General features: G+C 67.6%; 119 protein-coding genes and 4 pseudogenes (1 of these 123 running past the window's edge). 44 read left to right on the top strand and 79 right to left on the bottom strand.

The window, feature by feature from the left end:
• The 5 genes from RA210_RS08740 to bacA all read right to left on the bottom strand — a co-directional run.
• Positions 1-1421, bottom strand: partial view of a DNA repair ATPase gene (locus RA210_RS08740; protein WP_201486134.1) — the start only. It extends 3811 nt beyond the left edge of the window; only the first 1421 of its 5232 coding nucleotides appear in the window; the start codon lies at positions 1419-1421; its stop codon lies beyond the left edge, outside the window.
• A gap of 98 nt (positions 1422-1519) precedes the next feature.
• Positions 1520-3565, bottom strand: a complete 2046-nt coding sequence (locus RA210_RS08735; RefSeq protein WP_201486133.1) for a flotillin family protein — start codon at positions 3563-3565, stop codon at positions 1520-1522.
• A 27-nt stretch (positions 3566-3592) separates the two neighbouring features.
• Entirely contained in the window at positions 3593-4231 is a 639-nt protein-coding gene (locus RA210_RS08730) for an OB-fold-containig protein (protein ID WP_201486132.1), read from the bottom strand.
• Between the two features lie 72 nt (positions 4232-4303).
• The gene (locus RA210_RS08725; RefSeq protein ID WP_201486131.1) at positions 4304-5005 is read right to left on the bottom strand and encodes a PspA/IM30 family protein; all 702 of its coding nucleotides are present in this window, start codon (positions 5003-5005) and stop codon (positions 4304-4306) included.
• Positions 5002-5634 carry a biofilm formation regulator BacA gene (gene bacA, locus RA210_RS08720; RefSeq protein WP_201486130.1) on the bottom strand — a complete coding sequence of 211 codons (633 nt, stop codon included), beginning with the start codon at positions 5632-5634 and terminating at the stop codon, positions 5002-5004. The genes RA210_RS08725 and bacA overlap by 4 nt, the downstream gene beginning before the upstream one ends.
• A gap of 154 nt (positions 5635-5788) precedes the next feature.
• Between bacA and RA210_RS08715 the strand changes: the two genes are divergently transcribed.
• Positions 5789-6988 carry a CaiB/BaiF CoA transferase family protein gene (locus RA210_RS08715; RefSeq protein WP_201486129.1) on the top strand — a complete coding sequence of 400 codons (1200 nt, stop codon included), beginning with the start codon at positions 5789-5791 and terminating at the stop codon, positions 6986-6988.
• Here RA210_RS08715 and RA210_RS08710 read toward each other — a convergent pair.
• Genes RA210_RS08710 through ihfB form a run of 3 tightly spaced genes read right to left on the bottom strand, consistent with a single transcriptional unit; the run spans position 6985 to position 8785 of the window.
• Positions 6985-8148 carry a tetratricopeptide repeat protein gene (locus tag RA210_RS08710; RefSeq protein ID WP_136489119.1) on the bottom strand — a complete coding sequence of 388 codons (1164 nt, stop codon included), beginning with the start codon at positions 8146-8148 and terminating at the stop codon, positions 6985-6987. The genes RA210_RS08715 and RA210_RS08710 overlap by 4 nt on opposite strands.
• A 3-nt stretch (positions 8149-8151) precedes the next feature.
• On the bottom strand, positions 8152-8457 hold the full coding sequence (locus RA210_RS08705; protein WP_168772487.1) for a lipopolysaccharide assembly protein LapA domain-containing protein: 306 nt from the start codon (positions 8455-8457) through the stop codon (positions 8152-8154).
• A 43-nt stretch (positions 8458-8500) separates the two neighbouring features.
• Positions 8501-8785: an integration host factor subunit beta gene (gene ihfB / locus RA210_RS08700; RefSeq protein WP_136489117.1), complete on the bottom strand. Its 285-nt coding sequence runs from the start codon at positions 8783-8785 to the stop codon at positions 8501-8503.
• Between the two features lie 189 nt (positions 8786-8974).
• Between ihfB and RA210_RS08695 the strand changes: the two genes are divergently transcribed.
• The gene (locus RA210_RS08695; RefSeq protein ID WP_201486128.1) at positions 8975-9637 is read left to right on the top strand and encodes a COG3650 family protein; all 663 of its coding nucleotides are present in this window, start codon (positions 8975-8977) and stop codon (positions 9635-9637) included.
• Between the two features lie 101 nt (positions 9638-9738).
• Here RA210_RS08695 and RA210_RS08690 read toward each other — a convergent pair whose 3' ends face one another.
• Positions 9739-10200 (bottom strand): glycine zipper domain-containing protein, encoded by a 462-nt coding sequence (locus tag RA210_RS08690; protein ID WP_136489115.1) that lies wholly within the window; start codon positions 10198-10200, stop codon positions 9739-9741.
• A gap of 99 nt (positions 10201-10299) precedes the next feature.
• Between RA210_RS08690 and RA210_RS08685 the strand changes: the two genes are divergently transcribed.
• Positions 10300-10539 (top strand): hypothetical protein, encoded by a 240-nt coding sequence (locus RA210_RS08685; RefSeq protein ID WP_136489114.1) that lies wholly within the window; start codon positions 10300-10302, stop codon positions 10537-10539.
• 9 nt (positions 10540-10548) lie between these two features.
• On the opposite strand, the gene pdxH is transcribed toward RA210_RS08685, so the two are convergent.
• The 25 genes from pdxH to rpsB all read right to left on the bottom strand — a co-directional run bounded on the left by pdxH (position 10549) and on the right by rpsB (position 37875).
• A complete protein-coding gene (pdxH, locus tag RA210_RS08680; RefSeq protein WP_136489113.1) occupies positions 10549-11196 on the bottom strand; it encodes a pyridoxamine 5'-phosphate oxidase in 648 nt (215 codons plus the stop codon).
• An 87-nt stretch (positions 11197-11283) separates the two neighbouring features.
• Positions 11284-12126, bottom strand: coding sequence for an OmpA family protein (locus RA210_RS08675; RefSeq protein ID WP_201486127.1), 843 nt, complete (start codon positions 12124-12126; stop codon positions 11284-11286).
• Positions 12127-12314: 188 nt separating this feature from the next.
• Positions 12315-13022: a 2-C-methyl-D-erythritol 4-phosphate cytidylyltransferase gene (gene ispD / locus RA210_RS08670; protein ID WP_201486126.1), complete on the bottom strand. Its 708-nt coding sequence runs from the start codon at positions 13020-13022 to the stop codon at positions 12315-12317.
• Entirely contained in the window at positions 13019-13297 is a 279-nt protein-coding gene (locus RA210_RS08665; protein ID WP_136489110.1) for a septum formation initiator family protein, read from the bottom strand. The genes ispD and RA210_RS08665 overlap by 4 nt, the downstream gene beginning before the upstream one ends.
• A 74-nt stretch (positions 13298-13371) precedes the next feature.
• Positions 13372-14661: a phosphopyruvate hydratase gene (gene eno, locus RA210_RS08660; protein ID WP_136489109.1), complete on the bottom strand. Its 1290-nt coding sequence runs from the start codon at positions 14659-14661 to the stop codon at positions 13372-13374.
• A gap of 133 nt (positions 14662-14794) precedes the next feature.
• Positions 14795-15640 carry a 3-deoxy-8-phosphooctulonate synthase gene (gene kdsA, locus RA210_RS08655; protein ID WP_201486125.1) on the bottom strand — a complete coding sequence of 282 codons (846 nt, stop codon included), beginning with the start codon at positions 15638-15640 and terminating at the stop codon, positions 14795-14797.
• A 2-nt stretch (positions 15641-15642) separates the two neighbouring features.
• Positions 15643-17277 carry a CTP synthase gene (locus RA210_RS08650; RefSeq protein WP_136489107.1) on the bottom strand — a complete coding sequence of 545 codons (1635 nt, stop codon included), beginning with the start codon at positions 17275-17277 and terminating at the stop codon, positions 15643-15645.
• Between the two features lie 106 nt (positions 17278-17383).
• Positions 17384-18700, bottom strand: coding sequence for a tRNA lysidine(34) synthetase TilS (tilS, locus tag RA210_RS08645; protein WP_201486124.1), 1317 nt, complete (start codon positions 18698-18700; stop codon positions 17384-17386).
• 127 nt (positions 18701-18827) lie between these two features.
• Complete coding sequence (gene accA, locus RA210_RS08640; protein WP_136489105.1) at positions 18828-19778, bottom strand: acetyl-CoA carboxylase carboxyl transferase subunit alpha; 951 nt, start codon at positions 19776-19778, stop codon at positions 18828-18830.
• Between the two features lie 108 nt (positions 19779-19886).
• A complete protein-coding gene (gene dnaE, locus RA210_RS08635; protein WP_201486123.1) occupies positions 19887-23405 on the bottom strand; it encodes a DNA polymerase III subunit alpha in 3519 nt (1172 codons plus the stop codon).
• 73 nt (positions 23406-23478) lie between these two features.
• Positions 23479-24078 (bottom strand): ribonuclease HII, encoded by a 600-nt coding sequence (gene rnhB, locus RA210_RS08630; protein WP_136489103.1) that lies wholly within the window; start codon positions 24076-24078, stop codon positions 23479-23481.
• Positions 24078-25211, bottom strand: coding sequence for a lipid-A-disaccharide synthase (lpxB, locus tag RA210_RS08625; RefSeq protein ID WP_201486122.1), 1134 nt, complete (start codon positions 25209-25211; stop codon positions 24078-24080). Before lpxB ends, rnhB begins: the two co-directional genes overlap by 1 nt.
• 4 nt (positions 25212-25215) lie before the next feature.
• The gene (gene lpxA / locus RA210_RS08620; RefSeq protein ID WP_201486121.1) at positions 25216-25992 is read right to left on the bottom strand and encodes an acyl-ACP--UDP-N-acetylglucosamine O-acyltransferase; all 777 of its coding nucleotides are present in this window, start codon (positions 25990-25992) and stop codon (positions 25216-25218) included.
• On the bottom strand, positions 25989-26429 hold the full coding sequence (fabZ, locus tag RA210_RS08615) for a 3-hydroxyacyl-ACP dehydratase FabZ (protein WP_136489100.1): 441 nt from the start codon (positions 26427-26429) through the stop codon (positions 25989-25991). The genes lpxA and fabZ overlap by 4 nt, the downstream gene beginning before the upstream one ends.
• 45 nt (positions 26430-26474) lie before the next feature.
• Positions 26475-27533 carry a UDP-3-O-(3-hydroxymyristoyl)glucosamine N-acyltransferase gene (gene lpxD / locus RA210_RS08610; protein WP_136489099.1) on the bottom strand — a complete coding sequence of 353 codons (1059 nt, stop codon included), beginning with the start codon at positions 27531-27533 and terminating at the stop codon, positions 26475-26477.
• Between the two features lie 5 nt (positions 27534-27538).
• On the bottom strand, positions 27539-28042 hold the full coding sequence (locus RA210_RS08605) for an OmpH family outer membrane protein (RefSeq protein WP_136489098.1): 504 nt from the start codon (positions 28040-28042) through the stop codon (positions 27539-27541).
• Positions 28043-28088: 46 nt separating this feature from the next.
• Complete coding sequence (gene bamA / locus RA210_RS08600) at positions 28089-30434, bottom strand: outer membrane protein assembly factor BamA (RefSeq protein WP_136489097.1); 2346 nt, start codon at positions 30432-30434, stop codon at positions 28089-28091.
• A 76-nt stretch (positions 30435-30510) separates the two neighbouring features.
• Positions 30511-31863, bottom strand: coding sequence for a sigma E protease regulator RseP (gene rseP, locus RA210_RS08595; protein WP_201486120.1), 1353 nt, complete (start codon positions 31861-31863; stop codon positions 30511-30513).
• A 16-nt stretch (positions 31864-31879) separates the two neighbouring features.
• Positions 31880-33061 (bottom strand): 1-deoxy-D-xylulose-5-phosphate reductoisomerase, encoded by a 1182-nt coding sequence (gene ispC, locus RA210_RS08590; protein WP_442963391.1) that lies wholly within the window; start codon positions 33059-33061, stop codon positions 31880-31882.
• Positions 33058-33873: a phosphatidate cytidylyltransferase gene (locus tag RA210_RS08585; protein ID WP_201486119.1), complete on the bottom strand. Its 816-nt coding sequence runs from the start codon at positions 33871-33873 to the stop codon at positions 33058-33060. The genes ispC and RA210_RS08585 overlap by 4 nt, the downstream gene beginning before the upstream one ends.
• Entirely contained in the window at positions 33867-34628 is a 762-nt protein-coding gene (gene uppS, locus RA210_RS08580) for a polyprenyl diphosphate synthase (RefSeq protein ID WP_201486118.1), read from the bottom strand. Before uppS ends, RA210_RS08585 begins: the two co-directional genes overlap by 7 nt.
• A 16-nt stretch (positions 34629-34644) precedes the next feature.
• Positions 34645-35202 (bottom strand): ribosome recycling factor, encoded by a 558-nt coding sequence (gene frr, locus RA210_RS08575; RefSeq protein ID WP_136489092.1) that lies wholly within the window; start codon positions 35200-35202, stop codon positions 34645-34647.
• Between the two features lie 2 nt (positions 35203-35204).
• A complete protein-coding gene (gene pyrH / locus RA210_RS08570; protein ID WP_201486117.1) occupies positions 35205-35939 on the bottom strand; it encodes a UMP kinase in 735 nt (244 codons plus the stop codon).
• Positions 35940-36143: 204 nt separating this feature from the next.
• Entirely contained in the window at positions 36144-37013 is an 870-nt protein-coding gene (gene tsf / locus RA210_RS08565) for a translation elongation factor Ts (protein WP_201486116.1), read from the bottom strand.
• A 124-nt stretch (positions 37014-37137) separates the two neighbouring features.
• Entirely contained in the window at positions 37138-37875 is a 738-nt protein-coding gene (gene rpsB / locus RA210_RS08560) for a 30S ribosomal protein S2 (protein WP_201486115.1), read from the bottom strand.
• Between the two features lie 254 nt (positions 37876-38129).
• Between rpsB and map the strand changes: the two genes are divergently transcribed.
• The 5 genes from map to RA210_RS08535 all read left to right on the top strand — a co-directional run bounded on the left by map (position 38130) and on the right by RA210_RS08535 (position 43584).
• Positions 38130-38912: a type I methionyl aminopeptidase gene (gene map / locus RA210_RS08555; RefSeq protein ID WP_136489088.1), complete on the top strand. Its 783-nt coding sequence runs from the start codon at positions 38130-38132 to the stop codon at positions 38910-38912.
• A 35-nt stretch (positions 38913-38947) separates the two neighbouring features.
• Positions 38948-41659, top strand: a complete 2712-nt coding sequence (locus RA210_RS08550; RefSeq protein WP_201486114.1) for a [protein-PII] uridylyltransferase — start codon at positions 38948-38950, stop codon at positions 41657-41659.
• A 13-nt stretch (positions 41660-41672) separates the two neighbouring features.
• Complete coding sequence (dapC, locus tag RA210_RS08545) at positions 41673-42875, top strand: succinyldiaminopimelate transaminase (protein ID WP_201486113.1); 1203 nt, start codon at positions 41673-41675, stop codon at positions 42873-42875.
• Positions 42872-43042 (top strand): hypothetical protein, encoded by a 171-nt coding sequence (locus RA210_RS08540; protein WP_168772485.1) that lies wholly within the window; start codon positions 42872-42874, stop codon positions 43040-43042. The genes dapC and RA210_RS08540 overlap by 4 nt, the downstream gene beginning before the upstream one ends.
• A 440-nt stretch (positions 43043-43482) precedes the next feature.
• Positions 43483-43584, top strand: coding sequence for an excalibur calcium-binding domain-containing protein (locus RA210_RS08535; RefSeq protein WP_201486112.1), 102 nt, complete (start codon positions 43483-43485; stop codon positions 43582-43584).
• Between the two features lie 54 nt (positions 43585-43638).
• Here RA210_RS08535 and RA210_RS08530 read toward each other — a convergent pair whose 3' ends face one another.
• From RA210_RS08530 to RA210_RS08375, 35 genes and pseudogenes are all read right to left on the bottom strand, one after another.
• The gene (locus RA210_RS08530; RefSeq protein WP_201486111.1) at positions 43639-44553 is read right to left on the bottom strand and encodes a hypothetical protein; all 915 of its coding nucleotides are present in this window, start codon (positions 44551-44553) and stop codon (positions 43639-43641) included.
• A 127-nt stretch (positions 44554-44680) separates the two neighbouring features.
• Positions 44681-44785 (bottom strand): annotated as a pseudogene (locus tag RA210_RS21775) (DUF4113 domain-containing protein); the annotation flags it as partial.
• 53 nt (positions 44786-44838) lie between these two features.
• Positions 44839-45486: a hypothetical protein gene (locus tag RA210_RS08525; RefSeq protein WP_201486110.1), complete on the bottom strand. Its 648-nt coding sequence runs from the start codon at positions 45484-45486 to the stop codon at positions 44839-44841.
• A gap of 216 nt (positions 45487-45702) precedes the next feature.
• Positions 45703-45885: pseudogene (locus RA210_RS21770) on the bottom strand (hypothetical protein); the annotation flags it as partial.
• Positions 45806-46267 (bottom strand): hypothetical protein, encoded by a 462-nt coding sequence (locus RA210_RS22190; RefSeq protein WP_201486109.1) that lies wholly within the window; start codon positions 46265-46267, stop codon positions 45806-45808. The pseudogene RA210_RS21770 and the gene RA210_RS22190, both read right to left, overlap by 80 nt.
• The gene (locus RA210_RS08515) at positions 46264-46806 is read right to left on the bottom strand and encodes a glycoside hydrolase family 19 protein (RefSeq protein WP_201486108.1); all 543 of its coding nucleotides are present in this window, start codon (positions 46804-46806) and stop codon (positions 46264-46266) included. The genes RA210_RS22190 and RA210_RS08515 overlap by 4 nt, the downstream gene beginning before the upstream one ends.
• A 57-nt stretch (positions 46807-46863) precedes the next feature.
• Positions 46864-47532, bottom strand: a complete 669-nt coding sequence (locus RA210_RS08510; RefSeq protein WP_201486107.1) for a hypothetical protein — start codon at positions 47530-47532, stop codon at positions 46864-46866.
• A 299-nt stretch (positions 47533-47831) separates the two neighbouring features.
• Positions 47832-49100, bottom strand: a complete 1269-nt coding sequence (locus tag RA210_RS08505) for a hypothetical protein (protein WP_201486106.1) — start codon at positions 49098-49100, stop codon at positions 47832-47834.
• Positions 49101-49109: 9 nt separating this feature from the next.
• On the bottom strand, positions 49110-50858 hold the full coding sequence (locus tag RA210_RS08500; protein WP_201486105.1) for a hypothetical protein: 1749 nt from the start codon (positions 50856-50858) through the stop codon (positions 49110-49112).
• Positions 50855-51304 (bottom strand): hypothetical protein, encoded by a 450-nt coding sequence (locus tag RA210_RS08495; protein WP_201486104.1) that lies wholly within the window; start codon positions 51302-51304, stop codon positions 50855-50857. The genes RA210_RS08500 and RA210_RS08495 overlap by 4 nt, the downstream gene beginning before the upstream one ends.
• A gap of 1 nt (position 51305) precedes the next feature.
• On the bottom strand, positions 51306-53027 hold the full coding sequence (locus RA210_RS08490; protein ID WP_201486103.1) for a hypothetical protein: 1722 nt from the start codon (positions 53025-53027) through the stop codon (positions 51306-51308).
• Entirely contained in the window at positions 53027-53530 is a 504-nt protein-coding gene (locus RA210_RS08485; RefSeq protein WP_201486102.1) for a hypothetical protein, read from the bottom strand. Before RA210_RS08485 ends, RA210_RS08490 begins: the two co-directional genes overlap by 1 nt.
• Positions 53531-53593: 63 nt before the next feature.
• Positions 53594-56881 (bottom strand): phage tail tape measure protein, encoded by a 3288-nt coding sequence (locus RA210_RS08480; protein WP_201486101.1) that lies wholly within the window; start codon positions 56879-56881, stop codon positions 53594-53596.
• On the bottom strand, positions 56874-57002 hold the full coding sequence (locus tag RA210_RS21985; protein ID WP_268932777.1) for a hypothetical protein: 129 nt from the start codon (positions 57000-57002) through the stop codon (positions 56874-56876). Before RA210_RS21985 ends, RA210_RS08480 begins: the two co-directional genes overlap by 8 nt.
• Positions 56990-57304 (bottom strand): hypothetical protein, encoded by a 315-nt coding sequence (locus RA210_RS08475; RefSeq protein WP_201486100.1) that lies wholly within the window; start codon positions 57302-57304, stop codon positions 56990-56992. The genes RA210_RS21985 and RA210_RS08475 overlap by 13 nt, the downstream gene beginning before the upstream one ends.
• A gap of 59 nt (positions 57305-57363) precedes the next feature.
• Entirely contained in the window at positions 57364-57654 is a 291-nt protein-coding gene (locus RA210_RS08470) for a hypothetical protein (RefSeq protein ID WP_201486099.1), read from the bottom strand.
• A 5-nt stretch (positions 57655-57659) separates the two neighbouring features.
• Positions 57660-58400: a hypothetical protein gene (locus RA210_RS08465; protein WP_201486098.1), complete on the bottom strand. Its 741-nt coding sequence runs from the start codon at positions 58398-58400 to the stop codon at positions 57660-57662.
• Complete coding sequence (locus tag RA210_RS08460; protein WP_201486097.1) at positions 58393-58572, bottom strand: DUF7210 family protein; 180 nt, start codon at positions 58570-58572, stop codon at positions 58393-58395. Before RA210_RS08460 ends, RA210_RS08465 begins: the two co-directional genes overlap by 8 nt.
• A 2-nt stretch (positions 58573-58574) precedes the next feature.
• Complete coding sequence (locus RA210_RS08455) at positions 58575-59039, bottom strand: hypothetical protein (protein ID WP_201486096.1); 465 nt, start codon at positions 59037-59039, stop codon at positions 58575-58577.
• A complete protein-coding gene (locus RA210_RS08450) occupies positions 59036-59605 on the bottom strand; it encodes a phage tail protein (protein ID WP_201486095.1) in 570 nt (189 codons plus the stop codon). The genes RA210_RS08455 and RA210_RS08450 overlap by 4 nt, the downstream gene beginning before the upstream one ends.
• A 3-nt stretch (positions 59606-59608) precedes the next feature.
• Positions 59609-59932, bottom strand: a complete 324-nt coding sequence (locus RA210_RS08445) for a head-tail joining protein (RefSeq protein ID WP_201486094.1) — start codon at positions 59930-59932, stop codon at positions 59609-59611.
• Between the two features lie 3 nt (positions 59933-59935).
• On the bottom strand, positions 59936-60187 hold the full coding sequence (locus RA210_RS08440) for a hypothetical protein (protein ID WP_201486093.1): 252 nt from the start codon (positions 60185-60187) through the stop codon (positions 59936-59938).
• An 18-nt stretch (positions 60188-60205) separates the two neighbouring features.
• Complete coding sequence (locus tag RA210_RS08435; RefSeq protein ID WP_201486092.1) at positions 60206-61231, bottom strand: major capsid protein; 1026 nt, start codon at positions 61229-61231, stop codon at positions 60206-60208.
• Positions 61232-61289: 58 nt separating this feature from the next.
• On the bottom strand, positions 61290-61640 hold the full coding sequence (locus tag RA210_RS08430; RefSeq protein WP_201486091.1) for a head decoration protein: 351 nt from the start codon (positions 61638-61640) through the stop codon (positions 61290-61292).
• Entirely contained in the window at positions 61637-62977 is a 1341-nt protein-coding gene (locus tag RA210_RS08425) for a S49 family peptidase (protein WP_201486090.1), read from the bottom strand. The genes RA210_RS08430 and RA210_RS08425 overlap by 4 nt, the downstream gene beginning before the upstream one ends.
• Positions 62978-62982: 5 nt before the next feature.
• Entirely contained in the window at positions 62983-64566 is a 1584-nt protein-coding gene (locus RA210_RS08420; RefSeq protein ID WP_201486089.1) for a phage portal protein, read from the bottom strand.
• On the bottom strand, positions 64563-64772 hold the full coding sequence (gpW, locus tag RA210_RS08415; protein WP_201486088.1) for a gpW family head-tail joining protein: 210 nt from the start codon (positions 64770-64772) through the stop codon (positions 64563-64565). Before gpW ends, RA210_RS08420 begins: the two co-directional genes overlap by 4 nt.
• Positions 64772-66787 carry a phage terminase large subunit family protein gene (locus RA210_RS08410; RefSeq protein WP_201486087.1) on the bottom strand — a complete coding sequence of 672 codons (2016 nt, stop codon included), beginning with the start codon at positions 66785-66787 and terminating at the stop codon, positions 64772-64774. The genes gpW and RA210_RS08410 overlap by 1 nt, the downstream gene beginning before the upstream one ends.
• Complete coding sequence (locus RA210_RS08405; RefSeq protein WP_201486086.1) at positions 66708-67232, bottom strand: hypothetical protein; 525 nt, start codon at positions 67230-67232, stop codon at positions 66708-66710. Before RA210_RS08405 ends, RA210_RS08410 begins: the two co-directional genes overlap by 80 nt.
• Before the next feature lie 140 nt (positions 67233-67372).
• Positions 67373-67705 (bottom strand): phage holin family protein, encoded by a 333-nt coding sequence (locus RA210_RS08400; protein ID WP_201486085.1) that lies wholly within the window; start codon positions 67703-67705, stop codon positions 67373-67375.
• Between the two features lie 245 nt (positions 67706-67950).
• Positions 67951-68475 carry a hypothetical protein gene (locus tag RA210_RS08395; RefSeq protein ID WP_201486084.1) on the bottom strand — a complete coding sequence of 175 codons (525 nt, stop codon included), beginning with the start codon at positions 68473-68475 and terminating at the stop codon, positions 67951-67953.
• Between the two features lie 330 nt (positions 68476-68805).
• Positions 68806-71511, bottom strand: coding sequence for a bifunctional DNA primase/polymerase (locus RA210_RS08390; protein ID WP_201486083.1), 2706 nt, complete (start codon positions 71509-71511; stop codon positions 68806-68808).
• On the bottom strand, positions 71508-71711 hold the full coding sequence (locus RA210_RS08385) for a TraR/DksA C4-type zinc finger protein (RefSeq protein WP_201486082.1): 204 nt from the start codon (positions 71709-71711) through the stop codon (positions 71508-71510). The genes RA210_RS08390 and RA210_RS08385 overlap by 4 nt, the downstream gene beginning before the upstream one ends.
• Positions 71704-72192 carry a phage regulatory CII family protein gene (locus tag RA210_RS08380; RefSeq protein WP_201486081.1) on the bottom strand — a complete coding sequence of 163 codons (489 nt, stop codon included), beginning with the start codon at positions 72190-72192 and terminating at the stop codon, positions 71704-71706. Before RA210_RS08380 ends, RA210_RS08385 begins: the two co-directional genes overlap by 8 nt.
• Before the next feature lie 346 nt (positions 72193-72538).
• Complete coding sequence (locus RA210_RS08375; protein ID WP_201486080.1) at positions 72539-72778, bottom strand: hypothetical protein; 240 nt, start codon at positions 72776-72778, stop codon at positions 72539-72541.
• Here RA210_RS08375 and RA210_RS08370 point away from each other — a divergent pair, their 5' ends adjacent.
• The 25 genes from RA210_RS08370 to RA210_RS08250 all read left to right on the top strand — a co-directional run bounded on the left by RA210_RS08370 (position 72779) and on the right by RA210_RS08250 (position 88896).
• Entirely contained in the window at positions 72779-73624 is an 846-nt protein-coding gene (locus RA210_RS08370; protein ID WP_236574681.1) for a LexA family transcriptional regulator, read from the top strand. It begins immediately after the preceding gene.
• A 166-nt stretch (positions 73625-73790) separates the two neighbouring features.
• Complete coding sequence (locus RA210_RS08365) at positions 73791-74297, top strand: hypothetical protein (RefSeq protein ID WP_201486079.1); 507 nt, start codon at positions 73791-73793, stop codon at positions 74295-74297.
• Positions 74298-74305: 8 nt separating this feature from the next.
• The gene (locus tag RA210_RS08360) at positions 74306-74746 is read left to right on the top strand and encodes a type II toxin-antitoxin system YafO family toxin (protein WP_201486078.1); all 441 of its coding nucleotides are present in this window, start codon (positions 74306-74308) and stop codon (positions 74744-74746) included.
• Positions 74747-74802: 56 nt separating this feature from the next.
• Entirely contained in the window at positions 74803-75441 is a 639-nt protein-coding gene (locus tag RA210_RS08355; protein WP_201486077.1) for a BRCT domain-containing protein, read from the top strand.
• Between the two features lie 155 nt (positions 75442-75596).
• Positions 75597-75788, top strand: coding sequence for a hypothetical protein (locus RA210_RS08350; protein ID WP_201486076.1), 192 nt, complete (start codon positions 75597-75599; stop codon positions 75786-75788).
• Positions 75785-76072 carry a hypothetical protein gene (locus RA210_RS08345; RefSeq protein ID WP_201486075.1) on the top strand — a complete coding sequence of 96 codons (288 nt, stop codon included), beginning with the start codon at positions 75785-75787 and terminating at the stop codon, positions 76070-76072. Before RA210_RS08350 ends, RA210_RS08345 begins: the two co-directional genes overlap by 4 nt.
• Positions 76073-76074: 2 nt before the next feature.
• Positions 76075-76647: a deoxynucleotide monophosphate kinase family protein gene (locus RA210_RS08340; RefSeq protein WP_201486074.1), complete on the top strand. Its 573-nt coding sequence runs from the start codon at positions 76075-76077 to the stop codon at positions 76645-76647.
• A gap of 8 nt (positions 76648-76655) precedes the next feature.
• Entirely contained in the window at positions 76656-76940 is a 285-nt protein-coding gene (locus RA210_RS08335; RefSeq protein WP_201486073.1) for a hypothetical protein, read from the top strand.
• Positions 76937-77341, top strand: a complete 405-nt coding sequence (locus tag RA210_RS08330; RefSeq protein WP_201486072.1) for a pyocin activator PrtN family protein — start codon at positions 76937-76939, stop codon at positions 77339-77341. The genes RA210_RS08335 and RA210_RS08330 overlap by 4 nt, the downstream gene beginning before the upstream one ends.
• A gap of 27 nt (positions 77342-77368) precedes the next feature.
• Positions 77369-77716 (top strand): hypothetical protein, encoded by a 348-nt coding sequence (locus tag RA210_RS08325; RefSeq protein ID WP_201486071.1) that lies wholly within the window; start codon positions 77369-77371, stop codon positions 77714-77716.
• Between the two features lie 27 nt (positions 77717-77743).
• Complete coding sequence (locus RA210_RS08320; protein WP_201486070.1) at positions 77744-78565, top strand: YfdQ family protein; 822 nt, start codon at positions 77744-77746, stop codon at positions 78563-78565.
• A gap of 64 nt (positions 78566-78629) precedes the next feature.
• A complete protein-coding gene (locus tag RA210_RS08315; protein ID WP_201486069.1) occupies positions 78630-79139 on the top strand; it encodes a hypothetical protein in 510 nt (169 codons plus the stop codon).
• A complete protein-coding gene (locus RA210_RS08310) occupies positions 79136-80080 on the top strand; it encodes a hypothetical protein (RefSeq protein ID WP_201486068.1) in 945 nt (314 codons plus the stop codon). Before RA210_RS08315 ends, RA210_RS08310 begins: the two co-directional genes overlap by 4 nt.
• 10 nt (positions 80081-80090) lie before the next feature.
• A complete protein-coding gene (locus RA210_RS08305; RefSeq protein ID WP_201486067.1) occupies positions 80091-80813 on the top strand; it encodes a 3'-5' exonuclease in 723 nt (240 codons plus the stop codon).
• Entirely contained in the window at positions 80806-81672 is an 867-nt protein-coding gene (locus tag RA210_RS08300; protein WP_201486066.1) for a hypothetical protein, read from the top strand. Before RA210_RS08305 ends, RA210_RS08300 begins: the two co-directional genes overlap by 8 nt.
• Positions 81665-81925 carry a hypothetical protein gene (locus RA210_RS08295; protein WP_201486065.1) on the top strand — a complete coding sequence of 87 codons (261 nt, stop codon included), beginning with the start codon at positions 81665-81667 and terminating at the stop codon, positions 81923-81925. Before RA210_RS08300 ends, RA210_RS08295 begins: the two co-directional genes overlap by 8 nt.
• A complete protein-coding gene (locus tag RA210_RS08290; RefSeq protein WP_201486064.1) occupies positions 81922-83337 on the top strand; it encodes a DNA cytosine methyltransferase in 1416 nt (471 codons plus the stop codon). Before RA210_RS08295 ends, RA210_RS08290 begins: the two co-directional genes overlap by 4 nt.
• Positions 83334-84083 (top strand): hypothetical protein, encoded by a 750-nt coding sequence (locus RA210_RS08285; protein ID WP_201486063.1) that lies wholly within the window; start codon positions 83334-83336, stop codon positions 84081-84083. Before RA210_RS08290 ends, RA210_RS08285 begins: the two co-directional genes overlap by 4 nt.
• Positions 84080-84400 carry a hypothetical protein gene (locus RA210_RS08280; RefSeq protein ID WP_201486062.1) on the top strand — a complete coding sequence of 107 codons (321 nt, stop codon included), beginning with the start codon at positions 84080-84082 and terminating at the stop codon, positions 84398-84400. Before RA210_RS08285 ends, RA210_RS08280 begins: the two co-directional genes overlap by 4 nt.
• Positions 84397-84627 (top strand): excisionase, encoded by a 231-nt coding sequence (locus tag RA210_RS08275; RefSeq protein WP_201486061.1) that lies wholly within the window; start codon positions 84397-84399, stop codon positions 84625-84627. Before RA210_RS08280 ends, RA210_RS08275 begins: the two co-directional genes overlap by 4 nt.
• A complete protein-coding gene (locus RA210_RS08270) occupies positions 84608-85711 on the top strand; it encodes a phage integrase Arm DNA-binding domain-containing protein (protein ID WP_201486060.1) in 1104 nt (367 codons plus the stop codon). Before RA210_RS08275 ends, RA210_RS08270 begins: the two co-directional genes overlap by 20 nt.
• A gap of 42 nt (positions 85712-85753) precedes the next feature.
• Positions 85754-86125, top strand: coding sequence for an ArsC family reductase (locus RA210_RS08265; RefSeq protein WP_201486059.1), 372 nt, complete (start codon positions 85754-85756; stop codon positions 86123-86125).
• Between the two features lie 36 nt (positions 86126-86161).
• On the top strand, positions 86162-87196 hold the full coding sequence (dapD, locus tag RA210_RS08260) for a 2,3,4,5-tetrahydropyridine-2,6-dicarboxylate N-succinyltransferase (RefSeq protein WP_136489084.1): 1035 nt from the start codon (positions 86162-86164) through the stop codon (positions 87194-87196).
• Positions 87197-87292: 96 nt separating this feature from the next.
• Entirely contained in the window at positions 87293-88498 is a 1206-nt protein-coding gene (locus RA210_RS08255; protein ID WP_201486058.1) for an aminotransferase class V-fold PLP-dependent enzyme, read from the top strand.
• Entirely contained in the window at positions 88495-88896 is a 402-nt protein-coding gene (locus RA210_RS08250) for a SufE family protein (RefSeq protein WP_201486057.1), read from the top strand. Before RA210_RS08255 ends, RA210_RS08250 begins: the two co-directional genes overlap by 4 nt.
• Before the next feature lie 53 nt (positions 88897-88949).
• Here the strand turns inward: RA210_RS08250 and tcdA are convergent.
• Positions 88950-89763: pseudogene (tcdA, locus tag RA210_RS08245) on the bottom strand (tRNA cyclic N6-threonylcarbamoyladenosine(37) synthase TcdA); the annotation flags it as partial.
• Positions 89764-89964: 201 nt separating this feature from the next.
• Here tcdA and RA210_RS08240 point away from each other — a divergent pair.
• The 6 genes from RA210_RS08240 to RA210_RS08215 all read left to right on the top strand — a co-directional run bounded on the left by RA210_RS08240 (position 89965) and on the right by RA210_RS08215 (position 96243).
• The gene (locus RA210_RS08240; RefSeq protein ID WP_201486055.1) at positions 89965-92553 is read left to right on the top strand and encodes a glycosyltransferase; all 2589 of its coding nucleotides are present in this window, start codon (positions 89965-89967) and stop codon (positions 92551-92553) included.
• A 162-nt stretch (positions 92554-92715) separates the two neighbouring features.
• On the top strand, positions 92716-93858 hold the full coding sequence (gene dapE, locus RA210_RS08235) for a succinyl-diaminopimelate desuccinylase (protein ID WP_201486054.1): 1143 nt from the start codon (positions 92716-92718) through the stop codon (positions 93856-93858).
• Positions 93859-93860: 2 nt separating this feature from the next.
• Positions 93861-94664 (top strand): putative RNA methyltransferase, encoded by an 804-nt coding sequence (locus tag RA210_RS08230; RefSeq protein ID WP_201486053.1) that lies wholly within the window; start codon positions 93861-93863, stop codon positions 94662-94664.
• Positions 94665-94735: 71 nt separating this feature from the next.
• Positions 94736-95107, top strand: a complete 372-nt coding sequence (locus RA210_RS08225) for a hypothetical protein (protein ID WP_201486052.1) — start codon at positions 94736-94738, stop codon at positions 95105-95107.
• Between the two features lie 36 nt (positions 95108-95143).
• Positions 95144-95815: a ribonuclease domain-containing protein gene (locus RA210_RS08220; protein ID WP_236574679.1), complete on the top strand. Its 672-nt coding sequence runs from the start codon at positions 95144-95146 to the stop codon at positions 95813-95815.
• The gene (locus tag RA210_RS08215) at positions 95812-96243 is read left to right on the top strand and encodes a barstar family protein (protein WP_201486051.1); all 432 of its coding nucleotides are present in this window, start codon (positions 95812-95814) and stop codon (positions 96241-96243) included. The genes RA210_RS08220 and RA210_RS08215 overlap by 4 nt, the downstream gene beginning before the upstream one ends.
• Positions 96244-96307: 64 nt before the next feature.
• Here RA210_RS08215 and RA210_RS08210 read toward each other — a convergent pair whose 3' ends face one another.
• From RA210_RS08210 to RA210_RS08180, 7 genes are all read right to left on the bottom strand, one after another.
• Positions 96308-96517 carry a cold-shock protein gene (locus RA210_RS08210; RefSeq protein ID WP_136489074.1) on the bottom strand — a complete coding sequence of 70 codons (210 nt, stop codon included), beginning with the start codon at positions 96515-96517 and terminating at the stop codon, positions 96308-96310.
• A 233-nt stretch (positions 96518-96750) separates the two neighbouring features.
• The gene (locus RA210_RS08205) at positions 96751-97728 is read right to left on the bottom strand and encodes a DUF4340 domain-containing protein (protein ID WP_201486050.1); all 978 of its coding nucleotides are present in this window, start codon (positions 97726-97728) and stop codon (positions 96751-96753) included.
• 161 nt (positions 97729-97889) lie between these two features.
• A complete protein-coding gene (locus RA210_RS08200) occupies positions 97890-99713 on the bottom strand; it encodes a GldG family protein (RefSeq protein WP_201486049.1) in 1824 nt (607 codons plus the stop codon).
• Between the two features lie 10 nt (positions 99714-99723).
• The gene (locus tag RA210_RS08195; protein ID WP_201486048.1) at positions 99724-100458 is read right to left on the bottom strand and encodes an ABC transporter permease subunit; all 735 of its coding nucleotides are present in this window, start codon (positions 100456-100458) and stop codon (positions 99724-99726) included.
• A complete protein-coding gene (locus RA210_RS08190) occupies positions 100455-101378 on the bottom strand; it encodes an ABC transporter ATP-binding protein (RefSeq protein ID WP_201486047.1) in 924 nt (307 codons plus the stop codon). The genes RA210_RS08195 and RA210_RS08190 overlap by 4 nt, the downstream gene beginning before the upstream one ends.
• 184 nt (positions 101379-101562) lie before the next feature.
• Positions 101563-102039, bottom strand: coding sequence for a cytochrome P460 family protein (locus RA210_RS08185; protein WP_201486046.1), 477 nt, complete (start codon positions 102037-102039; stop codon positions 101563-101565).
• Between the two features lie 210 nt (positions 102040-102249).
• Positions 102250-103092, bottom strand: a complete 843-nt coding sequence (locus RA210_RS08180) for a mechanosensitive ion channel family protein (protein WP_442963394.1) — start codon at positions 103090-103092, stop codon at positions 102250-102252.
• Positions 103093-103258: 166 nt separating this feature from the next.
• On the opposite strand from RA210_RS08180, the gene RA210_RS21765 reads away from it, so the two are divergent.
• Both RA210_RS21765 and RA210_RS08160 read left to right on the top strand, forming a co-directional pair.
• Positions 103259-106696: an adenosylcobalamin-dependent ribonucleoside-diphosphate reductase gene (locus RA210_RS21765; protein WP_236574678.1), complete on the top strand. Its 3438-nt coding sequence runs from the start codon at positions 103259-103261 to the stop codon at positions 106694-106696.
• Between the two features lie 53 nt (positions 106697-106749).
• Positions 106750-107424, top strand: a complete 675-nt coding sequence (locus RA210_RS08160; protein WP_201486044.1) for a TSCPD domain-containing protein — start codon at positions 106750-106752, stop codon at positions 107422-107424.
• A gap of 33 nt (positions 107425-107457) precedes the next feature.
• Here the strand turns inward: RA210_RS08160 and RA210_RS08155 are convergent.
• A pseudogene (locus tag RA210_RS08155) lies at positions 107458-107637 on the bottom strand (phage integrase N-terminal SAM-like domain-containing protein); the annotation flags it as partial.
• Positions 107638-108222: 585 nt separating this feature from the next.
• On the opposite strand from RA210_RS08155, the gene RA210_RS08150 reads away from it, so the two are divergent.
• The 3 genes from RA210_RS08150 to RA210_RS08140 all read left to right on the top strand — a co-directional run bounded on the left by RA210_RS08150 (position 108223) and on the right by RA210_RS08140 (position 109462).
• Positions 108223-108561 carry a hypothetical protein gene (locus tag RA210_RS08150; protein ID WP_201486043.1) on the top strand — a complete coding sequence of 113 codons (339 nt, stop codon included), beginning with the start codon at positions 108223-108225 and terminating at the stop codon, positions 108559-108561.
• A gap of 66 nt (positions 108562-108627) precedes the next feature.
• A complete protein-coding gene (locus RA210_RS08145; protein ID WP_201486042.1) occupies positions 108628-108870 on the top strand; it encodes a hypothetical protein in 243 nt (80 codons plus the stop codon).
• Between the two features lie 97 nt (positions 108871-108967).
• Positions 108968-109462: a hypothetical protein gene (locus RA210_RS08140; RefSeq protein WP_201486041.1), complete on the top strand. Its 495-nt coding sequence runs from the start codon at positions 108968-108970 to the stop codon at positions 109460-109462.
• 187 nt (positions 109463-109649) lie between these two features.
• Here the strand turns inward: RA210_RS08140 and RA210_RS21760 are convergent.
• Positions 109650-109853 (bottom strand): hypothetical protein (locus RA210_RS21760; RefSeq protein WP_236574676.1); only part of this gene is annotated, 204 nt, incomplete at its 5' end.

Genomic DNA, 109853 nt, shown 5'->3' with positions numbered 1-109853 from the left:
CACAGCTGGCCGTAGCGCTGCACCGACACCGACTGGGCGTCGATCTCGCGGCACAGGTTGCGCAGCTCGGACACCCCGCGCACCAGCTCGGCGTTGCCGATGCGGCCGAGGAAGCCGCTGCGCGGCGGCTGGCGGGCGGCGAACTCGTCGCTGGCGAACGACGTCTGCCAGATCTGCATCGGGTGGATGCGCGTCGGCTCGTTGCCCTCGGCGGCGAAGATCACCATGCGCCCGTCCTCCAGGCGCGCGTAGCCGTGGCCGAAGATCGGGCTGTGCAGCTGGCGCTCGATCAGGTTGTAGGTGAACAGCGCCGAACGGCCCTCCTCCGGCTGGTAGAACACGTACAGCACGTCCTCGCCGTTGGGCGAGCGCACCGCGCGCTTGAAGCGCATGCCGGCCATCGGCTGCTCGAAGGTCCTCGACTCGCCGTTCTGCAGGTAGTAGCCGCCGGGAAAGACGATGCCGTGGTCCTCGGGCAGTTGCACGCAGGCCTGGCCGATGGCGTCGATGCGCTCGACCTGGCGGGTCAGGCCGTTGAACACCAGGTAGCGCCACTGCTCCTCGCGGTACGGCAGCACCTTGAGCAGGATCAGGCTGCCGAGACGGGCGAACTCGATCTGCGCGTCGTCCAGCGACTGGGTCTTGTCCGCCACCGCCTCGCGGTAGATGCCCAGACCGTCCTCGGTGTTGTTCTCGACCTTGATGGTCAGGTCGCCGCCGATGGTCTCGACGAACACCGTGTCGAGGATGTTGACGTGCGGATGACGGCCGTTGACCACCATCTCGCGCGTGGTCTTCTGCCAGGCGAAGTCGTAGGGCGCCGGCAGGGCGATGTCGCGCTCGCCGCGGTTGTCGAGGTAGCGCACCTCGCCGCCGTCGACGGCGATCGACCAGCGGAACACGCGGATGTCGGTGAGTCGCTCGCCGATCTGGAAGCTGGCCAGCAGCTTGCCGTCGCGCACCACCAGCTGCAGCAGGCGGGTGTTCTTGTAGTAGGTGTACAGCTCGCGGAAGTCCTGCACGAAGCTGGCCTGACCGAGAAAGCTGCCCTCCAGCGGCTGCGGCTCGGCTTCATAGCCCTCCTCGGTCTGGTTCAGGCGATACAGGGAGAACACGTCCTCGACGCGGGTTTCCTGCTTGAGGCCGAGGAACACGTTGTAGCCGAACAGCAGGCAGTCGCCGACCTGGACGATGTCGCGGGCGATGCAGTTGTTCTCGGTGCGGATGCGCACCCGGCCGAGCACCGCCATCTCGCTGCTGCCGAATTCGGCCAGGCGCTGCGCGTTGAGGGCGTCGACGCCCTGGCGCAGGCGCTGGCCCTGCTCGGCCAGACGGCGCTGCAGCACCTCGTAGGCGCCGCCCTCGGCAACCGCCTGATCCACCATGTCCTGTTCGCGGCTTGCGGCCTGGGCATCCGACATCGTTGGGCTTCCTGAAGATTACGCAAGAGGGCACGACAGCTCCGGTGCAGACCGCAGGGGCTGCACCGGAACTGCCGGTTGGCGGTGAACGCGGCGGATCAGGCCGGAGTCTTGTCGACCGGCGCCGGGACGCTCTTCGCCTCGGCGCCCTTGCCGGCCATCAGCCGGCCCAGCACTTCCTGCACCACCGGGCTCTTGCCGACCACGCCCTCGATGGCCTTGCCCACCGACAGCGACCTGGCGAAGGAGTTGAAGAAGTCGCCCTCCCCGCCGACGATCTCGATCTTGGCCTTGGACAGCGCGGCGGACAGCACCTCGGCCTGCTCCCTGGCGATCTCCTGATTGGCGGCGATGCCGGCCATCGAGGTCTCGAAGTCCTTCTCCAGCTGCATGCGGAACTCCTCGTGCTGGCGGGCGCTGTCGCTGAGCTCGTCGAGCGCGCCGAACTTCTTGCCCAGGCCCTCGGCCTCGGCGTTGAAGCGCTGCAGCAGCACCTCGGCCTCGGCCAGGCCGAGATCCTTGGTCGCCTTGGCCTTGGCGCTGCCCAACTGTTCCTCGCCGCGCGCCTGGGCGCCGAGCTTCTCCTCCAGCACCCTGGCCTCGGCCAGGCCGTCCTTCTCCTTGGCCGCCGCCTGCGCCTCGATGATCCGCGCCTGGGCCAGGCCCTTCTCCTGCTCGCCACGGGCCTCGGCGATCAGCTGCTCGGCCTTCACCCGCGCGTCGGCCAGTCCTTCCTTCTCCATGGCTGCCGCGGTCACCTCGCGCACCCGCGCATCGGCCAGGCCCGGCGCGGCGCGCTCGGCCTCGATGCCCTCGGCGAGCTTGCGCTTGGCCTCGGCCTGCTTGGCCGCCGCTTCCAGCTCGGCCTGGGCCATGACGTTGACCTCCACCGCCTTGTGCTTGGCGCGGGTCTCGTCGGCCTCGGCCTGCTTGACCTGGCGCACCAGCTCCTGCTCGGCCTCGGCCTGGGCGTTGAGCACGGCGACCTGCTTGAGCCGCTCGGCCTCGGACACCTCGCGCACCTCCTTGATGCGCTCCTCCTCCTGGGCCACGGTTTTCTCCACCGCCACCCGCTCGCGGATGACGTTGGCGATGTTCTTGCGCTGCTCCTCCAGCGCCTTCTCCTTCTCGATGCGCTGCAGCTCGACCTCGCGCTCGCGGGCGACGATCTCCAGCTCGCGGGCACGGGTGACCTTCTCCTCCTCGATCACCACCGCACGCTGGCGGTTCTGCTGGGCCACCTCGACTTCGCGCTGGTGGTTCTCGGCGCGGATATCCAGCTCCTGCTGGGTCTGGATGCGCGCCTGCTCGGCCTTGAGCCGCTCCTCCTCCTGCACCTTGAGGATCTCGGCCTGCTCGCGGGCGCGGATGGTGGCGATCTCGCGCTGCTGGCGCGCCTCGGCGTCGGCCTGCTGGCGCTCCAGCGCCAGGGTCGCCTCGCGGGTCTCGACGTTCTTCTTCTTGATCGCCAGCTCCTCGTTGCGCTCCAGGTCGTTGGTGATCACGTTCTGCGCCGCGGTCAGCTCGGTGATCTTGCGGATGCCCTGGGCGTCGAGGATGTTGGTCGGGTCCAGCGAACTCTTCGGCGTCTGCTCCAGGTAGTCGATGGCCACGTCCTCCAGCACGTAGCCGTTGAGGTCGTTGCCGATCACCTCGACGATGCGGTCGCGGAAGTTCTGCCGCTCCTCGAACAGCTGGACGAAGTCGAAGCGCTTGCCGACGGTCTTCAGCGCCTCGGAGAACTTGGCGTTGAACAGGTCGTTGACCGCCGCGCGGTCGGAGGCGCGCTCGGCGCCGATGGCCTTGGCCACCTTGAGCACGTCCTGCTGGGTCTCGTTGACCCGCAGGTAGAAGGCCACGGTGATGTCGGCGCGCAGGTTGTCCTGGCAGATCAGGCCGTCCTTGCCGCGGCGGTCGATCTCCAGGGTGATCAGGGAAATCTGCATGAACTCCTTCTTGTAGATCACCGGGTAGACCAGCGCGCCGGTGAAGTGCACCTTGGGCTGCGAGGACATGTCGTTGACGATCAGCGCGGTGCCCTGCGGCACCTTGATGTAGAAGGCCTTGAACAGCACGAAGAAGCCGAAGACCAGCAGGAAGACCACGCCGACCCCGATCAGGAAGGGCATCAGAATCTCGATCATTTTGTTTTCATCTCCTTGAGGGGCGGCTCAGAGGCCCTTGAATTCGTCTTCGCTGACCACCCGGTAGGCGTGCTCGCCCTCCAGGTACTGCAGCAGCACCACGCGGTCGCCGCGCCGGAAACCCGCGGACTCGTCGGCACGGATACGCAGGATCAGCCCGGCGCCCTGGTCGTCCAGGTCGGCCTCGCCGAAGCGCGGGCTGACCGTGCCGCTGCGCACCGTCGCCACCTGGCCGAGCAGCGAACGCGCGCTGGGCGCCTCGATCTTGCGGAACAGCCGGCGCAGCGGCCGGCACAGCGCGCCGGTCAGCGGCACCGCCGGCAGCAGGGCCACCGCCGCCAGCGCCACCCCGAGCGGATAGCGCAGCCAGCCGAGCGGCAGGTGGCGCAGCAGCAGCAGCTCGACGAAGTAGCTGGCGAACCAGGCGAAGAACACCAGCAGGGTCAGCGCCAGGGTCACCGGCACGCCGCCAAGGCCCAGCTTGAGCAGCAGGCCGGCGAGTCCCTCCAGCTCGAGGCCCTCGCCGTCCGGGCCGAAGTCGCCGTCGAGCACGTCGACCTCGAGGATGCCGAGGGCGGCGACCAGCCAGTAGAGCACCGCCAGGCACAGCAGGAAGCTGAACAGCACGGTGGGGAACGCCAGGGCGCTGTGCAGGAAGAGTTCCATCGTGTTCCGTCCGTGAAAGCGTAGGAGCCGCACGCAGCGTGGAACTGCGCGCGGCGAGGCTGGGCGTGAGCGTCAGGTGGCGTCGTGCGCCGCCCTGTCCTTCAGCCGCGCCAGCACGCTGGCGGCGCTGCCGTTGTCGGGGACGATGCCGGCAGCGCGCAGCTTGCCTTCCAGGCTGGCCTCCGGCTGCTCGGCGGCCAGCTCGGCCTCGGCCTCCAGGCGGGCGGCGCGCTCGGACTGGCGCTGCTTGATGCGCTCCAGCGATTCCACCGCGGTGTGCAGCTTGGCCTGCGAGCCTCCGTGGCGACGGGCCACCGCCAGCTGCGCGCGCTGCACGCTCTCGGTGGCCTTGACCGTGTCGACCTGCTGCTTGAGCCGCCTGATGCGCCCCTCGGCCTGGCTGACCGCCTGGCGCAGGCGCGTGACGCTGGCGGCGAAGCCCGCGGCCTGCTCGCGATCGCTCGCCAGCTCGGCTTCCAGGGTGGCGATCTTCTCCGCCACCTCGGTGGCCAGCGTCTCGTTGTCGGCGGCCAGCGCCTTGAGCGCGTACTGCTCGTACTCGGCGACCTTGGCCTCGGCTTTGCCCACCCGCTCGCTGGCCAGCTTCTGCCTGGCCATGATCTCCGCCAGCGCCTCGCGCGACTGGCGCAGCTCCTGGTCGGCGTCGCGGATTTCCTGGTCGAGGATGCGCAGCGCCTGGCTGTCCACCAGCGCCTCGCCCGCCTCGTTGGCGCCGCCGCGCAGGGCGGTCAGCAGCTTGCTCCACACGTTCATGCGCGGCTCTCCTCGACGGCAGGAAGCAGGAAGTCCTCGTAGGCCTCGGTGGCCCTGATGACGTTGTCGGCCAGGGTCTCGATCTCGCAGACCACGTCGGCCAGGCTGGCGGCGGCGCTGAGGGCGCCGAACATCAGGTAGCAGGAGCGGCCGTCGGCCAGGGTCTCCAGGGCGATGCTGGAGAGCGGGAACAGCTTGTGGGTGCGCAGCACTTCCTCGTTGAAGGCGGCCGGATCGCGCACGTCGGCCTGCGGCCAGAGCAGCGCCTCGACCAGGATCTGCTCGCCGACCACCGCAGCGAACAGCGGCAGGTCGCCGTAGTCGTGCAGGGTCAGGTGCAGGCTGGGGTCGGCCCCCTGCAGCAACTCGATGCTGGCCCGTCCGGCGCGCAGCAGTTCCACGTTCGCCAGCGCCTCGTACAGCTCGCCGGTGGTCCATAGCCTGGGCATGTGCATACCCCCCTCCTCCGTTGAGTCCAGCCCGCTGGCGGGCTGGCGCAGTTTGCGTTCCATGGCCGCGAGCTGCGCCGCATGCTCGGGCCGTATCCACACTTCCTTCTTCACCAGCCCCTGCTCGCGCAGGCGCTGGCGGTACAGACGCTGGTAGTAGGCCGACGATTTGCTGTCCATGCCCTGAGGCTAGAGCATCACATGTGTGATCGCCATGTCTCACATGTGGGATTTTCGCCAAGCCGCGCACAGAACGCGCACATGGGCTCCAGCCCCTCGCCGCGCCGCGCGCAATCGCCTAGGCTTGGCCATCCCTTGCCGCCACGGAGCCACCATGTCCCTGCCCGCCAAACCCCTCGCCGGCCTCAAGGTCATCGAACTCGGCACCCTGATCGCTGGCCCCTTCGCCTCGCGCATCTGCGCCGAGTTCGGTGCCGAGGTGATCAAGATCGAGTCGCCCGACGGCGGCGATCCGCTGCGCAAGTGGCGCAAGCTGTACGAGGGCACCTCGCTGTGGTGGTTCGTGCAGGCCCGCAACAAGCAGTCGCTGACCCTCAACCTCAAGCACCCCGAGGCGCAGGCCATCCTCAAGCAGCTGGTGACCGAAGCGGACATCGTCATCGAGAACTTCCGCCCCGGCGTGCTGGAGAAGCTCGGTCTCGGCTGGGAGGTGCTGCACGCGCTCAACCCGAAGCTGGTGATGGTGCGCCTGTCCGGCTTCGGCCAGACCGGACCGATGAAGGACCAGCCGGGCTTCGGCGCGGTGGGCGAGTCGATGGGCGGGCTGCGCTACATCACCGGCTTCGAGGACCGTCCGCCGGTGCGCACCGGCATCTCCATCGGCGACTCGATCGCCGCGCTGTGGGGGGTGATAGGCGCGTTGATGGCGCTGCGCCACCGCGAGGTCAACGGCGGCCAGGGCCAGGTGGTCGACGTGGCGTTGTACGAGGCGGTGTTCGCCATGATGGAGAGCCTGGTGCCGGAGTTCGACGTCTACGGCTTCATCCGCGAGCGCACCGGCAACATCATGCCCGGCATCACGCCCTCCTCCATCCATACCAGCGCGGACGGCAAGCACGTGCAGATCGGCGCCAACGGCGATGCCATCTTCCGGCGCTTCATGCTGGCCATCGACCGCGACGACCTCGCCAGCGACTCGAGCCTGGCCGACAATGCCGGGCGCGATGCGCGGCGCGACGAGCTGTACGGGGTGATCGACCGCTGGGTGCAGTCGCTGCCGCTGGACGAGGTGCTGGCGGTGCTGCAGCAGGCCGAGGTGCCGGCCAGCCGCATCTACAGCGCCGAGGACATGTTCTCAGATCCGCAGTTCCTCGCCCGCGACATGCTGCAGAAGGCGCGCCTGCCGGACGGGAAAGAGTTCCGGATGCCCGGCATCGTGCCGAAGCTGTCGGAGACGCCCGGCGGCACCGAGTGGATCGGCCCGCAGCTGGGCGAGCACACCGCGGCGATCCTCGCGCGCCTGGGCTACGACGCGGCGCGCATCGCTGCGCTGAAGCAGGACGGGGCGATCTAGGCCAGGCCGGGGCGCAGCTGGCGGCGGATGGTCGACCAGCCGTGGCAGGCCGGGCACTGCCAGTACAGCTGGCGGGACTGGAAGCCGCAGTGGTGGCAGCGATAGAGCGGCGCACTGGCCAGCAGGCTGGCCAGCGCCTCGCGCAGCGGCGACAGCTGGGCGCGGCACGCCTCCGGCGCGCTGTCGCGCTGGTAGTCGAGCAGGCGCAGCATCAGCGGCAGCGACGGCTGGCGGGCCAGGCACTGCTGCAGGTGCTCGATGGCCGCCGCGCTACCCACGCGCTGGGCGATCAGGTCGGCCAGCGCCAGCTGCAGCGGATCGGCACGCCGCGCATCGAAGCGTTCGAGGATGCGCCCCAGCACCTGCTCGAGACGCAGGCGCGCCTCGTCGCTGGCCGCGTACTGCAGCAGCGGCGGCAGGGCCTCGGCGAACAGCTCGGCATCCTGCTCGACCACCTGCAGCAGCTGGCGCATGGCCGCATCGGCATGCCCCGCCTGCCAGTCGAGGCGGGCGAGGATCAGGCTGGCGCGCACGCAGCCCGGATCGCCGCGCAGCGCCTGCAGCAGCAGCGGCCGCGCGGCCTGCGCCTCGCGCCGGCGCAACTGCTGCTCGGCCAGCTCGCAGTGATAGTGGGCGGTGGCCACCCGCACCGCCGGGTCCTCGCCGGCCAGGCGCGCGCCGACCTCGATGGCCTTGGCCCATTCGCGCTCACGCTCGTAGATGCGCAGCAGGCTGCGCAACGCCTGCAGCAGCACCGCGGCGCCGCTGTCGACCAGGTTCTGCAGCAGGGGCTCGGCGCGGGACAGTTCGCCGGCGGAGAGAAAGTCGTTGGCCAGCTCGAGCTGGGCGCGCTCCTGCTGGGAGCGGCCCAGCTCGGGGCGGGTCAACAGGTTCTGATGGACCTCGGTGGCCTTGGCCAGCTCGCCGCGCTGGCGGAACTGGCGACCGACGCCGAGGTGGGTCTCGAAGGTCTCGTTACTGACCTCCAGCGCCTCGACCAGACGCTGCAGGGCGGCGTCGGGCTGGTCGTCGAGCAGGTGGTTGTTGCTGATGGCGGCGGCGCCACGCCGCTGCACGTGCGGCTGCCGCTCGCGTCGACCGAGCCACCAGCCGCTGCCGATGGCGAGCATGAACAGGACGAGCCAGAGCAGCTCGGGCATGCCTCAGGCGTCCTTGCTGGCGAGCTGCTCGCGCAGGCGGTCGAGCTCCTTGCGGCAGCGGCCCAGCTCGCTGCGGTTGCGCGCCAGGGCGAACTTGAGGCGGGCACGCAGGTAGAGGCTGAGCAGGACACCGGCCAGGCCGCCGGCGATGAAGGCCAGGGCGACGAAGAAGGCCACCGGCAGTTCGGGGCTCTGCAGGGTCATGAACTGCAGGCGCGCGTGGCTCTGGTTCTCGAGGATGAACACCAGGGTAATCGCGGCGACCAGCAGGGCGGCTACAGCCACCAGGATGCGTTTGATCCAGTACATGGGTACTCCTCGGACAGGGAGTGGCAGCGCCTCGCCGGCCGGGTCAGCTCGGCTCGTTGACCCGGTCGCGCAGCTCCTTGCCCGGCTTGAAGTGGGGAACGAACTTGCCATCCAGACGGACCGACTCGCCGGTCTTCGGATTGCGCCCGACCCGCGGCGCCCGATAGTGCAGCGAGAAGCTGCCGAAACCGCGGATCTCGATGCGGTCGCCGGCGGCCAGCGCGTGCGCCATCTGCTCCAGCATGGTCTTGATGGCCAGCTCGACATCACGGGACGACAGCTGTCCCTGATGGGTGACGATGCGTTCGATCAACTCCGACTTGGTCATGGTTTTCCCTTGTGTTTCAAGCGGCTAGATCAGTTCCTAGTGGTTTTAGCATGGTCCGCGGGGTTTGGCCAGCCCGACGCTATTGACAGCACCGGGCGATTGTGAAAATGCGCGTTCGGCCCCGCCGGCGGCTTGTGGCCGGCGATGCCGGCGATTACCGTGTGGCGCATTCTGGAGTGGAGACTAGACATGCGTATTGCACCCGCAGCCCTCGGCCTGGCTTCCCTGCTCGCCGGCTGCCAGTGGCTGCCGTGGACGTCCGAGGCCCCGCAGCCCAAGCCGGTGCGCGTGCAGGGCGAACTGGTACGTGCCGGCGAGATGCTGATGCTCAGCCCCTGCGGCGAGGAGCGCCACCTGCTGCTGCTCGATGCCGCTCAGTTGGGGCTGGAGGAGGCGGCCGCGCGCCTGCAGGGCGACCCGGCGCGGCCGCTGTTCGCCGATCTCGGCGGCCAGCTGGACGCCGACCCGAGCGGCGACGGCCTGTTCGCGGTGGAGCGCCTGTACCGGCTGCAGGCCGAGGGCCCGGGGTGCGGCGAGGCGGACTTCAAGCGGCTGGTCGTGCGCGCCAGCGGCAACGAGCCGGCCTGGTCGCTGCGCGTCAGCGCCCGCGGCATGGTACTCGAGCGGCCGGGCAGCGCGCCGCTGGCCCTGCCCTACCTGGAGGAAGGCCTGCCGGACGGCAGCCTGAGTTTCTCCAGCGAGGCGGACGGCCAGCGCGTCGAGCTGTGGCTGACGCCGGGACGCTGCGAGGACAGCATGAGCGGCACGCTCAGCCACCTGCAGGCGCGCCTGCGCCTGGGCAACGAGGCTCCGCTCGAAGGCTGCGCCGCACTGGGCGGCGCGCGCGACTGAGCGTCACAGGAGGGAAAGGAACCGCGCAGCGGCTGCGTGAGCTGCTGCGGCTGGCGGCCGGGAACGCCCGCAAACCGCATGGGCGTCCGGAAAAGCGGATGTCAGTGGGCGACGCGGCTGGTGCCGTTGACCGTCAGCACGCGAACACGCTCGCCGACGCGAAAGATCTCGCCCTCGGAAACTTCCTGCACGTAGGCACGCATGGTGCCGTCATCCTCGCGCACGGTGATCTCCACGCCCTGGGTGCGGGTAAAACCCTCCTCGGTCGCCGCGCCGATGAGACCGCCGGCCACCGCACCGATCACCGCCGCGACCGCGCTGCCGCGTCCGCCACCGACGGTGCTGCCGCCGATACCGCCGACCACGGCGCCAGCGCCGGCGCCGATCGGCGTCTTGGTCCCCTCGATGCGCACCGGGCGCAGGGCAACGATGGTCCCCATGCGCACCGTCTGCACGGCACGCGCCTCGTCGCGGGTGTACACGTCGCCCCCCAGGTTCGAGGCGCAGCCTCCCGCCGCGAGGGCCGCAACGGCCAGACTCAGGAATACTGCCGATCTACGCATGACTGCTCTCCAGGTTGCCTGTGGTCCCACCGGCTCCGGCGGCGCTTTTCCACCACGCCCCGATCGGCTAGGGTGGGCACGCTTTCCACGGAGCCCGACATGGACTACTTCATCATTTTCATTACTACTGTAACCGGTCTGTACTTCCACTGGTGGCTGTACAGGCGCATCCGGCGCTGGACCGACCGCGACCTCGCGCTGTCCTTCGGCGGTGACGACCCAGCCAAGCGCGCCTACATGCTCGAGCGCCTGCAGGAAGCCCAGGCCCGGCGCGTCAAGCGCAAGGCGCTGGAAGCCTGGCTGGCGCAGGCCGCCGCCGAATATCCGACCGCCCGCTGACAGCGGAGTTCAGGGCGCCAGGCGCTCGCGCACCCAGGCGCCCTGTTCGAGGCGATAGTTGAGCCGATCATGCAGACGGCTGGGGCGCCCCTGCCAGAACTCGATGCGCTCCGGCAGCAGGCGGTAGCCGCCCCAGTGCTCAGGGCAGTGCGGCGCAGTCTCCATGAAGCGCGCCTGGGTTTCGGCCAGCAGCCGCTCGAGTTCGCCACGACCGTCGATGATCCGACTCTGCGGCGAGGCCCAGGCACCCAGCCGGCTGCCCAGCGGGCGGACCTTGAAGTAGGCATCCGACTCCTCCGCGGTCACCCGCTCCACCCGCCCCTCGATGCGCACCTGGCGCTCCAGCGCCGGCCAGAAGAAGGTCATGGCGGCGCGCGGATTGCCCAGCAGCTGCTCGCCCTTGGCGCTGTCGTAGTTGGTGAAGAAGGTGAAACCGCGCTCATCGAGCGCCTTGAGCAGCAATACGCGACAGTGCGGCTGCCCCTCGGCATCGACGGTAGCCAGGGTCATCGCATTGGCCTCCACCGGCAGTTGCTCGGTCTGCACCGCCTCGGCGAACCAGCGGTGGAACAGGGCGAACGGCTCCAGCGGCGCCTGCTCCTCGGACAGACCATCCCGGGTGTAGTCGCGACGCATGTCGGCAAGCGACTGGGTCATGGCAGAACTCCTTGGGCAATGAACATGGCTAACTTAACCACCGGCCGACCTCGCCGCCACTGACCGGCGGCAAGACCGGCGCATTCCTCAGCGGCTGGCCTGCGCCAGCACGGCCGACAGGCTGTCGCGGCGGGTCAGCAGCAGCTCGATGCGGCGATTCTGCGCGCGGCCGGTGGCACTGTCATTGGTCGCCCGCGGCTTGTCCGCACCAACCCCCTTGAGCAGCAGGCGATCGCTGCGCAGTCCGCTCATGCGGAAGATCGAGGCCACCGCCTGGGCACGCTCCAGGCTCAACTTGCGGTCGAGCGCCGCATCCTTGCCGGCATCGCTGTGACCGAGCACCAGCACGGCATTGAGCGGGTCGCTTTCCACCAGCTTGGCCACCCGGGTCAGCGGGCCGAGGGTCACCGGCAGCAGCATGTGCGGACGATCCTTGTTGAACGAGGGATCCACCGGCGCCACCACCACCAGCACGTCGCCACGCCGCTCGACCTCGAACTTGCTGCCCGCCACGGCGGCGCGCAGGCGCTTCTCGTGGTCATCCAGCCAGGCCTGGCTGACCTTGGCGGCTTCGGGCTTCTTCGCCACCTTGTCTTCGGCGGACTTCTGCTCGGCCTTGTCCTTGCCGCCGAAGGGCCACCAGCCGCCCTTCTCTTCCTTGCCGGCCGCGGCCAGCTTCTTCTCGGCCTTCTCGGCCGGTGCCTCGGCGACCTTGCGCGCGGCCGCCTCGGGCTTGCCTTCCGCCTTGGCAGGCACGGCAGCGGCCGGCTTGACCGCCGGCGCTTTGGCCTTGTCGGCCAGGGCCACCTGCTGTGCCGCTCCCGGCTTTGCCCCGCCCTCCTTCAGCGCGGAGGCGGTCGAATCGGTCTTGCCGGCACAGCCGGCCAGCGCCACACACACGAACAAAGCTGCAGGTTTCACGAGAGACATGATCAATTCCAATTGAACAGAACGAAATACCGCAAGGACACGCCCCATCGGGGGACGCAAAACTAGCAATGCCCTGCGCTCCCTGCCAGCCCCCGCCCACCTTCGGAAGGGGACCGCAGGGTAAAGCATAGGCCGCACAGGAAAATCGGCAGGCAGTGCCGGCACCCGGACAACGCCGGCCGTCCGCCTCAGCGCCCGGACCAGCGCTGACGCAGCCATTCCAGGTCTTCCGGGCGGGTGATCTTAAGGTTGTCGGCGCGCCCCTCGACCAGCCGCGGCGCATGGCCGGCCCACTCCAGGGCGGAAGCCTCGTCGGTGATGTTCGCGAGCGACACCAGCGCGTCGGCCAGGCTGCGGTGCAGCTGGCCGAGACGGAACATCTGCGGGGTATAGGCCTGCCAGATCACGCTGCGATCGATGGTCTCGCGCACCCGGCCGTCCTTGCCGGCGCGCTTGAGGGTATCGCGCGCCGGCACCGCCAGCAGGCCGCCGACCGGATCCTCGGCCAGCTCGCCGAGCAGCAGGTTGAGGTCGTCGCGCGACAGGTTGGGACGCGCCGCGTCGTGGACCAGCACCCAGTCGTCCTCGCGGGCGCCGAGGGTCAGCAGGTGCAGCAGGCCGTTGAGCACCGAGTCGGCCCGCTCGCAGCCCCCCGGGGCGCGGGCGATGCGCGGATCGCCGGCACAGGCCAGGCCCGGCCAGTACGGATCGTCCTCCGCCAGGCACACCACCAGCCCCCGGAGGGTCGGGTGGTCGAGGAAACAGTCGAGGGTATGCTCCAGCACCGTGCGCTCGCCGAGACGCAGGTACTGCTTGGGACGGTCGGCGCGCATGCGCGCGCCCACCCCGGCCGCCGGGATGACGGCCCAGAATTCGGGGAGAGGAGTCAGGCTCATTGGCTCAGCAGGTAGAGGGTTTCGCCTTCCTTGAGCATGCCGAGTTCATGGCGGGCACGCTCCTCGACGGTTTCCATGCCGCGCTTGAGCTCCACCACTTCGGCCTCGAGGATGCGATTGCGCTCGAGCAGTTGCTCGTTCTCGGCCTTCTGCGCCTCGATCTGCGCAGTCAGCTGGCGGTTCTGGGTGATGCTGCCATCGCCATACCAGAGACGGTACTGCAGGCCGCCCAGGAGCAGGAGGAGTACGACGATCAGCCAGTGGGCCCTTTGCATCCGAGTCAGCCCTCAGTGCGCGATAACCGTTGCCGGCCGGCCGCCCTGGGGCGGCCCGGCCGACAACAGACAGCTTAGCCGCGGAACTCGGCGCGGCCCTTGTACGGTGCCTTGGCACCCAGTTGCTCCTCGATGCGCAGCAGCTGGTTGTACTTGGAGACGCGGTCGGAGCGGCACAGCGAGCCGGTCTTGATCTGGCCAGCGGCGGTACCCACGGCCAGGTCGGCGATGGTGCTGTCCTCGGTCTCGCCGGAGCGGTGCGAGATCACCGCGGTGAAGCCGGCGGCCTTGGCCATCTGGATGGCTTCCAGGGTCTCGGTCAGCGAACCGATCTGGTTGAACTTGATCAGGATCGAGTTGCCGATCTTCTCCTCGATGCCGCGCTTGAGGATCTTGGTGTTGGTGACGAACAGGTCGTCGCCGACCAGTTGCACCTTCTCGCCGATCTTGTCGGTCAGCACCTTCCAGCCGGCCCAGTCGGACTCGTCCATGCCGTCCTCGATGGAGATGATCGGGTAGCGCTGGGTCAGGCCGGCCAGGTAGTCGGCGAAACCTTCGGCGCTGAACACCTTGCCTTCGCCTTCCAGATCGTACTGGCCGTCCTTGAAGAACTCGGAGGAGGCGCAGTCCAGGGCCAGGGTGACGTCCTCGCCCAGCTTGTAGCCGGCATTGGCCACGGCTTCGGCGATGGCGGCCAGGGCGTCCTCGTTGGAAGCCAGGTTCGGCGCGAAGCCGCCCTCGTCACCGACGGCGGTGTTCAGGCCACGGGCCTTCAGCACGGCCTTGAGGTGATGGAAGATCTCGGCACCCATGCGCAGGGCGTCGGCGAAGGTCTTGGCGCCGACCGGCTGGACCATGAACTCCTGGATGTCGACGTTGTTGTCGGCGTGCTCGCCGCCGTTGATGATGTTCATCATCGGCACCGGCATGGAGTAGACGCCCGGAGTGCCGTTCAGATCGGCGATGTGCGCGTACAGCGGCACGCCCTTGGCCTGGGCGGCGGCCTTGGCGGCAGCCAGGGACACGGCGAGGATGGCGTTGGCGCCCAGGCTGGCCTTGTTCTCGGTGCCGTCCAGCTCGATCATCGCCAGGTCCAGAGCCTTCTGCTCGGCCGGATCCATGCCCAGCAGGCGCTCGCGGATCGGGCCGTTGACGTTGGCCACGGCCTTCAGCACGCCCTTGCCCAGGTAGCGGCTCTTGTCGCCATCACGCAGCTCCAGCGCTTCGCGCGAGCCGGTGGAAGCACCGGACGGCGCACAGGCGCTGCCGATGATGCCGTTGTCGAGGATCACGTCGGCTTCTACGGTCGGGTTACCGCGGGAATCCAGGACCTCACGGCCTTTGATGTCGACGATTTTTGCCATTGCTGGTAGCACTCCAGAGGGTTTGACATACAAGTGGGCACGGAAGGGCGTCACTGCCCTGCCCGCGCCCACCGGGAGAAACGGATCGGGCACCCGTCGTGGGCGCCCGCCACTTTAGCGGATCGAACGACCTTCAGGCAGTCTCGATCGGCGGGAAACTCTTGACCAGGTCGTCCAGCGCCTTGAGCTGGGCGAGGAACGGCTCGAGCCGGTCCAGGCGCAGCGCGCAGGGACCGTCGCACTTGGCCTGGTCCGGGTCCGGATGGGCCTCGAGGAACAACCCGGCCAGGCCCTGGCTCATGCCGGCCTTGGCCAGGTCGGTTACCTGGGCGCGACGGCCACCGGCGGAGTCGGCGCGGCCGCCCGGCATCTGCAGGGCGTGGGTCACGTCGAAGAACACCGGGTACTCGAACGACTTCATGATGCCGAAGCCGAGCATGTCGACCACCAGGTTGTTGTAGCCGAACGAGGAGCCGCGTTCGCAGAGGATCAGTTGATCGTTGCCCGCTTCCTCGCACTTGCGCAGGATGTGCTTCATCTCCTGCGGGGCGAGGAACTGGGCCTTCTTGATGTTGATCACCGCGCCGGTCCTGGCCATCGCCACCACCAGGTCGGTCTGCCGCGACAGGAAGGCCGGCAGCTGGATGATGTCGCAGACCTCGGCCACCGGCGCCGCCTGGTACGGCTCGTGGACGTCGGTGATCACCGGCACGCCGAAGGTCTTCTTCACTTCCTCGAAGATCCTCATGCCCTCTTCCAGGCCCGGGCCGCGGAAGGAGGTGATCGACGAGCGGTTGGCCTTGTCGAAGCTGGCCTTGAACACGTAGGGGATGCCGAGCTTCTCGGTGACCCGCACGTACTCCTCGCAGACCTTGAGGGCCAGGTCGCGCGACTCCAGCACGTTCATGCCGCCGAACAGCACGAACGGCAGCTCGTTGCCGATCTGGAGGTTGCCGACGCGGATGATCTTCTGCGCCATGATCAGGCCTTCTTCGCTTCGTGCTGCTTGAGGGCGGCATTGACGAAGCCGCTGAACAGCGGGTGGCCGTCGCGCGGGGTGGAGGTGAACTCCGGGTGGAACTGGCAGGCGACGAACCACGGGTGGTTCGGGGCCTCGACCACCTCGACCAGCGCGCCGTCGCCGGAGCGGCCGCTGACGCGCAGACCGGCTTCCTGCAATTGCGGCAGCAGGTTGTTGTTGACCTCGTAGCGGTGGCGGTGACGCTCGACGATCACGTCCTTGCCGTAGCAGGCGTGCACCTGCGAGCCGCGCTCGAGCTGGCACTCCTGGCCGCCCAGACGCATGGTGCCGCCCAGATCGGAACCGGCACTGCGCTGCTCGACGGCACCGGTGGCGTCCTGCCACTCGGTGATCAGGCCGACCACCGGATGGGCGCTGGCGTGGTCGAACTCGGTGGAGTTGGCGTCTGCCCAGCCCAGCACGTTGCGGGCGTACTCGATCACCGCCACCTGCATGCCGAGGCAGATGCCCAGGTAGGGGATCTTGTTCTCGCGGGCGTACTGCACCGCGGTGATCTTGCCTTCCACGCCGCGCAGACCGAAGCCGCCCGGCACCAGGATGGCATCGACGCCTTCCAGCAGGCCGGTGCCCTGGTTCTCGATGTCCTCGGAGTCGATGTAGCGCAGGTTGACCTTGGTGCGGCTCTGGATGCCGGCGTGCCCCATCGCCTCGATCAGCGACTTGTAGGCGTCCAGCAGTTCCATGTACTTGCCGACCATGGCGATGGTGACTTCGTGCTCGGGGTTGAGCTTGGCGTCGACCACGCGCTCCCACTCGGACAGGTCGGCCGGGCCGCACTCCAGGCCGAAGCGCTCGACGACGATGTCATCGAGGCCCTGGGCATGCAGCACCGCCGGGATCTTGTAGATGGTGTCGACGTCTTCCAGGCTGATCACCGCACGCTCCTCGACGTTGGTGAACAGGGCGATCTTGCGCCGCGAGGACAGGTCGACCGGGTGGTCGGAGCGGCAGATCAGCACGTCCGGCTGCAGGCCGATGGAGCGCAGCTCCTTCACCGAGTGCTGGGTCGGCTTGGTCTTGGTCTCGCCGGCGGTGGCGATGTACGGCACCAGGGTCAGGTGCATCAGCATCGCGCGCTTGGCGCCGACTTCGACACGCAGCTGGCGGATCGCCTCGAGGAACGGCTGCGACTCGATGTCGCCGACGGTGCCGCCGATCTCCACCAGGGCCACGTCGGCATCGCCGGCGCCCTTGATGATCCGGCGCTTGATCTCGTCGGTGATGTGCGGGATCACCTGCACGGTGGCGCCCAGGTAATCGCCGCGGCGCTCCTTGCGCAGCACGTCCATGTAGACGCGGCCGGTGGTGAAGTTGTTGTTCTGGGTCATGGTGGTGCGGATGAACCGCTCGTAGTGGCCCAGATCGAGGTCGGTTTCCGCGCCATCATGGGTGACGAACACCTCGCCATGCTGGAACGGGCTCATGGTCCCCGGATCGACGTTGATGTAGGGGTCCAGCTTGAGCATGGTGACCTTCAGCCCCCGCGCCTCCAGGATTGCCGCCAAGGAAGCCGAGGCGATGCCTTTCCCCAAAGAAGAAACAACACCACCCGTGACGAAGATGTAGCGCGTCATGAAAAACCCTAGAAGTCTGCGTTTAGGCGGTCAGCGCCGCCGGGGAATGCGAAGGGAGGCAGAAAGCCTCTTGAAGACGGGAGGATAGTTTACGCGAAAGGCCTTTTCAGCTCAAACCCGGACCGGCGGTCGGCGACTCCCAGACCAGTCGCAGTGCCGGCTGCAGACGGGCCTGCAACCCGGGCAGATTGGCCACCGCCAGCAGCTCGCCACCAGCGTACAGCAGGGGCAGGCGGGTACGCACGAAAGCCGGCAGGCCGCTTTCCTGCAGCAGGCGCTTGAGGTCGCGACGACCGCGCCCGAGCAGCTCGAGCACCTCGCCCCCCTGGCGATAGCGGATCTGCAGAGGCCGCCCGGGAAGCGCCCCCTCCAGCCGCACCCGGCCGTTGCCGGGCAGCGGCAGCGGCCGCGCCGGATCGCTCCAGTCGACGGCGGATGGCGGCGGCGCCTGCAGCCAGTCGCCATTCAGCCACCACAGCCGCCCGCCGGCCCGGCGCAGCTCGCCCCCCTCGAGGCGCCAGACGGGCTCCGCATCGCCCCGGGCGTCGCGCAGATCGCTCCAGCCGGCCCAGTGCTCGCGCTCGGGCAGCCGGGTCAGCGCGCGCAGCCAGTGGCGCAGGGCATTGCGCTGGCGCGCCTCGGACAGCGCCAAGAGCGGCGCCAGCGCCAGCGAGGGCAGTGCCAGCCAGGCCGGCTCGGCCGCCGGGCGCGCCGCCGCCAGGTCCAGCTCGGCCAGCTCGCCGAGCAGGTCGTCGGCCTCGGCCAGCTGTTCGGCGTCGCGCGCCAGTACCGCGCCGGCCGCCGGCCAGTGCTGCGCCAGCCGCGGCAGGATCTCGTGACGCAGGAAGTTGCGCGCCAGGCGGATGTCCAGGTTGCTCGGATCCTCGACCCAGGCGAGCCGCTCGCGCGTCGCCCAGGCCTCCAGCTCGATCCGCGTCATCCCCAGCAGCGGCCGCAGCAGCTGCCCCGCCGCCAACGGCCGGCTGGCCGGCATGGCCGCCAGGCCGCGCACCCCGGCACCGCGCAGCAGGCGCAGCAGCAGGGTCTCGGCCTGGTCATCCCGGTGCTGGGCGGTCAGCAGTACCTCGCCCGCCCCCAGCAGCTCGGCGAAGGCGGCGTAGCGGGCCTCGCGTGCGGCGCGCTCGAGACTGGCGCCCTCGTCGACTTTCACATGGCGCACCTGCAGGGGAATGCCCAGCGCCTCGCACTGGGCGCGGCACAGAGCGGCCCAGCTGTCGGCGACGCTCTGCAGGCCGTGATGGATGTGGATGGCGGACAGCGGCGGCAGCGCATGGGACTCGCGCAGGCGCGCCAGCAGGTGGAGCAGGACGGTGGAATCCAGTCCGCCGGAGAAGGCTATCTTCCAGGCCGGCGCCTGGCGCCAGGGCTCGAGGACTTGCAGGAGGCGGGATTCGAGGGACATGGAGGCAGGCTCCAGCTGGGAACGAGGCCCGTGCCAGCACGGTGGAAGATCGCTGCGCGAGTCTTCCACCCTACAGCAAGGCTCCGCGCCGGAGCGCAGGAGCCTTCAGATCGGCATAGCCGGGGGATCAGACCGCGCCGTAGCTCATCAGGCGCTGGTAGCGACGGTCCAGCAGGGCCGGGATGTCGTGCTTGCCGAGCATGTCCAGCTGCTGGTTCAGCGACTCGCGCAGCACGGCAGCCATGGCCGCATGGTCGCTGTGGGCGCCGCCCAGCGGCTCGGCGATCACGGTATCGACGATGCCCAACTCCTTCAGGCGCTCGGCGGTGATGCCCATGGCCTCGGCGGCTTCCGGCGCCTTCTCGGCGGTGCGCCAGAGGATCGAGGCGCAGCCTTCCGGAGAGATCACCGCGTAGGTGGAGTACTGCAGCATGTTCAGCTGGTCGCACACGCCGATGGCCAGCGCGCCGCCCGAACCGCCCTCGCCGATCACGGTGGCGATGATCGGAGTCTTCAGGCGCGCCATGACGCGCAGGTTCCAGGCGATGGCCTCGCTCTGGCCGCGCTCCTCGGCGTCGATACCCGGGTAGGCGCCGGGGGTGTCGATGAAGGTGAGGATCGGCAGCTTGAAGCGCTCGGCCATCTCCATCAGGCGGCAGGCCTTGCGGTAGCCCTCGGGGCGCGGCATGCCGAAGTTGCGGCGCACCTTCTCGCGCACCTCGCGGCCCTTCTGGTGGCCGATGATCATCACCGGCTTGTCGTCCAGGCGGGCCACGCCGCCGACGATGGCGGCGTCGTCGGCGAAGTGGCGGTCGCCGTGCAGCTCGTCGAACTCGGTGAAGATGTGCTGGATGTAGTCCAGGGTGTACGGGCGGCGCGGATGACGGGCCAGGCGCGCGATCTGCCAGCTGGTCAGGTTGCTGAAGATGCTCTGGGTCAGCGTCCTGGTCTTGTCCTGCAGGCGGGCAATCTCTTCGCTGATGTTCAGCTCGTTGTCGTTGCCCACCATGCGCAGGCCTTCGATCTTGGCTTGCAGGTCGGCGATCGGCTGTTCGAAATCCAGATAATTCGGGTTCATGCAGGCATCCGTGGTGAGCGGGTTACTGTTCGGCTCAGGAAAACAGGCGCCCGACTTTACGGGATCGGGCGCCACGGGTCGAGCCTGGCAGGGTCGGAGGACCCCGCCTTAGCGGTATTGGAGGAAGACGTTGTCGCGTCCGAACTGGTCACGCAAAGTCTGGATAAGGTTGTCGGTGGGGTCGATTCGCCATTGGTCGCCGAACTGCAGCAGGGCGCGCGCGTCCCGGCCGCTGTAGTCGAGAGTGATCGGACAGGCGCCGCGATGCTGGCCGCACAGCTCGGCCAGCCAGCGCAGCCGCTCGCCCCTGAGCACCTCGCCGTCGACCCGCATGCGCAGGCTCTCGGCCAGCCCGGTGCGCGCCTCCTCCAGGCTCATCACCCGTTTCGCGCGCAGGCGCAGGCCGCCGGAAAAGTCGTCCATGCTCACCTCGCCCTCGATCACCACCAGCGCGTCGGTCTGCAGCAGCGACTGGGCGGCGGCGAAGGCCTCGGCGAACAGCGAGGCCTCGATGCGACCGGAACGGTCGTCGAGGGTGACGAAGCCCATCTTGTCGCCGCGCTTGTTCTTCATCACCCGCAGGTTGACGATCAGCCCGGCCACCGTCTGCGTCTCGCGCGCCGGGCGCAGGTCGATGATGCGCTGGCGGGCGAAGCGGCGCACCTCGCCTTCGTATTCGTCGATCGGATGGCCGGTCAGGTACAGGCCGAGGGTCTCCTTCTCGCCGCGCAGGCGCTCCTTGAGGGTCAGCTCGCGCACCTTGCGGTAGTTGGCGTAGACGTCGGCCTCGGGCTCGGCGAACAGCCCGCCGAACAGGTCCATGTGCCCGCTGTCGGCGCTGCGCGCGCTCTGCTCGGCCGCCTGTACCGCCTCCTCCATCGCCGCCAGCAGCACCGCGCGATTGAGGTCGAGGCTGGCCTGGTAGGCCTTGGGCTCGTCGTGGTAGTGCGGACCGAGGCGATCCAGCGCACCGCTGCGGATCAGCGCCTCCAGGGTGCGCTTGTTGATGCGCTTCAAATCGACCCGCGCGCAGAAGTCGAACAGGTCCTTGAACGGCCCCGTGGCGCGCGCCTCGACGATGGCCTCCACCGGCCCCTCGCCGACGCCCTTGACCGCACCGAGGCCGTAGACGATGCGCCCGTCCTCGTTGACGGTGAACTTGAACTCGGAGACGTTGACGTCGGGGGCGTCGATGCGCAGCTTCATGCTGCGGCATTCCTCGATGAGGATCACCACCTTGTCGGTGTTGTGCATGTCCGCCGACATCACCGCGGCCATGAACGGCGACGGGAAATGGGTCTTCAGCCAGGCGGTCTGGTAGGAGACCAGGCCGTAGGCAGCCGAGTGCGACTTGTTGAAGCCGTAGCCGGCGAACTTCTCCACCAGGTCGAAGATGTTGCCCGCCAGCTCGCCGTCGATGCCGTTGTTGGCGCAGCCCTCGATGAAGCCGCCGCGCTGCTTGGCCATCTCCTCGGGCTTCTTCTTGCCCATGGCCCGACGCAGCATGTCGGCGCCGCCGAGGGTGTAGCCGGCCATCACCTGGGCGATCTGCATCACCTGCTCCTGGTACAGGATGATGCCGTAGGTGGGCTTGAGCACCGGCTCGAGGCCCGCGTACTGGTAGTCCGGGTGCGGATAGGACAGCTCGGCACGGCCGTGCTTGCGGTTGATGAAGTCGTCCACCATGCCCGACTGCAGCGGGCCGGGACGGAACAGCGCCACCAGCGCGATGAGGTCTTCCAGGCAGTCCGGCTTGAGCTTCTTGATCAGCTCCTTCATGCCGCGCGATTCGAGCTGGAACACCGCGGTGGTCTCGGCGCGCTGCAGCAACTGGTAGGTCGGCTTGTCGTCCAGCGGGATGAAGTCGATGTCGACCGGCGGCAGGCCCTTCTTCGCCTGCTCGCGGTTGATGGTCTCCAGTGCCCACTTGATGATGGTCAGGGTGCGCAGGCCGAGGAAGTCGAACTTGACCAGGCCGGCGGCCTCGACGTCGTCCTTGTCGAACTGGGTGACCAGGCCGCCGCCCTCCTCGTCGCAGGCGATCGGCGAGAAGTCGGTGAGCCTGGTCGGCGCGATCACCACGCCGCCGGCGTGCTTGCCGGTGCCGCGGGTGATGCCCTCGAGCTTGAGGGCCATGTCCCAGATTTCCCTGGCATCCTCATCGACGGCGAGGAACTCGCGCAGCGGCTCCTCCATCTCGTAGGCCTTTTCCAGGGTCATGCCGACTTCGAAGGGGATCATCTTCGACAGGCGGTCGGCCAGCCCGTAGGACTTGCCCTGCACCCGCGCCACGTCGCGCACCACCGCCTTGGCCGCCATCGAGCCGAAGGTGATGATCTGGCTCACCGCGTTGCGACCGTACTTGTCGGCCACGTAGTCGATCACCCGGTCGCGGCCGTCCATGCAGAAGTCGACGTCGAAGTCGGGCATGGAGACCCGCTCGGGGTTGAGGAAGCGCTCGAACAGCAGGTCGTAGGCCAGCGGGTCGAGGTCGGTGATCTTCAGCACGTAGGCGACCAGACTGCCGGCACCCGAGCCGCGCCCCGGCCCCACCGGCACGCCGTTGTTCTTCGCCCACTGGATGAAGTCGGCCACGATCAGGAAGTAGCCGGGAAAGCCCATCTGGATGATGGTGCCCAGCTCGAACTCCAGGCGGTCGACGTAGACCTGGCGCTTGGCCTCGTAGTCCGGAGTGTCCTTGGGCAGCAGCACTTCAAGACGCTCTTCCAGCCCCTCGTAGGAGGCGTGGCGCAGGTAGTCGTCGATGCCCATGCCGTTGGGCGTCGGGAAGTCGGGCAGGAAGTGCTTGCCCAGGCGCACGTCGATGTTGCAGCGCCTGGCGATCTCGACGGTGTTCTCCAGCGCCTCGGGAAGGTCGCTGAACAGCTCGGCCATCTCCGCCGGGCTCTTCAGGTACTGCTGGTCCGAGTAATTGCGCGGCCGCCGCGGATCGTCGAGGGTGCGTCCCTCGCCGATGCACACGCGGGTCTCGTGGGCCTCGAAGTCGTCCTGCTTGAGGAAGCGCACGTCGTTGGTGGCCACCAGCGGCGCATCGCAGCGCGTGGCCAGTTGCACCGCCGCGTGCAGGTACTCCTCGTCGTTGACCCGGCTGGTGCGCTGCACCTCCAGGTAGAAGCGCTCGGGGAACACCGCCTGCCACTCGCGCAGCAGCGCCTCGGCTTCGTCGGCGTGACCGCCGAGCAGCGCCAGGCCGATCTCCCCCTCCTTGGCACCGGACAGCGCGATCAGCCCCGCGGCGGCCTGCTTGACCCAGTCGCGCTGGATGACCACCAGGCCGTTGTGCTGCCCCTCGGTCCAGCCGCGCGAGATCAGCTCGGTGAGATTGCGGTAACCCTGGGCATCCATCGCCAGCAGGGTCAGGCGCGACAGCGGGGCGTCCTCGCCGCGGCCGGCCAGCCACAGGTCGGCGCCGCAGATCGGCTTGATGCCGCCCCCCATGGCGGTCTTGTAGAACTTGACCAGCGAGCACATGTTGCTCATGTCGGTGACCGCCACCGCCGGCATGCCCGCCCCGGCCACCGCCTTGACCAGCGGCTTGACCCGTACCAGGCCGTCGACCAGGGAGTATTCGGTGTGCACGCGCAGGTGGACGAAGGTGGCGGTCATGGCAATTCCGTGGACGCAGAAACGACTGGGCCCGGAATTGTACCGGGCCCGGACAGGCAGTGCATGGGTTAGCTCAGGACGGATCGAGCAGCGCCCGGACCGGCGCAAAGGAGCGCCGATGAATGGGCGTCGGCCCCAGGCGCCTGAGCGCCTCGAGATGCGCCGGCGTCGGATAGCCCTTGTGCCCGGCCATGCCGTAGCCAGGATAGCGGGCATCCAGTTCGGCCATCTCGCGGTCGCGGCTGACCTTGGCGAGGATCGAGGCGGCGGCGATCGCCGGCACCCTGGCGTCGCCGCCGACCACCGGCGCGCTGGGCACCAGGAGCTTCGGGCAGCGATTGCCGTCGATCAGCGCCAGCCGCGGCTGGATGGGCAGCCCCTCGACCGCACGCTGCATGGCCAGGAAGGTGGCCTGCAGGATGTTCAGGCGGTCGATCTCCTCGACCTCGGCGCGACCGATGCACCAGGCCAGCGCCTTGTCGCGGATCTCGTCGAACAGCCGCTCACGGCGCGCCTCGCTGAGCTTCTTGGAGTCATTGAGCCCCGCGATGGGACGCGCCGGATCGAGGATCACCGCGGCGGTGACCACCGGACCGCACAGCGGACCGCGGCCGACCTCGTCAACGCCGGCGACCAGCTCCTCGACCAGGGTGAAATCCAGACCCAGCTGCATCAGGCGCCCTCCACCAGCCGCAACACCGCCTCGGCGGCGCGCTCGGAGGCGCCGCGGCGCAGCGCGCGGTGGATGGCATCGAAGCCCTCGGTCTGCACCTGGCCATCGTCGATCAGCGGCGCCAGCGCGCCGGCCAGTGCTTCCGGCGTGGCGGCGTCCTGGATCAGCTCGGGGACCAGCAGGCGCCCGGCCAGCAGGTTGGGCAGCGAGATGTACGGACTCTTCACCAGCCGTCTGAGGATGCGGTAGGTCAGCGGCGCCACCCGGTAGGCCACCACCATCGGCCGCTTGAACAGCAGCGCCTCGAGGGTCGCGGTGCCGGAGGCGATCAGCACCGCATCGCAGGCGCCCAGAGCCTCGTGGGAGCGGCCGTCGAGCAGGCTGACCTGCAGGTCGCGCCCGGCGAGCATGGCCTCGACCTGGGCGCGGCGCTCGGCGCTGGCGCAGGGCAGCACGAAGCGCAGCCCCGGACGCAGCGCGCGCAGGCGCTCGGCGGCGTCGAGGAACAGGCCGCCGAGACGCTCGACCTCGCCGCCGCGACTGCCGGGCAGCAGCGCCACCACCGCGCCCTGCTCCGGCAGGCCGAGAGCGGCGCGCGCGGCGGCGCGGTCGGCCGTCAGGGGGATGGCGTCGGCCAGCGGGTGGCCGACGAAGCACACCGGCACCTGCTGCGCCTCGTAGAACTGCGCCTCGAAGGGGAACAGGGTGAGCATCAGGTCGCAGGCGCGCTGGATCTTCAGCACGCGCTTCTGCCGCCAGGCCCACACCGAGGGGCTGACGTAGTGCACGGTGCGGATGCCGGCCTGGCGCAGCTTCAATTCGACGCCGAGGTTGAAGTCCGGCGCATCGATGCCGACGAACACGTCCGGGCGCTCGTCGATCAGGGTGCGGATCAGGCCGCGGCGGCGCTTGAGCAGTTCGGGCAGGCGGCCGAGCACCTCGACCAGGCCCATCACCGCCAGGCGTTCCATCGGGAAGTACGAATCGAGGCCCTCGGCCTGCATGCGCGGCCCGCCGACGCCGATGAAGCGGGCATCGGGGTGGCGGGCCTTGATGGCCTGCATCAGGCCGGCGCCGAGGATGTCGCCGGACGCCTCGCCGGCGACCAGGGCGATCTTCAGGGGACGGGCCATGGCGTCAGCGGGTGATGCCGCGGGTCGAGCTGCGCACCGAGTCGCAGAACAGCGCCACTTCCGGGTACTGCGCCGCGTCGGCGGCCAGGTCGGCCAGCGCCTCCTCGACGGTCAGCCCCTTGCGGTACACGACCTTGTAGGCGCGGCGCAGGGCGTGCATCACCTCGTCGCTGAAACCGCGCCGGCGCATGCCCTCGAAGTTCATGCTGCGCGCCTCGGCGGGGCTGCCGAACACGGTGACGAAGGCCGGCACGTCCTTGCCGATCGCCGTGCCCATGCCGGAGAAGCTGTGCGCGCCGATATGGCAGAACTGGTGGACCAGGGTGAAGCCGGAGAGGATCGCCCAGTCGCCGACGTGCACGTGGCCGGCCAGTGCGGTGTTGTTGACCAGGATGCAGTGGTCGCCGATCACGCTGTCGTGGCCGACGTGCACGTAGGCCATCAGCAGGTTGTGGTTGCCGATGGTGGTCTCGAAGCGATCCTGCACGGTGCCGCGATGGATGGTGACGCCTTCGCGGATCACGTTGTGGTCGCCGATCACCAGACGGGTCGGCTCGCCCTTGTACTTCAGATCGGGAGTGTCTTCGCCTACCGAGGAGAACTGGTAGATGCGATTGTGCCGGCCGATCACCGTGGGGCCCTTGACGATCACGTGGGGACCGATCACGGTACCCTCGCCGATTTCCACGTTCGGACCGATGATCGACCAGGGGCCAACTTCGACGGAGTCGGCCAGCCTGGCACTCGGATCGATGATGGCGCGAGGGTCGATCAGACTCATTTCTTCTGTTCCGCGCAGATGATCTCGCCGGAGCAGACCGCCTTGCCGTCGACGCTGGCCTGGCACTCGAACTTCCACAGGCCACGCTTGGTGCTGAGTACGCGGGCCTCGAGGATCAGCTGATCCCCCGGGGTCACCGGCGAGCGGAAACGCAGGTTGTCGGAGCCGACATACAGGTACAGGGTGTCGGCGGCCGCCTTGGCCCCCATCATGCTGAAGCCGAGCAGGCCGGCGGCCTGGGCCATGGCTTCGATGATCAGCACCCCCGGCATGATCGGATGGCCCGGGAAGTGGCCATTGAAGAACGGCTCGTTGATGGTCACGTTCTTGTAGGCGCGGATGCGCTTTTCCTCGAGATCCATCTCCACCACCCGATCCACCAGCAGGAACGGGTAGCGGTGCGGCAGGAGTTCGCGAATCTCGTTGATATCCATCATGGTGTGGGAGCCTTGGTCAAAAAATGGAACACGGGGAGGCGTGCCTCAGGCATCAGATGAGCCATCCCCGCTCCGGGTCACGGCGGCGAGCTGTTTTTCCAGCTGCTGCAGGCGCTTGGCCATGTCGTCAAGGTGACGCAGGCGCGCGGCGCTCTTCTTCCACTCGGCCGCCGGCTGCATCGCCGTGCCCGAGGAATAGGCCCCCGGCTCGGTGATCGAGCGGGTGACCATGGTCATGCCGGTGACGAACACGTGATCGCACACCTCGATGTGACCGACCATGCCGACGCCGCCGGCGATCATGCAGTGCTTGCCGATCCTGGTGCTGCCGGAGATGCCGCAGCAGCCGGCCATGGCAGTGTGATCGCCGATCTGCACGTTGTGGGCGATCATGATCTGGTTGTCGAGCTTGACCCCGTTGCCGATCACCGTGTCGGCCAGGGCGCCACGGTCGATGGTGGTGTTGGCGCCGATCTCGACGTCGTCGCCGATGGTCACGCCACCGATCTGGGCGATCTTGATCCACACGCCCTTGTCGTTGGCGAAGCCGAAGCCCTCGCCGCCGAGCACCGCGCCGGACTGGATGACCACACGCTGACCGATGCGCACGTCGTGGTACAGGGTCACCCGCGGCGCCAGCCAGCCGTCGTCGCCGATCACGCTGCGCGCACCGATCACGCAATGGGCACCGAGGCTCACCCGCGCGCCGATCACCGCGCCGGACTCGATCACCACGCCGGGACCGACCGAGGCGCTCGGATCGACCACGGCATCCGCGGCGACCATGGCCGTCGGGTGGATGCCGGGCACGGCGACCGGCTTGCGGTCGAACAGGTGCGACAGCTGGGCGAAGGCCAGGTAGGGATTGGCCAGCACCAGCGCATTGCCGGCGAAGCCCTCGGCATCGGCCGGAGTCAGCAGCACCGCGCCGGCCTGGCAGGTCGCCAGGTGCTTGCGGTACTGCGCGTTGGCGAGAAAGGTCAGCTGCTGCGGGCCGGCGTCCTGCAGGGCGGCCAGACCGGCGATGGGCAGACCGGCCGGTCCGCGCAGCTCGGCGCCGACGCGCGCGGCCAGCTCGCCAAGGGTATGGACGGAAGCACTCATGGCGATCAGCGCAGCTGGTTCATGCGCTCGATCACCTGCTTGGTGATGTCGAACTGCGGCTTGACTTCCACCACGGCACCGCGCTCCAGCACCAGGTCGTAGTTGCCCTTCTTGATCACTTCCTCGACGGCCTTGTCCAGCTTCGGCTTGAGCTGCTTGAGCATGTCGCGGTCGGCGATGGCCTTGGCCTCGTTCAGCTCCTTGGACTGGAACTGGAAGTCGCGGGCCTTCTGCTTGAACTCGAGTTCCAGACGCTCGCGCTCGCTCTGCGCCATCTTCTCGCCCTCCTTCATCAGGCGGTCCTGGATGCGCTTGGCGTCGCTCTCCAGGGTCTTCAGGCGGTTGAGCTGCGGGCCGAACTTCTTCTCGGCATCGACGGCGTACTTCTTGGCCGCGTCGGATTCGAGCAGGGCCATTTGATAGTTGAGTACCGCCACCTTCATTTCGGCGAAGGCCGGCAGGCTCACCATAGCGGCGGCGAACAGGATTGCTTGGGTCAACTTGCGCACGATGAACTCCTGATACGAATCGGTTGGGTGAAAGGCCCCAACGGGCTTAGAAAGTCTGTCCCAGGGAGAACTGGAATACCTGGGTATCGGAGTTCTCGGGCTCCTTGACCGGCATGCCGAGGCTGAAGCTCAGCGGGCCGAGCGCGGTCAGCCAGGTCAGGCCGACGCCCACCGAGCTGGCCATGTCGCTCAGGCTGATGTCGCAGCCGACCTCGCCGCGCGCCTCCTGGGCGGCGCTGCAGTTGGTGTCGAACACGTTGCCGACGTCCCAGAACAACACGGTGCGCAGGGAGCGCTGGTCCTTGACGAACGGCAGGGGGAACAGCAGCTCGGTACCGCCCTGCACGATGACGTTGCCGCCGAAGGGTTGCGGATCCTGATCCGGATCGGCCGCGGCCGGCGTGCTGCGCGGGCCGAGACTGCTTTCCTCGAAGCCGCGTACCGAACCGAAACCGCCGGCGTAGTAGTGCTCGTAGAACGGCAGTTCGCTGGTCGAGCCGTAGCTGTCGGCATAGCCCAAGCGGCCATGGAAGCGCAGGGCGTAGTCCTTCTTCCACAGCGGGACGAAGACCTGGCCGTTGTAGTCGATGCGGTAGAACGACAGGTCGCTGCCCGGCAGGGTGATCTCGCCGACCAGGCTCTGCGAGTAGCCGCGGCTGGCGAACATGCCGCGGTTGAGGGTCGACTGCGACCAGCCCATCGAGCCCTTGAAGTTGGTGTAGCTGTCGCCTTCGGCCGCGATGAAGTCGTTGATCTCGTCGACCGTGTAGGTACCGGGCTTGATGTCGTCCTGCTGGGCCGACAGCCCGTAGGTCAGGCGCGAGGTCTCGCTGATCGGATAGCCGAGGTTGATGCCGGCACCGAGGCTGTCCACCGAGTAGCTCGACACGTCGACGTCGAGGTCGTCGTAGTCGGTGGTGCGATAGAACATGTTGTAGCCGAGGCTGACGCCGTCCTCGGTCCAGTACGGATCGGTGAAGGCGAAGTTGTAGCGGGTCTGGTACTCGCTGCGGGTCAGGCCGACGTTGACCTTGTTGCCGGTGCCGAGGAAGTTGTTCTGGCTGATCGAGCCGCCAAGGATCAGGCCGGCGCTCTGGGCGAAGCCGACGCTGGCGGTGATCGAGCCGGACGGCTGCTCCTCGACGCTGTAGTTGACGTCGATCTGGTCGTCGGTGCCCGGCACCGGCGGGGTCTCGACGTTGACCTCCTTGAAGTAGCCGAGGCGCTCGAGGCGGGTCTTCGACTGGTCGATCAGGTAGGTCGAGGCCCAGCCGCCTTCCATCTGGCGCATCTCGCGGCGCAGCACCTCGTCCTCGGTCTTGGTGTTGCCGCGGAAGTTGATGCGATTGACGTAGGCGCGCTTGCCCGGGTCGACGGCGAAGGTCAGCGAGACGGTGTTGTCCTCGTCGTGCGGCTCGGGGATGCCGTTGACGTTGGCGAAGGTGTAGCCCTCGTTGCCGAGGCGGCGGGTGATCAGCTCGGAGGTGCTGGTCATCACCTTGCGCGAGAACACCTGGCCTTCCTTGACCAGCAGCAGCTTGCGCACCTCTTCCTCCGGCACACGCAGGTCGCCGGCCAGCTTGACCTCGCGGATCGTGTAGCGCTCGCCCTCGTCGATGTTGACGGTGACGTAGACGTGCTTCTTGTCCGGGGTGATGGACACCTGGGTGGAGGTGATGTCCATGTTGATGTAGCCGCGATCCAGGTAGTAGGAACGCAGGCGCTCGAGGTCGCCGGACAGCTTCTCGCGGGAATACTTGTCGTCGTTGCGGAAGAACGACAGCCAGTTGGTGGTGCGCAGCTCGAACAGGCCGGCCAGCTCCTCGCTGGAGAACACCTTGTTGCCGACGATGTTGATGTGCTGGATGGCGGCGACCGAACCCTCGTTGATCTTGATCTTCAGGGCGACCCGGTTGCGCGGCTGGCTGACCACCTCAGTGTCGATGCTCGCCGAGTAGCGGCCCTGCGCCACGTACTGGCGCTGCAGCTCGTTGCGCACACCCTCGAGGGTCGCCTGCTGGAAGATCTCGCCTTCGGCCAGGCCGGACTGCTTGAGGCCCTTGAGCAGATCATCGGTGGCGATGGCCTTGTTGCCGTCGATCTCGATCGCCGAGATCGACGGGCGCTCGACCACGTCGACCACCAGCACGCCGTCCTCGCGACCGAGGCGGATGTCCTGGAAGAAGCCGGTCTTGAACAGCGAGCGGGTCGCCTCGACCAGGCGACGGTCGTCGACCGCGTCGCCGACGTTGAGCGGCAGGGCGCCGAACACGCTGCCGGCGGATACCCGCTGCAGGCCGTTGACGCGAATGTCGGTGATCGTGAAGGACTCGGCGTGAACCTCGGCGGTGATCAGCGCGGCAATTACCGCCGGTAGCAGCAAGCGTTTCATGAAGTCCTTTCTAACTTTTCAGACTGACTAAAAAGGAACTGCCGCCCCAGGCGGCAGCTCCGCAATGCGTGGCAGGTTACAGCCGGCTGATGTCATTAAACAGGGCGAGAAGCATCAGGCCGACCACCAGGCTGATGCCTATCTGCATGCCGAGCGCCTGCACCCGTTCCGACAGCGGCCGGCCACGGACCCATTCGACCATATAGAACAGCAGATGCCCGCCATCGAGGACCGGAATCGGCAGCAGGTTGAGCACGCCGAGGCTGATACTCAGGTAGGCGAGGAAGCTCAGGAAATCTCCCACCCCAGACTGGGCCGAAGCGCCGGCCACTTTAGCAATCGTTATCGGGCCGCTCAAGTTTTTTACCGAGAGCTCGCCGAACAGCATCTTGCCGATCGAGTCGAGGGTCAGAAGGCTCATCGACCAGGTCCGCCCGAGGCTTTCGCCCACCGCATCCAGCGGACCGTGACGGACTTCACGAAGCATCTGCGCCGGCCATTCGCCGCCGTTGACGCCGGCCCCGAGGTAGCCGCTGCGCGCCTTGCCTTCGCCGCGAGCGGCCAGGGTCAGGCTGACGTCCAGCGCCTGGCCATCGCGCTCGACCCGCAAGCTCACCCGCTGCCCCGGGCGCTCGCGCACCCGCTCGACCACCTGCTGCCAATCGTCCAGCGCCACCCCGTCCAGGCTCAGCAGGCGATCGCCCACCTCCAGCCCGGCGGCCTGCGCCGGCCCCTGCGGATCGAGCTGGGCCAGTACCGGCTCGACCCTCGGCGTCCACGGACGGATGCCCAGCGCCGCCAACGGATCGGGATCCTCGGCCCCCCTGAGCCAGCCATCCAGGGCCAGGGTGCGCTCGCTCTGCACGCTGGAGTCCGGCTCCTGCAGACGCAGGCGCAGGCTGCCGCTCTCGCCGAGACGGCGCACCAGCTGCAGGTTGACCTCGCTCCAGCCCTGCACCGCCCGTCCGTCCACCGCCAGCACCTCGGCACCGGCCATCACCCCGGCCTGCTCCGCCAGACTGCCCGGCTCGACGCTGCCGATCACCGGGCGCACCTGCTGGCTGCCGAGCATGGCGACCACCCAGAAGAACAGGATGGCGAGCAGGAAGTTGGCCAGCGGCCCGGCGACGACCACGGCGAAGCGCTGGCGTACGCTCTTGCGGTTGAACGCCTGATCGAGCAGCGCCGCGGGAACCTCGCCCTCGCGCTCGTCGAGCATCTTCACGTAGCCGCCCAGCGGGATGGCGGCAATCACGAACTCGGTGCCGTGGCGGTCATGCCAGCGCAGCAGCGGCGCACCGAAGCCCACCGAGAAACGCAGCACCTTGATGCCGCAACGCCGCGCCACCCAGAAGTGACCGAATTCGTGGAAGGTGACCAGCACACCCAGGGCGACCAGGGTGCCGACGATCATGTACAACGCGCTCATCGAAAAACCTCCGGACTCAGTGTCCGCAGTGGCCAAGCCAGTCCTGCGCGGCGGCACGCGCCTCGGCATCGGCCTGCAGCACGGTGTCCAGCTCGCGGACGGCAACGGCAGGGATGCGCTCGAGCACCGCCTCGATCATTCGGGCAATGTCGACGAAGCGGATGCGCTCGTCAAGGAAGGCGGCGACCGCCACCTCGTTGGCGGCGTTGAGCAGCGCCGGCGCCGTACCGCCCGCCTCGGCCGCCTGGCGCGCCAGTTTCAGGCAGGGGAAACGCCGCTCGTCCGGCGCCTCGAAGTCGAGGCGGGCGATGGCGAACAGGTCCAGCGGCGCCACCCCGGAGTCGATGCGCCGCGGCCAGGCCAGGGCATGGGCGATGGGCGTGCGCATGTCCGGATTGCCCAGCTGGGCCAGCACCGAACCGTCGACGTAGTCGACCAGCGAATGGATCACGCTCTGCGGATGGACCACCACCTCGACCTGGGCCGGGCGCGCATCGAACAGCCAGCAGGCCTCGATCAGCTCCAGCCCCTTGTTCATCATGCTCGCCGAGTCGACCGAGATCTTGCGCCCCATCGCCCAGTTGGGATGGGCGCAGGCCTGCTGCGGCGTGGCTTCGGCGATGCGCTCCAGCGGCCAGCAGCGGAACGGCCCGCCGGAGGCGGTGAGCAGGATGCGCCGCACGCCGACCCGCCCCAGGCCCTGGCCGTAGTCGCCGGGCATGCACTGGAAGATGGCGTTGTGTTCGCTGTCGATCGGCAGCAGCTCGGCGCCGTGGGCCTGCACCGCCTGCATGAACAGGGCGCCGGACATCACCAGCGCCTCCTTGTTGGCCAGCAGCACGCGCTTGCCCGCCTGCACCGCGGCCAGGGTCGGCTTGAGCCCGGCGGCGCCGACGATGGCGGCCATCACCGCATCCACCTCCGGGTGGGCGGCGACCGTGCACAAGCCCGACTCGCCGACCAGCACCTCGGTATCCAGCCCGGCGCCACGCAGACCATCCTGCAGCACGCGCGCCGCCTCGGCCGTCGGCACCACGGCGAAGCGCGGGCGATGCAGCAGGCACAGGCGCTCCAGCTCGGCCAGCCGGCTGAAGCCGGTCAGGGCGAAGACGCGGTAGTCGTGGGGATGACGGGCGACGACGTCGAGGGTGGAGAGACCGATGGAACCGGTCGCCCCGAGTACGGTTATCTGCTTCACAGGCTTCCCCAGCCGTGCAGCCAGAGCAGCACGGCGAACATCGGCACCGCCGCCGTCAGGCTGTCGATGCGATCCAGCACGCCGCCGTGGCCGGGCAGCAGGCTGCTGCTGTCCTTGATGCCGGACTGACGCTTGAACATGCTCTCGGTCAGGTCGCCGACCACCGAGATCAGCACCACCAGCGCCGCACCGAGCAGCGCCATCATCAGGTCACGGGCGTCCCAGTCGCGATACAGGCCGACCAGCAGGGTCAACAGCAGGCTGCCGGCCAGGCCGCCGTACAGCCCCTCCCAGCTCTTGCCGGGACTGACCTGCACCGCCAGCTTGCGCCGGCCGAAGCGCCGGCCGCTGAAGTAGGCGCCGACGTCGGCCGTCCACACCAGCAGCATCACCGCGAGGATCAGGCTGTTGCCCTGCGGCCACTGCTTGAGCAGCAGCAGCCCCTGCCAGGCCGGCAGCAGGATCAGCAGACCGATCGCCAGGCGCACCGGCAGCGCCTGCCAGGCCCGGCTGCTGGCCGGATAGGCGAGCACCAAGGCGATGGCCGCCAGCCACCAGAGCACCGCCAGGGCCAGCACCGGCCCGGCCAGCGACGGCAACTGGTAGAGGAGCGCCAGCAGCAGGGCGACCACGCCGGCATAGCCCAGGCGCAGCGGCTGCGCCTCGAAGCCGGCGAGACGCGCCCACTCCCAGGCGCCGGCGCAGACCACCAGGCCGATGAACAGGGCGAACCAGCCACCCTGCAGCAGGAAGAAGCCGCCCAGGGCAACGGGCAGCATGATCAGGGCGGTGATGATGCGCTGCTTCAGCATGTGGGCTTCCGTTGTTCCGCCGCCACCTGCTCGCTGGTCTTGCCGAAGCGCCGCTGGCGACGGGAGAAGTCGGCCAGCGCGGCGCGCATGGCATCGTGTTTGAAGTCCGGCCACAGCAGCTCGGAGAAGTACAGCTCAGCGTAGGCCACCTGCCAGAGCAGGAAGTTGCTGATGCGCTGCTCGCCACCGGTGCGGATGCACAGGTCGACCGGCGGCTGGGTGCCGGTGGCCAGGCAGCGCTGCAGCAGATCGGGGGTGATCTCGTCGACGGCAAGGTGACCGGCGGCCACCTCGCGCGCCAGACGCTGCGCCGCCTGGGTGATGTCCCACTGGCCGCCGTAGTTGGCCGCCACCTGCAGCAGCATGCCGCCGCCTTCGGCGGTCAGCGCCTCGGCCTCGGACATAGCCTTCTGCAGTTCGGGCTGGAAGCGCGTGCGCTCGCCGAGGATACGCAGGCGGATGCCGTTGGCCGCCAGCTTCTTCACCTCGCGGCGCAGGGCCATGAGGAACAGCTCCATCAGCGCGCCGACCTCGTCGGCCGGGCGCTGCCAGTTCTCGCTGGAGAAGGCGAACAGGGTCAGCACCTCGACCTTGGCCTCGGCGCACACCTCGATCACCGCGCGCACCGCATCGACGCCGGCCTTGTGCCCGGCCACGCCGGGCATGAAGCGCTTCTTCGCCCAGCGGTTGTTGCCATCCATGATGATGGCAACGTGGCGCGGCGTACCCGCAGGTGCTTGCATCGTCTTGTCCATGACAGTCATCCGGCCGTCAGACGGCCATCAGGTCGGCTTCCTTGGCCTCGAGGGCCTTCTCGACTTCGCCGACGGCCTTGTCGGTGAGCTTCTGCACCTCGTCGGCGGCACGACGCTCGTCGTCCTCGCTGATCTCCTTCTCCTTGACCAGGTCCTTGAGCTGGGCCAGCGCATCGCGGCGGATGTTGCGGATCGCCACGCGGGCGTTCTCCGCCTCGGCGCGTGCCTGCTTGGTGTAGCCCTTGCGGGTTTCCTCGGTCAGCGCCGGCATCGGCACACGGATGGTGGTACCGGCGGTGGCCGGATTGAGCCCCAGGTCGGAGGTCATGATGGCCTTCTCAACGGCCTGGATCATGCTCTTGTCGAACACGGTCAGGGCCAGGGTGCGCGAATCCTCGGCGACCACGTTGGCCACCTGGCGCAGCGGGGTGTCGGCGCCGTAGTAGGACACCATGACGCTGTCCAGGATGCTCGGGTGGGCGCGGCCGGTGCGGATCTTGGCAAAGGCGTGATCCAGCGAATCCAGCGACTTCTTCATGCGCTCCTGCGCGTCCTTCTTGATCTCGTTGATCATTCTCAACCCTCCTCGACCAGGGTGCCTTCGGCTCCCCCGACAACAATGTTAAGCAAGGCTCCGGGCTTGTTCATGTTGAACACCCGCAGCGGCATCTTGTGATCGCGGCACAGGCAGATGGCGGTCAGGTCCATCACGCCCAGCTTGCGATCGAGCACCTCGTCATAGGTCAGGCGCTCGAATTTCTCGGCATTGGGATCCTTGAACGGATCGGCAGTGTACACGCCATCGACCTTGGTGGCCTTCAGCACCAGATCGGCATCGATCTCGATGGCGCGCAGGCAGGCGGCAGAATCGGTGGTGAAGAACGGATTGCCGGTGCCGGCGGAGAAGATCACCACCTCGCCGCTGTTCAGGTGGCGCATGGCCTTGCGGCGATCATAGTGGTCGGTGACCCCGACCATGGAGATGGCGGACATCACCAGCGCCGGGATGTTCGAGCGCTCCAGGGCGTCGCGCATGGCCAGCGAGTTCATCACCGTGGCCAGCATGCCCATGTGGTCGCCGGTCACCCGGTCCATGCCGGCCGCGCTCAGCGCCGCGCCGCGGAACAGGTTGCCGCCGCCGATGACCAGACCGACCTGCACGCCGATGCCCACCAGTTGGCCGATCTCCAGGGCCATGCGGTCGAGCACCTTGGGATCGATGCCGAAGTCCTCGCTGCCCATCAGCGCTTCACCGCTGAGCTTGAGCAAAATACGTTTGTAGCGGGCTTGGCGACCACTCAGCTGGGCCATACGAATCTCCTGCGGCAGTGTGATGTTGCGAAAAACCGGCTTTTCGCGCTCCGGCGCGGCTTTGACCGCGACAGAGTGAACCCGTGCCCTCATGGCACCGAAAAACTGCATCCCTGTCTCTTCCCGGCGGCCGAGCCGCCAGCTTGCAAAGAAAAGGCTGCGCGCGGGAGCGGGCAGCCTCTTCTCGGACGACCTCAGGCCATCTTACTGCTGGGTGGCAGCCACCTGGGCAGCAACTTCGGCAGCGAAGTCGACTTCAGCCTTCTCGATGCCCTCACCCACTTCGAAGCGGACGAAGGAAACGATCTCGGCACCGGCCTTCTTGGCCAGCTCGCCGACCTTGACTTCCGGATCCTTGACGAACGGCTGCTCGACCAGGCTGGCCTCGGCGAGGAACTTGGCGATACGACCCTTGACCATGTTCTCGACGATGTTTTCCGGCTTGCCGGCGATCTTGTCGGCGTTCAGGGCCAGGAAGATTTCCTTTTCCTTGGCGATGGCTTCCTCGGAAACCTCGGCAGCGCTCAGGAACTGCGGGTTGCTGGCAGCCACGTGCATGGCGATGTCCTTGGCCAGCTCGGGGTTGCCGCCCTTCAGGGTCACCAGCACGCCGATGCGGTGGCCGTGCAGGTAGGCACCGATCACGTCGCCTTCGACGCGGGTCAGGCGACGGATGTTGACGTTCTCGCCGCACTTGGCGACCAGGGCTTCGCGGGCGGACTCGCGGGAGGCGACCAGCGGGGCCACGTCGGTCAGGCCGTTGGCGAAGGCTTCTTCCAGGCTCTCGGCGACGAAGCCCTTGAAGTCGTCCTGCAGGGCCAGGAAGTCGGTCTGCGAGTTGACTTCGATGATCACGGCTGCCTTGTTGTCAGCGGCGACCTTGACGGCGATGGAGCCTTCGGCGGCGATGTTGCCGGCCTTCTTGGCGGCCTTGATGGCGCCGGAAGCGCGCATGTCGTCGATGGCCTTCTCGATGTCGCCGTCGGCGGCGACCAGGGCCTTCTTGCACTCCATCATGCCCTGGCCGGTACGCTCGCGCAGTTCCTTGACCAGTGCTGCAGTAATCTCTGCCATGTTGGGAATCCTCTGAAGAGTTGCTAAACCAGTTCGCCCGGCGGGCCGGGCGGCAATTCGGAAGTGGCAAAAAGGGGGCCTAGCCCCCTTTTTGCGCACCGGATAACGCTTGGCGCGCCTGCGCTCAGCCTTCGGCGGCTTCGGAGGAAGCCTCGGCGGCGAACTCTTCGCCGGTGCCGGCCTTGGCCTTGCCGTTCAGCACGGCGTCGGCCATCGAGCCCAGGTACAGCTGCACGGCGCGGATGGCGTCGTCGTTACCCGGAATGATGTAGTCCACGCCTTCCGGGCTGCTGTTGGTATCGACCACGCCGATGACCGGGATGCCCAGCTTGTTGGCTTCGGTGATGGCGATGCGCTCGTGGTCGACGTCGATCACGAACAGCGCATCCGGCAGACCGCCCATGTCCTTGATACCACCCAGGCTGCGCTCCAGCTTCTCCAGGTCGCGCGAACGCATCAGCGCTTCCTTCTTGGTCAGCTTCTCGAAGGTGCCGTCCTGGGACTGGGTTTCCAGATCGCGCAGACGCTTGATGGAAGCGCGAATGGTCTTGTAGTTGGTCAGCATGCCGCCCAGCCAGCGGTGATCGACGAACGGCATACCGGCACGGGTAGCTTCTTCGCGGACGATCTTGCCAGCGGAGCGCTTGGTGCCGACGAACAGGATCTTGTTCTTGCCGGCAGCCAGCTTCTCAACGAAGCTCAGGGCTTCGTTGAACATCGGCAGGGTTTTTTCGAGGTTGATGATGTGAATCTTGTTGCGCGCGCCGAAGATGTACTTGCCCATCTTCGGGTTCCAGTAACGGGTCTGGTGACCGAAGTGGCAGCCGGCCTTGAGCATATCGCGCATGTTGACTTGGGACATTTCTATTCCTCGATAAGTCGGGTTGAGCCTCCACGCATCCCAAAATCCAACCCTTGCGGGCACCCAGGATAATTGTGTCGATGCGTGTGTGGTTTCGTTGCCTTTCCGGGACCACCCCGAAAAGCGCGGCGCTTTATACCATACCTGCGCGCTCGGCGAAACCCGTGCGCACGTCCCGCAGCGTGCGCCGGCTCTGTTAGAATGACAGTCTTTCCTGTTTATATAGGCAGGCGCAGCCGCGCCAGAGAGAGCTGATGACCGTCACCATCAAGACCCCCGGGGAAATCGAGAAAATGCGCGTGGCCGGCCGCCTGGCCGCCGAGGTGCTGGAAATGATCGAGCCGCACGTCAAGGCCGGGGTCACCACCGACGAACTCAACCGCCTCTGCCACGACTACATCGTCGACGTGCAGCAGGCCATCCCGGCGCCCCTCAACTACAAGGGCTTCCCCAAGTCGATCTGCACCTCGCTCAACCACGTGGTCTGCCACGGCATCCCCAACGACAAGCCGCTCAAGGATGGCGACATCCTCAACATCGACATCACGGTGATCAAGGACGGCTACTTCGGCGATACCAGCAAGATGTTCATGGTCGGCAAGGTGCCGGAGTGGGCCACCCGCCTGTGCCAGATCACCCAGGAGTGCCTGTACAAGGGCATCTCCGTGGTGCGGCCGGGCGCACGCCTGGGCGACATCGGCGAGATCATCCAGAAGCACGCCGAGAAGAACGGCTACTCGGTTGTGCGCGAGTACTGCGGCCACGGCATCGGCAACGTATTCCATGAGGAGCCGCAGGTGCTGCACTACGGCCGAGCCGGCACCGGCCTGGAACTGAAGGCCGGGATGACCTTCACCATCGAGCCGATGATCAACCAGGGCCGCCACGAGACCCGCCTGCTCGGCGACGGCTGGACGGCGATCACCAAGGACCGCAAGCTGTCCGCCCAGTACGAGCACACCATCCTGGTGACCGACAGCGGCTGCGAGATCCTCACCCTGCGCAGCGACGACACCATCGCCCGCTGCCTGCCCTGAGCCCCAGCCCCACCCCGATGAATGGAGATCGCCCGATGCCCTCGATGGATGCGGACCTCGAACTGTTCGACCGCGGCCAGTTCCAGGCCGAACTGGCGCTGAAGAGCAGCCCGATTCCCGCCTTCAAGAAGGCCATCCGCAAGGCCTGCGAGGTGCTCGACGGGCGCTTCTCCGCCAGCTGCGACATCCGCGCGCTGATCACCGGGCGCGCCTGGTTCGTCGACCAGATCCTCGGCGAGGCCTGGGCGCGCTTCGACTGGGGCGACGACGACGGCGTGGCGCTGGTGGCGGTCGGCGGCTACGGCCGCGGCGAGCTGCATCCGCACTCGGACATCGACCTCCTGATCCTCCTCGACGGCGCCCAGCACGAGCGCCTGCGCGCACCGATCGAGGGCTTCCTCACCCTGCTGTGGGACATCGGCCTGGAGATCGGCCAGAGCGTGCGCTCGGTGGAGGAATGCGCCAGCGAGGCGCGCGCCGACCTGACGGTGATCACCAACCTGATGGAAAGCCGCACCATCGCCGGCCCCGACAGCCTGCGCCAGCGCATGCGCGCCGCCACCGGCACCCAGTACATGTGGCCGGCCCGCGAGTTCTTCCTCGCCAAGCGCGCCGAACAGCGCGCCCGCCACGCCAAGTACAACGACACCGAGTACAACCTCGAGCCCAACGTCAAGGGCTCGCCGGGCGGCCTGCGCGACCTGCAGCACATCCTCTGGGTCACCTGCCGCCAGTACGGCTCCCTGACCCTGGAGACCCTGGTCACCCACGGCCTGCTGACCCAGGGCGAGCACGAGCTGCTGAGCGCCGGGCAGACCTTCCTGTGGAAGGTGCGCTACGCCCTGCACATGATCACCGGCCGCGCCGAAGACCGCCTGCTGTTCGACCACCAGCGCCGCCTGGCCGGCCTGTTCGGCTTCGAGACCAGCGACACCAAGCTGGCGGTCGAGCAGTTCATGCAGAAGTACTACCGCATGGTGATGGCCACCGCCGAGCTGAGCGACCTGGTCAACCAGATCCTCGAGGAGCTGCTGCTCGAACAGCCAGGGGCCGAGCCGCCGCGCCAGCTCAACGCGCGTTTCCAGGTGCGCGACGGCTTCATCGAGGCGATCCACCCCAACGTGTTCAAGCGCAGCCCCAGCGCGATCCTCGAGGTGTTCGTGCTGATGGCCCAGCACCCGGAGATCCGCGGCGTGCGCTCGCAGACCATCCGCCTGCTGCGCGACCACCGCCACCTGATCGACGACCGCTTCCGCAACGACATCCGCAACACCAGCCTGTTCGTCGAGCTGTTCAAGTCCCACGAGGGCATCCACCGCAACCTGCGGCGGATGAACCGCTACGGAATCCTCGGCCGCTACGTGCCGGAGTTCGGCCACATCATCGGCCAGATGCAGCACGACCTGTTCCACATCTACACGGTCGACGCGCACACCCTCAACCTGATCAAGCACCTGCGCAAGCTCGACCGCCCGGAGCTGGCCGAGAAGTTCCCGCTGGCCAGCGAGCTGATGGCCAAGCTGCCCAAGCCCGAGCTGGTGTACTTCGCCGGGCTGTTCCACGACATCGCCAAGGGCCGCGGCGGCGACCACTCCGAGCTGGGCGCCCAGGACGCGCTGGCCTTCTGCGCCCGCCACCACCTGCCGCCGTGGGACAGCCGGCTGATCGCCTGGCTGGTGAAGAACCACCTGGTGATGTCGACCACCGCCCAGCGCAAGGACATCTCCGACCCACAGGTGATCAACGACTTCGCGCGCACCGTGGGCGACCAGACCCACCTCGACTACCTGTACGTGCTGACCGTGGCCGACATCAACGCCACCAACCCGACACTGTGGAACTCCTGGCGCGCCTCGCTGCTGCGCCAGCTGTACGCCGAGACCAAGCGCGCCCTGCGCCGCGGCCTGGAGAACCCGATCGACCGCGAGGAGCGCATCCGCGAGAACCAGCACGCCGCCCTCGACCTGCTGCGCAGCCGCGGCGAGGTCGACAGCGACGCCGCCGAGCAGCTGTGGACCCAGCTGGGCGACGACTACTTCCTGCGCCACGGCCCCGAGGATATCGCCTGGCACGCCGAGGCGATCCTCCAGCATCCCCACGACGGCGCGCCGCTGGTGCTGATCAAGGAAACCACCGAACGCGAGTTCGAGGGCGGCACGCAGATCTTCATCTACGCTCCCGACCAGCACGACTTCTTCGCGGTGACCGTGGCGGCCATGGACCAGCTCAACCTGAACATCCAGGACGCGCGCATCCTCACCTCGACCAGCCAGTTCACCCTCGACACCTACGTGGTGCTGGACGCCGACGGCGGCTCGATCGGCGACGATCCGCAGCGCATCGAGGAGATCCGCCAGGGCCTGGTCGACGCGCTGAAGAACCCGCAGGACTACAGCAGCATCATCAAGCGCCGGGTGCCGCGCCAGCTGAAGAGCTTCGGCTTCGCCCCGCAGGTGACCATCCACACCGACGCCCAGCGCCCGCTGAGCATCATCGAGGTGATCGCCCCCGACCGCCCGGGCCTGCTGGCCCGCGTCGGACAGATCTTCCTCGACTTCGACCTGTCGGTGCAGAACGCCAAGATCGCCACCCTCGGCGAGCGCGTGGAGGACGTGTTCTTCGTCACCGACGCCCACAACCAGCCGCTGGCCGACCCGGAGCTCTGCGCCCGCCTGCAGGAATCCCTGGTCCGCCAGCTCTCCGACACCCCGGACAGCCTGACCACGCCGTCGCGCATCCGCTTCTGAACAGGAACCCTTGATGAACCGAGCCCTCGACCTCCTGCAGCCCTATCCGTTCGAAAAGCTGCGCGCGCTGCTGGCCGGCGCCCAGCCGCCGGCTGACAAGAAGCCGATCGCCCTGTCCATCGGCGAACCCAAGCACCGCTCGCCGGAGTTCGTCGCCCAGGCGCTGGCCGGCAATCTCGACCAGCTCGCCACCTACCCGACCACCATCGGCCTGCCGGCCCTGCGCGACTCCATCGCCGCCTGGTGCGAGCGCCGCTTCGGCGTACCGGCCGGCTGGCTGGACGCCGCCCGCCACGTGCTGCCGGTCAACGGCACCCGCGAGGCGCTGTTCGCCTTCACCCAGGCCGTGGTCAACCGCGAGCCGGGCGCCCTGGTGGTCAGCCCCAACCCGTTCTACCAGATCTACGAGGGCGCCACCCTGCTGGCCGGCGCCCAGCCGCACTACCTGCCGTGCCTGGAAGACAACGGCTTCAACCCGGACTTCGACGCCGTGCCGGCCGAGGTCTGGCAGCGCTGCCAGATCCTGTTCATCTGCTCGCCGGGCAACCCCACCGGCGCCCTGGTGCCCATGGACACTCTGAAGCAGCTGATCGCCCTGGCCGACGAGCACGACTTCGTGATCGCCGCCGACGAGTGCTACAGCGAGCTGTACTTCGACGAGGATAACCCGCCGCCCGGCCTGCTCACCGCCTGCGCCGAACTGGGCCGCCAGGACTTCAAGCGCTGCGTGGTGTTCCACAGCCTGTCCAAGCGCTCCAACCTGCCGGGCCTGCGCTCGGGCTTCGTCGCCGGCGACGCCGAGATCCTCAAGCCGTTCCTGCTCTACCGCACCTACCACGGCTGCGCCATGCCGGTGCAGACCCAGCTGGCCAGCATCGCCGCGTGGAACGACGAGGAGCACGTGCGCGCCAACCGCGACCTGTACCGCGCCAAGTTCGCCGCGGTGCTGGAAGTACTCGACGGCGTGCTCGACGTGCAGCGCCCGGACGGCGGCTTCTACCTGTGGGCCAGGACCCCGGTGGCCGACACCACCTTCACCCGCGAGCTGTTCGAGCGCGAGCACGTCACCGTGGTGCCCGGCTCCTACCTGTCGCGCGAAGTGGACGGCGTCAACCCGGGCGCCAACCGCGTGCGCATGGCGCTGGTCGCCCCGCTGGCCGAGTGCGTCGAGGCCGCCCAGCGCATCCGCGCCTACCTGGAGTCTCGCCAGGGATGATGGACAATCCGCTCAACGTGATGACCGCGCTGATCGCCGCCGGCATGCTGCTGCTCTGCGTCGGCTACACCCGCCGCGACAGCGATGCCGGCGTGGCCGTGCTGGCCACCGGCGTGCTGGTGATGCTGTCGTCGCTGTTCTACCGCCTGTACCTGGCCTTCGCCTGACCCGGAGCCCGCCATGACCGAACTGTGCCTGTACGGCATCAAGGCCTGACATGCCGTAAGAAACCGCATGCAGCCTCTCTAGATCAATACTTTCAGCCATTCAAAGGCACAAAAAAGGCCGCCGTTTATGGCGGCCTGCAGGCCAGCAAAATCAGACACTTGCGGTGGCGTTTTGGGGAAGAACGCCGCCCAAGATCGACTGCGAAATTACCATCGCTCAACGCTCCGAGTGGTAACTGGCCAATCCACTACCTACCGGGCGCCAGTCCTCTTCACCACCACCAAGCCCACAGATGATCAACTCCACCGACGCCCCCTCAGCCGGCTCCGCCGGCTTGATGCGCGCGGCCTGACTCTAACAGCAGCCAGCCCCGCTCTGGCATTGCCGGCGGCAGCGTTGGCTGCAATGCCAGAGCGGGGCGCGGAAGACTTGCGGCTAGATGGCCTCGTGCGCCGAAGCACGCGCTCACTTGGAGCAGTGCGGCAACACAAGGCTTGATGGCAATGGGGATGGGGTGCCGTGTGAGAGTTTGTACAGATAGTGAGATCAGCGGACTCTCCAATTTGAGACAGAGGCCTTGAGCTTTCCGCAAAGTCTACAAGGCACGCCGCTCACAGAGGACCAGGATTCGCTCAATCACATTTGAGAGCATATCGAGCGTCTGAAGTATGGGGGCACCCGCCCCTTTCTCACCTGGGCCGAAGACGAGGTCGCAAGCTACCTCGACATCTTGCGGGATATCCGGCACGTATCGATACACCTCCATCTCCTGCTCAGTTAGGAACGTAGTAGTGAACCCCACCGGAGACCCTGCTTTGCGCAGGAACGGAGCTCCGTCAGGGCCCGGCCCTCCAAAGCGGATCTCGCCGCTAGGACCTATGAACAGGCCGGGCATCCCGATGTTGGCGTGCACGCGAACTGTAGCAGCGCCAACTGCAACCAGCGCCCGATGCTTATCCATTATGTCTAGACCGTGGAGCATGAGCAGCGCTTCATTCCATAATTGGTTTTTGGTAATCTTAAATAGAACCTTGAAAGCTCTCTGACTCACTCCTGCTAGTTGCTTTTCGGCATGCCAAGGCTGAATTCCGCCCACCCACATGGGAAAGGCACTATCCTTAGAAACCTTACGACCGTTCGCCTGCACCAGATCACAAACGAGCAAATCTAGTGTGGAGCGCAGATTGTGCACCACATCACCGAGGACAATATTAATTTCCTGCGGAACCTGTTTTTCGACACACCCTATTATTGAGTCTCCAATCTCTGAAAAACGAAATGGCTGGACAGCCATATACTCGTTCACAAGTGCGACGAGCTCACCGAAATGCTGCCTTGCACGTTTCAACTTCGCCTTCTCACCAGCGAAGACTGATGCATTGAGCCGTCTCGCACGCAACGGAATGGATATAAGCGGCCGCTCCACATTTTTCACGAACGCCGCCACCTCGACTCCATCGATGCGAACGCTCGCGCCATTCTCACTATCACTTAACATATAGACCGGCATGTAGCTACCTCACCTAGTGAGTCTAAGGATGTGTCTCCGCCACTTTGCGACGTTATACACCATGGGCTTCTACTACTGGAAAACCTGCCATACCTGCACCATCGTGAGCTCCGAAACAACTCATCCCCACCCGCCAGAGCCGGCCGACCAGCGTGGTGTAGCTCTGGCTCATCAGCTCCCGCCGCATACCCCAGTCGGGTACGGTGGGGATGCTGGCCGGACGCGGGGTGCCGGCTACGGCCCCATCGTCCAGGCCGCCAGCATCGGCGCCGGGCCTTTAGGTCGTCAGCCACGGGGGGATGTTTTTCGCACCTCGAAGCGAACCACTTCTGGATCAAATAGCATGATATTGCCGGCATCATCGCGACGATAGAACATGATCCGCGCAGTAGACATGTGGATACAAAATCTTGGATCAAAGTACAAGAAAGCCGTTGGAAAGAATTTATTGGAAGCTTCACGAACAGAGCCAGACCAAGCAATATTTAAACCACGCTTCTTACTCCAGTAGTCTATTGCAGACAGCGAAGCCGCCATAAAATCTTGACACCCAAGACTTGCATGCTCGACGAACACTCCATTGCGAATAAAGCGAAAATCTCCCTCCGCATTAACCTCAAACATGGCCGCCACAAAGATATTGTTCTGACGACGATGATCATCCAGAAAAACATGCTTTGCAGCATCTGAAACATCGGACATCAAACGAGCCGCTTCAGACTCACCATTAACTTCACTCTGAATTTTCTTTGGCCTGCACTTTCGATCAAAAGCAAGAACATCAACTTGATGCTTAATTGCTGTGGCTATAGATGAAGCTCGTACAGTAACATCAGAAATATCAGGCTGAAGCGCATACCGCTCAGCTAGAAAAGAATTTAGCTCATCCCAAGGCTTAGCAACATCATTCAGAAACTTAATCTCAGCGCTCATTGACAAACCAACCAAAGTAAAAAAGATTGCATTTAGCTAATGAGAATACTGAAAAAATCCTTTCCACATCAGCAATCCATGCCTGCTACGTAGGCTCCGCGATCATCATGATCGTTTCCATACGTTATAAACCATGACAATCTGCTCTTGGCAAGCGGGTATCTGCATAATGAACGCTCCCGCGCAGGTGCTGCTTTTTGCTAGAAACGCTGTGATTCACCTGAGGGCCTGGATACCTTGCCGCTCGATGCAGTCGAGCACCTGCCCTGCGCAGCTCAGCAGCTCGCCCTCGAGATCGTCGACCGCCCTCCTCCAGTCGTCATTGACCACCAGCGGCTGCCGCGCCGGCAGGCGGCACGGGGTCAGCGGGCAGCGGATCGGGGCCACGATAGGCGGCGGGGTCGGTGGTTTCGGGGCGCTGGTACAGGCGGCCGAGAGCAGCAGGCACAGCAGTACGCAGGTAGTCGGCAGTTTCCCGGTCATGGCGTTTCAGCTCCTCGATGGCGCGGCTCTGCGCCTGTGCGTTACGGGTGACGGTCAGCCCGAGCTGCCGCAGTTGCTGCTCGAGGTGGGTGACGGCGCCGATCTGCCGCTGCTGTTCGGCGAGCACGCCCGCCTGCAGATCGATCAGCTGCTGCCGATCGGCAGCCATCTGCTCCGCCCGATCGGCGCGATCGGACTGGAGATCGATGCGCGGGGCGAGGCCCCACCAGGTGAGCGCGGCGCCGGCGGCGAACAGCAGCGCGGCCGCCAGCAGGGGCCGCAGGGTGGCGAGGGTCATGCCAGCACCTCGCGCGCCTTGCCCCACAACGCCAGGCGGTCGGCCAGGCCGTTGAGGCCGCCGTTGATACGCCGGGTGATGCGGTTGAAGTCCATCGCGTCGGCCAGCGCGTTGAGCCCCTTCGACTCCCAGAACCAGGCCGCCGACTCGGCCGCCCACTCGGGCTGCTCGAGCAGCTCGGGGCGCTGCAGCAGGCGCTCGTCGCCGAACAGGGCGAGGCTGCAGCTGCGGTAGTTGCTGCGCCCGGTGACCTGGATCAGGCCGCGCCCCTTGTAGCGCTGGCCGTCGCCGTCGGCCGCCGGGGTGTTGCCCAGGCGCACGGCCAGGGTGCCGGTGTCATAGGCGGCGCCGCTGGCCAGCTCGCGCACGTAGAGCAGCTGGCCGGACTCGTGGCCGATATGGGCGAGGAAGGCCGCGACGCGGCGCGGGGTGTTGATCTGGCGGCGGGCCATCGCCGCGTTGAGGTGCGGCAGGAACACGGCCGCGCGGCCGCGAGCCAGCGGCATGATCTGCCGCAGTTGCTGTTCGGTGATCTGCATGGGGTTTCTCCGGGCATGAAAAAGCCCGCGCGGGGCGGGCTTGGCTATGGAATTTGGCTACGGACTCGTCATCACGCGGTTGCCGGTGCCGGAAATCGCCACCGCGACGAATTGACTGCGCTCGGGGGACCAGCACACCGACATCCAGTTGTTGTCTGCCGCTGAGGTGCGCACAGTCCAGGAGATACCGTCGTGGCTGGTCATCACGCGGTTGCCGGTGCCGGAATTCGCCACCGCGACGAATAGCCCCAGTTCGGGGGACCAGCACACCGAGCCCCAGTTGTTGTCCGCCGCTGAGGTGCGAATGGTCCATGTGATACCGTTGGGGCTGGTCATCACGCGGTTGCCGGTGCCGGAACTCGCCACCGCGACGAATAGCCCCAGTTCGGGGGACCAGCACACCGAAAACCATGACAGATTTTGTGCGGCGACCCGGGCAGTCCACGTGACGCCATCACTACTGGTCATCACAAACTGAGAAATACTGCCGTAGGCCACTGCTACGAAACGCCCCAGTGTCGGCGACCAGCAAACTGACGTCCAAAACGCTTGCGGTGCAGCGCGTGCTGTCCAGTTGATGCCGTCAGGAGAGGTCATCACTCGGTTGGTTCCGCCATCCGCTACGGCAACGAATAGGCCAAGCTCGGGGGACCAGCAGACCGACCTGAAATCGTTCGCCTCAGGAACGGCTCTTGCGGTCCACAGTATGCCGTCCGGACTGGTCATAACGCGGGCTCCGGTGCCGCTGAACGCCACCGCGACGAATAGACTGCGCTCGGGGGACCAGCAGACAGACAACCACCCGCTGTCTGCCGCAGCTACACGCGCTGTCCAGGTGACGCCATCAGGGCTAGTCATCACCCTAGCTCCGGCGCCGCTGAAGGCCACCGCGCAAAACAACCCAAGCTCAGGTGACCAGCAGACCGACCTCCAACCGCTATCCGCAGCCGATGAGCGCACAGTCCAGGAAACACCAGCACCAGATCCGCCAGATCTGCGCATCTGTCCCGCAACGATCCCAGGAATCATGCCGCCCCCAATGCGCCGAACAGCGTCCAGGTGTTCTCGGCGACCCGCTTCAGCGTGACCACGCCGTAACGGCCTGCCACCGTAGGGGTGGCGCCACTCAGGCGGTTGACCGTCACGCCCGCACCCGCGCTGATGGTCACGGCTCCAGCACCGCCCTGCTCGATGTGGATCTCTGTGTACGCCGCCCAGGCCACCGAGGTCTGAGCCGGCACCGTGATAGTGACGGCTGCAGCATTGGTGGTACGCAGGTACTGCCCTGCGTCTGCCAGCGCGAGCGTGATGCTCGTCGCCGCCGATTCAGCCACTGGGGCGGGTAGCGTCTCGCCATCGGCACCCGCTGGGCCAGCCGGGCCCTGCTCGCCCGCCGCCCCAGCAGGGCCCTGCAGGCTGGCCAGCCACTCAACCTCCGAGCCGCCGAAGCCGTTCGCGAGCGCGATCTGGTATGCGCTCGCCCCATCCGAGCCAGCCGCGCCGGCGGCGCCGACTGGGCCGGTCGGGCCGGCCGGGCCTTGCGGCCCCTGGATCAGACCGGCATCGATCCACTGGTCGACACTCCAGACCCACAGGTTTCCACCGATCAGGTAGCCATCACCGGGCGCACCGCTAACCGGCAGATCTCCGGTAGACGGCAGGGTGCCCAGAATCTGCAGGCCGGCACCGGTTGGACCTGCCGGACCAGCAGGTCCAGGCGGGCCGTCGTCGCCCTGAGGTCCGGTGTCGCCTGGCTCCCCTTTCAGGCTGGCGAGCCAGGACGCCTCGTCGCCGACGAAGCCGGCCTCCACGGCGACGTCATAGGCGGATGCGCCGGCTGCGCCATCCTGCCCGGCATCGCCCTGCAGGCTGGCCAGCCACTCGACCTCCGAGCCGTCGAAGCCGTTCGCGAGCGCGATCTGGTATGCGCTCAACCCTGGATCGCCCTGCGCCCCTGAGGGGCCAGCGGGTCCTGGCATGTCTCGCAGGTCGCTCATCGCCCCTGCGGTAATACGCATCTCGACACCAGCACCGGCTGACCACGCCTGCGCCGCGGTACCCTCCTGCGCCCGCTCGATGGTCAGGCTGCCGCCAGCTGCGGCAGTAACGCGCACGATCTCCCATGCTGTCTCGTTGCCGAGATCGTCGCCGTCGATCAGCGTCAGCAGGTAGTGGTCACCGGTGCCGAGCCCTTCCAACCGCACGGCCGCGGCGGGGTCGACGGCGAGCGTCGTCGCATCAGCTGCCAGCGGCTGCAGCAGCGAGGCCGACCAGTTGTTGATGAATTTCTGCATGTCCTGCCCTCAGAAAACACCGCCGCCAACGACGAGGTCGGCGTGCAGGTAGTCGTACTCGATGGGTTCTGGATTCCAGGTACTCGCGGCGTAGGCCCCGCCACCAGGGCCGGCGCCGTGCGGGCCAACAGGCGCGCCGACTACTGCCGGGGGGAGCCCAGTGACATTGACCAGCCCCCCAGGGCTGATCTTTTTCCAGGTGCCGTTGGAGCCACGCTGCCCCCAGACGATGGCCGGTGCCCAGACGTTGTTCGACAGGCGCAGCGCGCCGACCGTGGCTGCGCCATGGATGCCGAACGGCAGCAGCGCGAGACACCGGACATCGCGTGCCAAGCCCGGCCACGGCGCTGGCGTGCCATTCGCTGCCAGGCCCCACAGCCTCAGCCCGTTCAGGTTCGGCAGGTTGCCGATCTGCCACCACCCGAGCGCCGGGGATCCGGCGTAGGTGTGGCTCAGCTCGAACGGCTCACCAGGCATCTGAATCGACGTCGCATCGTTCTCGGTACGGCTGTATGGCGCGCCGGTGGCGCCGTGCGACTGTGCCTCGGTTCGGCTCGACGCCAGCAGTGCAGACACGGCCGACACCACCGCGCCGTCGACCAGGACCTCGGCGACGATCTGCGACTCGATGGTCGCCGAACTGCTCGCGACGATGGCGATCCCATCGTCCCAGACAGCCGGGTATCCGGTCGTCACCGTGAGCGTGCCGCTGACCTGGACCTCGGGCAGCGGCACTGCGCACTGGTGGACGATCCGCAGCCGGCACTGCACGGCGCGCAACACATCTGTCTCGTCGAACACGTACCCGCAATGCGATGTGCGCTGCTGCTCGATGACGCCGTCGAAGAAGTCGAATGAGTGCCAGTCGAGCGGCGCCCACAGATCTCCGGATGGCTGCTGTCCATCGCGGAGCACCTCGCCATGCACGATCCACGGGCGCTCAGGGTTCTGCTCGTCTGGCGCCTGGTCGATGACCATGGCCACTGCCATCGACGCTGCCCCTGAGTCGCCACCGGAAATCGACTCCGAATAGACATCGGATGCCGCGACAAGGAGTGTGATCGAGCTGGTCCATGCCCCGTCCTGAGACCGGCCGAGCGATAACCGGTAGTAGCACGCCCCCGAGCGCATCACGAACGATGGCTCCTGCTCCTCGCGCCCAACCTCGAGGATGACCTCCGCCCCATCGGAGCGGATCGACTGCAGCCGTAATCCGCTGGCCGGAAACCAGCCTGCGCCGTGGCTGGTGTCCAGGCCGCTGGCAGCCGTTACCGTGCCGATCTGTTCCTGCTGGCCGGCACTGCCGACGATGCCGAACCGCACGGCCGACAGCTCGAGCGTGATCGGTAGCGCCTCTCCTCCTCCGATCACCGGCAGGCTGACGACGACAGCCGAAACAAGCCAGGCGCCATCGGCATTGCTGTAGATCCAGCGATTACGGCCCAGCTGGGTGCCATGCAGGTAATGATCGGTGCCGGAGAGCATCGCGGCCGGCAGCCATTCGTGCCCATGCAGTTGATCCATGGCCAGTTGCTCCGCCGTCCTGGGCGGCATGACGTGGCCGGGACGCCGGACAAGATGAGTTCCCGGCCGCCCGACCCCGGCGACAACACCAATGCTGGACAACTGGTATGCCGCGGCGTTGCTCAGCTTTCCTGCCAGCGGGATGCGCGAGGCGGCCTTGACCAGCCAATAACTGCCGTCCGGGTCGCGCTCGACGCGGCCGTGCCAGGGGCAGCCCCAGACCGGCGCGCTCATGCGCCGCCCGCCGGGTTGGCGAGCTCGACGATGACCGCTGCGCCGTTGGCGTCGGTCAGGCTGAGCGTCTTGATCGCCGGGAGCACGAACAGACCATCGCTGCTGGCCAGACCAGCAGGCCAGTACTCACGGGCGGCAGCGCTGGCCTCCGTCAGCGGGCTGGCGATTCCGCCGCCGCCCGAGTGGCCGGCCGCCACGGGGTCGTAGATTCCGCGCCCGCGCTGCGCAGCGATGGCCCCACGCGGCTCCAGGGCGCGCAGGCCGGGACGCTTCCGGGGTTCGCGGATCAGCGCGTTGATCTCGTCGGCCTGCGACTGGCCGGTGCGCCGATCGATCATCGCCTGGCCGATGGCCCTGCGCTCGTCGACCAGGCGCTGGCCGATGGCGCGGCGCTCGTCCGTCAGCCGCCGCCCGATAGCCCGGCGGCGATCCTCTTGGTTGCTCATGTCACAGCTCCAGCAGGTCGTTGGGGATGCCCACGGCATAGGCCGCAGCCGTCTCGCCGATGCGCTCGTCGGTGTACTCGGCGGGGATCTCGACAGCGTCGAGCACGAACTCGCGCGGGATCTCATCGGCCACCGGGTCGTCGTTTGCGTCCCAGTTGCCGCTGAACCCGGCCAGCTCCTCGTCGTAGGGCGGGATCGGCTCGCCCGTGATCGGGTGGTTGAGGCGTCCGCCGAGCTGCGTGGGCAACACGCTGTCTCCCGGCGACAGTGGCGCAAGGCCCGTCGCAGGCGCATCCGGCACGGCCAGCGGGTCGGAGACGCCGCCGCCGCGCATCACGGCAACGCTCAGGGTGGTGATCGCCGTCCCGGCAGCGAAATCGAAGGCATCCACGATGCGCCGGCACTTGCCGCGGGCGCGCACGCTGTCATCGAGCCGCAGGGTGTGGGTCAGGTCCACGCCCAGGGCGAGGTCGGTCGGCGTCTGCCAGCTGACGGTGGTGCCGCGGTGCGCGGCGATCAACGTCGTGGCCGCGCCCTGCAGCAGGCAGCTCAGCGCGGCCTGCCGGCGTCCCTCGTCGGACAGATCCTGCGCGCCCGGGCTGCCGCCGGGAGTGCTGTCAGGCCAGTCGTCCGCGCGCTGGCTATCGATCTCGATGCTGGCCGAGTCACGGGCGATGATCCGCGTCGCCTCGGCCTCGCCTCCCGGGGCGGTAACGGTCAGGGTGTACTGCTCGGTGACCGTCTGCACCCAGCGGCGCGCACCCATCACGTTGACCGCCAGCCACAGGTTGTCGAACTGGTTGATCCACGGATTGCCGTCGCCGCACGGGTTGGCCATGGTTGGCGGCAGCCGGTAGCCGTCGATGCCGCCGACCAGCTGCATGCCGGCGCCGCTGACCGCACTCTCGATCATGTCGGTGGTCGGCAGCTCGGTCGCCCAGGTCCGCCACTGGCAGAACCCTGGGATTCCGGTCGAGCCGTACTCGGGATGCTCCCAGCTCCACGACTGGCTGTACTGCCACAGCCGTGGATAGCGGTAGCCGACCTCGATCTCGACGCAGTTGGTCATCGAGCCGAGCGGCTGCAGTTCGATCTGCAGGCTGCCGTCGATCACGGTGCCTGCGCCGAAGATGAAGTGCGGCACGGGCTGCGCGTACCAGCTGGTCACCCGCAGCGCGCCGGCCGGCGAGCAGTCGAGGCTGGCCGGCCGGCTCTCCAGCCGCTCCAGGGCGTAGTCCCAGCGCGAGCGGCCGTCGGCCGGCTCGAACAGGTCGGCCGACCAGGCGCCGCCGACCAGCGCATCGATGGCCATGACGTTCATGCCCTCGACGCGCTGCTGCAGCCCGTCGCTGCATTCGCAGCGCAGCAGGCGGTTGATGGGGTCCCAGGCCGGCAGTTCGAGCCGGCCGGTGTAGCGCCGCGACTCGGTGACGATGCCGGCGCGGTTGCGGCTGATGTAGTCGATGGACACGCTGCGCCCGACCCAGTCGGTCGGCACCACCGGCTCGCCGGGCGGCAGGTAGAGGGCGAACCCCGCGACGCCGGCGGCGCCCTCCTCCCGGTCGACGTCGACGCTGCCGGTGAGCTGGGCTGTCAGGTCATCGCCGCCGACCAGCAGGCGCAGCCGCCAGGTGTAGGCCTGGCCGCGCACCGCCTCGGCCGGCGCACGGCGGGCGCTGGAGCCGTTGAGGGCGCTGCCGTTGAGCGTTGAGCCGTTGAGCATCACGCCTCCTCCCAGCTGATCGACCAGCCGTGACCGCCACCGCCCTGGCTCTGCGCCGGGCGGTTGGCGAACACCGACAGCACCGGCATCCAGCAGGCCTGGTACAGCGTGGCGCCGGCGACGGCGGTCAGGGTGGCCACGCCGCCGGCGTAGGTGCAGGCGGTGCGCACCCACTGGTCACCGACTAGGGCGTGCCCCCAGGGTGCAAGGTCCGGCCGCGGCGTGCCGGGCAGCTCGAACACCAGGCCCGGGCCGACCAGGTTGAGCACCTGCGTCGAGCGCAGTTCAAGCGGGCCGCTGTAGTCGAGGCCGGACAGCCCCGGCGGCATCCAGCCCTCGGCGCTGATGCTGCCGGCCAGCCGCTCCCAGTGCTGCTGGCGGAGCGCGGCGCCGTCGCTCATGCGCAGGACGGTCCCGCCGCCGATGGGCTCGATGCTCTCGGTCGGCGCACCGGCATGCAGCACGATCGGCACGCCGCCGAGGGTGATTCGAGGGTGGGTCATGGGATGCTCCGGCTCATTTCGTACCGAATACATACCGAATACATACTGGTATGTAACGTGATTTTATCGCTGCGTGCGGCCCTTCTTCATCGCCAGGCGGCGCAGGTCGAGAGCAGCCTGCTGATCGCCGTACAGAGTGACGCTGTCGCCGCCGCTCACGAACTCGACACGCCCGAGATCCGGGAAGCTCGGGCCGACTGCCGCGGCTGCCAGCTCCGGACTAAGGCTCGGGATGCTCGGCAGCGCTCGGGAAACCGGGACAACCGGGCCGCCGCTGGCATAGCCGCGCAGGGTGCGCGACAGCTGCTGCATGGTGGCCTGGTAGCCGTTGCGGCGGATGCGCTCGAGGAACGCCAGGGCGCCCGGCTCACGCACCACTTCCTGCGGCTGGACGTGCTCGCCGGCGTGGACGACGCCGGCTGGCTGCCACTTGCCGCCGGGGCCGGTGTAGCCGCCAGAGGCGAAGCCCGGGGTGCTCGCGGCACTGAGCAGGTCATCCGCCGCCTTGAGGTTCTTGTCGGCCTCGGGCGGTGCGATGGTCGGACGGATCACCATGTACTTCGACAGGTCCTGGGCCAACTGCAGCACGCGCTGCTTGAGCTGAGCCTCCGACTCCGCATTCGCCTCGAAGCCAACGTCGATCCGCTTGAGTGCGTCGGCGTACTGCAACAGCCCCTCGATCTTCGCCTTGATGGCGTCCGCCTTGGCCTGGGCATCGGCCTCGTCGAGGCGGGCGGCCTCGCTGGCGATCTTGCCCAGCTCCTGCGCGATGCCCTGGAAGCCGTAGGTGCTCTCACCGGCACGCTGCATTTCGCGCAGGATCTCGCCGGCGCGGCGGGCCTGCTCGATGGCCTCGGCAGTGTTGCCCGCCATCAGGGCCTGTCGGGCGGCAAGCCTGGCATCCTGCAGGCCCCCCCAGTCGTTGCGGCCGTTGCCACCCAGATCGCGCGACAGCTTGGCGAACTCGCTTTCGATCTCCTCGCGCCGCTTGCGGGCTTTCTCGACGCCATCGTTGGCCTGCTCGTAGGCGGTGAGCTGGGCGGCAAGCTGCTTCTTGATGCCCTCCAGTTCCGCTTCCTTGATGGCCTTGATGCGGCCGGAATGAGCCGCCTCGCCCTCCTCTCGCTGCCGGTTCTCATCCGCCAGTTCCTTGAGCGCCTTGCGATAGGCTGCGCCCTGTCGGTAGGCCGCCAACGCTTCGGGATTTACCTTGTCCGAGGTGTCGGCCCGGCTGAGCTGCTCCCCCAGCGCCTGGTAATAGCTGGCCGCCGCCTGCAGGCGCTGGACGTAACCCTTGCGCTCCGTTTCGGTCTGCTGTTTGACCTGCTCGCCGGTGAGGATCAGGGTGTCCTTGTACTGGCCGTTGCGGTCGATCAGTTCCTGCAGGCCCTTGGCGTGCTCCTCCTGGGACCTGGTCAACTCCTGCACTTCCTGATGGATGCTGTAGAGCTCCATCAGCTGCGAGGCGATGATCCCGTAGCCGCTCAGGCGCAGCAGGCCGCCGAGCGAGCCGAGCGTCTTCAGCGCCCGGCCGAGACCGTTCATGCGGCCCGTCAGCGCGTCCACCGCGGCGCCGGCCGCGTTGCCGGCGGCCGGGACGGTAGTCAGCTGCTTGACCAGCACCGCCAGCGGCCCGCGGATGACGGCGATGGCCATCCCGGTGGCCTTGGCCCCAGCGCCCAGCAGCACGATGCTCGCCAGCGCGGTTTTCGCCGGCTCGGGCAGCGCATTGAAGGCGTTGAGCAGCCCGGTCAGCAGGTTGACCACCGGCAGGCCGGCAGCGACGGCGGCGCCGAAGGCCTTCTGCAGTTCGTCCACGGCGGCCTTGAAGCGCTCGATCTGGGCCTTCGGCGTATCCGCCATGGTGGCGTAGGCATCCTGGGTCGCACCGGCGGACTGCTGCATGCCGGCGATTGCCTCCTGCAGGCCCTGGATGTCCTTGGTCAGGGCGAGAACGGCCATGCGCCCTTCCGAGTCGGGCACGATCTCGGCCATGGCCTCGAAGCCGAGCTTCTTGGCGGCGATCTGCTGCAGGGTGCCGGCCAGGCCGTTCCACTTGATGCCCAGCTCGTCCATGGCCTTGGCTGCGCCATCCGACGGGGCAGCCAGTTGGTTGATTGCGCCGGTCAGCGCCGTGATGGCCTGCGGCGCCTGGATACCCTGCACGGTCAGGCGCGACAGCGAGGACAGCACCTCCTCGATGGGCACCTTGGCGGCGGCCGCCGCCGGCATGACGGAGCCGAGCCCCTCGGCCAGTTGCTCGAAGCTGATCACTCCGTCCTTGACCGTCATGAACAGCTGGTCGAAGCGCTGCCCCAGGCGGTCGGAGTTCTCGCCGTAGGCATTGAGCATGCTCATGCCGACCTTGGCCGCGGTCTGGGTGTCGGTCATGCCGGCGATGGCGGCCTTGGTCGACAGCGCCAGGATGTCCATGGCGTTCTCGCTGGTGGCGCCGCTGCCGAGGATGTCGTAGAGCGCCTTGGCACTGGTGGTGGCGTTGACGCCCATCTCCAGGCTGAGCTGCTTGACCGACTCCGACATGCCCTTGAGCTGCTTATCGGTCAGCTCGGTTATGGTGTCGATGGCGGCGATCTGCTGCTCGTAGTCGGCGAACTTGCCGAACGCGTTGCCGGCCACCAGGGCGAAGCCGCCGAAGGCCGCGACGCCGGCGACGATCTCTTCGCGGGTCATGGCGAGGCTGTTACGCCAGTCGTCCGTGGCGCCCTTCAGGCGATTGGTCTGGCGGGAGGCCTCGGCAATGCGCTCGCGCAGGGTCTGCTGCGCCAGGGCGATCTCGGTGCTGCTGGCGGTGCCGGAGGCCTTCAGCAGCTGGAACTGCTGCTGCAGTTCGGCGATGCCGGTGCGGGTGCTGCGGAACTGCTCGACGCCCAGGTTGCGCAGGGCAGCCTGCATGCCGGCGTCGCCGCTGCCCGCCCCCAGCCGCTTGGCCAGCTCGGCCTGCAGGCGCTGCTGCTCGCCGGCCAGGTTGCGGGTGTCGACGCCAGCGGCGCGCAGCTCGGCGCGATGCTCCTTGAGCTTGCCGTTCTGCTTGTCGAGCTGGGCGCGCAGCAGCGCCGAGGTACGCTCGGCCTTGGCCAGTTCGCGCTCGAACACCGGCGCCGACTGCCCGGCGGCGGCGATGGCCACCTTCAGCTCGTCGATGCGCTTCCGGGTGGCGAAGAACTCGGCGGCGGTCTTCTTGGCGTCCTCCTGCAGCTCGCGCAGGGTGCCGACCTTGCGCAGCGGGCGCTCGACCTCGCGCACCATCTCGAAGTAGGCCTGGCGGAAACCGGAAACGCCCTTGAGGGCGTCGTCCAGGTTGGCGGAGATCTTCAGCTCGACATCAGACACGCTTGCCTCCCGCGGCCTTCATCGCGGCCAGGAAAAACGACCAGGGGTAGTACAGGGCATTGGCATGCCCGAGGCGGATCAGCGCGCAGACGCAGCCGTCCAGATCCTTCAGGCCCTGCACTGGAGAGCCCGGCTGAGGCGCTCCGTCATCGCGAAAAAATGCGGGTTCAGCTCCTTGCACGCGGCGATCACCTGCTCGAGCTGCGAGGGCCGCAGGCTGTCGATGCGCTCCGGGGTGAGGTCGGTCATGCGCGGCAGGTCGGCCAGCGCACAGGCCGGGAACAGGCCGTCGCCGACCAGGTCGAGCGGCCGCTCGGCGGTGGCCGAGGCCAGCCACTCGCGCACCTGCAGGACGGTCATCTCGCGGACGATCACGGGCGCGCCGTCGAGCGAAAGCTCGCGGCTGTTGGTGTAGGGGGTCATGGGGTGCTCCGGGCATGAAAAAGCCCGCCAAGGCGGGCTATCGGGTCATAGCGCTCGCGTCAGGCCAACCCCAGCTCCGGCCTGTCGGCCAGCGGCGCCAGGGCGTTGGCCTCCTCGACGAGAGCCAGCAGCTCGGCATCGGCCGCCTTCGCCTCACCAAGCAGCTTCTCCATCGCCTCAAAATTGCACTTGCGGGCGCAGCCGCGCTCGTGTGGCTGCGCCGGCCTGGCGGCGTGCTGGAGCACGGTGGCGGCGCGCTCCAGCAGGTGGGCGCGCTCGGCGGTCTTGCGCTTCACCTGCTCGCACAGGTGGACGTAGCGGCCCAGGGCTTCGTAGTCGGGTTCGGCCATGTGCCCTACTCCACGTCCTTGATCACCATGTACTGCGACAGGCCCACGCCGACCTTGCTCGGGTCCTTCTGGACCTTGGCGGTGAATTCCATGCCCTGGTATTCGTTGCCGATGAAGCTGAGGCTCGCCGGGTTGTGCTTGACGATGAACACCTCGATCACCACCGGCTTGCCGCTGCGTGCTTCGTTGAGGCCGACGAAGACGTGGCGGTAGCGTTTGCCGGAGGCGACCAGCGCCTGGATGGTGGCGTGCTTGGCGTAGCTGTAGTCGACCTGGATGGTCGTGCCGTCGGCGATGCCGCCGCCCTCCTTGATGACCGGGAAGCCGGCATGGTTGAGGGTGTAGTCGGTGCCTTCGGCATAGGTCGTGGTGCCGGCTTCGTTCTTCATCACCACGTTGCTCGCGCCCGGATTGGCCAGCAGGATCAGCGCGCCCTGGTGGGCGATGTGGCTTTCGCCGGTCACGGTGCCGGCGGCCACGTCGGCGGCCGAGCCGTACAGGGCGCGGGCCATGTTGGCCTTGGTGAAGTGGCGGGCGTTGTAGCTGAGGGTCAGCGAGCGGATGCGCTGCACGCTGCTGTCCAGGCCGCCGCCGGGGGTGGTGAAGTCGGGCTCTTCGATCTCCTCGACGTCGGCCTCGTAGCTCAGCGAGTTGCAGTTGCCGATCCTGATCAGGCCCTTCGGATCGTCGAGGTCCTCGACGAACTGCTCGCCCAGGCCGAGAAATGCTCCGCGTACGTCAGCCATTGCTCGCCTCCTGCTTCTGGTGGGTGTGGCCGATCACGCCGCGCTTTTCCAGCCAGACCTTCTGGTCGGCGGTGACCTCGATCTTGTCGCCGGGCTGGTGGGCGCGGCCGTTGTGGGTGTGGGGCCTGGCGAGGGTGACCTCGACCGGCGCCGGCGCTTTCGCGGTGGACATGGTCATGCTCCGGGGATGATGACGTGCAGTTGCACGGGGATGAGGATGGTGCCGGCGGCGATGCCCTCGCCCGGCGGGAACAGCTGGGAGGCGCCGAGGGTGACGCCGTAGGGTCCGGGTCGGCCCCAGGGATTGGGCAGGCCCTCCGGCACCTGCAGGGCGCCGATCAGGTCGATGTACAGCTCGTCCAGTTCTGCGCGGTAGCTGTCCGGCCCGTCCGGCTGCACGGCGCCGACGATGCGCCGGCCGATGTTGGCCGAGACGCAGCCGGGGCCGGCCTTCGGCGGCGGGTATTCGCCGGGCTGCAGGGCGATGAAGGGGAACTCGACATCCTCCTCGGCGAGCAGCTCGCTGAGCCAGCCCTCCTTGATGCGGGTGCCAGCGTCGGTCAGGAAGCCGTTGGCCCGGGTGATGCGCGCGAGGCGCGCCACCAGCGCCTGGTGGGCCTGGGCTATGGGGTTGGTCATAGGTCGATCCTGTTGAGCTGACGACGGGTTTCCTGCTCGAGGTCGCGCTCGGCGGCGTCGCCGATGTCCTGCAACAGGGTGCCGAGTACCTGCGATGGCGACGGGCCGCGCAGCACGTCGATGGGCAGCCGCGGCTTGCCGTGGCGCTCGACGATCAGTCCGCCCGGGCCACCGATGGGTGCGATGAAGGCGCCCTCGACCAGTTCGGTCCAGTTGTGGCCGACGTTGACCCGCACCCCGGCCTTCACGCGCTTGCCGCCCTTGCCGCGCCGCCACAGTTGCTTGTGGGGGAACTGGCTGAGGGTGACGCCCTGCTTGCGCGCGTAGAGGATCACGCGCAGCTCGTCGGGGGTGGCCGGGATGAAGTTCACCTCGTTGCGGATGTAGCTCGGCTTGAGGTTGATCTCGTCGCGGATCGCCCGCCAGCTGCGGGTGCGGGTGCGCCGGCCCACGGTGTTGAGGGCCAGCTGCACCGCACGGCGGATCCGCTCGGGGGTGGCCTTGAGGTCGGCGAGCGCCTGCTCGGCGCCGCGGAACTCGACGCGCACGCTGTCGTAGCCAGCCATGGCTCACCTCACCGGCAGCAGGGACCAGCGCTCGACCAGGCCGTCGCTGTCCACGGGTTTCTCCAGACGGTACCGGCCGTCCGGCAGGGACAGCAGGCCGTCGCGCTTGGGGCTGATCTGGTGCAGGCGCAGCTCGGCGAGGAACTGGACGGTGTAGAACAGGCCGTCGGCGCCGGCCACCTGGGCGTTGCGGTTGACGATCACCTCGACCGCCACCGGCGCGGCGGCGCCGCCCGGTGCGGTGTAGGTGCAGCCGCCGGCCTCGCCGAAGGTGCGGAACAGCACGTCGTCGGCCTGCTGCATCAGGGCGTCGAACTGGCTGGCCACGGGTCAGGCGTCCGGATCGTCGTCGGCGCCTTCATCCGCGCCCGAAGCATCCTCCGGTTCCGGCGCCGAAGCCGGTGCTGCCGACTTGCGCGGGCTGGGCGCCGCCGCGACTTCGGTAGCCAGCCCGCGCGCCACGGCCTCGCGGGCCAGGGCGTCGGGCAGCGGCTGCGGGTTGTCGGCCGGGGTGAAGATGACGGGTTTGCCGCTCTTGTCGCGCGTCTGCAGGGTCGCGTTCAGGTTGTAGTGCTTGGCCATGCTCTTCTCCTCGCGCTATCAGTCGACGGTGACGACGACGAACTCGTCGGCATCGAACAGCGCCGGCACCGGCGCCGACTGGGTCTGCAGCCACTCGACGCTGGGGTTGTCGGTGAACCAGTTGGACGGGTAGCGGGTGGTTTCGACGATGCCGTCGGCGTTGGCCTTGGCGTCCTGGATGCCGCCGTAGGCCATCACGTTGTCGGCGCGCGCCGGGGCGATGATCAGGGTGTGGTCCGGCATGTAGTTGAGTTTGGCGCCGGCGGCGTCCTCGTACTTGCCGGTATAGACGAGGATCTCGTACTCGCCGAAGTAGCCCTTGCGCATCACGTCGCGTTCGAGCTGCGGGCCGAGTTCGAGCTGCGAGGTGCTGCCGCGGCGGGTTTCCAGCTTGTCGCGCACCGCCTTGAAGCGGCTGAACAGGCGCCAGGCCTTCTTGTCCATCAGCAGCACGCCGGTGGAGCCGTTGGCGTTCGCGGCCCAGTCCTCGATGTCGTCGGTCGGGTCGTAGGTGTCCGCGTCGACCGCATCCCACTTGGCGGCGCCGGCCAGGGCGATCTGGTTGGCGGCGCTGCGGCCGTAGTCGACCTCCTGCGTCTCGTAGTCCTCGCCCTCGACGACCACCTTGCCGGTGACCACAGCCTGCACCGCCATCCACTCCTCGCGGGCGACGATCTCGTTCTCGTGATCGAGGAGGATGTCGGCGATCACCGCGTCGTGGCGCTCGGCCGGGCTCAGCTCGCCGTTGAGCGCTTCGCCGGGCAGGCGCTTGAGCAGGCGGTTGGGGCGCACCACGTCGGTCGGCTTGAGGTAGGCCGGCTTGAAGGTGGTCAGGGTGCCGCCGCGCTCGCGGCGGGCGCGGCCGGAGACCATCGGCGCGACGAAGGGCGCCAGGCGGATGCCCTTCTTGATCTTGTCGAAGGCGACCTCTTCGCTGGCGAAGGTGGCCACGGTGGGGAAGAACATCTGCACGAACAGCGGGGTGAAGCGCGGCTGGATGCGTTTCACGCCCAGCAGGGTGGTGGTGTCGTAACCGGCAGCCATGGGCTTTCTCCTGGAACGAAAAGGGCCGCTCGTGCGGCCCTTGGGGGTTGGGGTGGGGTCAGACCGGCGGCTGCAGGCTGATCGGGGTGCCGACGAAGGCGACGAGCTTCTGCGCCGCGGTGGTGCCGTCCGGCCAGGCCACCAGTTCGGGGTTGAAGGTGCCGGCCTTGATCAGCTGGGTGGTGCGGTCGGCGGCGCTGGCGTCGATGGCCTGCGGGGTCAGGCGGGTGGCGACCTGCGAGCCGTCGGTGGCGTCCGGATCCCAGAGGACGAACTTGCCGGTGGCGGTGACCTGGCCGAGCGGCGCGTGGGCGGCGAGGTTCTGGCCGCTGGCGATGGTGCCCTGGGTGGTCTGGCAGGAGTCGGACCCGGTCACCCAGTTGTCGGTGGGTTGGCTGACGGTGCTCATTGCAGTTTCGCTCCGGTGGCTTTGGACCAGGCGTTGGCGATGGCCTGGGCCTTGTTGGGCTTGTCGGCGCCGGCGCCGGCGGCGGCGTCGACGTTGGGCTGCTCCTCGCTGGCCATCAGGCGGTCGAGGGCGGTGTCGGCGTCGAGCCGGGCATCCTGCTCGCGCGGCGCGGCGGCCAGCAGCGCGGCGGCCTGTTCGACGCTCATGTCTGTGTCGTAGGCCAGGTGCTCGGCCAGACCGGCACGGCCCTTGGCCTCGGCGTGGCCGAGGATGCCCTTGACGCGGGCGCGCTCGGCGCCGGCGGCGGTCGCGGCGCTCTGGGCATCGGCCGCCGGCGCGGCGGGCTGGTTGGCGGCCGGCTGCTGCTCGGCTCCGGTGGCGGCGGGTGCCGCGGGGTTGGCGGTGCTCATGCGTGCTCCTGTGGTGATGGTGCGGCCGTGGGTGGCCAGGTACTCGGAGAATTCGGCGAGCGCCTCGTGGCCGTTGACCAGTTGGTGCGCGAAACCGATGTCGACGGCCTCCTGGCCGCGGTAGCAGGCGGCCTCGGTGGCCAGTACCGCCTCGACGGTCAGCCCGGTGTGGCGGGCGACCAGCTCGGCGAACTGCTGGCGGAGCGCGGCGGTGTCGCGCTGGAAACGCTGCAGGACTTCGTCCGGCAGGTCCTCGTAGGGGTTGCCCTCGACCTTGTGGGCGCCGGAGTGGATCAGGGTGACCTTGATGCCCTCCTCCTTCAGGCGCTCCTGGTAGCTGGCGTGGGCCATGACCACGCCGACCGAGCCGGCGACGCCGGTCTGGGTGATCAGCCGGCGGTCGGCGGCGCTGGCCAGGGCCATGCCGGCGCTGCAGTGCATGTCGTAGGCCAGCGACCAGAGCGGCTTACCGGCATCGGCGGCCATGCGCCGCAACTGGTCGACGGTGTCGAAGCAGCCGGCCACCTCACCGCCGGGGGTATGCATGTCCATCAGCACGCCCTTGACGTCCGGGTCGGCGAGCATCATCGCCATGCGGCCGACGATGCCGTCGTAGCCGCTCATCCCGCTGTAGGGCTTGAGGTAGCCGTGCTTGTGGACCAGCGAGCCTTTCACGTCCAGCTGCGCGGCGCCGTCGGTGATGTGGTACAGCACCTCGGTTTCGCCCCAGGCGTTCAGCCGGGTCCGGGTCAGAGTGCGGCCGTCGATGCGCGGCTTCTGGGTGATGTCGATCTGCCCGCTCGCGTCGGCCAGCTCGACGATGTTCAGCCGGCTGGCCAGCGCGCTGAAGAACACGCGGGCATAGCCGGGCTCCAGCAACAGGGGCGTGTTGAGCACCCGGCTGGCGATCTGGGGAAAGTGGTTCATGCGCGTCACTCGCTGGGGTTGGCGTCCGGCTGGTCCGGGGCGATGGCCTGGGCCTGCATCCAGCTCGGCGGCGGCAGGCCGGCGGCGCGCCGCTCTTCCTGCTCGCGCACCTGCTGGGCGAAGGTTTCCTGGTAGTCCTCGCCGAGCAGGGCAAGCTCCTTCTCGTAGGTGCTGAGGCCGGACTCGATGCGCAGCACCGCTTCCTTGACCTCCTTGAGGCCGTCGATGGCCAGCCGGCCGGAACCGATCCACTCGGCGTTGCACCAGGCGGCGCGGGCCTCGTAGAAGCCGCGGCTGGCGTTGCGCGGCAGGCTCAGCTCGCGGCGCGCCAGGGCCTCCTCGAAGGCCAGGGCGAACAGCGTGCTGGCCAGCCGCGCGGCGATGACCTTGCGGCGGCCCATGTAGTACCGCCAGCCTTCGAGCATCGAGGCGCGGGCGCTGCTGTAGGTGCTCTGCCGGTAGTCCTTGGCGAACGGCTCGTAGGGCACGTTGAGGCCGGCGGCCATCCAGCGCAGGATCGACGACTCCAGGTCGGTGAAGCCGTTGTCGACGTTGCCGCTGGTCTGCAGGTGCAGCTTCTCGCCCGGCAGCAGGTGGGGGATCTTCACGCCGTTGAGGTTGAGCTTGCTGCCGTGGAAGCTGTTGACGGCCAGCATGTAGTTGGCGAGCTGGGACGCGCCGCCGTCGCTGGCACCGATGATCTCCATCGCCGCCTCGGTGCCCAGTTCGCTCTCGATGGTCGCCGCGTACATGGCGTTGACGATGGCGTTCTGCAGCTTGGTGTGCTGCAGCTTGGGCAGCATGTGCGACTGCTCCAGCACGGCGAGGAACTGGTTGGCCCCGCGGCTCTGGCCGTCCTCGGTCGGCTCGAAGATGTGGATGAACTTCGGCCGGCCGTGGGCGGTTTCCCGCTCGATGCGCCGCCACTCGTTGCCCAGGCCGTTGCCCATGCCCAGCCCGGACGCCGCGCCCTGCTGCACCCAGTAGGCCAGCGCGGCGCCGCCGGCGTCGAACTCGATGCCGGCGCGCAGGTGGCCGCTGTCGCGCTGGCCGCCCGGGTTGCTGACCCGCTTGGGGCTGACCAGCTTGATGGCGGTGCGCATGCGCGTGCCGCGGCGCTCGACCCACTCCGCGGCGGCGGTGATCTCGCCCAGGCGGGTGTGGGTGCCGATGCTCTCGCGCACGATCATGGTGAAGGTGCGCTTGCGCTCGACGTCCAGCCAGCAGCCGTGCGGGTCTTCGGCGTACTCCATCCACCAGGCTTCGACGTCGCGGGCGAAGGCGCGGGCGTCGGCGTCGGTGATGCCCAGGCGCTGCCAGCGCGGCTTGTAGCTGAGGCGGAAGAGGTGGCCGACGATATTGTCGACGTGCAGCTGCACGCCGTTGGCGGCGAAGGCGTTGTTGCGGGTGACGTCCTCGGCGCGGGCGTTGCCCAGCTTGAGGTTGGGCAGCAGCGCGGCGTCGACCGTCTTCAGCGCCGGGCGCCAGTTGGCGAGCTGGCCGCCGAAGCCGGCGCCGGCGCCCTGCCAGCCGCTGAGCCGCTGGCGGGCCAGCGTGCCGTCCGGGGCGAGGATCTGAATCTCGCTCATGCCAGCACACCCGCCGGGCCGCGGCGCCGGTTGCCCGGCTGGCCCAGCTCGGCCTCCAGTTGGGCGATGTAGCGCTCCAGGTCGGGCCGGCTGATCGGCGTGAAATCCACGCGCTTGCCGTCGCGCTGGATGCTCACGGTACTGGTGCCGATGCTCAGCCGGTGCAGGGCGGCGCGGGCTTCGTTGAGTTGTTCGAGCGTCGCCATCAGGGGTCTCCGTTCATCAGGCGGCCGATGTCGGCCAGGCTGGGTTTGTTGCGCGCCGGGGCGGCCGGGGCAGCCGGGGCGGCGGACTCGTCAGGTGCCTCGTCTTCGGCCAGCAGGTCGGCCTGCATCAGGCCGCCCTCGATGGCGTCCCAGTCGGCCGGGCTCTTCAGGTGCAGGCGCAGGAAGCGCGCCAGGTGGATGGCGTAGCCCTCGCAGTCCCAGGCCTCGACGGCGGCGCCGGACTTCTGCTGCCAGACCTTCTTGCCGGCGTGCTTGCGGCTCGGCGCCTTGACCTCGCCGCACAGCTGCACGTGGTAGTCGGCGCGCACGCCCTTGTAGGTGTGCATGCGCCCGGGGCCGTGGCCGGTGAGCTTGAGCCGCTCGGCCAGCAGGTCCTTGGCCCTGTTGACGCCGACCATGTAGACCTGCAGGCCGTACTTCGTCGCCTTGGTGGCCTTGGCGTTGAGGTCGATCTTGCGCGGCGCGGTGAGGATCTCGGCGTCGATCACCTGGCTGCCCTTGATCGCCAGCAGCTTGTTGCCGAACCGCGCGCGGCGGGTGCGCACGTAGTGGTAGGCCGCGTCGTTGGTCTGGCCGTCAGAGGTGTCGACGCTGGCTGCCGAGATGCGCAGCCGGTAGCCGCGCACATGCTCGTAGGTGGCGAACAGCAGGCGATCCAGTTCGGCCCACACCGGGTCGTTCTTGTCCGAGGTGCCAGTCTGCGCGGCCAGCTCGGTCCACAGCACCAGCCAGCTTTCCTCGCCCCGCCCCCAGGCGCGGATGATCACGGCCAGGCGGTCGTGCTGGACGTCCACGGTCAGGGTGAGGACCAGTCCGCCGGCCGGCACCACCAGCTCCCGATAGTCCTCGGCGCGCTCGGCGAGCTTGTCGGCGTCCGGCAGGTCCGAGCGGTATTCGTAGGCGCGGCCCTGCTTCTGGTTGACGAACTTGATCAGCAGCTTGAGGTCGCCGCTCTCGGCCAGCTTCTCCGCCGCCAGCTGCTCGCGCACGATGCCTGACAGGGTGGTGCCGGGCAGGCAGGCGTACAGCTCGTTGAGTTCGATGAAGCCGGCGCGGCCGTAGAACGGCTTGGTCGGCACCCATCCGCACAGCGGATCGCCCCGCTCCACCGCGGCCATCACTGTGTTGCGGACGTTCTCCTTGCGCTGGTGGTCGTCCCAGGTGCTGCCGCAGTGCGGGCAGGCGTAGACGGCGGTTTCCGGCAGCGCGTAGCCGTAGACCTCGTGGGGCTGGGCGTCCTCGTCGGCCTGCAGCCAGCTGATGTACTGGAAGTCCAGCACGTGAGCCTCGCCGCACTCGTGGCAGACCACCGGCAACACGCGGCAGTCGGTCTGCTCCAGGCGCTGCTCGGTCTTCGACAGGCCCTTGAGCGAGGGCGTACCGCCGACCAGCATCTTGGCGCCGGGGTAGCGCTTGATGCGCTCCTCGAGCAGGCCGATGGCATCGCCCTGCCCCTTCACGTCGTCGCTGGTGTCGTCCGGTTCCTCGACCACCGCCAGGCCCACCGCGGAGGTGGACTTCACGTTGCCCGGCGAGTTGGAGGCGACCAGCTTGAGGAAGCCGCCGGCGAAGCTCTTGTGGTTCCAGCGGTTGCCAGACTTCTTCTGCGTCGAGATATCCATCAGCTTCGCCACCGCCGGATTGGCCAGGGCGCTGGGCACCAGCTTCTCGTCGTGCAGGCTCTTGCCGTCGCCCTCCTTGGCGAACAGGATCATGATCGGGCACGGCCGGTTGATGACCTGTTTGAAGATGAAACCGAGCAGGAAGTAGGTCCAGCCGATCTGCGCGGCCTTCATCAGGTCGACCTCCTGGACGGCCGGGTCGTCCAGCGCCGCGGCTACGCCGAGGAAGTACGGGGTGTAGTAGAAGTCGTAGAGGCCATGCAGCGGGCCGGCCTCGGACGGCAGGTAGAACTCACTCGAGATCCACTCCGCCGTCGGCACTTGCTTCGGCGGACTGAAGCGCTCGGCGGCCTCCAGCAATACGACGGCCAAGCTTGTCCGCATAGCCGCCAATTCGGCTGACTGTAGCTCCAACAATTTGGGTCACCATGCTGCGGTCGACGCTGACCTTCGCCCGGCTCTCGATCTCGTCGACCAGCTTCTCCGCGCCGCTCAGGTACTCGCGGTTGGCGAAGGCGGCCCAGTCGTTGATGGCGTTGGCGGCGTCAGCGGTCGGGACCAGCGTCCCGAGCTTCTCGTGGTAGGCCAGCCGCCCGTTGGCGGCCTTGACCGTGGACTCCTCGATGCGCGCAGCGTTGAGCAGCTCGGCCTGGCTGCTGCCGCGGCCGGCGGCCTTCTCGCGCAGGTCGCGGATGTAGGCGATGCGGATCTCGTCGAGGTCCGCGGTGGTCCAGTCGATGCCCAGCCCCTTCAGCACGTCGCGCGCGTTGCGCTCGCTCATGTCCAGGTGCTGGGCGATCTCGCGTTGCGATGGCATGGGATGCTCCGGGTCAGCCGGGACAGGAAGCGGAACCCCCTATAGGCCCGCACGTCTGCGAAAAAAACGCGGTCCACGTCGCCGTAGATGGTCTTTTTGGCCGGAAGGACCCGGGCCCAAAGGGGCCGCCGGGGCGGGCATCACTGCCCGCCATCCCGCTCCGGCACCTGCAACCCAGCCCGCTTCGCCAGCAGCTGGGTGTACAACCCACCCGCCACATCGGCGCCGATCACCGCGATCACGATGCCCAGCCCGGTGGCCGTGTACAGGTTGCCCCACAGCGCCATGGCCAGCAGCACGGTAGCCATACCCAGCAGGCCCGAGGCGAGGAAGCGCAGCGCGACACGCTGCAGGATCTGCCGCAGCGTCAGGTTCGAGCCCGACGCCCGCAGCATCTCGCCGGACAGCCCGGCAAGGCTCAGCAGCACCACCAGCCAGAACGGCATATCCGCGAAAGGTTGCTCGGTCGACATCGGCGCTCCTTAGCCAGGCTGGCAGCAGAAATAGAAAACCCCGCCGAAGCGGGGTCAGGGTGACCGGGGAAGGTCAGGGGCACAGCACAGTGCTCGCTAGCTCGATCAGGCGCACCTGTCGAATCGTGGTGACTTTGTACCCCCCGAGTGACAAACCGAAAAGCCCCCGATATCGGTACACGCCGACTGACGCCGACAAACGCCCACTGACGCCGACTGACGCCGAGTCACCCGACGAACGGTCATCAGCTCCGCCCCTTGAACAGCTCGACCCCACGCGCCGAATGCGCCGCCAGCGCCTGATCGTGCGCAGCCTTCCGCATCCGCTCGCCATCCCGGCGAGCCTCACGCCGGCGCCCACCCTGCTTCGCCTGCCGAGCCAGCAGCTCCGCCTGCACCAGCGAGTGCAGCTTGTGCAACTGCCGGAAGTACGCCCGCCGCCCGGCCTCACCACGGCCCAGCTCCAGGTCATACACCTGCTCGTCCAGCGTCAGGCCAAGGGTGTTCAGGTAACGCTTGCGAGCCAGCTTCCCCAGCGCCTCGCCCCCATCGCCGCGCTCCACCGCGCCCAGCGCCGCCTCCACCTCGCTCGCCGCGTAGTCCGGGCCAGCGCCCGCCAGCAGCATCCGAGCCCCAGGCATACCGCCCCGCGGCGCACAGCCCTGGTACTCCACGAGTGTGCCCATCGAGCTAGGCAGCGCCCCGGGCTGGCCGGCCTTCTGCAGCTGCTCACCCCAGTACGTCATCAGCACCTCGATTGCCTCAATCATGGCCGCGCACTCCCTCGCCAGAACCAACCCGACACAAAACCGCCCAACCCGACACACACCCGACACACAACAAACCCAGCAAAAACAATGCTTTCAGACCTGCTGTGTTGGGTGTGTCGGGTTTGTCGGCTTTTTCAGTCCTCGCGTAAGAAAAAAAACGGCTGCCGAATGCCGCCATAAATTCATGCGCGCACGCGCGCACGCGCGCGCCAACCCGACACACCCGACACACACGCCCACAACCCGCGCCACACGCGGCTTTCGCCTGTGCAGGGTCGCCAAAAACCACCCGACACAAACCCGACACACCCGACACACATGCGCGAGGATTCATGCTGCAGCCCCCTTCACATGGTCCCAGCTATCCACCGCCCAGCCCGCCGCCTTGGCCGCCACCCGCCAGGCGAGCACATGCGCGCCCAGATCGGCCGATGAAGGGGAAGGTGGCAGGAAGGCCTGCTCGCAGGACGGGAAGAAGAAGTTCGCGAACCGCCGCGTCGTGCCATCCGTCCACGGGATCCCCCGCGGCGTCTTCTCCACCTCGGTACTGATGAACTCCGAGAACTTCGTCTGCGACAGGGTGTGCTCCCGGTTCCGCTGACACCACTCGATGAACAGCGCATACAGATCGGTCGCCGTGCACGCGCCCCACAACTTCGGCCCGAGCTCGCCCGTCTTCCACAGGTACAGGAACGTCTGCCAGGACGCCCGGCTCAGCGCGACCAGCCGCTTGCGCGCCTCGGTCACCGGCGGCTTCGTCTGCTGATCGAAGCCGCCCAGGTCAACCGACAGCAGCCACCCGTACAGCGCCTCGACGCCCCCGTTCGCCAACTCATGCTTGATCGCCGCCTGCCGATCCAGCGGCAGCACATCCTCCGGCCACATCACCAGGAAGCGGCGGTCGCTGTCGCTGATCGGCCACGGCATGATCTCGTTCGACAGGAACACCGCATTCATGTGACTGGCCTCCTCCCAGCCGTTCACGAACTTCGACTCGATGCGCACCGTCTGCCCGGTGATCAGCTGCTTGATCTTGCCCACCTGGTTGTACCGCTGGTCGCGGCTCACCACCTCCTCGAACACAGCCCACAGCTTGCCGCTCTGCCAGGCGTTGAAGTTCCCTTCCAACTGGGTCTGCCCAACCGTCGCCGAGTACTGCCCGTACAGCCGCCCCATTGCCACCGAGAACAACAGGCTCTTGCCCGAGCCCTCCTTGATCGAGTGCATCAGCACCGCGGTATCCATCTTCGCCCCCGAGTGCTGCAGCGGGTACGCAATCCACCGCGTCAGCCAATCGGCCGCCTTCTCGTCGTGGTTGCACAGGAAGCTGATCAGCCAGCGCAGGTTCTCGCACGCCTTGTCGTCGCGCACCGGCTGCAGCGGCAGCCCCTCGAACGTATTGATGTGCGTCTTCGGGTCATGCGTCATCGTCGGGTCGAACACGATGTGGTTCACGTCCACCACACGCCGCTCCGGGCTGTTCAGCCACAGGCTGTACGCATCGCCCAAGGCCATCTTCACCGCACCCTCGGAGATCCGCCGCTTCTTCGCGTAGTCCCACACATCCTTCGTGCCGTCGATATACACGTAGCGCACCAGCGGCGGCATCCTGTCATCGCCCACCGCCTTGCCCGCCATCGCCCGCGCCTTCTCGATATCGCGGACCCACTCCTCGCTGACCCGCTTCTTGCGCTTCTCGTCGGTGACGGCCGACCACTCCTTGAACACATCCTTGCCGACCAGCGCCTCGAACGCCGAGCGCTTCATCTTCTTCGCCTTGTCCAGATCCCACACCGACGTGGTCCCCTCGATCAAGGCGTAACGGCGCAGCACGCGAGCCAGAGTCAGGCCCTCCCCCGCCCCCCCGTCATCGGAGCAGCCGGCCTCGCCTTCGCCCTCGACATCGGATGGGGCCGGGGGAAGGTCACCCACCGCCGGCGGCTCGGGCGGCCTGGGCGACGCCCGCTTGTGCTCCATCCCCAGCGACCGGGCAGCCGCCTTGATCGCCGCCGCGGTATCGCCACCGTGCTCCAGGATGCAGAACACATCGAACGGATCGTTCATGTGCCCGTTGGCCAGCGGGTCAGAGCCATGGTGCGAATACACCCGGCCTTCATCGCTGATCGTCACCCCCGGCAGCCCGGTGCTGCTCTGCGGGCACAACCACTTCCGCCCGCGGCGCTCATAGCCGTGCGCCTTCAGCAGGCTCTCCACATCCTGCGCCCGGTTGAACGCATCGATCACCGACGGCTGATCGCCGGCCTGCGCGCGGGCGGGAGGCGCAGCACGTACCGGCGCCGGTGCCGCCTTCGGTGCCCACGGGCACGCCTCCAGGGCCATCCGCTTGAACACATCCCAGTTGCGCCAGATGTTCAGCAGATCGCACGGCAGCTCCGGCAGCCCATCGGCCGACGGCGGCGTGCGCCACGAGTACGGCCTGCCCGTCTCCGGGTGGATCGACGGCGGCAGCACATCCTGCACCGGCCCCGCCCGCAGCTCGAACACAGTCACCGGAGCCAGCGGCTTCGCCTTCGCCCGCAGCTCGGCTTCCAGCGCCTCATCACCGGCCGCCTTCGCCTGCCGCGCCTCGGCCATCAGCCGCTTGAACTGGCTGCCATCCGGGTCAAGCTCGTTCGGCCATGACAGCGAATGCCGGCTGAACTCCACACCCTCCGGCAGACGGAACATCACCCGGAACCGCGCCGGGTTGCCCACCAGCGTCGGGTAGTCGCCCGGCAGCGCGTCCAGGTCCATGCCCAGCACATCGCGCAGCACCTGCCGCGAGTACTCCACATGATCCACGTCCAGCGAGCACACCCGGCTCGGGCCGAGCACCACACCCATGTTGTGCTGCGGGTGACGGCTCCAGAACGCCTCGGCCTCGGCCGCGTCGGTGAAGTAGCCGCCGGGCTGGTTCCAGCCGCTGCCCTTCGGGGCCTTCTCGCCCGGATCGATGGGCACCAGGGCCAGATTGAAGGTTTCGATATAGCGCCGCGCCCAGGCGGCAATCGGAGTGGCCGTCCCTGCCTGAGTCATCCGCGCGCCTCCGCCATGCCCTGGCAATCCACGCACAAACGGCAACCCGGCACCGCCTGGCGCCGGGCTTCCGGAATCGCAGCCCCGCAGTCATCGCACTCCAGGGCGCTCACACCTTGGTAACGCACGCGGCTGTCGATGGCCCGCTGCACCTGTGCAGCCTGCACCTGCTCGGCCAGCTCGATGAAGCGCTCATCCATCGCAGCGGCCCTCCATCGCAGCCCGCGCGCCGGCCATGATGCCCAGCACAGCGCGGATCACCTGATGGCCATGGTGCTCCAGCAGCGCCACTTCATGCGGCTGCCACACATTGTCGGCCGCGCCGGCGTGCAGGCTGCCGACGAATTCGCCTTCCCGCTGCAGCAGCTCGCCAACCGCCTTGAGCGCGTCCCGAGTGGCCGCGACCGGCTCCGGCCGATACCAGACCGCACCCGCCTGCCGCATCAGCGCATCCAGCAGCCGCGGGTCACGGGTAGCGGCAATGATCTCCTCCAGCTCGTCCGGAGTCGGCCAGCGCCGCTCCTCGCTGGGGTGCAGCTTCTTCTGCAGGGTGTCGAGATCCATCGCCAGATCATGGGAAAGGGCGGTGATCCCGCCCCTGTAGTCGCGACCGGCGCGGTACAGCGCCTGGCGCAGAGAAAGGACCGGACCAGCGTCCGGCAGCAGATCCTTGCGGCTCATGAGTGTTAAATCCCCGGTATCGCTGTAGGCGCAACCCGGGCAACTGCCCTATGATTGGCCTACAGCAGTCGCCGCCCGTTGGTATACGTGCTGTGTCCCCACGGGCAAGGCTGTTGAGGTAGTCAGGGGTGGTACCCGTCTACCGAACCCGCCGGGGCCAGGGCCTACTTTGGTGAGTGGCTTCCCTGGTTCCCGGCACCTGCTTCTTCTTCGCCTGCCGCATCCGCGTCAGGCTGCTGTTCATCCCTCCCCCTGCCGGCCCCGGTCTGCTGGTGAGGCTCCCGGTGCCGGCCCGCCGCGACTGATCCTTGTGCTGTGTCCCGCGGCGGTTGTGGCTGGTGAGTGTTCAGGCGGCAGACCTTCCAGGAGCCGCAGAATTTTTCAGCTTAGATGCATCGAACGGCTTGCCATTCTTAGCGGCGGCATCAGCCAACCGAGCAACATAGTTCGTCTCGCCGGTGTATTCCGTACGCGGCAGCGAATCAGCAGCAATCCACTTGTAAACAGCGCGAACGCTGACGCCACATGCCTCAGCTGCAGCTCGCGCACCACCTGCACATGCAATTGCCATTTTCAGAGCGGCCATATGACAGCCCTCCTCGGCTCTAAATATGAACTTCAGGTACATAGTATGCCGGAACTGAAAGTTCACGCAAGCCCGTGCGATAGTGAACCTATGGTTCAGCCCGATGAAATGCGCAGCGCCTTTGTCATGCGCCTCAAGAGTGCCGCCGCCGACGCCGGAATTCCCGCGTGGGGGCTAGGCGCACGCCTGTCGACAATCACAGGAAAGACTGCAAAGGCCGCCAGCAAATGGCTTAACGGAGAAGCAATGCCTGGCCGCCCAGCAATGCAGGCCATTGCAGCCGCTCTCAACGTTCGAGTGGAATGGCTGCAATTTGGAGAGGGCCTCCCCGGCCCAACCCACGGCATTGGCATGTTGCCATCTGACTATCGACAGGATGGCAACGCTGCCAGCGAGCATGCAAACGTTAAGCCCGCACTACAACCGCACAGGGAGGCAAGGGAGTACCCCGTGATCAGTTGGGTAGCAGCAGGAAGCTGGAGCGAGGCATGCGAAATCCACCAGCCAGGCCTCGCGGAGGAGTGGCTGGCATCGAACGAGAATGCGGGGGCGTGCGGCTACTGGCTGGAGGTCAGCGGTGACTCGATGTCCCCACCAACAGGCTTCGGGTTCCCATCTGGAATGTTCATTCTGGTGCAGCCCGAGGGGTTCGATCTGGTCAACGGAAAGTACTATATCGCCAAGCTGCTCGACACCGGCGAAACGACGTTCAAGCAGTACATCAGAGACGCGGGCATCGAGTATCTGCGCCCACTGAACCCGGCCTACAGAACGGTAGAGATCACCGACAACGTGCACATCATCGGCCGGGTGATTGACGCCAAGCTACCGCGATCGGCGCTCTGACCAGCAGCCCCTACGTCGCCCTGGTACTCGGTCCTGATCTGAGCAGGCCAACCCGCGCCGCCGCGCTGGACGTTTCCCCAGTGTTGTATAAGCTGGTCAGGTAGCGGTAAGGTCGCGTTGTGCGTATACTCCCGGCGCTTTTTTAAACGTCCACCGAGAAGCAGACATGGCGATCAAAACCACTGCGACATCGTTGATCATGGCCGCCCTGGCCGTGGTCGGGGACTATTCCGTCGCCGAGCCGGCGGTCAAGCCTGTCGCCGCCCAGGTCGAACGGCCTGCTCTGCAGGTTCGCCGCGCTGAGCTGCGCCGCGTACTGGAAGATCTGCGTACCGGATTCCTCGAACTCGACGACCTCTATGGCCAAGCCCTTCAGGTAACGCTGAAGCGCGACTGCTTCGACGCTGAACTGTTCGAGCGCCTCCCGGAGCTGATCGCCCAGGCACGCGGCCTGGAAGCCGCCCTGCGCGGCGTCGAGGTACCCGACTACCTGAGCGAAGAGCACATGGGCCTGCGCCGCGCCGTGGCCAGGATGCGCGGGCGCTTGGTACAGCTCGAAAGCCTGCTGATCCAGACGCACGAAACGCCCCGCTACGTGGAAAGCTCCATCGACATGGACGGCCTGAAGGCACTGGCCGAGCACACCACCCAGCGCCTGGCCAGGCTGGCCTAAGGGCGTCGATGACGGTAGAAGTCGCCTTCAACCCCATAGCCTTCGCCGAATTCTTCGCCCCCGTCGACGCTCGGTATCCCGGGCTATCCGCGCAACTGCTGGAGGACTTCCGGCAGTACATCCTGTCCGACCGCCTAGCCCCACCCCGCTACTTCGGCCGAGACGCACCCTACACCCAGCCGCCCGAGGCTTACCGCGCCTGCCTGATGCACATCCACATCAAGCTGCCGCCGGGCAGCTTCCCCCAGGACCGCGCCCAGTACCATCGGGTCTGCAAGTCTGGCCGCCCCGGCGAAGATGCCGCGCTGATCTACGTCCAGGGCGAGCTGTACGAGGATCGCTGTCAGCTAATGGCCTTCCTCTGGCCAGACGCCCACGGCAAGGCCAGGCAACGAGACCTGATGCGCTACCTGGCGAGGCTGGCGGAAAGTTTCCGCGCAGAGAATTGACCCCAAGCCCCGCAGACGCGGGGCTTTGCTTATCCCATGCAACAGAGGACGTGAAGATGGTTGATCTGCACCAGGAGTTTCAGGAAACCCGCATTTTCCATGCCGCCCGCATGGACCGGCGCGCGGCCGACATGCTGGTCGGTCTGGTTACTGGCATCGTCGCCGATGGCGTAGTCACCCAGCAGGAAGCGACCCACCTGCGCGATTGGATGAACACCCACCTGGCCCAGCTGAACGATCCGGTCATCAACACCCTGTTCCGTCGCATCCATGCCATGCTGCTGGACCAGGCGCTCGACGCCGACGAGGCCGCCGACCTGCTCGACACCCTGCGCAGCTTCATCGGCTACACCAGCGCGCAACCGGCGCCGCGCACCTATACCGCCCCCACTACGCTGCCGCTGGACAACCCTGCGCCCGACCTGACCCCGCACGGCAGGGTCTTCGTCTTCACCGGCGTGATGGCCTTCGGCCCCCGCAAGGACTGCGAGGCCGTGGTGATCGACCGCGGCGGCCTGGCTGCGCCCAGCATCACCAAGAAGACCCACTTCCTGGTGGTCGGCAGCATCGGCAACGAGCAGTGGCTGCAAAGCACCTACGGCCGCAAGATCATGCGTGCCGTCGAGCTGCGAGACGCGGGCTGCCCGCTCGCCATCGTCAGCGAGGATCACTGGCAGAAAACCCTGCTCGGCTGAACGACCGCCCAGCGAACCAACCAAGCCCCGCCCCGTGCGGGGCTTTTCGCTTTATGCGACTCATGATCCAAAAGAAAATATGAACTTTAGGTTCTTGACTGAAATGAACCGTTAGTACATATTCATTGCGTACCCACTCACCAAGGGACGCACCCATGGACACAGCACGCCGCACCACCCGCTGCCCGGTGTACCTCCACCCGGCAGCGGCTTCCAACCCCACCACCATCGCCCGCATCCAGAGCCGCACCGGCCTGCTGGTAATCGTCGGCGCCGGCCAAAAGGCCGCCACCCTGCAGCAGTCCTGCCACGCCGGCTTCGGCCCGTTCGGAGGGGATGCCGCATGAGCCCTATCAGCATCCTCCTCATGATGATCGTCGACACCGTCGCCCAGGTGGCCGCCAAGGGCCAGTGGAGTCCGTGCTTCGACATCAGCCACGGTGCAGCCAGCCTGCACTTCCGGCCGGCTGGCTTCGACTATCTCAAGCCGACCGGAACCTGGCCGAAGGCCGAGACCATACGCGTCCGCATCGTTCCGATGGACCAGGACGACGAGCCGGAACTGCTCGAAGAGCTGCAGGCCATGCTCGCCTTCGCCCGCCGCCACCTTGAAACCGCTCCGGAGGCCTGACCATGACCCAGATCCTGATCGGCCTCGCCGGCCCCGCACGCAGCGGCAAGACCACCGCCGCCAAGCACCTCGCCACCGAGCACGGCTTCATCCACTACGCCCTCGCCATGCCGCTCAAGGGCATGCTGGCCAACGGCTTCAACCTGTCCGACGCCCACCTCGAGGGCGCGCTGAAGGAGCAGCCGCTGCCCTGGCTGGGCAAGAGCCCGCGCGAGCTGATGCAGCTGCTCGGCACCGAGTTCGGCCGCGGCCTGGTGCACAACGACATCTGGCTGCTGCTCGCCGAGCAGAACCTCGACAGCCTCGCCCGCTGCCTGCCCGGCAGCACCGGCATCGTCGTCAGCGATCTGCGCTTCGAGAACGAGGCCGACTGGCTGCGCCGCCGCGGCGGCGTGGTGGTGCACATCCTGCGCCCGGAGGCCCCCGGCGTTGCGGCGCATAGCAGCGAGGCCGGCATCGAGATCCGCGACAACGACCTGGTGATGCACAACGATGGCGACCTGGCGGACTTCCTGCGCGACATCGAGCGCGCCCTGGCGCATATCGCCCGCCGCACCGCGGCGCGCGCAGCCTGAGGCACCCCATGAACCGGACCATCCGCAAGGCGGCCAGCGTGCTCGGCGTCCGCGAGAGCGACCTGCGCAAGCACCTGCAGGACACCAACGTCCTGAACAAGGACGGCACCCTGGCTTCCCGCTACATCGGGCGCGGGCATCTGTTCATGGACCCTCGGCAGCACTGGAACGACCGGATCAAGAAGTACGTGCACTACTCCGTGCTGATGGTCACCGAGGCGGGCATCGACTGGCTCGCCGCCCGCCTCGGGGTAGCCATCACCACCACCAGCCACAAGGACGATGCCGCATGACCCAAGGCCAAACCATCGCCCGCCAGCTGACCGAGAGTGTCGACAATTTGGCGCACCGCTCCCCCGGAGCGGCCACCCCGGCGGGGTGCGGGGAGGCAGCCCGCGCAGACATGCTCGCCAGGCTGTGGAAGCAGCACCGAGCCGCCAGCCTGACCTTGTCCGAGGTGCGCGAGTGCTACTTCACCCGGATCAAGACGGACAAGCACCTGCGCGCGCTGATCCGCAAGGGCAAGGTCCAGCTGCGCACCTTCACGATGTTCGAGTCACGACTGGATGAGCCACGGGTCACCCTGGAGGATCTGGCCGACCTGCTGGTCCGCCGCGCGATGCACTCCACTCACGCCACCAAGGGCACCCCGCCGCAACCTAGCCAAGAACCCGCCGCCGACCAAGCGGCTTGACCACCACCCCAGAGGGGACACAGCACCATGACCACAAAGAAGGCACGCCCGTTCATCGACACCCTGCGCGACCTCGAGGCCGGGCACCTGCTCGACGAGCTGACCGACACCCAGCACAGCCTGATCGACGCCATCCGCCTGACCGGCAAGCAGGGCGAGCTGACCCTCAAGCTCGTCTACAAACCCGACGGCGCAGGCCAGATGACCATCAAGGCCGACGTGAAGGCCAAGGAACCGCAGCTGTCGCGCGGCACCTCGCTGTTCTTCCTGACGCCCGAGGGGAACCTGACCCGCAAGGACCCTCGCCAGCAGGAAATCCCGCTGCGCTCCGTCGCCGACGAACCGGCCGCCGCCCTGCGCACCGTCAACGAATAACCAAGCCACTCACCAAGGAAGCCAACCATGCAACAAGCCATCACCCAACTCGTCGCCCTCGCCCAGGCCCTCGGCAAGCCGCTCGACCACCCCGGCCTGACCGCCCCTGTCGCACTGCTGCCCGAAGGCGTCGAGCTGCAGGGCCTCGAGCAGCACCTGCCGGCGCCGGTGCGCATCCGCCAGTCCGTCAAGGTGCTCGACGCCAAGACCTTCATCGACTACGTGAACCGCTTCGCCGATAGCGCCTCGGCCGTGTTCTGCAACGGCCCGGAAGGCCGCACCTTCACCGCCGTGCTCGACTACCACCAGCCCGACTCGCCGTCGTGGGGCACCCACAAGGCCACCTACCAGTGCCCGACCACCGTCGAGTGGGGCAACTGGCGCGCCGCCGACCGCAAGAAGATGGCGCAGGCCGACTTCGCCGAGTTCATCGAGGAGAACGTCAAGGACATCGTCCAGCCCGACGGCAACCACGCCGCCCCCACCGCGGCCGACATGCTGGAGATCAGCCGCACCCTCGAGGCGAAGAAGAACATCGCCTTCCGCCAGGGCATCCGCCTGGACAACGGCCAGGTGCAGCTGACCTACAACGAGCAGATCGACGGCCGCGCCGGCGAGACCGGCCAGCTCAACATCCCCGAGCAGTTCTTCATCGGCATCCGCCCGTTCCTCGGCGGCGACGCCTTCTGCATCCCGGCCCGCTTCCGCTACCGCATCCAGGAAGGCCGCCTGGTGATGTGGTTCGAGCTGGTGCGCCCGGACAAGGTGCTCGAGGAGGCCTACAACGCCGTCCGCAAGCAGATCGCCGACGCCATCGGCTCGGTGCCGCTGTACGAAGCCACCATCTGACCCAGTAACACCCGCCCGCCGCCTCACCAGCGGCGGGCAACCCACCACCAGGGGGACACAGCACATGGAACTCACCACCCTAAGCACACCGCTCGCCGCACTGATCGGCCTCGCGGCCGGCCAACTGATCGCGGTCTGCGCCTTCCATATCGGCAAGCGCCGCGGCTACTCCGCAGGCCGCAAGGACGGCTTCGACTCCGGCTACGACCTCGCCGAGGAAGAACTGGAGATCGAGCTGAACGAAACCGCCGCCCGCTGCAACAGCGCCGAGCGCCTGCTTGCCAGCACCCAGGCCGAACTGCGCCGCCTCAAGGACAACCACGCCCGGGCCATGCAGGACGCCCGCGAGGCCTACGAAGCGCTGCACCTGCAGCTCGACGACGCCCAGGTGCTCAACGACCAGCACGCGCGCCTGCTGTGCGACGCGGCAGACACCCTCCGTCTGGCTGCGAACGTATGGCGGCCAATCAACGCCACCCTGAAAGCTGATGCCGCAACCAGCCAGGCCAAGCAGCTGCGCGACCTCGCTGGCTGGCTCAAGCCGCAGACCCAGCACATGGAGCGTGCAGCATGAAGCTCCCAACCCGCCCGACAGTCATGATCGGCTTCGCCTGGGCGCTCTCCAGCGTAACCGTGGTGACCATCTCGCTGGCCGTGTACGAGCTGGTTGACGACAAGCGCATGGCCCTGCTCTACGCCGGCGCCTTCGCCGTGGCCGACCTGGTCAAGTACATGCTGTGGCCGACCGCCCGCGAGTATTTCGACGGCGGCCGCCGCGCGAGCGCCGTGGCCATGGCTGTTGCTGCTTCGATCCTCGCCGTCTTCAGCGGACTGGCAACGGCCGAGCGCTTCACCTCCGACCTCGGCGCCCGCGCCGCGCAGCACCAGGCTCACCAGCAGCAGTTCGCCGTCGCCGAACTCGCCCGCTCGGTTGCCCAGCAGGATCTGGCCAGGCTCGATGCCGAGGCAGCCGCCGTCAGCACCGAGGCCGCCGCCCTGCGCTCCCGCGACTTCGCCCGCGCCGCGCTCAACCTGACCACGACCAGCGACGCCCGCATCGACGCCCTGCGCGCCGACGCCCGCAATCGCCTGGACACCGCCGCCCGCGATCTGGCCGAGCTACAGGCGCAGCCGCTGCCGGTGGCCGCCCCGGCCGACCTGGTGCCCCTGCTCGGCCTCGGCCTGGCTCTGGTGCTGGAGATTCTCCCGGCGCTGCTGCTGACCATCGTCCGCACCACCCCGCCAGCCAATCCAGTGGTACCGGCCAACCAGGCCGCCAGCGCGCCGGAGACTGCCGAGCAGGACGACGAGCCGCTGCCCCTGACCTTCGCAGAGAGCTGCCGGCGCATGGCCGCCACCGCCCGCAACTTGCGCGGAGCACATGCCGACCAGCAGCCACCGCACCGCAACCCACCACCCTCAGGCCCCGCACCTAACCCGAGCGCTGTCGCGCCATTACCGCGACGACAACCGCACCCGCGCCGCGCTCACCTGACACCCGCCATTGCGACCTGAGGACACGAACATGATCAAGCAGACCCACATCGTCATCGACCTGGAAACCCTCGGCAAAGGCCCGAACGCCCCCATCGCAGCCATCGGCGCCGTGGTAGTCCGCGATGCCAAGCCGCTCGACGAGTTCTACCGCCGCATCGACCTGGAGTCGGCCATGATCCCGCACTGGAAGCGCGAGGCCGACGCCTCCACCATCCAGTGGTGGCTGCAGCAGAGCGCCGAAGCCCGCGCCGAGATCGACGGCAGCCAACCGGGCACCCCCATCATTTCAACCCTCGAGCAGTTGGCCGGCTGGATGGACATCTACGCCCCCCACCGCGACGCGCTGGTCTGGGGCAACGGCAGCAGCTTCGACAACGTCATCCTGCGCAGCGCCTACAGCGAACTCACCCGCCCCACCCCCTGGGAGTTCCGGAACGACCGCGACCTACGCACCATCCTCGCCCTCTACCCCGAGGCGAAGAACGTCGGCCCGTTCGAGGGCACCAAACACCACGCCCTGCACGACGCCCGCCACGAGGCCAAACAGCTGTGCAAGGCGCTGCGCCTACATGCCGGTCAGAGCGAGAGCAGCTCTGTACTGAGCGACCTGCTGCACCAGGCAGCCGACGTGCTGACCAACCCAGACGCCGACATGTTCGAGCGCCTACAGCTGGCCCGCAACATCCAGGGCGAGCTGGAGAACAACCCGCTGCAGCCGCAGGTGGAGCGCGAGGAGGTGAGCCATGGCTGAGCAAACCACCATGCCCGCCAACCTGCTGTCGGACTACATCCTGATGCCCCGTCGCCTTACCGCGGCGAACGGTGCCAAGGCGCTGCTGTCCGGCGAGCACTCGGAGTCAATCGAGCTGCCGTGCGCTGAGTGCGATCCTGACGATCGTGATGATGAGTGCGAAATGTGCGGTGGCACCGGGACCTATATCCAGCACGTCCCCATCAGTTGGTCGTGTATCAAGATCATCTACGCCCAGGCAGTCGAAGGGCTCGCCAGAGAGCTTCCCTCACTGCCATGCGACGTGATGCTCCCGCCGGCGACCATCATCCGCCGCGGCTGCGACTTCAACAGCCTGCTGAATTCGCTCGGCCTGCGCGAAGGCCAGCCTGATGAGCTGTGCACCATCCAACGCGCCCGCCCGGCACCAGCCGAACAGCACTGGGCAGTCCATGCCCAGGGCCCGGACGAGCTGTGGGCCGCCGAAAGCCGCGAGGAGGCCGAGCAGCACGCCGCAGCACTCAACGCCCTGACCGGCCAGACCGACACCATCAAGGTCAACGCCGTTGTCATCCCATCGCCCTGGAGCGAGGTCGAGCACTGGAAGACCCTCGCCGAGCAGTGGCGCCACGAAGCCGAAGACCGAATCGCCAGCCTGCAAAGCACTCGCTCTGCGCTGGAAAACGTCACGAAGGTGGCCCGCAGCAACCTCGATCTGCTCGACGAGAACACTGCCCTGCGCAGCCGCGTGTCCGACCTGTTGCACCTGCTGCAGTACGCCACCATCACAACGCCGAGCACCGGCGATGCAGAGCAGGCCAAGAGCGTGATGGGCGACCTGGCACGCATGCTCGCAGCGAAGGAGGCCGCCGATGCGTAACGCCCTGACCACCCTGCACAAACTCCCGGCTGCCCTGCGCCGCCTCGCCGAGCTGCCCACCGGCAGCCCGGTGGTGCACGTCAGCGCCCCTGCCCGCCAGCGCCTCCTCGAGGGCCTGCAGTTCGACCGCGGCCGCAACACCTGGCTGGCCCGCCTCGATGGCGGCGCCACCTGCCAACCGCGCGACCTGCGCCTGCCCGGTGACCAGCTCGACCTGCTGGCCCCGGCCGAATGCGGGAGGGCCTTGGCATGACCAGCCTGTTTCGCATTCACCCGCAGCCGGCCTTCAACTTCGACGGCCTGGTAATCGACAACTTCGCCGGCGGTGGCGGGGCCAGCACCGGCATCGAGCTTGGCCTCGGCCGCCCGGTCGACATCGCCATCAACCACGACCCCGAGGCCGTGGCCATGCACGACATCAACCACCCGCACACCCGCCACCACTGCGAAAGCGTGTGGGACATCGACCCGCGCGCGATCGTCCAGGGCCGCCCGGTCGACCTGTGCTGGTTCAGCCCGGACTGCAAGCACTTCAGCAAGGCCAAGGGCGGCACCCCGGTGTCGAAGAAGATCCGCGGCCTCGCCTGGGTCGCCATCCGCTACGCCGCCACCGTGCGGCCGCGGGTGATCATGCTCGAGAACGTCGAGGAATTCGTGACCTGGGGCCCGATCACCAGCGACGGCCGCCCCTGCCCGCGCAACAAGGGCCGCACCTTCGCCAGCTTCACCAACGCCCTGCGCCGCCTCGGCTATCAGGTGGACTGGCGTGAACTGCGCGCCTGCGACTACGGCGCCCCGACCATCCGCAAGCGCCTGTTCCTTACCTCGCGCCGCGATGGCCTGCCCCTCGTCTGGCCACAGCCGACCCACGGCGACCCGAACAGCGACGCGGTCAAGCGCAAGCTGCTCAAACCGTGGCGCACCGCCGCGGAGATCATCGACTGGTCTATCCCGTGCCCGAGCATCTTCGGCCGCCAGCGTCCGCTCGCCGAGAACACCCTGCGCCGTATCGCTCGCGGCCTGCAGCGGTACGTCCTCGACGCCCGGCATCCGTTCATCGCCCCGGCGCATTCGGCAGGCGTGCTCAACCCGCACGGAACGCCACCGGACCAGCTTGTGGTGGCGGCCTTCCTCGCCAAGCACTACGGCGGCAACTACAACGGCCCGGGCGTCAGCCTGGCCGAGCCGCTGCCGACCGTGACCACCGTCGACCACAACGCGCTGGTGACCAGTCACCTGATCAAGCTGCGCGGTACCTGCCGCGATGGCCAGCCAGTGACCGAGCCACTTCACACCATCAGCGCCCAGGGCAACCACCTCGGCGAGGTCCGCGCTTTCCTGCTCAAGTACTACGGCACCGGCGACGGCCAGCCCCTCGACGAGCCTCTGCACACCGTCACCACCAAGGACCGCATGGCCCTGGTGATGATCAAGGGCGAGCCGTACCAGATCGTCGACATCGGCATGCGCATGCTCGAGCCCCACGAACTGTACGCCGCGCAGGGCTTCCCGGCCGATTACATCCACACCCACACCGCCGGCGGCAAGCGCCTGAGCAAGGCCGCCCAGGTCCGCATGTGCGGCAACAGCGTCTGCCCACCCGTCGCCGCCGCGCTGGTGCGCGCCAATCTGGTCGAGCAGCAGCAGATCGAGGAGGCAGCATGAAAGAGCGTCCGATCCTGTTCAGCGGACCGATGGTTCGCGCCATCCTTGATGGCCGGAAGACGGTGACGCGCCGCGCAATCAAGCATCAGCCCGACGTGCCGGTAACCGATGCGATTCCACGCCGGAACTACCCGCACGGCCCTGCTACGGCCGATTGGTACTGGCGGCCGAAACATGGGCACCTGAATGGCGCGCCAAGCAAAGGCTGGGACTTCAAGTGTCCCTATGGCGAGCCCGGCGACCGGCTGTGGGTGCGCGAGAGCCATGCCCAGGTTTTCGAGGTGGACATTCCAGAAGGCCGCCCGGTTGGCCCGATCGGTACCGCTGGGTCTCCCGGCCGCCCCGACTGGAAGTTCCGCTACGTGTACCGGGCAGACGGCGAGATGCCGAATGTTCAGTGGCACCACATCGGCGACAGCCAACCAGTGCGATGGACGCCGAGCATCCGCATGCCGCGAACAGCCTCCCGCATCCTGCTGGAGATCACCGACGTGCGCGTCGAGCGCCTGCAGGATGGCGATGGCGAGACTGCCTTCGGAAGCCGCTACCTGGCCGAGGGTATCAACCGCATCCACCATGGCGATGGCGAGTACTACTACCACGCTTTCGAGAGCGAACCTGGCCCCGGTAACTGGATCGATCCCTTCGACGCATGGCGCGAGCTGTGGGAGTCGATCAACGGCGCCGAGCCCTGGGACGCTAACCCCTGGGTCTGGGTCGTCGAGTTCAAGAGGGTCACGCCATGACCTGCACCATCATCCACACCACCAACGCGCCGCCCGAGAGGGCGGCCACCGTCATCGGCAACCGCCCTCGCCGGCCTCTGCCGTGGTCTGTATCGCTGCTGATCATCGACACCCAGGGCGCCACCCTGCAGCTGGACGCCCGCACCACCACGCCGTGCACGGTCGACGACCTGCCGGCCGTGGTCGGCCAGCTGATCGACGAGGCCGTCGACGACCTGCGCGCAACCAACCCGGAGCTGACGGCCAACTACGTCCAGTGGCGAGCCAGCGCCCGGGGCGGATCGAAGAAGAATCGGAAGGGAGGGAAGCGGAGATGAAGGTCACCCTGGAGAAGTGGGCCGAGCTCAATCTGGATCCGCCCCCATCCCGAGCCACCCTGCAGCTGTGGGCACGCGAGGGGCGCTTCGAGCCTGCGGCGGTCAAGCACGGCCGCCGGTACTATGTGGACCAGGACGCACACTATCGCGAGCCGCCACCGTTGGTGCGCGGCGGTTCGCTGCTCAGCCGTATCGAGAGGGCTCGCCATGGCGCCAAGGCCGCGTAAAACGGGGTCGAAAGACCTACCGCCGAACCTGTACCGCAAGACCGACAAGCGCAACGGTGTGACCTACTACACCTACCGCGACCCGGTAAGCGGCCGCATGTTCGGGCTCGGCTCTGACAAGGACGCAGCGCTCCGCGAGGCCCATGCAGCGAATGCTGTCATGGCCTCCCGGCCGGCGCTGGTGGAGCGGATGTCCGCTCCGCCAGCACGGCCGGCACGGCTGTTCGCAGACTGGCTGCAGCGCTACAGGCAGATCATCGCAGAACGCGACCTGGCACCGGCAACCATGCGAAACCTCGGCATGCGCATCAACGTACTGGAGAAGAGGTTCGCAGGGCGGGACATTGCCGACATTGGCACCATCGATGTTGCGGACTATCTGACCGGCCTGGCACGCGAAGGGAAGGCGCAGATGAGCCGAGCCATGCGGTCGCTGCTGCGCGACGTGTTCATGGAGGCCATGGCTGCGGGGTGGACAGCGACCAACCCGGTCGAGGTGACCAAGGCCGCCAAGGTGAAGATCAAGCGCGAGCGCCTGACGCTGGAGATGTGGAAGGCGATCTACGCCGAAGCCCGCCAGCCGTGGCTCAAGCGCGCGATGGAGCTGGCCGTCCTGACAGGACAGCGCCGCGAGGACATCGCCAGCATGCTGTTCAAGGACGTGCGCGACGATCACCTGCATGTCGTCCAGTCCAAGACAGGCCAGCGCCTGCGCCTCGGCCTGTCGATCAGCCTGCAGTCGGTGGCACTGGATTTGGCCGGCACCATCAAGCGCTGCCGCGACCGCGTAGTGAGCCAGCACCTGGTGCACCACAGCCGCACGATCAGCAAGGCCGCCCCCGGGCAACCGATCATGCTCGACACGCTGAGCAAGGCCTTCGCCGAGGCGCGGGACCGGGCCGCCGGGAAAGGCGCGATCACCATCGGCGACAACCCGCCGACCTTCCACGAGCAGCGCTCGCTGGCCGCCCGCCTGCACGCAGCGGAAGGCCGCGACCCACAGGCTCTGCTCGGCCATAAGTCCGCGAAGATGACCGACATCTACCGGGACAGCCGGGGCGCCGAGTGGATCGACGTGGCATAATGCGGGCCTTAATTTTGGCGGTATTTTGGGGGGATTTTGGGGATGACCGAAACCACCAGCAAAATCAATGACTTAACGCTTTACGGAATCAAGGCCTGCGACACCATGAAGAAGGCCCGCACCTGGCTCGACGAGCAGGGCGTCGCCTACCGCTTCCACGACTACAAGGCCGCCGGCATCGACCGCGCCAGCCTGGAAAGGTGGTGCGCCGAGCACGGCTGGGACAAGGTCCTCAACCGCGCCGGCACCACCTTCCGCAAGCTCGCCGACGAGCAGAAGGCCGATCTCGACCAGGCCCGCGCCATCGAACTGATGCTCGCGCAGCCGTCGATGATCAAGCGCCCGGTGCTCGACCTCGGCGACCGTACCCTGCTCGGCTTCAAGCCGGAACTCTACGCCGCCGCGCTCGCCTGAGCCGGCCGCCCGCAACTCTCGAAAGGAAACATCCGCATGTCGCAGAATCTCTACAGCATCGCCTTCGGCGTCGGCACCCAGAACCGCCAGGGCGCCTGGCTGGAAGTCTTCTACGCCCAGCCGCTGCTGGCTCCGGCCGCCGAACTGGTCGCCGCGACCACCGCCACCCTCGGCTACGAAGGCGGCAACCAGACCATCGCCATGACCAACCACCAGGCCCACGACCTGGCCGGCGCACTCAAGGGCATCGACGCTACCCAGGCCGCCCTGCTGACCCGCCTGGCCGAGAGCCGCAAGCCGCTGGTCGCTGTGCTGCTGGCCGAGGATGCCGCCCCGGCGACCACCCCGGAGGCCTACCTCAAGCTGCACCTGCTGTCCCACCGCCTGGTCAAGCCGCACGGTACCAGCCTGGCCGGCATCTTCCCGCTGCTGCCCAACGTGGCCTGGACCAACGAGGGCGCCGTCGACCTGGCCGAGCTGGCCGAGCGCCAGCTGGAAGCGCGCCTGAAGGGCGAGCTGCTGGAAGTGTTCTCGGTGGACAAGTTCCCGAAGATGACCGACTACGTGGTGCCGAGCGGCGTACGCATCGCCGATACCGCCCGCGTGCGCCTGGGTGCCTACATCGGCGAAGGCACCACCATCATGCACGAGGGCTTCGTCAACTTTAACGCCGGCACCGCCGGCCCGGGCATGATCGAAGGCCGCGTCTCCGCCGGCGTGTTCGTCGGCAAGGGCTCGGACCTGGGCGGCGGCTGCTCGACCATGGGCACCCTGTCCGGCGGCGGCAACATCGTCATCTCCGTGGGCGAAGGCTGCCTGATCGGCGCCAACGCCGGCATCGGCATCCCGCTGGGCGACCGCTGCACCGTGGAGTCCGGCCTGTACATCACCGCCGGCACCAAGGTCGCCGTGCTCGACGAGCAGAACCAGCTGGTGGAAGTGGTCAAGGCGCGCGATATCGCCGGGCAGAACGACCTGCTGCTGCGCCGCAACTCGCAGACCGGCGCGGTCGAGTGCAAGACCAACAAGACCGCGATCGAGCTCAACGAGATGCTGCACGCGCACAACTAAGCAGCTCGCCGTAGGGTGCGCCGTGCGCACCAGCCAGCCACCGCCATGCGGTGCGCGTGGCGCACCCTACCGGGACCGCCCCTGACAGGAGCCACCATGTCCCTGCCTTCTCCCTGGCGTGCCGACTTCCCGGCCTTCGCCGCCTTCACCGCCAGCGCCCAGACCTACCTCGACAGCGCCGCCACCGCGCAGAAGCCGCAGGCCGTGCTGGATGCCCTGCTCGACCACTACGCCGGCGGCGCCGCCAACGTGCACCGCGCCCAGCACGCCCCGGGCGAGCGGGCCACCCTGGCCTTCGAGGGCGCCCGCAGCAAGGTCGCCCAGTGGCTGAACGCGCAGAGCACGGACGAAATCGTCTTCACCCGCGGCACCACCGAAGGCATCAACCTGCTGGCCTACGGCCTCGAGCACCTGTTCACGGCCGGTGACGAGATCGCCGTCAGCGCCCTCGAGCACCACGCCAACCTGCTGCCCTGGCAGCAACTGGCGCTGCGCCGCAACCTGAAACTGGTGGTGCTGCCGCTGGATGGCGCCGGCGACGTCGACCTGGAGCAGGCCGCCACCCTGATCGGCCCGCGCACCCGCCTGCTGGCGGTCAGCCAGCTGTCCAACGTGCTCGGCCGCTGGCAGCCGCTGGAGCGCCTGCTGGCCCTGGCCCGCGCCCAGGACGCCCTGACCGTGGTCGACGGCGCCCAGGGCGTGGTCCACGGCCGCCACGACGTGCAGGCGCTGGGCTGCGACTTCTACCTGTTCTCCGGGCACAAGCTGTACGCCCCGGACGGCATCGGCGTGCTCTACGGCCGCCGCCGCGCCCTCGCCCGCCTGCAGCACTGGCAGTTCGGCGGCGAGATGGTGCAGTTCGCCGACTACCACGAAGCCCACTTCCGTGCGCCGCCGCTGGGCTTCGAGGCCGGCACCCCGCCGATCGCCGCCGCCATCGGCCTGGGCGCCGCGCTCGACTACCTGAACGCCCAGGACGAGCAGGCCATCGCCGCCCACGAGAACGTGCTGCACCAGCGCCTGCTCAAGGGCCTGCGCCGCTTCGACGGCCTGCACCTGCTCAGCGAGCCGCACACCGCGCTGGCCAGCTTCGTGGTCGAGGGCGTGCACAACGCCGACCTCTCCCACCTGCTCGGCGAGCAGGGCATCGCCGTGCGCGCCGGCCAGCACTGCGCCATGCCGCTGCTGCGCCGCCTGGGCATGCCCGGCGCGGTGCGCGTGTCGCTCGGCCTGTACAGCGAGGGCGACGACCTGGAGCGCTTCTTCGCCGCCCTCAACCACGCCCTGGAGCTGCTGCGATGAACCTGACCCCGGCCGCCCGCGAGGCGCTGGACGCCTTCGCCGTCTGCCCCGGCTGGGAGCAGCGCGCGCGCCTGCTGATGCAGTGGGGCGAACGCCTGGAGCCGCTGAGCGAAGAGGAACGCTGCGAGAGCAACCGCGTGCACGGCTGCGAAAGCACGGTGTGGCTGGTACCCGGCCATGACGGTGAATGCCTACAGATACGCGCCAGCAGCGACGCGCGCCTGCTGCGCGGCCTGCTGGCCCTGCTGCTGCTGCGGGTCAACGGCCTCACCGCCGCCGAGCTGGCCGAGGTGGACGTGGCCGACTGGTTCAATCGGCTCGGCCTGGCGCGCCAGCTGTCGCCCTCGCGCAGCAACGGGCTGAATGCGGTGCTCACGCGGATCCGCCAACTGGCGTAGGGTGCGCCGCGCGCACCGTCCTTCACCGCCCGGGTTCGATGGTGCGCATGGCGCACCCTACTCGGCTGCCTTGCGCTCCGCCGGGCGGCGCGTGCCGGCCACCAGCTTGTCGACCAGGCGCGCCGCGGCGACCATGCCGAAGGTCGCGGTGACCATCATCACCGCGCCGAAGCCGCCGGCGCAGTCCAGGCGCACGCCTTCGCCGACGAAGCCCTTGGCCTGGCACACGCTGCCGTCCGGCTTGGGGTAGCGCAGCTGTTCGCTGGAGAACACGCAGGGCACGCTGTAGGTGCGTCCCGGCGTGCGCGAGAAGTTGTAGTCGCGGCGCAGGGTCGAGCGCACCTTGGCCGCCAGCGGATCGTTGAAGGTCTTGTTGAGGTCGGCGACCTGGATCTGCGTCGGGTCGATCTGCCCGCCGGCGCCACCGGTGGTGACGATCTGGATCTTGCGCCGCTTGCACCAGGCGATCAGCGCCGCCTTGGCCGCCACGCTGTCGATGCAGTCGATCACCCCGTCGAACTGCTCGGTGATGTACTCGGCCATGGTCTCGCGGGTGACGAAGTCGGCCACCGCGTGCACCGTGCAGTCCGGATTGATGGCACGGATGCGCTCGGCCATCGCCTCGACCTTGGCCCGGCCGATGTTGCCGGCGTGGGCGTGGATCTGCCGGTTGGTGTTGGTCACGCAGACGTCGTCGAGGTCGAACAGCGAGATCTCGCCCACCCCGCTGCGCGCCAGCGCCTCGGCGGCCCAGGAACCCACGCCGCCGATGCCGACCACCGCCACATGGGCCGCGGCCAGGCGCTCGAGGCCAAGGCGGCCGTACAGGCGGGCAATGCCGCCAAAACGCTGCTCGTCGATCTGCATGACACCCCCGGAAAAATGCGTGGCGCATTATAAGTTCGTCACTCCGCCGGCGCCCAGCGAACCGGCGTGCGATAACGCTGTCATATTGGCAGTACGGACGCCGGCACCGCCCCTGTACAGCCCACGGGGCACAGAGTAGGATGCGCGCGCGTCGGTGTCCGCCGGCCTTTCCCCTGTTCCTCTTCCTGGAACCCTGCATACATGTCTGCTCGCAAATTGGGTCTCAACCTGGTCATGGTCGTGGCCGTGGCTTCCCTGTTCACCGGCCTGTGGGCCTGGTTCAACCAACCACTGCAAGCCCCGGACTGGCCCGACCAGATCTCCGGCTTCTCCTACGCCCCGTTCCGCCTGCACCAGAACCCGCAGGAGAACACCTATCCGAGCGAGGACGAGGTCCGCGCCGACCTCGAGCTGCTGAGCAGTCACACCGACAACATCCGCACCTACTCGGTCGACGGCATACAGGCCGAGATCCCGCGCCTGGCCGAGGAGGCCGGCCTGCGCGTGACCCTGGGGATCTGGCTGAGCAACGACGAGGCGGCCAACGAGTCGCAGATCGAGCGCGGCATCGAGATCGCCAAGCGCGAGCGCAGCGTGGTGCGCGTGGTGGTCGGCAATGAGGCCCTGTTCCGCGAGGAAGTCACCCCCGAACAGTTGATCGGCTACCTCGACCGGGTGCGCGGCGCGCTCAAGGTGCCGGTGACCACCGCCGAGCAGTGGCACATCTGGCAGAAGTACCCGGAGCTGGCCAAGCACGTCGACCTGATCGCCGCCCACGTGCTGCCCTACTGGGAGTTCGTGCCGCAGGAGGACTCGGTCGACTTCGTCCTCGAGCGCGCCCGCGAGCTGAAGAAGATGTTCCCGAAGAAGCCGCTGCTGCTGGGCGAGGTCGGCTGGCCGAGCAACGGCCGCACCCGCGGTGGCGCCCAGGCCACCCAGGCCGACCAGGCCATCTACCTGCGCACCCTGGTCAACAAGCTGAACGCCAAGGGCTACAACTACTTCGTCATCGAAGCCTTCGACCAGCCGTGGAAGGCTGGCGACGAAGGCTCGGTGGGCGCCTACTGGGGCGTCTACAACGCCGAGCGCCAGCCCAAGTTCCCGTTCGCCGGCCCGGTGGTGGAAATCCCCCAGTGGCGCCTGCTGGCCACCGCCTCGGGCGTGCTCGCCCTGCTCGCCCTCGCCCTGCTGCTGATCGACGGCAGCGCCCTGCGCCAGCGCGGCCGCACCTTCCTGACCATAGTCGCCTTCCTCGCCGCCACCATGCTGGTGTGGATCGCCTACGACTACAGCCAGCAATACAGCAACTGGTTCAGCACCCTGGTCGGCATCCTGCTGGCCATCGGCGCCCTCGGCGTGATGATCGTTCTGCTCACCGAGGCCCACGAGCTGGCCGAGACCGTGTGGAAGCACCAGCGCGTGCGGCCCTTCCCGCCGGTCACCGACGAGCATGCCTACCGGCCCAAGGTGTCGATCCACGTGCCCTGCTACAACGAGCCGCCGGAGATGGTCAAACAGACCCTCAACGCGCTGGCGCGCCTCGACTACCCGGACTTCGAGGTCCTGGTGATCGACAACAACACCAAGGACCCGGCGGTCTGGGAGCCAGTGCAGGCCCACTGCGAAACCCTCGGCCCGCGCTTCCGCTTCTTCCACGTCGCGCCCCTGGCCGGCTTCAAGGGCGGCGCGCTCAACTACATCCTCGGCCATACCGCGCCCGACGCCGAGGTGATCGCGGTGATCGACTCCGACTACTGCGTCGAGCCCGACTGGCTCAAGCACATGGTCCCGCACTTCGCCGATCCGGAGATCGCCGTGGTGCAGTCGCCGCAGGACTACCGCGACCAGAACGAATCGCTGTTCAAGAAGCTGTGCTACGCCGAGTACAAGGGCTTCTTCCACATCGGCATGGTGACCCGCAACGACCGCGACGCGATCATCCAGCACGGCACCATGACCATGACCCGCCGCAGCGTGCTCGACGAGCTCGGCTGGGCCGACTGGTGCATCACCGAGGACGCCGAGCTGGGCCTGCGTGTGTTCGAGAAGGGCCTGTCGGCCGCCTACTCCGAGCAGAGCTACGGCAAGGGCCTGATGCCCGACACCTTCATCGACTTCAAGAAGCAGCGCTTCCGCTGGGCCTACGGCGCCATCCAGATCATGAAGCGGCACATGGCCAGCCTGTTCTTCGGCAAGGACAGCGAACTGACCCGCGGCCAGCGCTACCACTTCATCGCCGGCTGGCTGCCGTGGATCGCCGACGGACTGAACATCTTCTTCACCATCGGCGCCCTGCTGTGGTCGGCGGCGATGATCATCGTGCCGCACCGGGTCGACCCGCCGCTGATGATCTTCGCCATCCCGCCGCTGGCGCTGTTCGTGTTCAAGCTGGGCAAGATCCTGTTCCTCTACCGCCGCGCGGTGGGCGTGAACATGAAGGACGCCGCCGCCGCCGCGGTGGCCGGCCTGGCCCTGTCGCACACCATCGCCAAGGCGGTGCTGTTCGGCTTCGTCACCCGCAGCATCCCGTTCTTCCGCACGCCGAAGATGCGCAGCAGCCATGGCCTGCTGCTGGCCCTGGCGGAGGCGCGCGAGGAGGTGTTCGTCATGCTGCTGCTGTGGGGCGCGGCGCTGGGCATCTCGCTGACCCAGCCGCTGCCGGGCGTCGATGTGTTCTTCTGGGTCACCGTGCTGCTGGTGCAGTCGCTGCCCTACCTGGCCGCCCTGGTCATGGCCCTGCTGTCCTCGCTGCCCAGGCCCGAGCCGCGCGCCGACGAGGTGCCGGCCTGACGCAGACCCGCAGGGGCGGATGCATTCGCCCCTGCGCGGCCTCCGGACCAATGGATTCGCCCCTGCAACCGGCCCCCAGCCTTCCCCGACAACGGCGCTCAGAAATGGCGCCGTTTTCCTTTAAGATAGCCACCTTCGATCCGCCCCCGCTCCGGAGCCTGCATGACCACCCTCTCCCCCACCCTCGAACTGGCCTGCGAGCTGATTCGCCGCGCCTCCGTCACCCCGCTGGACGAAGGCTGCCAGCAGCTGATGATGGCGCGCCTGGCCGCCTGCGGCTTCGCCGTGGAGCCGATGCGCATCGAGGAGGTGGACAACTTCTGGGCCCGCCGCGGCGGCGAGGGTCCGGTGCTGTGCTTCGCCGGCCACACCGACGTGGTGCCGACCGGTCCGCTGGAAGCCTGGCAGCATGCACCGTTCGCCGCCTTCGTCGATGAAGCCGGCATGCTCTGCGGCCGCGGCGCCGCCGACATGAAGGGCAGCCTGGCGGCGATGATCGTCGCCGTCGAGCGCTTCGTCGCCGACCACCCGCAGCACAAGGGCGCCATCGCCTTCCTGATCACCAGCGACGAGGAAGGCCCGGCGCAGCACGGCACCCAGGCGGTGGTCGAGCGCCTGGCCGCGCGCCGCGAGCGCCTCGACTGGTGCATCGTCGGCGAGCCGTCGAGCACCTCGCAGGTCGGCGACATCGTCAAGAACGGCCGCCGCGGCTCGCTCAACGGCAAGCTGCGCATCCAGGGCGTGCAGGGCCACGTCGCCTACCCGCACCTGGCGCAGAACCCCATCCACCTGGTCGCCCCGGCGCTGGCCGAACTGGCCGCCGAGCACTGGGACGCCGGCAACGCCTTCTTCCCGCCGACCAGCTTCCAGATCTCCAACATCCACTCCGGCACCGGCACCACCAACGTCATCCCCGGCGAGCTGACCTGCCTGTTCAACTTCCGCTTCTCCACCGAGTCCACGGTGGACGGCCTGCAGAAGCGCGTCGCGGCGATCCTCGACAAGCACGGCCTGCAGTGGCAGATCGACTGGTCGCTGTCCGGCCTGCCGTTCCTCACCGAGCCGGGCGCCCTGCTCGATGCGGTGTCGGCCAGCATCAAGGCGGTCACCGGCCGCGACACCACCGCCTCGACCACCGGCGGCACCTCGGACGGCCGCTTCATCGCCACCCTCGGCACCCAGGTGGTCGAACTCGGCCCGGTCAACGCCACCATCCACCAGGTCAACGAGCGGGTGCTGGCCAGCGACCTGGACCTGCTCACCGAGATCTACTACCAGACGCTGGTGCGTCTGCTGGCGGCCTGACCATGCTGATCTGCCCGATCTGCAGCGGCGCGCTGCACAGCCACGACAACGGCGTGCAGTGCAGCCAAGGCCACCGCTTCGACCGCGCCCGCCAGGGCTACCTGAACCTGCTGCCGGTGCAGCACAAGAAGAGCCTCGACCCGGGCGACAACGCCGCCATGGTCGAGGCGCGCCGGCGCTTCCTCGGCGCCGGCCACTACGCGCCGCTGGCCGCGCGCCTGGCCGAGCTGGCCAGCGCACGCGCGCCGGCGCGCTGGATCGACATCGGCTGCGGCGAGGGCTACTACACTGCGCAGCTGGCCGAGGCCCTGCCGCAGGCGGACGGCTACGCCCTGGACATCTCCCGCGAGGCGGTCAAGCGCGCCTGCAAGCGCGCGCCGCAGCTGACCTGGATGGTCGCCAGCATGGCCCGCGTGCCGCTGGCCACGGCCTCCTGCGGCCTGCTGGCCAGCGTGTTCAGCCCGATCGACTGGCACGAGGCGGCGCGCCTGCTGCGCCCCGGCGGCGGCATCCTGCGCCTGGGCCCGGCGCGCATGCACCTCTTTGAGCTGCGCCAGAAGCTCTACGACGAGGTGCGCGACTACGTCGACGACAAGCACCTGGCCGACCTGCCGGAAACCCTGAAGCTGGCTGACACCCAGACCCTGGAGTTCCGCCTGGACCTGGACAGCTTCGACGCGCGCAGCGACCTGCTGGCGATGACCCCGCACGGCTGGCGGGTCAACGCCGAGCGCCGCGAGCGCATCCTCGCCGAGCCCTTCACGGTCACCGTCTCGGTGCGCTACGACTGGATCGAGCGCCAGTAACCGGCCACGCTTTGCACCCTGCGGTCGCCCGCCGACCACGCCCCCCCCATCGCCGTATCAGGAAGCCCGACATGCGCCAACCGGATATCGAGATCTACCTCAAGGACGCCGAACTGCCGGCGGTGACCGCCTGGCTGGAACAGGCCATCGGCCCGTGCAGCGAATGGCAGACCCGCGGCCAGACCAGCAAGTGCCGCGCCGGCGACATCTCCGTCACCTGGCTGCCAAAGGCGGTGGGCCGCTGGAGCAGCCTGCTGCTGGACAGCGATCGCACCCCCTGGGAGGACGACCTGGCCTGCGCCAAGGCGGCCTGCGCCGCGCTCGGCGTCCAGGTGCGCTGCGCCCCCGGCAGCTGGAGCGAGGAACAGGGCGAGGAAGATGCCGACCGCTGGCTGAAGGTCACCGCCGAAGGCGTCAGCGAGATCACCTGGCGCACCGACTGATCCCCGGCCTCCCCACCACCATTCAAGAGACAGGCAATGCAAGGCAAGATCGTCACCTGGAACGACGACCGCGGTTTCGGCTTCATCCAGCCAGACGACGGCTCGGCTGAAGTGTTCTTCCACATCTCCGCCGTGCGCAACGCCGCGCGGCGGCCGCAGAGGGGCGACCGGGCGGCGTTCGACACCACCCGCGACAAGGCCGGCCGGCTCAAGGCCGCCTGGGTCAGCCTCGAGGGCGTGGCGCCGCAGGCGCAGCCCGCACCGCGCCAGCGCGGCCCGCGCCCTGCCGGCAGGCCGGCGCAGGGCAACCCGCTCAAGCTGCTGAGCGGCGCCGCGCTGCTGGTGCTGCTGTTCGTCGGCTGGCTGCTCACCCAGGGGCCGCTGCACAAGCTGTTCAGCCCGACGCCCGCCGGCAACGGCAGCACGCTGCAGGTCGAGGCGCCGATCCAGCGCGAGATCGACAAGACCCTCGCCCTGATCCGCCAGGGCGGGCCCTACCCGCACAGCCAGGACGGCACCGTGTTCCAGAACCGCGAGCGCCAGCTGCCGGCACAGCCGCGCGGCTACTACCGCGAGTACACGGTGCGCACGCCGGGGTTGTCCCATCGCGGCCCGCGGCGCATCGTCACCGGCGGAAACCCGCCGGTGATCTACTACTACACCGAAGATCACTACAAGAGCTTCCGCGTGCTGGAGCCCCGACCATGACCCCGCAGCAGTTCGCCGAGCAGGCCCTGGCCGACCGCAGTCGCTGCGGGATCTACCGCTGCATGCCGGGCTGGCCCGGGGAAACGCCGGAGACTCTCTGGCGGCCCCTGGCGCCGCAGAGCATCGACCGCGAGGGCCTGCTGGCCGCCCTCGGCCAGGCGCTGGACTTCCCCGACTACTACGGACAGAACTGGGACGCCGCCTGGGACTGCCTGACCGAGCTGGACTGGCCGGCCGACCGGCTGCTCGCCGTGCGCCTGCCGATCGTCGCGGGCAGCGACGTGGACGAGGCGGCGCTGGAAACCTTCCTCGAACTGCTGGCCGACGCCTGCCAGCACTGGGCCGAGCAGGACCGGGCGCTGTGCCTGCTGGTGGAGACGGCGCGCGAGGACATCGGCTGCCTGGGCGCCCTGCCCGTCCTCGCCTGAGCCGGGCAAACGGCGGACAACAAAAAGCCCGTCGCGAGGACGGGCTTCTTGCACAGCTCGAGTCTCAGAGCTTGGTGACGTCTTCCGCCTGCAGGCCCTTCTGGCCCTGGGCGACGGCGAACTCGACGCGCTGCCCCTCGATCAGCGAACGGTGGCCTTCGCCACGGATCGCACGATAGTGCACGAACACGTCAGGGCCGCTCTCGCGCTGAATGAATCCATAGCCCTTGGCATCGTTGAACCACTTGACGGTTCCAATCTCACGATTCGCCATTACAACTCTCTCCAGACTCGCAAATTTTCATTGCTCCACCACGGGAGCAGCTCGGGACGGTACGTTGAAAACGTTCTTCTTGTTATATCCGACCTCCGCCGCCACACGGCGTCTGGAGCGGGTATTACGAATGGCGTTCTTGACGACCGCTGTCCCGAGTATAAACAAAGAGCGTGTACTGAAAAGCCCCCCGGGCTTGACCCAACGCAAGGATCGGGGCGGTATTCGCCCGCTCAGCCGCCGGGGGCCAGCAGGTCCTTCACCCGCTTGGCCAGCGTGCGGTACTGCTGCTCCTCGAGACGGTAGGCCCACTCCCGGCCAGCGATCAGTTGGCCGTCGAGCCCCTTGCCGGCGCCGAGCACCAGCCAGTGCTGCCCGCCCTGCAGGTGGAAGGAGCCCTGCAGTTCGCCGCCGGCGAAGGTGCTCAGGCGGAAGGTCAGTTCGGGGGCGCCCTTGAAACCGACCTGCGCCAGCGGCGCGGCGTCGGCGAAATCCAGGCTGGCGAACAACGTGGCCATGCCGTTGGCCGCTGCCTCGTAGGCCAGCTTCCTGCCGGGTGGCAGCTGGCGCAGGGCGAGGTTGAACTGCTCGGGCGACTCGCGCCAGACGTCGAGCTGTTCGCCGTCGGCGTGGCGCACCGTCACCTCGCGAACCTCGGCGAAGGGAATGGCGCTGATGCGCCGGTCCAGCCAGGCCAGCTCGTTGTCCACCAGCTGCAGCGGCTGGTCGACCAGCCACACCTGGTCGTCGCCCGGCAGCCGCACCAGTTGGCCGCCCTGGCGCGAGGTCTGGCCGATCAGCAGCGCCAGCGGCGCCTGGCCGACACCCTCGAGGGTCAGCCGGGTGGCCGCTCCCTCGCCGCGCTCGGCCAGGCCCAGGCGGGCATGGTTGTCCGGGTTGCGGGTCTTGGCCTCGACCTTGCGCGCCTCGCCCAGCGCACGCAGCAGGCGATTGACCTCGCCGGCCGCCGCCGGGAAACCGGCCTTGGCCGGCACCACCCAGCCGCCGTCGCGGCGTTCGATGCGGATCTCCGGCAACTCGCCGTGGCGGATCTCCAGCGCCTGCACCCGCTCCGCATGCCCGGCCAGCGCCGGCAGCAGCAGCTGCCGCTCGGCCTGGCGCGGCGCCTCGGCGCCGCGCTGCAGCCAGGCGAACAGCCCGCCCAGCCCCAGCACGGCCAGCAGCAGAATCCATAGCGACTTGCGTTGCATGAGTACCTCCTTGGACATGCCGGGCGCTCGAGGCCAGCGCAGGGTGGGCCAGGCCGTAGGCCGTAACCCACCCTCTGGCCGCAAGGCCGGCTAGGGCGATGCCTTGCGGCATCGTTGGCGGGTTGCGCCACCATGCGGCCAACCCACCTGCACGAGCGGGCTCAGGCCGTGCGCCGGCGGCGCAGCAGCCACAGGCCGATCACCGCGACGGTGAGCAGCAGCGGCACCAGACCGATGTTGACGAACTTCAGGCTGCGGCCCAGCGCCTCGATGTCGGCGTTGAGGCGGTAGCGCACCTCGCGCAGCTCCTTGCGGATCGCCAGCTTCTCCTGGAGGAACTGCTGCACCGTCGCCTGCTGCTCGGGGGTCAGCTCCAGCACCTGCTCGGGATTGTCGCCCTGCTGCAGCTCGGCCAGACGCTGCTCGGTCTGCGCCAGGCGCTGGTTGAGGATCTCCTCCTGCTCGCGGAAGCGCGCCTCGGCCTGGCGCTGCAGGTTCTCCACCACCACGAACGGCCGGCTGAAGCGTCCGCGCGAACGCACGCTGATCAGCGCATCGCTGCCGGCCAGGTTGTCCAGCGCGTTGATGGCGAAGCCGGCGTTGTCGGCGAACGGCTGCGGGATGCGCTGGCCGAAGAAGTCCTGCACCTCCACCCACATGCGGTCGGCGAGCAGGTCGGTGTCGGCGACCACGATCAGGTTGATGTTCTCGGCGCCCTTCAGGCCATCCTTCTGCCCCTCGATGCCGTCGGGGAAAGCCGACTGCGCCGGACCGCTGATGCGCGCGGCCAGGGCGTAGCGCTCGCCGGTCGGCTCAAGGTCGCGCAGCAGCTCCTGCGGGTCGCGCAGCATGGCCAGGCGCTGGGCGTCCATCGGCATGGCGTACTCGGAACTGTGCAGCAGCGGAGTGAAACGGGTCTTCGCTCCCTCGACCGGTTCGAGGATGCCGGTGCTGGCCACGGTCAGGTTCTCCAGCGCGGCGGTGGTCACGTCCTCGCGGTCGAGCGCCGCCCTGGGCAGGCTCAGCCAGGCCGGATGGCGCACCGGCCGCTGTTCCGCGCCCATGCCCACGGCCATCGCATAGCTGCCGTCGACCAGCATCTCGCCCGGACGCAGACGCAGCCCCCAGGCCTTGAACAGCGGTTCGAGGTCGGAGGCATTGCCCTGCCCCGTCATCCCGCCGCTGTCGGCCTCACTGAACGGGTCGACGAAGGCCAGCAGCTTGCCGCCGCGCAGCACGAACTGGTCGATGGCATACAGGGTCGGCTGCGGCAGCTGCCTGGGATGCACCAGCAGCAGCACCGACACCTCGTCGGGGATGCGGTCGATGCCGGCCTGCAGGCTCTTGAGGGCGAACTGCTGGCGGATCTGTTCCATGATCATCCAGGGCGTGCCGGCCTGACCGGTCAGCGGATTGAAGCCGCCGTCCATCTGCAGCCCGGAGAGCACACCGACCACCGGCCGCTGAGGCTTGGCTAGGCTCTGTACCAGGCGGCTGATCTCGTACTCGAGGAACTCCTCCTGGTCGAGCGGGAAGAACGGGATGGTCTGCACGTCGTCCAGCGCGTTGGTGCCGGCCAGGCCGAAGTACAGCTTGTCGCCGCCCTGCTGCAGCGGCACTGCGTGCAGGCCGAACTCGGCGGCGCGGTCCTCGTCCTCGGAGAACGGCTCGGGGTCGATCACCTCGAGGCGGATCCTGCCGCCGGCGGCGCGCTCGTAGGCGCGCAGCATCTCCGTGACGCGCCGCGCGTAGTTGCGCACCGGCACGAGGTCGCGGCTGACGTTGTCGGAGTAGAACAAGTACAGGTTCACCGGCTCGTCCAGCCCGGCGAGGATGCGTTCGGTGCCCTCGCTGATGGTGTAGAGCTTCTGCTCGGTGAGGTCGAGACGGGCGTTGGGCAGCCCCAGGCCGGCGACCATGTTGAAGGCCAGGAACGCCAGGGCGATCAGCAGCAGCCCGCTGCCGGAATGGATGATGCGTTTCATCGCGCGCTCCTCAGTCGGCTTTCTTCAGATCGATGACCACCGCGGTGGCGGCCAGCCAGGCCAGGATCAGGCTGGCGAAGTACAGCAGGTCGCGCGCGTCGAGCACACCCTTGCTGATCGCATCGAAGCGGGTCAGGAAGCTCAGCGAGGCCACCGCATCCACCAGCGCCTGCGGCGCCCAGCCGCTGAAGGCGTCGAGCACCAGCGGGAAACCGCTGACGATGAACAGGAAGCACACGCAGACGGTGAGGATGAAGGCGATCACCTGGTTCTTGGCCAGCGCCGACAGGCACGAGCCGATCGCCAGGTAGCCGCCGGCCAGCAGCCAGCTGCCGATGTAGCCGGTGAGGATGGCGCCGTTGTCCGGCTCGCCCAGGTAGTTGACCGTGACGACCATCGGGAAGGTCAGCAGCAGGGCGATGCCGGCGAACGCCCAGGCGGCGAGGAACTTGCCGCCCACCGCTTCGGCGCGGGTGATCGGCAGGGTCATCAACAGCTCGATGGTGCCGCTCTTGCGCTCCTCCGCCCACAGGCGCATGGCCAGCGCCGGCACCAGGAACAGATAGAGCCATGGATGGAATTCGAAGAACGGCGCGAGATCGGCCTGGCCGCGCTCGAAGAAGCTGCCCAGATAGAAGGTGAACACCCCGGACAGCACCAGGAAGATCACGATGAACACGTAGGCCAGCGGCGTGGCGAAATAGCTCGCCAGCTCGCGCCTGAAGACTACCGGCAACTGCCTCATGCCGCCTCTCCTCGGGTCAGGGTGCGGAACACCTCGTCGAGGCGGCCGCGCTCCACGTCCATTTCCTTGATGTTCCAGCCGCGCACCGCCACCAGCGCACTGACCTGCGGGAAGATCACCTGGCCGGGCTGCGCCAGCACGGTCAGGCTGTGCTCGCGGGCGTTGCGCTCCACTCCGGCCACGCCCGGCAGCGCCGCCAGCGCCGCCTCGTCCAGCGGCGCCTCGCCGACCAGGGTCACCGCCTGGTGGTAGCGCGAACGGCTCTCCAGCTCGAAGGGCGTGCCGTCGGCCAGCAGCCGGCCGCCGGCGATCACCACCGCGCGGGAACAGACCGCGGTGACTTCCTCGAGGATGTGCGTGGAAATGATGATGATCTTGTCGGTCGCCAGATTCTGGATCAGCTGGCGCACCTGATGCTTCTGGTTGGGGTCGAGGCCGTCGGTGGGCTCGTCGAGGATCAGCGCGCGCGGATCGTGGAGGATCGCCTGGGCCAGGCCGACGCGGCGCTTGAAGCCCTTGGACAGGGTCTCGATGGACTGGTCGAGGACCTTGTCCAGCTCGACCTGCGCCACCGCCTTCGCCACCAGCGCCCTCTTCTCGGCGCCGCGGAAACCGCGCACCTCGGCGATGAACTCGAGGAAACCGCGCACCTTCATGTCGCCGTAGCAGGGCGCGCCCTCGGGCAGGTAGCCGATCTGCTGCTGGGCCTTGAGGGTCTGCCTGCGGATGTCGAAGCCGAAGATGCGCGCGGTGCCCGACGTCGGCGCGAGGAAGCCGGTGAGCATCTTCATGGTGGTCGACTTGCCGGCCCCGTTGGGGCCGAGGAAACCCAGCACTTCGCCGGGCTGGACGCGGAAGGACAGCTCGTCCACCGCCGTGTGCTGCGCAAAGCGTTTGGTGAGTTTTTCGATCTCGATCATGGTTGCTCCATAACCTGCTGGAGCCTCCGTGCCAGACGGCCGTGGAGGCCTCTCGGGTGCGGGTGAACTCTAGGTAGAGCAGACGGGCATTGCAAGGGGGACGGCAGGTCTTCGTGGCGGGCACAGCGAGCGCCACGGCCCCTCGTCGGCGAGAGGCCGCGGCGCAACGCCAGGATGCGGGAGGTCAGTCGCGCAGCCGGCTGAACACGTAGTCGTGGGCCTTCTCGGGAGCGTGGCAGGAGTAGCAGGCGCTCGCCGCATTGGCGCCCACCGCGCGCCGGGCCGGGTCGCCGGCAGCGAAGCCCTCGAAGCCCCAGCCGCCGGTGGCGGCGTACTTGCCGGCATCCTTGTGCATCACCCCGACCACCTTGCGCGATCCTTCGGTGACCGCGCTGTCGGCACGCCTGGCCTCCAGCAGATCGAACACGATGACCGCGCCGTCCGGAAACTTCCCGGCCTTGTAGCCCTCCAGGGCGGCGGCATTGGCATAGATGTGGTGGATGCCGCCGAAGGACTCGTACAACGGGTGCCCCTGCTCGATCACCATGCTCTTGACGTGCTGCCAGTAGCGGTATCCGGCGGGATAGGGAACCTCGGGGTCGGCGGCCTGGGCCGCCGTGGCGGGCAGCGCGGCCAGCAAGGCAAGCAGAAGGGGTTTCATCGGGTGCTCCTCGTCGCGGGTCGGGCGGGCCATGCCGCAGCGGGCACGCACCGTCCAGGGATTGCGCGAACGGGCGTCCCGCAGCGAGCGCGGGAACCGCCCAGCCACACCGTCTCGCCCCCTGCACCGGCCTGGTCGCGCACGCGCCAGACCGGACCACTCATGCCTCGAGTCGATGCCACAGCAGCGTAGGTTCGCCCCGCTCCCCTGTCAAAGCGGGCCGCCGGACTGCTGCACGAGGATCGTCTGCGCCGGCATCGGCGCCGGGAAGCCGGCCTCGCCGAGGGCGTCCTTGATGACGCGGTTGGTGTCGAAGTAGACCTGCCAGTAGTGGTCGTTGTGGCAGTACGGGCGCACCGCCAGCACCGGGCCGACCAGGTTGAACTCGAGGATCTCCACGTCCACCGCAGGCGTGGCCAGCACGTTGTCGATGGCGGCGATGCGCTGCTTGAGCAGTGCCGCCGCGGCGTGCCAGTCGGCGGCACCGGCCAGCTGGGCCTTGAGCTCGACGCGGCGGAACGGATTGGCGGTGAAATTCTGGATGTTGTCGCCGAAGATCTTGTTGTTGCCCACCAGGGTCAGCACGTTGTCCGGGGTGGTGATCGCCGTGGCGAACAGGCCGATCTCGGTGACCGTGCCGGTCACCCCGCCGGCGCTGACGAAGTCGCCGACCTTGAACGGGCGCAGGACGATGATGAAGCCGCCGGCGGCGAGGTTGGCCAGCAGCCCCGACCAGGCCATGCCGATGGCCAGGCCGACCGCGGCGATCAGCGCGGCGAAGGTGGTGGTCTGCACGCCGAAGTAGCCGAGGATGCCGATCACCAGCAGGATGTTGAGGGTGACGGTGATGAACGAGCCGAGGTAGCGCAGCACGGTCGGATCGACCCGCTGGGCGCCCAGGGTGCGCTGCACCAGGCCGACGGCGACGCCGATCAGCCAGCGGCCGACCACCCAGAAGGCGATGGCGGCGAGGATCTTCACCGCGAAGGCGGCGCCGTAGTCGGCGACCAGTTGCCAGAGCTGGCCGGCCTTTTCGGTACCGGCGCTGATCATGTTCGACTCGTCCACGGCGGATCACCTGTGCGGAGGGCTGACTGGAAGAACGCTAGCACGCCCGGCGCTGCCTGCCCGGCGACGACCGCGCGACCGACGTCCGGGCGCAGCTGCGGGCCTGCAGCTAAGGTGAAAGCATCCTTGCTTCGACCGGAGGTTCGGCGCCATGGCCAGGCACGCAGGCACAACGCCGCCACGCGCGACCGCCATCCCCCTGCAGGCCGCAGCCCTGGACATCTGGGCGCAGAAGTACCGCCTTGTCGAAGCCGACGACACGCCGGTGGACGCCGACCTCGACGCCACCTGGCGGCGGGTGGCCCGCGCCGTCGCCGAGGTGGAGGCGCCCGAGCAGCGCGAGCACTGGTACGCGCAGTTCCTCTGGGCGCTGCAGAATGGCGCCATCCCTGCCGGGCGCATCGTCGCCAACGCCGGCGCGCAGCAGCAGCGGCCGGCCACCTCGACCGTCAACTGCACGGTGTCCGGCAGCATCCATGACTCCATGGACGACATCCTCGGCAAGCTGCACGAGGCCGGCCTGACCCTCAAGGCCGGCTGCGTCTCTCCGGACACCTGGGTCGTCACCGAGCATGGCGTGGTGTCGGCCCGGCGCGCGGCCGATGAGCGCCATGCGCGCATGCTCTGCTTTGATCGCAATGCCGGCCGTTTCGAAATGCGCGCCATCGAGCGACATCTGACCCTCCGGGTGCCCCGTTCGGAGAACATCGAGATCGTCTCGAACGGAGCCAGCCTGAAGACCTCGATCCACCATCCGGTGCTGGTCTACCGCCATGACCGGCTGATCTACGTGCGGGCGGACGAGATCGATGCGCACGACGCCCTGGTCCACCACCGCTTCGCCTGGGAAGCCGACCGTAGCCATGCGCTGCAGGCCTGGTTTGCCGGCGCCCATCTGGGCGACGGCAGTTGCAGCGAGGAACGCTTCCGCTACCGCCGGGCATGGCTCGAAAGGGCCTGCGCTGCCGGCAGACGTCTGGTTTTCAAGATCCTTGCCGCAGAGCGTGAAGTCGTCGAGCGGTACGCCGCCTTCTTCCAGGCCTTCTGCGGAGCGCAGGCGCAGGTAGCCTCCACGACCACGCGGAACGGCACGCCGGTCTGGAGCTACACCGTGGCCAGCTTTGCGGCCAGCAGAGCCATTGACCTGATCGACGGGCAGGTCGGCCCGAAAAGCGCCACCCTGCGGGTACCGGCATGGGTGATGTCTCACCCCGAACAGAGCTTCCTGCCGTTCCTGGCCGGCCTGATCGACACGGACGGAACGGTCAGCCGCGAGCGGGGCAGCGTGACCATCGCCATGCAGAGCCAGGCCTTTGCCGCACAACTGCAAGGACTGCTGGCACTGTTCGGCGTGCCGGGAGGCATCTCGCGGCGCAAGCCCCGCGAACACCTCCACAACGGTCATGTCATCCGCGACAGCGGGGGAGCGCTGCTGAAGATCTCCGATTCGGCCTTTCTCGCCAGGGTCGCCGAGTTCATGGCCGACAGCAGCAAGCGCAGCCGTATCACCGAGCAGGCCAGCCAGTCGGGGCAATACGATCGCTATCGCCTGCCGGCCCGACTTGGCGCAGCGCTGAGCGCCGAAGCGGAACGCCTCGACTGTCGGGAGCGGCAGACGCTCGGTTTCCATCACGGCTACCACCGCAAGGACATCGTCAGCCGTATCTGGCTCGATCGCTGGAGCCAGCGATTTCCGCAACTGCGCGAACTGATCGACTTCGCGCGCATCCTGCGTCCGGTGGAGAGCATCCGCCGCAATCTGGACATCGGCGAAACCTTTCATGACTTCACCGTCGAGCAGCATCACAACTATCTGGCAGGCGAGAACGGCCTGATGGTCATCCACAACTGCGGCATCGGCTACGAGTTCTCCACCCTGCGCCCGCGCGGCGCGCTGGTCGCCGGCGCCGGCGCGCGCACCAGCGGGCCGCTGTCGTTCATGGATATCTTCGACCGGATGTGCTTCACCGTCAGCTCCGCCGGCGGGCGGCGCGGCGCGCAGATGGCCACCTTCGACGTCGCCCACCCGGACGTACGCGAGTTCATCCGCGCCAAGCGCGAGGACGGCCGCCTGCGCCAGTTCAACCTCAGCCTGCTGATCGGCGACGACTTCATGCAGGCGGTGGAGGACGACGCCGACTGGCCACTGGTATTCCCGCTGCACCCGCGCGAGATCGACCGGCTGGACCTGGCCAACCCCGAGCAGGTGCTCTGGCGCGACTGGCCGCTGCGCGAGGGCTACCGGGTGCGCGAGGACGGCAAGGTGGCCTGCCGGGTCTACGGCAAGGTGCGCGCCCGCCACCTGTGGGACATGCTGATGGCCGCCACCTACGACTACGCCGAGCCCGGCTTCATCCTCGTCGACCGGGTCAACCAGCTCAATAACAACTGGTGGTGCGAGGAGATCCGCGCCAGCAATCCCTGCGGCGAGCAACCGCTGCCCCCCTACGGCGCCTGCCTGCTCGGCTCGGTCAACCTCACCCGCTTCGTCGAGGCGCCGTTCGGCATCGACGCGCGCTTCGACTGGGAGCGCTTCCGCCAGGTGGTGGCGATCTTCACCCGCCTGCTCGACGACGTGGTGGAACTCGCCAACCTGCCGCTGGAGACGCAGCGCCGCGAGATCCTCGCCAAGCGCCGCCACGGCATGGGCTTTCTCGGCCTCGGCTCGGCGCTGGCCATGCTGCGCCTGCGCTACGGCAGCGCCGAGGCCTGCCGCTTCACCGAGGAGGTGGCCCGCGAACTGGCCCTGGTCGGCTGGCAGACGGGACTGGAGCTGGCCAGGGAGAAGGGGCCGGCGCCGCTGCTGGCGCAGGAGTTCGAGGTCACCGCGCAGATGCTGCGCCAGCGCCCGGAGCTGGCCAGCGACGGCTACCGGCTGGGCGACAGGCTGCCCGGCCGCGTGCTGCACGCGCGCTACTCGCGCTACATGCAGCGCCTCGCCGAGGTCGCCCCCGAGCTGGTCGCCGCGCTGGCCGAAACCGGCGCGCGATTCACCCACCACAGCTCCATCGCGCCCACCGGCACCATCAGCCTGAGCCTGGCCAACAACGCCTCCAACGGCATCGAACCGAGCTTCGCCCACCGCTACCTGCGCAACCTGGTGCGCCCCGGGCGCAAGGCCAAGGAACAGGTCGAGGTGCTCAGCTACGAACTGCTGGCCTACCGCGCGCTGGTCGATCCACAGGCCGACCCGGACCGCGGCCTGCCGGAGTGGTTCGTCGGCGCCGACGACATCGGCCCGACCCAGCACGTCGACATGCAGGCCGCGGCGCAGAAGTGGGTCGACTCGTCGATCTCCAAGACCGCCAACGTGCCCAGCGACTACCCCTTCGAGGCGTTCAAGGACATCTACCGCTACGCCTGGCGCCAGGGCCTCAAGGGCTGCACCACCTTCCGCTTCAACCCCGCCGCCTTCCAGGGCGTGCTGGTGCGCGAGACGGACCTCGCGAACACCCTGTACCGCTTCGAGCTGGAGGACGGCAGCGTGGTGGAGCTGCGCGGCAACGAGCTGGTCGAGTACGACGGCGAGGTGAACACCGCCGCCAACCTGTTCGACGCGCTCAAGGAAGGCTATTACGGCAAGTATTGACCCCTCCGCAGGATGCACCGTGCGCAGCGGATGCCCACTCCGGGAGAACGCCCATGACCGTGAAGATCGACCAGCGCATCAAGAGCTTCCAGGTGGTCGCCCCAGGCCAGCGCCCCGCCGAAACGCCCGGAGCCCCGGTGCAGCTCGACGAAAGCCTGCAGCGCCCGGAAGTGCTGACCGGCACCACCTACAAGATCAAGTCGCCGCTGTTCGAGCACGCCCTGTACGTGACCATCAACGACATCCTGCTCAACGCCGGCACGCCCTTCGAGCAGCGCCGGCCCTTCGAGATCTTCATCAACTCGAAGAACATGGACCACTTCCAGTGGATAGTCGCCCTCACCCGCATCATGTCCGCGGTACTGCGCAAGGGCGGCGACTGCACCTTCCTGGTCGAGGAACTCAAGGCGGTGTTCGACCCGCGCGGCGGCTACCTGAAGAAGGGCGGCGTGTACATGCCGTCGATAGTCGCCGAGATCGGCGCCGTGCTGGAACGCCACCTGATCGCCATCGGAATGCTCCGCGAGCAGACCCCGGACGCGGCGCAGCAGCGCTACCTGGCCGAACGCCGCGCCGCCTGGGAAGCCAGCCAGGGCGCCGCCGCGCTGGAACCCGGCGAAGGCTTCCCCCCCGGCGCGCAACTCTGCGGCCACTGCCACACCCAGGCGGTGGTCAAGCTGGAAGGCTGCGCCACCTGCCTGAACTGCGGGCACAGCAAGTGCGGGTGAGCGGGCTCAGGGACGATCCAGCGGACTCAGCACGGCCAGATCGGTCAGAAACACCTCCACTTCCGGAGCGCCCATCTCCATGGGATGGCGGTACTGGTGGAAACGGATGAACTGCTTCACCCACTCGCAATAGACCTTCTCGGTGCGAATGGAGTAGTGTTTGACGCGAATCCGCTCACGCATCTGGTCGAGCAGCCTGGGCTTGCCATCCATGGTGTATAACTCCCCGAAGCGGTCATCCTGACCGCGGAACCCGCAGCGTAGGCAGGGAAAGCAGAAATGACAAGGAATGTTATCCACCAATCCCGTCTGGGGTGTTATGCACCAGATGGTGTCTATTTATAGTTGGGCGTCATGATCCATCGCGTCGGGCGACTCCTTGGGCTAGCGGTACTCCTCTCAGCATTGGCTGCGCCGGGCTGGTACTTGCTACGAGAATCACGGGCTGCATCTACATACCAGCAAGCAACGCTAGACCAAAGCGAGTCGCAGATAGTTGCAGCGCTTGGAGAACCAGACGAGGTATTACCTTGCGGTGAATATCTCTGGTGGAATGGCGACCAAGCCAGTCCTCCGAGAAACGACGGGCGATGCGTGAAGTGGACTCGGTATAACTTCTTCTTGCATGCGTTTGCCTTTGGCTATTCAGCGCAAGGAAAATTGGTTTCGCGCTATGAATATTTTTCCGAGTAGCCTGCCGCCCAACCCTGCGGTCAACCGGATCGCCGGCAACACTCATCGTTCGCCCCAAGCGCCGTGCCCGGCGGCCGGTTACCTAGCACGTTAGACGGCAGATCAATGACAGCGGCTGACCACAAGACACTCAATGATGAGGCAGTGGCGGACATTCGCACCGTCGAAGCCATACTCCGCCGCTGGGATCCGATTGGTGTAGAGCCCGGCAGCATGGCGCCAGCCGATGAGTACGATAGCTACGCTCCGTACCTGGTCTCGATGGCACGGAACGGCTGCACGCTCGAAGAGGTCACAGCGCGTCTTGAATATCTCGCTTCTGAAACGATGGGGCTGGGCCCAAGCACGGCACAAAGTAGGGAGCACAGCAGCAAGTTCGCCGCACAGATCATCGAAGCGGTTCAGCCGTCTAACAAATCGTTGGAGCGGACGCGTGAGAGATAAAGTGCCAAGCTCATGCGGCGGCGTGTGCGCCGCTCAACTCAACCGTTAGGCCTCAAGGAGATTACTTTGACCCAAAAGGTGAAGCTCAAGTCCTTTAATGGCTCCCTCAGCGCACCAAGGGATACCCAACCGGAAGAGAACTATTGGCTGCTCATCGGTAGCGATGGAGAGCTGGTTGGGGAAAAGAATTCTAGAGGTCGTGTGCTAGTAAAATTTGAAACATCTGTTCTGTCTCTTGGCCTCGCATGTCACAATGAGGTTGAAAATGCGCTCTACATTCTTGATTCGGATCTAGAGCACATTGATTAATCAGCCTAACATGCGGTTCAAGTCGCTCGCTCCGCGAGCTGGGACGTCCGCGTACCGCGGCCGCCCCTTAACCTAAACGTTAGAAGGCAATCGAGCCATGAAGCCAAAATGGAAGTGGATCGCAATACTTGGGGGAACATTATTCGCATCTATTACCGGCTTTGGATTTGATATTGCTGGCGGCCCTACAATAGTCCGAGAGCACATCAGTCACAGTAAGCCTGATAATCTTTCATTTTCTTTTTCACGCTGCAATGGAAGTAGCCATTCAATTGACACCGTGGATAAAGCAAGTTGGAATAGGGGCTCATTAACTATTGATGTGGTGGTTACGCCTAACTGCGGAACCACATGGCTCCTCGGGTCTTACAAAATAGTTGATGAGAGCGAGCTTATTCTTGGCTATAAGACTATTTCGCCAGCGCTTATTGGTTGCAACTGCGACTTCAAGGCAACATATCAAATACACAACCTTGATAGGCGGGACTACAATATAACCATAAAGGAGTATGCATTCATTAATAAGGCTCCAAAAACATTACGAATGCTATATGACATAGGGCCAGACATTGTCGAGATTGAAGAGTGGTGAAAAAACTTTCTAACTTGGGGAAGCGCGGTGCAAGGTGAATCTAACATGGCGTATATGGACTCTCCCCACAAGTAGTGAGTAAAGCCTTACCAACCCTGTCGTCAGTGCGGTTGCATTCGTATATCCGGCCTTTGCTAGGCGTTGCCGCCCGGGCCACTCTGTAGTTCGCGCAGCGGGGGCCAAGCGCTCAATCGATCACGAGGATCATGATTGTTATCGGCCTTGTTCCGTTGCAGGACTCGCCTGTTCCGACAGTGTCGCTTTTCACCACAACCACAAGAAAAACCGCCTCCCGATTACCCGGCCCGCCGTCAGGCGGGCTTGCTGCTCTGCCAGTCGCCGCTGAAACGTCGTTCGTGGCACCACACCGCCCAGCAGATCCGTACCAGTT

The organism is Pseudomonas sp. OF001 (genome assembly GCF_904426495.1).
In the GTDB taxonomy this organism is placed as follows: Bacteria; Pseudomonadota; Gammaproteobacteria; order Pseudomonadales; family Pseudomonadaceae; genus Geopseudomonas.
This window is presented reverse-complemented; position numbering and strand designations above follow the sequence as displayed.

What these genes read in the sequence shown, in the direction of transcription:
- RA210_RS08735 (WP_201486133.1), bottom strand. Translation starts at nt 3,565, where the DNA reads ATGATCGAGATTCTGATGCCCTTCCTGATCGGGGTCGGCGTGGTCTTC.
- RA210_RS08730 (WP_201486132.1), bottom strand. Translation starts at nt 4,231, where the DNA reads ATGGAACTCTTCCTGCACAGCGCCCTGGCGTTCCCCACCGTGCTGTTC.
- RA210_RS08725 (WP_201486131.1), bottom strand. Translation starts at nt 5,005, where the DNA reads ATGAACGTGTGGAGCAAGCTGCTGACCGCCCTGCGCGGCGGCGCCAAC.
- bacA (WP_201486130.1), bottom strand. Translation starts at nt 5,634, where the DNA reads ATGGACAGCAAATCGTCGGCCTACTACCAGCGTCTGTACCGCCAGCGC.
- RA210_RS08715 (WP_201486129.1), top strand. Translation starts at nt 5,789, where the DNA reads ATGTCCCTGCCCGCCAAACCCCTCGCCGGCCTCAAGGTCATCGAACTC.
- RA210_RS08710 (WP_136489119.1), bottom strand. Translation starts at nt 8,148, where the DNA reads ATGCCCGAGCTGCTCTGGCTCGTCCTGTTCATGCTCGCCATCGGCAGC.
- RA210_RS08705 (WP_168772487.1), bottom strand. Translation starts at nt 8,457, where the DNA reads ATGTACTGGATCAAACGCATCCTGGTGGCTGTAGCCGCCCTGCTGGTC.
- ihfB (WP_136489117.1), bottom strand. Translation starts at nt 8,785, where the DNA reads ATGACCAAGTCGGAGTTGATCGAACGCATCGTCACCCATCAGGGACAG.
- RA210_RS08695 (WP_201486128.1), top strand. Translation starts at nt 8,975, where the DNA reads ATGCGTATTGCACCCGCAGCCCTCGGCCTGGCTTCCCTGCTCGCCGGC.
- RA210_RS08690 (WP_136489115.1), bottom strand. Translation starts at nt 10,200, where the DNA reads ATGCGTAGATCGGCAGTATTCCTGAGTCTGGCCGTTGCGGCCCTCGCG.
- RA210_RS08685 (WP_136489114.1), top strand. Translation starts at nt 10,300, where the DNA reads ATGGACTACTTCATCATTTTCATTACTACTGTAACCGGTCTGTACTTC.
- pdxH (WP_136489113.1), bottom strand. Translation starts at nt 11,196, where the DNA reads ATGACCCAGTCGCTTGCCGACATGCGTCGCGACTACACCCGGGATGGT.
- RA210_RS08675 (WP_201486127.1), bottom strand. Translation starts at nt 12,126, where the DNA reads ATGTCTCTCGTGAAACCTGCAGCTTTGTTCGTGTGTGTGGCGCTGGCC.
- ispD (WP_201486126.1), bottom strand. Translation starts at nt 13,022, where the DNA reads ATGAGCCTGACTCCTCTCCCCGAATTCTGGGCCGTCATCCCGGCGGCC.
- RA210_RS08665 (WP_136489110.1), bottom strand. Translation starts at nt 13,297, where the DNA reads ATGCAAAGGGCCCACTGGCTGATCGTCGTACTCCTCCTGCTCCTGGGC.
- eno (WP_136489109.1), bottom strand. Translation starts at nt 14,661, where the DNA reads ATGGCAAAAATCGTCGACATCAAAGGCCGTGAGGTCCTGGATTCCCGC.
- kdsA (WP_201486125.1), bottom strand. Translation starts at nt 15,640, where the DNA reads ATGGCGCAGAAGATCATCCGCGTCGGCAACCTCCAGATCGGCAACGAG.
- RA210_RS08650 (WP_136489107.1), bottom strand. Translation starts at nt 17,277, where the DNA reads ATGACGCGCTACATCTTCGTCACGGGTGGTGTTGTTTCTTCTTTGGGG.
- tilS (WP_201486124.1), bottom strand. Translation starts at nt 18,700, where the DNA reads ATGTCCCTCGAATCCCGCCTCCTGCAAGTCCTCGAGCCCTGGCGCCAG.
- accA (WP_136489105.1), bottom strand. Translation starts at nt 19,778, where the DNA reads ATGAACCCGAATTATCTGGATTTCGAACAGCCGATCGCCGACCTGCAA.
- dnaE (WP_201486123.1), bottom strand. Translation starts at nt 23,405, where the DNA reads ATGACCGCCACCTTCGTCCACCTGCGCGTGCACACCGAATACTCCCTG.
- rnhB (WP_136489103.1), bottom strand. Translation starts at nt 24,078, where the DNA reads ATGCAGCTGGGTCTGGATTTCACCCTGGTCGAGGAGCTGGTCGCCGGC.
- lpxB (WP_201486122.1), bottom strand. Translation starts at nt 25,211, where the DNA reads ATGGCCCGTCCCCTGAAGATCGCCCTGGTCGCCGGCGAGGCGTCCGGC.
- lpxA (WP_201486121.1), bottom strand. Translation starts at nt 25,992, where the DNA reads ATGAGTCTGATCGACCCTCGCGCCATCATCGATCCGAGTGCCAGGCTG.
- fabZ (WP_136489100.1), bottom strand. Translation starts at nt 26,429, where the DNA reads ATGATGGATATCAACGAGATTCGCGAACTCCTGCCGCACCGCTACCCG.
- lpxD (WP_136489099.1), bottom strand. Translation starts at nt 27,533, where the DNA reads ATGAGTGCTTCCGTCCATACCCTTGGCGAGCTGGCCGCGCGCGTCGGC.
- bamA (WP_136489097.1), bottom strand. Translation starts at nt 30,434, where the DNA reads ATGAAACGCTTGCTGCTACCGGCGGTAATTGCCGCGCTGATCACCGCC.
- rseP (WP_201486120.1), bottom strand. Translation starts at nt 31,863, where the DNA reads ATGAGCGCGTTGTACATGATCGTCGGCACCCTGGTCGCCCTGGGTGTG.
- RA210_RS08585 (WP_201486119.1), bottom strand. Translation starts at nt 33,873, where the DNA reads ATGCTGAAGCAGCGCATCATCACCGCCCTGATCATGCTGCCCGTTGCC.
- uppS (WP_201486118.1), bottom strand. Translation starts at nt 34,628, where the DNA reads ATGGACAAGACGATGCAAGCACCTGCGGGTACGCCGCGCCACGTTGCC.
- frr (WP_136489092.1), bottom strand. Translation starts at nt 35,202, where the DNA reads ATGATCAACGAGATCAAGAAGGACGCGCAGGAGCGCATGAAGAAGTCG.
- pyrH (WP_201486117.1), bottom strand. Translation starts at nt 35,939, where the DNA reads ATGGCCCAGCTGAGTGGTCGCCAAGCCCGCTACAAACGTATTTTGCTC.
- tsf (WP_201486116.1), bottom strand. Translation starts at nt 37,013, where the DNA reads ATGGCAGAGATTACTGCAGCACTGGTCAAGGAACTGCGCGAGCGTACC.
- rpsB (WP_201486115.1), bottom strand. Translation starts at nt 37,875, where the DNA reads ATGTCCCAAGTCAACATGCGCGATATGCTCAAGGCCGGCTGCCACTTC.
- map (WP_136489088.1), top strand. Translation starts at nt 38,130, where the DNA reads ATGACCGTCACCATCAAGACCCCCGGGGAAATCGAGAAAATGCGCGTG.
- RA210_RS08550 (WP_201486114.1), top strand. Translation starts at nt 38,948, where the DNA reads ATGCCCTCGATGGATGCGGACCTCGAACTGTTCGACCGCGGCCAGTTC.
- dapC (WP_201486113.1), top strand. Translation starts at nt 41,673, where the DNA reads ATGAACCGAGCCCTCGACCTCCTGCAGCCCTATCCGTTCGAAAAGCTG.
- RA210_RS08540 (WP_168772485.1), top strand. Translation starts at nt 42,872, where the DNA reads ATGATGGACAATCCGCTCAACGTGATGACCGCGCTGATCGCCGCCGGC.
- RA210_RS08535 (WP_201486112.1), top strand. Translation starts at nt 43,483, where the DNA reads ATGGCCTCGTGCGCCGAAGCACGCGCTCACTTGGAGCAGTGCGGCAAC.
- RA210_RS08530 (WP_201486111.1), bottom strand. Translation starts at nt 44,553, where the DNA reads ATGCCGGTCTATATGTTAAGTGATAGTGAGAATGGCGCGAGCGTTCGC.
- RA210_RS08525 (WP_201486110.1), bottom strand. Translation starts at nt 45,486, where the DNA reads ATGAGCGCTGAGATTAAGTTTCTGAATGATGTTGCTAAGCCTTGGGAT.
- RA210_RS22190 (WP_201486109.1), bottom strand. Translation starts at nt 46,267, where the DNA reads ATGACCCTCGCCACCCTGCGGCCCCTGCTGGCGGCCGCGCTGCTGTTC.
- RA210_RS08515 (WP_201486108.1), bottom strand. Translation starts at nt 46,806, where the DNA reads ATGCAGATCACCGAACAGCAACTGCGGCAGATCATGCCGCTGGCTCGC.
- RA210_RS08510 (WP_201486107.1), bottom strand. Translation starts at nt 47,532, where the DNA reads ATGACCAGTCCGGACGGCATACTGTGGACCGCAAGAGCCGTTCCTGAG.
- RA210_RS08505 (WP_201486106.1), bottom strand. Translation starts at nt 49,100, where the DNA reads ATGCAGAAATTCATCAACAACTGGTCGGCCTCGCTGCTGCAGCCGCTG.
- RA210_RS08500 (WP_201486105.1), bottom strand. Translation starts at nt 50,858, where the DNA reads ATGAGCGCGCCGGTCTGGGGCTGCCCCTGGCACGGCCGCGTCGAGCGC.
- RA210_RS08495 (WP_201486104.1), bottom strand. Translation starts at nt 51,304, where the DNA reads ATGAGCAACCAAGAGGATCGCCGCCGGGCTATCGGGCGGCGGCTGACG.
- RA210_RS08490 (WP_201486103.1), bottom strand. Translation starts at nt 53,027, where the DNA reads ATGCTCAACGGCTCAACGCTCAACGGCAGCGCCCTCAACGGCTCCAGC.
- RA210_RS08485 (WP_201486102.1), bottom strand. Translation starts at nt 53,530, where the DNA reads ATGACCCACCCTCGAATCACCCTCGGCGGCGTGCCGATCGTGCTGCAT.
- RA210_RS08475 (WP_201486100.1), bottom strand. Translation starts at nt 57,304, where the DNA reads ATGACCCCCTACACCAACAGCCGCGAGCTTTCGCTCGACGGCGCGCCC.
- RA210_RS08470 (WP_201486099.1), bottom strand. Translation starts at nt 57,654, where the DNA reads ATGGCCGAACCCGACTACGAAGCCCTGGGCCGCTACGTCCACCTGTGC.
- RA210_RS08465 (WP_201486098.1), bottom strand. Translation starts at nt 58,400, where the DNA reads ATGGCTGACGTACGCGGAGCATTTCTCGGCCTGGGCGAGCAGTTCGTC.
- RA210_RS08460 (WP_201486097.1), bottom strand. Translation starts at nt 58,572, where the DNA reads ATGTCCACCGCGAAAGCGCCGGCGCCGGTCGAGGTCACCCTCGCCAGG.
- RA210_RS08455 (WP_201486096.1), bottom strand. Translation starts at nt 59,039, where the DNA reads ATGACCAACCCCATAGCCCAGGCCCACCAGGCGCTGGTGGCGCGCCTC.
- RA210_RS08450 (WP_201486095.1), bottom strand. Translation starts at nt 59,605, where the DNA reads ATGGCTGGCTACGACAGCGTGCGCGTCGAGTTCCGCGGCGCCGAGCAG.
- RA210_RS08440 (WP_201486093.1), bottom strand. Translation starts at nt 60,187, where the DNA reads ATGGCCAAGCACTACAACCTGAACGCGACCCTGCAGACGCGCGACAAG.
- RA210_RS08435 (WP_201486092.1), bottom strand. Translation starts at nt 61,231, where the DNA reads ATGGCTGCCGGTTACGACACCACCACCCTGCTGGGCGTGAAACGCATC.
- RA210_RS08430 (WP_201486091.1), bottom strand. Translation starts at nt 61,640, where the DNA reads ATGAGCACCGTCAGCCAACCCACCGACAACTGGGTGACCGGGTCCGAC.
- RA210_RS08425 (WP_201486090.1), bottom strand. Translation starts at nt 62,977, where the DNA reads ATGAACCACTTTCCCCAGATCGCCAGCCGGGTGCTCAACACGCCCCTG.
- RA210_RS08420 (WP_201486089.1), bottom strand. Translation starts at nt 64,566, where the DNA reads ATGAGCGAGATTCAGATCCTCGCCCCGGACGGCACGCTGGCCCGCCAG.
- gpW (WP_201486088.1), bottom strand. Translation starts at nt 64,772, where the DNA reads ATGGCGACGCTCGAACAACTCAACGAAGCCCGCGCCGCCCTGCACCGG.
- RA210_RS08405 (WP_201486086.1), bottom strand. Translation starts at nt 67,232, where the DNA reads ATGCCATCGCAACGCGAGATCGCCCAGCACCTGGACATGAGCGAGCGC.
- RA210_RS08400 (WP_201486085.1), bottom strand. Translation starts at nt 67,705, where the DNA reads ATGTCGACCGAGCAACCTTTCGCGGATATGCCGTTCTGGCTGGTGGTG.
- RA210_RS08395 (WP_201486084.1), bottom strand. Translation starts at nt 68,475, where the DNA reads ATGATTGAGGCAATCGAGGTGCTGATGACGTACTGGGGTGAGCAGCTG.
- RA210_RS08390 (WP_201486083.1), bottom strand. Translation starts at nt 71,511, where the DNA reads ATGACTCAGGCAGGGACGGCCACTCCGATTGCCGCCTGGGCGCGGCGC.
- RA210_RS08385 (WP_201486082.1), bottom strand. Translation starts at nt 71,711, where the DNA reads ATGGATGAGCGCTTCATCGAGCTGGCCGAGCAGGTGCAGGCTGCACAG.
- RA210_RS08380 (WP_201486081.1), bottom strand. Translation starts at nt 72,192, where the DNA reads ATGAGCCGCAAGGATCTGCTGCCGGACGCTGGTCCGGTCCTTTCTCTG.
- RA210_RS08375 (WP_201486080.1), bottom strand. Translation starts at nt 72,778, where the DNA reads ATGGCCGCTCTGAAAATGGCAATTGCATGTGCAGGTGGTGCGCGAGCT.
- RA210_RS08370 (WP_236574681.1), top strand. Translation starts at nt 72,779, where the DNA reads ATGACAGCCCTCCTCGGCTCTAAATATGAACTTCAGGTACATAGTATG.
- RA210_RS08365 (WP_201486079.1), top strand. Translation starts at nt 73,791, where the DNA reads ATGGCGATCAAAACCACTGCGACATCGTTGATCATGGCCGCCCTGGCC.
- RA210_RS08360 (WP_201486078.1), top strand. Translation starts at nt 74,306, where the DNA reads ATGACGGTAGAAGTCGCCTTCAACCCCATAGCCTTCGCCGAATTCTTC.
- RA210_RS08355 (WP_201486077.1), top strand. Translation starts at nt 74,803, where the DNA reads ATGGTTGATCTGCACCAGGAGTTTCAGGAAACCCGCATTTTCCATGCC.
- RA210_RS08350 (WP_201486076.1), top strand. Translation starts at nt 75,597, where the DNA reads ATGGACACAGCACGCCGCACCACCCGCTGCCCGGTGTACCTCCACCCG.
- RA210_RS08345 (WP_201486075.1), top strand. Translation starts at nt 75,785, where the DNA reads ATGAGCCCTATCAGCATCCTCCTCATGATGATCGTCGACACCGTCGCC.
- RA210_RS08340 (WP_201486074.1), top strand. Translation starts at nt 76,075, where the DNA reads ATGACCCAGATCCTGATCGGCCTCGCCGGCCCCGCACGCAGCGGCAAG.
- RA210_RS08335 (WP_201486073.1), top strand. Translation starts at nt 76,656, where the DNA reads ATGAACCGGACCATCCGCAAGGCGGCCAGCGTGCTCGGCGTCCGCGAG.
- RA210_RS08330 (WP_201486072.1), top strand. Translation starts at nt 76,937, where the DNA reads ATGACCCAAGGCCAAACCATCGCCCGCCAGCTGACCGAGAGTGTCGAC.
- RA210_RS08325 (WP_201486071.1), top strand. Translation starts at nt 77,369, where the DNA reads ATGACCACAAAGAAGGCACGCCCGTTCATCGACACCCTGCGCGACCTC.
- RA210_RS08320 (WP_201486070.1), top strand. Translation starts at nt 77,744, where the DNA reads ATGCAACAAGCCATCACCCAACTCGTCGCCCTCGCCCAGGCCCTCGGC.
- RA210_RS08315 (WP_201486069.1), top strand. Translation starts at nt 78,630, where the DNA reads ATGGAACTCACCACCCTAAGCACACCGCTCGCCGCACTGATCGGCCTC.
- RA210_RS08310 (WP_201486068.1), top strand. Translation starts at nt 79,136, where the DNA reads ATGAAGCTCCCAACCCGCCCGACAGTCATGATCGGCTTCGCCTGGGCG.
- RA210_RS08305 (WP_201486067.1), top strand. Translation starts at nt 80,091, where the DNA reads ATGATCAAGCAGACCCACATCGTCATCGACCTGGAAACCCTCGGCAAA.
- RA210_RS08300 (WP_201486066.1), top strand. Translation starts at nt 80,806, where the DNA reads ATGGCTGAGCAAACCACCATGCCCGCCAACCTGCTGTCGGACTACATC.
- RA210_RS08295 (WP_201486065.1), top strand. Translation starts at nt 81,665, where the DNA reads ATGCGTAACGCCCTGACCACCCTGCACAAACTCCCGGCTGCCCTGCGC.
- RA210_RS08290 (WP_201486064.1), top strand. Translation starts at nt 81,922, where the DNA reads ATGACCAGCCTGTTTCGCATTCACCCGCAGCCGGCCTTCAACTTCGAC.
- RA210_RS08285 (WP_201486063.1), top strand. Translation starts at nt 83,334, where the DNA reads ATGAAAGAGCGTCCGATCCTGTTCAGCGGACCGATGGTTCGCGCCATC.
- RA210_RS08280 (WP_201486062.1), top strand. Translation starts at nt 84,080, where the DNA reads ATGACCTGCACCATCATCCACACCACCAACGCGCCGCCCGAGAGGGCG.
- RA210_RS08275 (WP_201486061.1), top strand. Translation starts at nt 84,397, where the DNA reads ATGAAGGTCACCCTGGAGAAGTGGGCCGAGCTCAATCTGGATCCGCCC.
- RA210_RS08270 (WP_201486060.1), top strand. Translation starts at nt 84,608, where the DNA reads ATGGCGCCAAGGCCGCGTAAAACGGGGTCGAAAGACCTACCGCCGAAC.
- RA210_RS08265 (WP_201486059.1), top strand. Translation starts at nt 85,754, where the DNA reads ATGACCGAAACCACCAGCAAAATCAATGACTTAACGCTTTACGGAATC.
- dapD (WP_136489084.1), top strand. Translation starts at nt 86,162, where the DNA reads ATGTCGCAGAATCTCTACAGCATCGCCTTCGGCGTCGGCACCCAGAAC.
- RA210_RS08255 (WP_201486058.1), top strand. Translation starts at nt 87,293, where the DNA reads ATGTCCCTGCCTTCTCCCTGGCGTGCCGACTTCCCGGCCTTCGCCGCC.
- RA210_RS08250 (WP_201486057.1), top strand. Translation starts at nt 88,495, where the DNA reads ATGAACCTGACCCCGGCCGCCCGCGAGGCGCTGGACGCCTTCGCCGTC.
- RA210_RS08240 (WP_201486055.1), top strand. Translation starts at nt 89,965, where the DNA reads ATGTCTGCTCGCAAATTGGGTCTCAACCTGGTCATGGTCGTGGCCGTG.
- dapE (WP_201486054.1), top strand. Translation starts at nt 92,716, where the DNA reads ATGACCACCCTCTCCCCCACCCTCGAACTGGCCTGCGAGCTGATTCGC.
- RA210_RS08230 (WP_201486053.1), top strand. Translation starts at nt 93,861, where the DNA reads ATGCTGATCTGCCCGATCTGCAGCGGCGCGCTGCACAGCCACGACAAC.
- RA210_RS08225 (WP_201486052.1), top strand. Translation starts at nt 94,736, where the DNA reads ATGCGCCAACCGGATATCGAGATCTACCTCAAGGACGCCGAACTGCCG.
- RA210_RS08220 (WP_236574679.1), top strand. Translation starts at nt 95,144, where the DNA reads ATGCAAGGCAAGATCGTCACCTGGAACGACGACCGCGGTTTCGGCTTC.
- RA210_RS08215 (WP_201486051.1), top strand. Translation starts at nt 95,812, where the DNA reads ATGACCCCGCAGCAGTTCGCCGAGCAGGCCCTGGCCGACCGCAGTCGC.
- RA210_RS08210 (WP_136489074.1), bottom strand. Translation starts at nt 96,517, where the DNA reads ATGGCGAATCGTGAGATTGGAACCGTCAAGTGGTTCAACGATGCCAAG.
- RA210_RS08205 (WP_201486050.1), bottom strand. Translation starts at nt 97,728, where the DNA reads ATGCAACGCAAGTCGCTATGGATTCTGCTGCTGGCCGTGCTGGGGCTG.
- RA210_RS08200 (WP_201486049.1), bottom strand. Translation starts at nt 99,713, where the DNA reads ATGAAACGCATCATCCATTCCGGCAGCGGGCTGCTGCTGATCGCCCTG.
- RA210_RS08195 (WP_201486048.1), bottom strand. Translation starts at nt 100,458, where the DNA reads ATGAGGCAGTTGCCGGTAGTCTTCAGGCGCGAGCTGGCGAGCTATTTC.
- RA210_RS08190 (WP_201486047.1), bottom strand. Translation starts at nt 101,378, where the DNA reads ATGATCGAGATCGAAAAACTCACCAAACGCTTTGCGCAGCACACGGCG.
- RA210_RS08185 (WP_201486046.1), bottom strand. Translation starts at nt 102,039, where the DNA reads ATGAAACCCCTTCTGCTTGCCTTGCTGGCCGCGCTGCCCGCCACGGCG.
- RA210_RS08180 (WP_442963394.1), bottom strand. Translation starts at nt 103,092, where the DNA reads ATGATCAGCGCCGGTACCGAAAAGGCCGGCCAGCTCTGGCAACTGGTC.
- RA210_RS21765 (WP_236574678.1), top strand. Translation starts at nt 103,259, where the DNA reads ATGGCCAGGCACGCAGGCACAACGCCGCCACGCGCGACCGCCATCCCC.
- RA210_RS08160 (WP_201486044.1), top strand. Translation starts at nt 106,750, where the DNA reads ATGACCGTGAAGATCGACCAGCGCATCAAGAGCTTCCAGGTGGTCGCC.
- RA210_RS08150 (WP_201486043.1), top strand. Translation starts at nt 108,223, where the DNA reads ATGACAGCGGCTGACCACAAGACACTCAATGATGAGGCAGTGGCGGAC.
- RA210_RS08140 (WP_201486041.1), top strand. Translation starts at nt 108,968, where the DNA reads ATGAAGCCAAAATGGAAGTGGATCGCAATACTTGGGGGAACATTATTC.